This window comes from Paenibacillus sp. MMS20-IR301 (genome assembly GCF_032302195.1).
In the GTDB taxonomy this organism is placed as follows: Bacteria; Bacillota; Bacilli; order Paenibacillales; family Paenibacillaceae; genus Paenibacillus_AQ.
The window spans coordinates 3,805,372-3,920,714 of record NZ_CP135275.1; the positions used below are offsets into that span (position 1 = coordinate 3,805,372).

Annotated in this window: 99 protein-coding genes and 1 riboswitch (2 of these 100 only partly in view); of the genes, 16 read left to right on the forward strand and 83 right to left on the reverse strand. The window is 53.3% G+C overall.

Annotated features, from left to right (window positions below; translation table 11 throughout):
* The 9 genes from yqeH to LOS79_RS16455 form a co-directional block, all read right to left on the reverse strand.
* Window positions 1-611, reverse strand: the 5' portion of a protein-coding gene (gene yqeH / locus LOS79_RS16415) for a ribosome biogenesis GTPase YqeH (protein ID WP_315421811.1). The gene continues 517 nt to the left of window position 1, outside the view; only the first 611 of its 1,128 coding nucleotides appear in the window; its start codon is at window positions 609-611; its stop codon lies beyond the left edge, outside the window.
* On the reverse strand, window positions 611-1,135 hold the full coding sequence (locus tag LOS79_RS16420) for a YqeG family HAD IIIA-type phosphatase (RefSeq protein WP_315421814.1): 525 nt from the start codon (window positions 1,133-1,135) through the stop codon (window positions 611-613). Before LOS79_RS16420 ends, yqeH begins: the two co-directional genes overlap by 1 nt.
* A 94-nt stretch (window positions 1,136-1,229) precedes the next feature.
* Window positions 1,230-3,473 carry a DUF4129 domain-containing transglutaminase family protein gene (locus LOS79_RS16425; protein ID WP_315421817.1) on the reverse strand — a complete coding sequence of 748 codons (2,244 nt, stop codon included), beginning with the start codon at window positions 3,471-3,473 and terminating at the stop codon, window positions 1,230-1,232.
* Window positions 3,470-4,720 (reverse strand): DUF58 domain-containing protein, encoded by a 1,251-nt coding sequence (locus LOS79_RS16430; protein WP_315421820.1) that lies wholly within the window; start codon window positions 4,718-4,720, stop codon window positions 3,470-3,472. The genes LOS79_RS16425 and LOS79_RS16430 overlap by 4 nt, the downstream gene beginning before the upstream one ends.
* Before the next feature lies 1 nt (window position 4,721).
* Entirely contained in the window at window positions 4,722-5,678 is a 957-nt protein-coding gene (locus tag LOS79_RS16435) for an AAA family ATPase (protein WP_315421822.1), read from the reverse strand.
* Window positions 5,679-6,195: 517 nt separating this feature from the next.
* The gene (gene spoVAE / locus LOS79_RS16440) at window positions 6,196-6,546 is read right to left on the reverse strand and encodes a stage V sporulation protein AE (RefSeq protein ID WP_315421825.1); all 351 of its coding nucleotides are present in this window, start codon (window positions 6,544-6,546) and stop codon (window positions 6,196-6,198) included.
* Complete coding sequence (gene spoVAD, locus LOS79_RS16445; protein WP_315421828.1) at window positions 6,543-7,577, reverse strand: stage V sporulation protein AD; 1,035 nt, start codon at window positions 7,575-7,577, stop codon at window positions 6,543-6,545. Before spoVAD ends, spoVAE begins: the two co-directional genes overlap by 4 nt.
* A gap of 3 nt (window positions 7,578-7,580) precedes the next feature.
* Entirely contained in the window at window positions 7,581-8,078 is a 498-nt protein-coding gene (gene spoVAC, locus LOS79_RS16450; protein WP_397386765.1) for a stage V sporulation protein AC, read from the reverse strand.
* A 133-nt stretch (window positions 8,079-8,211) separates the two neighbouring features.
* On the reverse strand, window positions 8,212-8,382 hold the full coding sequence (locus LOS79_RS16455; RefSeq protein ID WP_315421833.1) for a hypothetical protein: 171 nt from the start codon (window positions 8,380-8,382) through the stop codon (window positions 8,212-8,214).
* Between the two features lie 146 nt (window positions 8,383-8,528).
* Between LOS79_RS16455 and LOS79_RS16460 the strand changes: the two genes are divergently transcribed.
* The gene (locus tag LOS79_RS16460) at window positions 8,529-9,602 is read left to right on the forward strand and encodes a M42 family metallopeptidase (RefSeq protein WP_315421836.1); all 1,074 of its coding nucleotides are present in this window, start codon (window positions 8,529-8,531) and stop codon (window positions 9,600-9,602) included.
* Window positions 9,603-10,003: 401 nt separating this feature from the next.
* Here LOS79_RS16460 and LOS79_RS16465 read toward each other — a convergent pair whose 3' ends face one another.
* The 7 genes from LOS79_RS16465 to LOS79_RS16495 form a co-directional block, all read right to left on the reverse strand.
* Window positions 10,004-11,149 carry a mannitol-1-phosphate 5-dehydrogenase gene (locus tag LOS79_RS16465; RefSeq protein WP_315421839.1) on the reverse strand — a complete coding sequence of 382 codons (1,146 nt, stop codon included), beginning with the start codon at window positions 11,147-11,149 and terminating at the stop codon, window positions 10,004-10,006.
* Complete coding sequence (locus LOS79_RS16470; RefSeq protein ID WP_315421842.1) at window positions 11,149-11,583, reverse strand: PTS mannitol transporter subunit IIA; 435 nt, start codon at window positions 11,581-11,583, stop codon at window positions 11,149-11,151. The genes LOS79_RS16465 and LOS79_RS16470 overlap by 1 nt, the downstream gene beginning before the upstream one ends.
* Before the next feature lie 16 nt (window positions 11,584-11,599).
* Window positions 11,600-13,666, reverse strand: a complete 2,067-nt coding sequence (locus tag LOS79_RS16475; protein ID WP_315421844.1) for a BglG family transcription antiterminator — start codon at window positions 13,664-13,666, stop codon at window positions 11,600-11,602.
* Between the two features lie 201 nt (window positions 13,667-13,867).
* The gene (locus tag LOS79_RS16480; protein WP_315421847.1) at window positions 13,868-15,307 is read right to left on the reverse strand and encodes a PTS mannitol transporter subunit IIBC; all 1,440 of its coding nucleotides are present in this window, start codon (window positions 15,305-15,307) and stop codon (window positions 13,868-13,870) included.
* A gap of 407 nt (window positions 15,308-15,714) precedes the next feature.
* On the reverse strand, window positions 15,715-16,578 hold the full coding sequence (locus LOS79_RS16485; protein WP_315421850.1) for an aldo/keto reductase: 864 nt from the start codon (window positions 16,576-16,578) through the stop codon (window positions 15,715-15,717).
* Window positions 16,579-16,881: 303 nt separating this feature from the next.
* Window positions 16,882-17,196: a DMT family transporter gene (locus tag LOS79_RS16490; RefSeq protein ID WP_315421853.1), complete on the reverse strand. Its 315-nt coding sequence runs from the start codon at window positions 17,194-17,196 to the stop codon at window positions 16,882-16,884.
* Between the two features lies 1 nt (window position 17,197).
* Entirely contained in the window at window positions 17,198-17,584 is a 387-nt protein-coding gene (locus tag LOS79_RS16495) for a DMT family transporter (protein WP_397386766.1), read from the reverse strand.
* Window positions 17,585-17,641: 57 nt separating this feature from the next.
* Window positions 17,642-17,754: riboswitch (guanidine-I (ykkC/yxkD leader) on the reverse strand.
* Window positions 17,755-17,989: 235 nt separating this feature from the next.
* Between LOS79_RS16495 and LOS79_RS16500 the strand changes: the two genes are divergently transcribed.
* On the forward strand, window positions 17,990-18,919 hold the full coding sequence (locus tag LOS79_RS16500) for an MBL fold metallo-hydrolase (protein ID WP_315421855.1): 930 nt from the start codon (window positions 17,990-17,992) through the stop codon (window positions 18,917-18,919).
* Window positions 18,920-18,996: 77 nt separating this feature from the next.
* Here LOS79_RS16500 and LOS79_RS16505 read toward each other — a convergent pair whose 3' ends face one another.
* Entirely contained in the window at window positions 18,997-21,279 is a 2,283-nt protein-coding gene (locus LOS79_RS16505) for a glycoside hydrolase family 3 C-terminal domain-containing protein (RefSeq protein ID WP_315421857.1), read from the reverse strand.
* A 118-nt stretch (window positions 21,280-21,397) separates the two neighbouring features.
* Here LOS79_RS16505 and LOS79_RS16510 point away from each other — a divergent pair, with 118 nt between their 5' ends.
* Window positions 21,398-22,684, forward strand: coding sequence for a helix-turn-helix transcriptional regulator (locus tag LOS79_RS16510; RefSeq protein WP_315421860.1), 1,287 nt, complete (start codon window positions 21,398-21,400; stop codon window positions 22,682-22,684).
* A gap of 21 nt (window positions 22,685-22,705) precedes the next feature.
* Window positions 22,706-23,188, forward strand: coding sequence for a hypothetical protein (locus LOS79_RS16515; protein ID WP_315421863.1), 483 nt, complete (start codon window positions 22,706-22,708; stop codon window positions 23,186-23,188).
* A 276-nt stretch (window positions 23,189-23,464) separates the two neighbouring features.
* Here the strand turns inward: LOS79_RS16515 and LOS79_RS16520 are convergent, their stop codons facing one another.
* On the reverse strand, window positions 23,465-26,284 hold the full coding sequence (locus LOS79_RS16520) for a glycoside hydrolase family 3 protein (RefSeq protein WP_315421866.1): 2,820 nt from the start codon (window positions 26,282-26,284) through the stop codon (window positions 23,465-23,467).
* Between the two features lie 186 nt (window positions 26,285-26,470).
* Window positions 26,471-27,397, reverse strand: a complete 927-nt coding sequence (locus LOS79_RS16525) for a helix-turn-helix domain-containing protein (RefSeq protein ID WP_315421868.1) — start codon at window positions 27,395-27,397, stop codon at window positions 26,471-26,473.
* Window positions 27,398-27,512: 115 nt separating this feature from the next.
* Here LOS79_RS16525 and LOS79_RS16530 point away from each other — a divergent pair, with 115 nt between their 5' ends.
* Together LOS79_RS16530 and LOS79_RS16535 are read left to right on the forward strand one after the other, a co-directional pair.
* On the forward strand, window positions 27,513-28,724 hold the full coding sequence (locus LOS79_RS16530) for a sugar efflux transporter (RefSeq protein ID WP_315421870.1): 1,212 nt from the start codon (window positions 27,513-27,515) through the stop codon (window positions 28,722-28,724).
* Between the two features lie 14 nt (window positions 28,725-28,738).
* Window positions 28,739-29,176 (forward strand): response regulator, encoded by a 438-nt coding sequence (locus LOS79_RS16535; RefSeq protein WP_315421872.1) that lies wholly within the window; start codon window positions 28,739-28,741, stop codon window positions 29,174-29,176.
* 145 nt (window positions 29,177-29,321) lie between these two features.
* On the opposite strand, the gene tnpB is transcribed toward LOS79_RS16535, so the two are convergent.
* From tnpB to LOS79_RS16585, 10 genes are all read right to left on the reverse strand, one after another.
* Window positions 29,322-30,455, reverse strand: coding sequence for an IS200/IS605 family element RNA-guided endonuclease TnpB (tnpB, locus tag LOS79_RS16540; protein WP_315421874.1), 1,134 nt, complete (start codon window positions 30,453-30,455; stop codon window positions 29,322-29,324).
* 144 nt (window positions 30,456-30,599) lie between these two features.
* Window positions 30,600-31,298 carry an SDR family oxidoreductase gene (locus LOS79_RS16545; protein WP_315421875.1) on the reverse strand — a complete coding sequence of 233 codons (699 nt, stop codon included), beginning with the start codon at window positions 31,296-31,298 and terminating at the stop codon, window positions 30,600-30,602.
* 108 nt (window positions 31,299-31,406) lie between these two features.
* Complete coding sequence (locus LOS79_RS16550; RefSeq protein ID WP_315421877.1) at window positions 31,407-33,644, reverse strand: AraC family transcriptional regulator; 2,238 nt, start codon at window positions 33,642-33,644, stop codon at window positions 31,407-31,409.
* A gap of 62 nt (window positions 33,645-33,706) precedes the next feature.
* Entirely contained in the window at window positions 33,707-34,885 is a 1,179-nt protein-coding gene (locus LOS79_RS16555; protein WP_315421880.1) for an MFS transporter, read from the reverse strand.
* A gap of 147 nt (window positions 34,886-35,032) precedes the next feature.
* The gene (locus LOS79_RS16560) at window positions 35,033-36,736 is read right to left on the reverse strand and encodes a DUF8769 domain-containing protein (protein ID WP_315421882.1); all 1,704 of its coding nucleotides are present in this window, start codon (window positions 36,734-36,736) and stop codon (window positions 35,033-35,035) included.
* Between the two features lie 18 nt (window positions 36,737-36,754).
* Entirely contained in the window at window positions 36,755-37,627 is an 873-nt protein-coding gene (locus tag LOS79_RS16565) for a carbohydrate ABC transporter permease (protein ID WP_315421885.1), read from the reverse strand.
* A 35-nt stretch (window positions 37,628-37,662) separates the two neighbouring features.
* The gene (locus LOS79_RS16570) at window positions 37,663-38,565 is read right to left on the reverse strand and encodes an ABC transporter permease (protein WP_315421888.1); all 903 of its coding nucleotides are present in this window, start codon (window positions 38,563-38,565) and stop codon (window positions 37,663-37,665) included.
* Between the two features lie 90 nt (window positions 38,566-38,655).
* The gene (locus tag LOS79_RS16575; protein WP_315421891.1) at window positions 38,656-40,257 is read right to left on the reverse strand and encodes an extracellular solute-binding protein; all 1,602 of its coding nucleotides are present in this window, start codon (window positions 40,255-40,257) and stop codon (window positions 38,656-38,658) included.
* Between the two features lie 356 nt (window positions 40,258-40,613).
* The gene (locus LOS79_RS16580; protein WP_315421893.1) at window positions 40,614-41,438 is read right to left on the reverse strand and encodes a metallophosphoesterase; all 825 of its coding nucleotides are present in this window, start codon (window positions 41,436-41,438) and stop codon (window positions 40,614-40,616) included.
* A 115-nt stretch (window positions 41,439-41,553) separates the two neighbouring features.
* Entirely contained in the window at window positions 41,554-42,135 is a 582-nt protein-coding gene (locus tag LOS79_RS16585) for a TetR/AcrR family transcriptional regulator (RefSeq protein ID WP_315411027.1), read from the reverse strand.
* 234 nt (window positions 42,136-42,369) lie between these two features.
* Here LOS79_RS16585 and LOS79_RS16590 point away from each other — a divergent pair, with 234 nt between their 5' ends.
* Window positions 42,370-43,860 (forward strand): DHA2 family efflux MFS transporter permease subunit, encoded by a 1,491-nt coding sequence (locus LOS79_RS16590; RefSeq protein WP_397386657.1) that lies wholly within the window; start codon window positions 42,370-42,372, stop codon window positions 43,858-43,860.
* Between the two features lie 454 nt (window positions 43,861-44,314).
* Here the strand turns inward: LOS79_RS16590 and LOS79_RS16595 are convergent, their stop codons facing one another.
* The gene (locus tag LOS79_RS16595; RefSeq protein ID WP_315411029.1) at window positions 44,315-44,986 is read right to left on the reverse strand and encodes a Type 1 glutamine amidotransferase-like domain-containing protein; all 672 of its coding nucleotides are present in this window, start codon (window positions 44,984-44,986) and stop codon (window positions 44,315-44,317) included.
* A 342-nt stretch (window positions 44,987-45,328) separates the two neighbouring features.
* Here LOS79_RS16595 and LOS79_RS16600 point away from each other — a divergent pair, with 342 nt between their 5' ends.
* The gene (locus LOS79_RS16600) at window positions 45,329-45,625 is read left to right on the forward strand and encodes a hypothetical protein (protein ID WP_315411032.1); all 297 of its coding nucleotides are present in this window, start codon (window positions 45,329-45,331) and stop codon (window positions 45,623-45,625) included.
* A 57-nt stretch (window positions 45,626-45,682) separates the two neighbouring features.
* Here the strand turns inward: LOS79_RS16600 and LOS79_RS16605 are convergent, their stop codons facing one another.
* From LOS79_RS16605 to mobB, 12 genes are all read right to left on the reverse strand, one after another.
* Window positions 45,683-45,814: a hypothetical protein gene (locus LOS79_RS16605; RefSeq protein WP_315411034.1), complete on the reverse strand. Its 132-nt coding sequence runs from the start codon at window positions 45,812-45,814 to the stop codon at window positions 45,683-45,685.
* A gap of 107 nt (window positions 45,815-45,921) precedes the next feature.
* Window positions 45,922-46,635: an ABC transporter ATP-binding protein gene (locus tag LOS79_RS16610; RefSeq protein WP_315422286.1), complete on the reverse strand. Its 714-nt coding sequence runs from the start codon at window positions 46,633-46,635 to the stop codon at window positions 45,922-45,924.
* Between the two features lie 18 nt (window positions 46,636-46,653).
* Window positions 46,654-47,790, reverse strand: coding sequence for an ABC transporter permease (locus LOS79_RS16615; RefSeq protein WP_315411036.1), 1,137 nt, complete (start codon window positions 47,788-47,790; stop codon window positions 46,654-46,656).
* Between the two features lie 9 nt (window positions 47,791-47,799).
* A complete protein-coding gene (locus tag LOS79_RS16620; protein WP_315411038.1) occupies window positions 47,800-49,098 on the reverse strand; it encodes an ABC transporter permease in 1,299 nt (432 codons plus the stop codon).
* A gap of 36 nt (window positions 49,099-49,134) precedes the next feature.
* Complete coding sequence (locus LOS79_RS16625) at window positions 49,135-50,439, reverse strand: Fe-S-containing protein (protein WP_315411040.1); 1,305 nt, start codon at window positions 50,437-50,439, stop codon at window positions 49,135-49,137.
* Between the two features lie 42 nt (window positions 50,440-50,481).
* On the reverse strand, window positions 50,482-51,111 hold the full coding sequence (locus LOS79_RS16630; RefSeq protein ID WP_315411042.1) for an iron transporter: 630 nt from the start codon (window positions 51,109-51,111) through the stop codon (window positions 50,482-50,484).
* A gap of 60 nt (window positions 51,112-51,171) precedes the next feature.
* On the reverse strand, window positions 51,172-52,395 hold the full coding sequence (locus LOS79_RS16635) for an FTR1 family iron permease (RefSeq protein WP_315411044.1): 1,224 nt from the start codon (window positions 52,393-52,395) through the stop codon (window positions 51,172-51,174).
* A 307-nt stretch (window positions 52,396-52,702) separates the two neighbouring features.
* The gene (locus LOS79_RS16640; protein ID WP_315411046.1) at window positions 52,703-53,842 is read right to left on the reverse strand and encodes an ABC transporter permease; all 1,140 of its coding nucleotides are present in this window, start codon (window positions 53,840-53,842) and stop codon (window positions 52,703-52,705) included.
* On the reverse strand, window positions 53,839-54,765 hold the full coding sequence (locus LOS79_RS16645) for an ABC transporter ATP-binding protein (RefSeq protein WP_315411048.1): 927 nt from the start codon (window positions 54,763-54,765) through the stop codon (window positions 53,839-53,841). The genes LOS79_RS16640 and LOS79_RS16645 overlap by 4 nt, the downstream gene beginning before the upstream one ends.
* 113 nt (window positions 54,766-54,878) lie before the next feature.
* Window positions 54,879-55,364, reverse strand: a complete 486-nt coding sequence (locus tag LOS79_RS16650) for a molybdenum cofactor biosynthesis protein MoaE (protein ID WP_315411050.1) — start codon at window positions 55,362-55,364, stop codon at window positions 54,879-54,881.
* A complete protein-coding gene (locus tag LOS79_RS16655) occupies window positions 55,361-55,987 on the reverse strand; it encodes a molybdenum cofactor guanylyltransferase (protein WP_315411051.1) in 627 nt (208 codons plus the stop codon). Before LOS79_RS16655 ends, LOS79_RS16650 begins: the two co-directional genes overlap by 4 nt.
* A gap of 44 nt (window positions 55,988-56,031) precedes the next feature.
* A complete protein-coding gene (mobB, locus tag LOS79_RS16660) occupies window positions 56,032-56,595 on the reverse strand; it encodes a molybdopterin-guanine dinucleotide biosynthesis protein B (RefSeq protein ID WP_315411052.1) in 564 nt (187 codons plus the stop codon).
* 167 nt (window positions 56,596-56,762) lie between these two features.
* On the opposite strand from mobB, the gene LOS79_RS16665 reads away from it, so the two are divergent.
* On the forward strand, window positions 56,763-57,476 hold the full coding sequence (locus tag LOS79_RS16665) for a YwiC-like family protein (RefSeq protein WP_315411054.1): 714 nt from the start codon (window positions 56,763-56,765) through the stop codon (window positions 57,474-57,476).
* Window positions 57,477-57,549: 73 nt separating this feature from the next.
* Here the strand turns inward: LOS79_RS16665 and ilvB are convergent, their stop codons facing one another.
* The 12 genes from ilvB to LOS79_RS16725 all read right to left on the reverse strand — a co-directional run bounded on the left by ilvB (window position 57,550) and on the right by LOS79_RS16725 (window position 72,753).
* A complete protein-coding gene (ilvB, locus tag LOS79_RS16670) occupies window positions 57,550-59,226 on the reverse strand; it encodes a biosynthetic-type acetolactate synthase large subunit (protein WP_315411056.1) in 1,677 nt (558 codons plus the stop codon).
* A gap of 91 nt (window positions 59,227-59,317) precedes the next feature.
* Window positions 59,318-60,334, reverse strand: a complete 1,017-nt coding sequence (gene moaA / locus LOS79_RS16675; protein WP_315422287.1) for a GTP 3',8-cyclase MoaA — start codon at window positions 60,332-60,334, stop codon at window positions 59,318-59,320.
* 26 nt (window positions 60,335-60,360) lie between these two features.
* Complete coding sequence (glp, locus tag LOS79_RS16680; protein ID WP_315411058.1) at window positions 60,361-61,605, reverse strand: molybdopterin molybdotransferase MoeA; 1,245 nt, start codon at window positions 61,603-61,605, stop codon at window positions 60,361-60,363.
* 49 nt (window positions 61,606-61,654) lie between these two features.
* Window positions 61,655-63,145, reverse strand: coding sequence for a nitrate/nitrite transporter (locus LOS79_RS16685; RefSeq protein WP_315411059.1), 1,491 nt, complete (start codon window positions 63,143-63,145; stop codon window positions 61,655-61,657).
* 342 nt (window positions 63,146-63,487) lie between these two features.
* Entirely contained in the window at window positions 63,488-64,015 is a 528-nt protein-coding gene (locus LOS79_RS16690; RefSeq protein WP_315411061.1) for a hemerythrin domain-containing protein, read from the reverse strand.
* A 22-nt stretch (window positions 64,016-64,037) separates the two neighbouring features.
* Complete coding sequence (locus tag LOS79_RS16695) at window positions 64,038-64,685, reverse strand: response regulator transcription factor (RefSeq protein WP_315411063.1); 648 nt, start codon at window positions 64,683-64,685, stop codon at window positions 64,038-64,040.
* Window positions 64,686-64,715: 30 nt separating this feature from the next.
* On the reverse strand, window positions 64,716-65,729 hold the full coding sequence (locus LOS79_RS16700; RefSeq protein WP_315411065.1) for a sensor histidine kinase: 1,014 nt from the start codon (window positions 65,727-65,729) through the stop codon (window positions 64,716-64,718).
* A gap of 32 nt (window positions 65,730-65,761) precedes the next feature.
* On the reverse strand, window positions 65,762-66,220 hold the full coding sequence (locus LOS79_RS16705; RefSeq protein ID WP_315411067.1) for a GAF domain-containing protein: 459 nt from the start codon (window positions 66,218-66,220) through the stop codon (window positions 65,762-65,764).
* Between the two features lie 51 nt (window positions 66,221-66,271).
* Window positions 66,272-66,958, reverse strand: coding sequence for a respiratory nitrate reductase subunit gamma (gene narI / locus LOS79_RS16710; RefSeq protein WP_315411069.1), 687 nt, complete (start codon window positions 66,956-66,958; stop codon window positions 66,272-66,274).
* Window positions 66,959-67,522 carry a nitrate reductase molybdenum cofactor assembly chaperone gene (gene narJ, locus LOS79_RS16715; protein WP_315411071.1) on the reverse strand — a complete coding sequence of 188 codons (564 nt, stop codon included), beginning with the start codon at window positions 67,520-67,522 and terminating at the stop codon, window positions 66,959-66,961.
* Complete coding sequence (gene narH, locus LOS79_RS16720; protein WP_315411073.1) at window positions 67,515-69,089, reverse strand: nitrate reductase subunit beta; 1,575 nt, start codon at window positions 69,087-69,089, stop codon at window positions 67,515-67,517. Before narH ends, narJ begins: the two co-directional genes overlap by 8 nt.
* The gene (locus LOS79_RS16725; protein WP_315411075.1) at window positions 69,079-72,753 is read right to left on the reverse strand and encodes a nitrate reductase subunit alpha; all 3,675 of its coding nucleotides are present in this window, start codon (window positions 72,751-72,753) and stop codon (window positions 69,079-69,081) included. Before LOS79_RS16725 ends, narH begins: the two co-directional genes overlap by 11 nt.
* A gap of 289 nt (window positions 72,754-73,042) precedes the next feature.
* On the opposite strand from LOS79_RS16725, the gene LOS79_RS16730 reads away from it, so the two are divergent.
* On the forward strand, window positions 73,043-73,462 hold the full coding sequence (locus tag LOS79_RS16730) for a hemerythrin domain-containing protein (RefSeq protein WP_315411077.1): 420 nt from the start codon (window positions 73,043-73,045) through the stop codon (window positions 73,460-73,462).
* 81 nt (window positions 73,463-73,543) lie between these two features.
* Here LOS79_RS16730 and LOS79_RS16735 read toward each other — a convergent pair whose 3' ends face one another.
* Together LOS79_RS16735 and LOS79_RS16740 are read right to left on the reverse strand one after the other, a co-directional pair.
* Window positions 73,544-73,942: a DUF488 domain-containing protein gene (locus LOS79_RS16735; protein ID WP_315411079.1), complete on the reverse strand. Its 399-nt coding sequence runs from the start codon at window positions 73,940-73,942 to the stop codon at window positions 73,544-73,546.
* Window positions 73,943-74,078: 136 nt separating this feature from the next.
* Window positions 74,079-76,460, reverse strand: coding sequence for an ABC transporter ATP-binding protein/permease (locus LOS79_RS16740; protein WP_315411080.1), 2,382 nt, complete (start codon window positions 76,458-76,460; stop codon window positions 74,079-74,081).
* Between the two features lie 281 nt (window positions 76,461-76,741).
* Between LOS79_RS16740 and LOS79_RS16745 the strand changes: the two genes are divergently transcribed.
* Window positions 76,742-77,416: a response regulator transcription factor gene (locus tag LOS79_RS16745; RefSeq protein ID WP_315411082.1), complete on the forward strand. Its 675-nt coding sequence runs from the start codon at window positions 76,742-76,744 to the stop codon at window positions 77,414-77,416.
* A 128-nt stretch (window positions 77,417-77,544) separates the two neighbouring features.
* Complete coding sequence (locus LOS79_RS16750; protein WP_315411083.1) at window positions 77,545-78,519, forward strand: HAMP domain-containing sensor histidine kinase; 975 nt, start codon at window positions 77,545-77,547, stop codon at window positions 78,517-78,519.
* Window positions 78,520-78,873: 354 nt separating this feature from the next.
* Here the strand turns inward: LOS79_RS16750 and LOS79_RS16755 are convergent, their stop codons facing one another.
* Both LOS79_RS16755 and LOS79_RS16760 read right to left on the reverse strand, forming a co-directional pair.
* Complete coding sequence (locus tag LOS79_RS16755; RefSeq protein ID WP_315411084.1) at window positions 78,874-79,554, reverse strand: hypothetical protein; 681 nt, start codon at window positions 79,552-79,554, stop codon at window positions 78,874-78,876.
* Window positions 79,555-79,761: 207 nt separating this feature from the next.
* On the reverse strand, window positions 79,762-80,880 hold the full coding sequence (locus tag LOS79_RS16760) for a glycoside hydrolase family 88/105 protein (protein WP_397386798.1): 1,119 nt from the start codon (window positions 80,878-80,880) through the stop codon (window positions 79,762-79,764).
* 174 nt (window positions 80,881-81,054) lie between these two features.
* On the opposite strand from LOS79_RS16760, the gene LOS79_RS16765 reads away from it, so the two are divergent.
* On the forward strand, window positions 81,055-81,906 hold the full coding sequence (locus tag LOS79_RS16765; protein ID WP_315411086.1) for an AraC family transcriptional regulator: 852 nt from the start codon (window positions 81,055-81,057) through the stop codon (window positions 81,904-81,906).
* A gap of 88 nt (window positions 81,907-81,994) precedes the next feature.
* Here the strand turns inward: LOS79_RS16765 and LOS79_RS16770 are convergent, their stop codons facing one another.
* From LOS79_RS16770 to LOS79_RS16870, 21 genes are all read right to left on the reverse strand, one after another.
* Window positions 81,995-82,852, reverse strand: a complete 858-nt coding sequence (locus tag LOS79_RS16770; protein WP_315411088.1) for a hypothetical protein — start codon at window positions 82,850-82,852, stop codon at window positions 81,995-81,997.
* 127 nt (window positions 82,853-82,979) lie between these two features.
* Window positions 82,980-83,834 (reverse strand): hypothetical protein, encoded by an 855-nt coding sequence (locus LOS79_RS16775; RefSeq protein WP_315411090.1) that lies wholly within the window; start codon window positions 83,832-83,834, stop codon window positions 82,980-82,982.
* A 203-nt stretch (window positions 83,835-84,037) separates the two neighbouring features.
* Window positions 84,038-84,529: a pyridoxamine 5'-phosphate oxidase family protein gene (locus LOS79_RS16780; RefSeq protein WP_315411092.1), complete on the reverse strand. Its 492-nt coding sequence runs from the start codon at window positions 84,527-84,529 to the stop codon at window positions 84,038-84,040.
* A gap of 127 nt (window positions 84,530-84,656) precedes the next feature.
* Entirely contained in the window at window positions 84,657-87,023 is a 2,367-nt protein-coding gene (locus LOS79_RS16785; protein ID WP_315411094.1) for a beta-galactosidase, read from the reverse strand.
* The gene (locus LOS79_RS16790) at window positions 87,020-87,985 is read right to left on the reverse strand and encodes an aldose epimerase family protein (RefSeq protein WP_315411096.1); all 966 of its coding nucleotides are present in this window, start codon (window positions 87,983-87,985) and stop codon (window positions 87,020-87,022) included. The genes LOS79_RS16785 and LOS79_RS16790 overlap by 4 nt, the downstream gene beginning before the upstream one ends.
* Window positions 87,986-88,227: 242 nt before the next feature.
* Entirely contained in the window at window positions 88,228-89,157 is a 930-nt protein-coding gene (locus LOS79_RS16795) for a glycoside hydrolase family 43 protein (RefSeq protein ID WP_315411097.1), read from the reverse strand.
* Between the two features lie 83 nt (window positions 89,158-89,240).
* Complete coding sequence (locus LOS79_RS16800) at window positions 89,241-90,845, reverse strand: ABC transporter substrate-binding protein (protein ID WP_315411099.1); 1,605 nt, start codon at window positions 90,843-90,845, stop codon at window positions 89,241-89,243.
* Between the two features lie 150 nt (window positions 90,846-90,995).
* Window positions 90,996-92,795 carry a cache domain-containing sensor histidine kinase gene (locus LOS79_RS16805; protein WP_315411101.1) on the reverse strand — a complete coding sequence of 600 codons (1,800 nt, stop codon included), beginning with the start codon at window positions 92,793-92,795 and terminating at the stop codon, window positions 90,996-90,998.
* Window positions 92,796-92,894: 99 nt separating this feature from the next.
* On the reverse strand, window positions 92,895-94,490 hold the full coding sequence (locus LOS79_RS16810; RefSeq protein WP_315411103.1) for a response regulator: 1,596 nt from the start codon (window positions 94,488-94,490) through the stop codon (window positions 92,895-92,897).
* 208 nt (window positions 94,491-94,698) lie between these two features.
* The gene (locus tag LOS79_RS16815) at window positions 94,699-95,406 is read right to left on the reverse strand and encodes a DNA alkylation repair protein (protein ID WP_315411104.1); all 708 of its coding nucleotides are present in this window, start codon (window positions 95,404-95,406) and stop codon (window positions 94,699-94,701) included.
* 115 nt (window positions 95,407-95,521) lie between these two features.
* Window positions 95,522-96,622 (reverse strand): rhamnogalacturonan acetylesterase, encoded by a 1,101-nt coding sequence (locus tag LOS79_RS16820; protein WP_315411106.1) that lies wholly within the window; start codon window positions 96,620-96,622, stop codon window positions 95,522-95,524.
* A 185-nt stretch (window positions 96,623-96,807) separates the two neighbouring features.
* A complete protein-coding gene (locus LOS79_RS16825; RefSeq protein ID WP_315422289.1) occupies window positions 96,808-97,443 on the reverse strand; it encodes a serine/threonine-protein kinase in 636 nt (211 codons plus the stop codon).
* 209 nt (window positions 97,444-97,652) lie between these two features.
* On the reverse strand, window positions 97,653-100,004 hold the full coding sequence (locus LOS79_RS16830; RefSeq protein WP_315411107.1) for an ABC transporter permease: 2,352 nt from the start codon (window positions 100,002-100,004) through the stop codon (window positions 97,653-97,655).
* A gap of 2 nt (window positions 100,005-100,006) precedes the next feature.
* Complete coding sequence (locus tag LOS79_RS16835) at window positions 100,007-100,765, reverse strand: ABC transporter ATP-binding protein (RefSeq protein WP_315411109.1); 759 nt, start codon at window positions 100,763-100,765, stop codon at window positions 100,007-100,009.
* Window positions 100,766-100,880: 115 nt separating this feature from the next.
* Window positions 100,881-102,149 (reverse strand): HAMP domain-containing sensor histidine kinase, encoded by a 1,269-nt coding sequence (locus LOS79_RS16840; protein WP_315411111.1) that lies wholly within the window; start codon window positions 102,147-102,149, stop codon window positions 100,881-100,883.
* 6 nt (window positions 102,150-102,155) lie between these two features.
* Window positions 102,156-102,833, reverse strand: a complete 678-nt coding sequence (locus LOS79_RS16845) for a response regulator transcription factor (RefSeq protein WP_315411113.1) — start codon at window positions 102,831-102,833, stop codon at window positions 102,156-102,158.
* The gene (locus LOS79_RS16850) at window positions 102,833-103,303 is read right to left on the reverse strand and encodes an NUDIX hydrolase (RefSeq protein WP_315411114.1); all 471 of its coding nucleotides are present in this window, start codon (window positions 103,301-103,303) and stop codon (window positions 102,833-102,835) included. The genes LOS79_RS16845 and LOS79_RS16850 overlap by 1 nt, the downstream gene beginning before the upstream one ends.
* A 24-nt stretch (window positions 103,304-103,327) precedes the next feature.
* On the reverse strand, window positions 103,328-104,521 hold the full coding sequence (locus tag LOS79_RS16855) for a two-component system sensor histidine kinase NtrB (RefSeq protein WP_315411116.1): 1,194 nt from the start codon (window positions 104,519-104,521) through the stop codon (window positions 103,328-103,330).
* 136 nt (window positions 104,522-104,657) lie between these two features.
* Window positions 104,658-105,611, reverse strand: coding sequence for an ABC transporter permease (locus LOS79_RS16860; protein ID WP_315411118.1), 954 nt, complete (start codon window positions 105,609-105,611; stop codon window positions 104,658-104,660).
* The gene (locus LOS79_RS16865; RefSeq protein ID WP_315411119.1) at window positions 105,608-106,510 is read right to left on the reverse strand and encodes an ABC transporter ATP-binding protein; all 903 of its coding nucleotides are present in this window, start codon (window positions 106,508-106,510) and stop codon (window positions 105,608-105,610) included. Before LOS79_RS16865 ends, LOS79_RS16860 begins: the two co-directional genes overlap by 4 nt.
* Window positions 106,511-106,569: 59 nt before the next feature.
* Entirely contained in the window at window positions 106,570-107,859 is a 1,290-nt protein-coding gene (locus LOS79_RS16870; RefSeq protein ID WP_315411121.1) for a hypothetical protein, read from the reverse strand.
* A 173-nt stretch (window positions 107,860-108,032) separates the two neighbouring features.
* Between LOS79_RS16870 and LOS79_RS16875 the strand changes: the two genes are divergently transcribed.
* Together LOS79_RS16875 and LOS79_RS16880 are read left to right on the forward strand one after the other, a co-directional pair.
* A complete protein-coding gene (locus LOS79_RS16875; protein ID WP_315411122.1) occupies window positions 108,033-108,857 on the forward strand; it encodes a MerR family transcriptional regulator in 825 nt (274 codons plus the stop codon).
* Window positions 108,858-108,926: 69 nt separating this feature from the next.
* Window positions 108,927-109,550, forward strand: coding sequence for a LysE family translocator (locus LOS79_RS16880; RefSeq protein ID WP_315411124.1), 624 nt, complete (start codon window positions 108,927-108,929; stop codon window positions 109,548-109,550).
* A 24-nt stretch (window positions 109,551-109,574) separates the two neighbouring features.
* Here the strand turns inward: LOS79_RS16880 and LOS79_RS16885 are convergent, their stop codons facing one another.
* Window positions 109,575-110,918: a GH1 family beta-glucosidase gene (locus LOS79_RS16885; RefSeq protein WP_315411125.1), complete on the reverse strand. Its 1,344-nt coding sequence runs from the start codon at window positions 110,916-110,918 to the stop codon at window positions 109,575-109,577.
* 360 nt (window positions 110,919-111,278) lie between these two features.
* The gene (locus tag LOS79_RS16890) at window positions 111,279-112,544 is read right to left on the reverse strand and encodes a glycoside hydrolase family 1 protein (RefSeq protein WP_315411126.1); all 1,266 of its coding nucleotides are present in this window, start codon (window positions 112,542-112,544) and stop codon (window positions 111,279-111,281) included.
* A 135-nt stretch (window positions 112,545-112,679) separates the two neighbouring features.
* Here LOS79_RS16890 and LOS79_RS16895 point away from each other — a divergent pair, with 135 nt between their 5' ends.
* Window positions 112,680-113,675 (forward strand): AraC family transcriptional regulator, encoded by a 996-nt coding sequence (locus tag LOS79_RS16895; RefSeq protein ID WP_315411128.1) that lies wholly within the window; start codon window positions 112,680-112,682, stop codon window positions 113,673-113,675.
* A 27-nt stretch (window positions 113,676-113,702) separates the two neighbouring features.
* Here LOS79_RS16895 and LOS79_RS16900 read toward each other — a convergent pair whose 3' ends face one another.
* Window positions 113,703-114,680 (reverse strand): AraC family transcriptional regulator, encoded by a 978-nt coding sequence (locus LOS79_RS16900; RefSeq protein ID WP_315411130.1) that lies wholly within the window; start codon window positions 114,678-114,680, stop codon window positions 113,703-113,705.
* 131 nt (window positions 114,681-114,811) lie between these two features.
* Window positions 114,812-115,343, reverse strand: the 3' portion of a protein-coding gene (locus LOS79_RS16905) for an alpha-L-rhamnosidase (RefSeq protein WP_315411132.1). The gene runs 2,219 nt beyond the window's last position; only the last 532 of its 2,751 coding nucleotides appear in the window; its start codon lies beyond the right edge, outside the window; its stop codon occupies window positions 114,812-114,814.

Sequence of the window (115,343 nt, forward strand, 5' to 3'; positions counted from 1 at the left end):
CCCGGATAACGTGAGGTCGTCAGCTCTTCTTCCAGATCGCTGTAATCCGAGATCAGCCGGTTAATCAGCGTTGACTTCCCTACATTGGTTGCACCAACGACGTAGACATCCCGCTGGCCGCGCAGTGAGGTCACCGCTTCAAGCAGACGGTCAAAGCCCTGATTGCGCTTCGCGCTGCACAGCACGATCTCAGCGGTGCGCAGTCCTTCCTCCTTGCAGCGCCGCTGCATCCAGTTGCGCAGCTTGTTCCAGTTCGTTACCTTCGGCAGCAAATCGCATTTGTTGACAGCCAGGATGACCGGATTATTGCCGACAAACCGCTGCAGGCCGGAAATCAGGCTGCCCTCAAAATCAAAGATATCCACAATATGGATTACCAGCGCATTCTTCTCGCCTACTCCGCTGAGCAGCCGCAGGAACTCATCCTGGTTCACCGATACGGATGAAGCTTCATTGTAATTCTTAATCCGGAAACAGCGCTGGCAAATGACAGGCTCCCGTTCATAGGCAACCTCCGGAATATAACCCGGCAGCTCCTTATCAACGCTCTGGAGCTTAATGCCGCACCCGCTGCATTTCTCAGGCCGTTTCGTTTCGTTCAATTGATTCATTAAGATTTATCCTCCTCTTGCCACAATCCTTGCTTGCGCAGCCGTGTCAGGGCAATCTGCTCCACTCTGCGGTTGATCCTTGTCCCTACGCCTTCATCCTTGACGGAAATCGGCAGCACCAGTACTGTGTACAGCCCAAGCCGGTTGCCCCCGTATACATCGGTAAGCATCTGGTCACCGACAACAACGGTCTCATCCGGACTGAGGCCCATCAGCTTCATCGCCTTCAGGAACGGGGCATTGCTCGGCTTGCGGGCCTGATGCACGAATTCAATATTTAGCGGCGTGGCAAAGCGCGACACCCGGTCCATATTGTTATTCGAGACAATGATCAGCTTGAAGCCAAGCTCTTTCACCTTTGCGAACCACAGCAGCAGCTCCGGAGTAGCCAGGGGCGCTTTGGCGCCGACCAGGGTATTATCCAGATCCGTAATGATACCCCGGTAACCTTGACGGTACAGCTCCTCCAGAGCAATGTCGAATACCGTATTTACACGGAGCTTGGGAACTAACTTCTCAAACAATACTTTCACCTCATTTTATACAGGAAACTTGTGTCCAGCTATATATATTACTGCCAAAATCCATCTGTTAGCGGTACTTTTGGAACTGTAAGCGTCATTTGCCGGATTTCATGTTTTTTCGCAGCCGCAAAGCTTCAGTATACACGCTCAGCCAGTCTTTGTCTGCAATAACCTCCGGGCTGTAATTAGCCCGCTCGAACAGATCCAGCAGCGCTTTGAAACTCCCGGCCGCTGCAGGCCGTTCGCGGCTCCAGCGTTCTACTGATTCGCGCAAGGTTTCGTGCTCTTTCTTAAGCATACCCTTTCTGCGGACATACCTTACCCAGCGCTCTGTTTCTGCTACAACTTTTTGCACCGGAGTCAGCTGATGGCCGATCCGCAGCCGGGTAATCAGGAACCGCAGGCTCATGCGCCGCTGCCAGAGCAGGAAGCCGCTCCATAACAGAAGGATAACCGCTGCGCCTGTTACTAACCAGAACCCAGGATGGAATCCGCCGCTGCCGTCTGCCTCATTAACCGCCGCTTGCTCCGGCTCCTGCTGCTCTTCCGGCTGAACCTCAGGCTCCTGCTGGGTATCCTCTTCACTTTGGCTCAGCACAGGTACGCTGAAGCCGGGTGTAGCCTCAACCGGCACCCAGCCGTAATCACCGAAATAGAGCTCCGCCCAGGAATGGGCATCCGCATTGGTAATGGTATAGTTATTGTTAAGCAGTCCGCCCTGGCCCTGCTGCAGTGCCACATTATCCGGAATCTCCGCCTGCTGTCCAGGAGCGTAGCCCTTGACCCAGCGGGCGGGAATATCCAGTGACCGCGCCATGGTGACCAGTGCCGTGGAATAATAATCGCAATAGCCTTCCATAATCTCAAACAGGAAGCTCTCAACCATATCCTTGCTTTTGCCGCGCGAGACATCCGGCTGATTCGTATAAGGGAAGGTCTGCTGGAGATATTGCTGCAGCAGCATCGCCTTCTCATAAGGGGTCTGCGCTCCGGCTGTAATCTCTTCCGCCAGCGTACGGACGCGTTCCGGGAAGTTCCCCGGCAGCTGGAGATACGGATCATAAACAAGATCTCCGTACAACTGCTCGTATGTCTTTGTACTCAGCTCCTGAAACGGTACCACGGGCACCTCTGAGGTCACCACATAGGTCTGCGGGTAAGAGCGTACGCTGCCCGCCGCGTTCCACAGCAGCTCGCTGTCAATCCCCCGCCAAGACAGCCCGTTGCTCTCCTCCACACCATCCACAGAATTCACTTTGTCAATGGAGTAGCCGCCGAAGAGCACCGGATAGCTGTTGCCGCCCAGCAGCTTGACCGTCTGCGTCAGTGTGCGGGTCTCTGTCTTAGGGGCCTCGACACGCTCCAGCTGCTCTCCTGCCTGGACTGTCCGGAAAGTTCCCCGGCTGAATGTATCATCATCACTCCAGCCTTTTCCCGAATAGACGTAGCGGACTTCCCCGCGCATATACGTACGCAAATCTGAAGTGACGGTCATCACCGGGGTATAGTCGAAGTTGAATCCTCCGCCCAGATTATCGTCGTTCTGGCTGTACCCTGAGGTGGTTCCCTTTACAGAGGCGTTTTCACCTGCGCTCTCTCCGCTGCCGCCGGAGGAAGTGCCTGATGAGGCACTCTTGCCGTTCCAGTGCAGCCAGGCTGTATACGGATCTGTTAAGGTAGGGCGTACATCCGGCATATTCACACCTGCAATAATAACAAGGGAGAAGATGATGGCTATATTCAGGGCTATTTTGAACGGATATTTAAGCAGGTAGGTCCAGCCCCGCGGATAATGCAGCTGAAAGCTTCTTAAATGCCGGGTAACAAGCCAGCCCATTCCGGCAAATACGGTCCAGGCTACCTCCTGCCATAGTATAGAAGAAGTGAAGGAATCCAGTGCAGCAAACGCCGTAATGTTCATCGCGATGAACAGCAAAATCCGCGACTTGCCGTTCACCCACCAGGCTGAGAGCAGCAGCAGCATCCAGGCGCCTAGGGCAAACCAGATAAACGGATGCATATGTGCAGCGGAATCCGCCAGCCTGTCACGAAGTGCAGGACTCAATGGACTAGGGACATACACCCCATAATGCAATATCGTCCGGTATACAATATAAATGACTGCCGCTCCTTCAAGCAGCATGCGGTAGATCCATTTAAGCGGCAGAATAATTTCAATTACAGCCACAGCAGCAAGTGTAAGCAGGACGGCTGCTGTAGTCTCCTCGAGCCAAAGCGGCTCCGTATAGGAGAGCCACTGGAGGGCGATAATCATCAGCCACAGCAGCGTCAATGCATGATGCCAGGAAGATTTAACGCTATGGAGCCAGTGCTTCATCGGACCGGATCACCTCCAAGCACCGCAGGGAGCTCATGAAGCGTGCTGACCGAATAGCCGGCGGCACCGCGGGCCCTCAGCACATTCAGCCAATCCCCGCCCCTGCTCTTCGCAGCAGGGTTCAGGACATGAATGTGGGAAGGGGTCATCCCCCGGCTGTCTGCCCAGCTCAGCGTATCCAGTACCGGCTTGCCGCTTTGCGGGCTGATCAGTACAAAATACGCGCCTTTGGGAAACATCCGCTGCGCCTTCTCCAGCCTGGTTACCAGCGGTCCCCGGCCTTCCGCATTGATATCAATCATATATTGGATCATCTTCTGACGCTCTGCCCCGCCTTCTGCAGGACTGAATATTTTGGTATTCTTGTCCAGGCAGCAGAGGCCGATACCGATCCTTTCCCGGATTCCGAAGCCGAGCAGCGACGACGCTATAGAGACAGCCAGCTCGAATTGTGACGAGCTGTAATAGGCATTCGCGCTGCCGTCAAGCACCAGAATGGTCTTGGGTACGGATTCATGTTCGAATTCCTTCGACTTCCAGTCACCTGTCTTCGCTGTTGCATTCCAGTGAATCCGGGTCAGCCGGTCTCCGTAGACATAATCACGCACACCGTTGATTTGCGTGGTCTCCCGCCGTGACTGCAGCAGGGATGCCTGCGGACCGGACAGGCGCGCTCTGCGCTCATACAGCTCCCAGCGCGGTATTACAACGGTCCGGGGCAGCACCCGGAACTGGCCTTCGGCCTTGAAGGAGCCCTTGTGCTCCATCAGTCCGAAGATGTCCTCACTGAGGATATCCGTATCCTCGAAGGTATAACGCCCCCGCTCCAGCAGCGGTGTCTGGAACAACAGCTCTCCCCGGCCTCTCAGGCTGGGCACGAGACTCTCCTCGAACACCCATGATTCCCCGTTATGGCGCTTCAGAATTTCCCGGACTACCACATAGGGCAGAGGCAGAAAACCCGGTATCGTCACATTCAGCTTCACCCGCAGATAGCCGCCTGCATAGAGCAGATCCGGTTTGTCCTGCTCCGAGTGGAGGCTCCGTGTGCCTCTCGCCCGCCGGACACCGCCAAGGCCTCCAAGGATTAGATATAGAATCAATACGGATACCATAATAAACAGCATGAACGAGGTTTTGCCGCCCTGAAACAGCACATAGAGCAGTGTGATGACCCAAATCGCAAGCACGCCTATGAATTTCCTCGGCTGAATGACAGCGGCCGCCCCCGCCAGAATCCCCCTCATCTTATTGCCTCATCGTCACTGGCACGTGGATGCCCTGGAGCAGCTTCTGCAGCAGGGAGTCCACGCTGACATTATCCAGGCGGGATTCCGGCCGCAGCAGAATGCGGTGTCCCAGCGCATACGGGGTAAGGGTCTTCACATCGTCAGGCAGGACATAATCGCGGCCCTGAAGAAAAGCATAGGCTTTGCAGGCCATCATGAACGACAGGGATGCCCGCGGGCTTGCGCCCAGCAGCACCAGCGGGTGCTCCCGCGTCTGCCGCACAATATCCAGCAGGTAGTTCAGGACCAGCTCACTGATATAAATGTCCCGAATCTCCTCCTGGATGGCGGCAATTGTGTCCATACCGGTGACCGGCGCCAGCTTGTCCACCGGCTGCCCCTGCTGATGGGTAATCAGCAGATTCTTCTCTGTATCCGCATCCGGGTACCCGAGGCTGATCCGCAGCATGAAGCGGTCCAGCTGCGCCTCCGGAAGCGTATACGTACCTTCGAAATCTATCGGATTCTGGGTGGCGCAGAGCATGAACGGATGCGGCAGAGGATAGGTCTCCCCGTCAACCGTAACATTGCGCTCCTCCATCACCTCAAGCAGTGCGGACTGTGTCTTGGTCGTCGCCCGGTTAATCTCATCGGCCAGCAGAATATTGGTCATGACCGGACCGGGACGGAAGTGGAACATCTCATCTCGCGGATGATAGACAGACACACCGGTGATATCACTCGGCAAAATATCAGGATTGCACTGGATCCGGCGGTATTCACCGGACATAGACCGGGACAGTGCCCGGATCAGCTGGGTTTTCCCCGTCCCCGGAACATCCTCGATCAGGACATGTCCGCCGGCAAGGAGTGCGGTAAGCAGCAGTTCTATTTCAAAGCTTTTACCGAGAATACAGGATTCGAGATTAGTGCGGACAGCGTTCATAATTTGCGTAGATTCTTGACGTACGGGCATATATAGTGAACCTCCTATGTCAGAATAAGCAGTAATATATATATTTTACATGATTGGAGTAGTGAAAGTACATGTTAGGTCCTGTGAATCTTCTCCCGGTGAAGACGTGGCCCCTTTCAAGAGAGTAGACCGTCACACAACGCTTATGTAAGTTAACCGATTAGCGTAACGGACACCAGAGACGTTAAGCTGTGGAAAAGCGCCAGAGTGCCGGTCCTTGCGGACACCAGCGCCGTTATTTCGCCGAAAAAGTAGCGGTAGCACATGAAAGATGCCGCATAAGGGCCATGATGTCCGTTAACCTGGCAAATTGGCCGATATGGAGGTGTCAGGGCTGTAGTGTCCGCAAGGGTCGGATCCAGCTCCTCCGGATGAACCTTCAGCCACGTTCTGCAGCAAAGTCACAACAACGAAAAAAGACCACCAGAGGCGGTCTCATCTCACGTTTATCTCGTTACTTACATTCATCCCGTGCTCCATGTATTCAATACTCACAATAGGCGCTCTCCGGTACCTCCTACCCCTTCGGCCGCACCACGAGCGCCGCCAGGAAGGAGAACACAATCGCCGAGGAAATCCCGGCACTGGTTACATCAAAAATCCCGGTGACTACCCCGACCCAGCCGTCCCGCTCAAGCTCCGTCAGTGCGCCGTGAACCAGCGAGTTACCGAAGCTCGTAATCGGAACGCTTGCGCCCGCTCCGGCAAACTTCACCAGCGGGTCATAGATTCCAAACGCATCGGCTACAGCACCAAGTACAACCAGCGTACTCATCGTATGGGCCGGCGTCAGCTTGAACACATCGAACATCAGCTGCCCCAGCACACAAATCGCGCCCCCGACCAGAAAAGCCCACAAATAAATCACGCTTCATCACCTCCGCTCTCCAGGGCTACCGCATGGGCTACACAAGGAATGCTCTCTCCCTGCTGATAGGACAGCGGCGAGAGCAGTGCTCCGGTTGCCACAATCAGCACCCGCTTCAGCTCACCCTTTTTCAGCCGGCTCATAATATGCCCGTAAGTCACAACCGCTGAACATCCGCAGCCGCTGCCTCCGGCAATAACGTATTTCTGCTTGTCCAGGTCATAGATCATGAGGCCGCAGTCATTAAAGACCGTCTGCTCCATCGGAATCCCTTCCTTAGCCAGCAGGTCTTTGGCAATCGGCAGGCCTACAGACGCAAGATCACCGGTCACAATCAGATCATAGTGGCCGGGCGACAAGCCCGTATCACGGAAATGGGCTGTGATCGTATCCGCAGCCGCCGGTGCCATGGCCGTTCCCATATTGAACGGGTCCTTCAGGCCAAGGTCCATGATCCGCCCCAGCGTAGCTGATACTACATAAGGGCCTTTAACGGTACCGTCATTGACACCGACAACGGCGCAGCCTGAACCGGTTACGGTGTACTGTGCGGTCGGCGGCTTCTGCGAGCCGTATTCCGTAGGATAACGGAACTGCTTCTCCACGGTACAGTTATGGCTGGACGTTCCGGCCAGCGCATATTTGCCGCCGCCGGAATCCACAATCATCGAAGCAATTGCCAGGCTCTCCATGGACGTGGAGCAGGCGCCAAATACGCCAAGGTATGGCACACCAAGCTTACGGGCTGCAAACGAGCTGCTGATAATCTGGTTCATCAGGTCACCGCCGACAAAAAACTCCAGCTTCTCCTGCTCCAGATTTGCGTTCATGAGCGCGAGCTTGGAGGCTTTTTCAAATAAAGCCCGCTCTGCCTTCTCCCATGTCTTCTCGCCCATCTCCAGCGAATCGTAGACAAAGTCAAAGCTTGAAACAAGGGGCCCCTCCCCCTCTTCCGGCCCTACTACTGCAGAAGAGCCAAGTATGACCGGCCGGTTCGTGAATTCCCAGGTCTGACTGCCAAGCTGCTTCATCGGTTAATGTGCACCTCCCCAGCCCATAACGGTATACACTACACCTACGATAAAAGCTGCGACTACACCAAACACAATTACGGAACCGGCCAGCTTGAACATATTGCCGCCGACGCCAAGCACAAGCCCCTCAGCCCGGTGTTCAAGCGCAGCGGAGCACATACTGTTAGCAAAGCCTGTAACCGGCACAGCCGTACCGGCGCCGCACCACTGGGCAAGCTTGTCATAGACACCGAAGCTGGTCAGAATAACGGAGAGCAGAATCAGAATCGCCACCGTCGGGCTTGCCGCTTCTCTTGCGCTCATATCGAATATCGCCATGAACGCTTCCTGGATACCTTGTCCAAGCACGCAGATCAAACCGCCTGATAGGAAGGCGCGGATACAGTTTTTGAATACAGGGCGGGACGGCACATAAGGCTTGGAGAGCTCCTCATAGTCCTGCGGGGTCAACGTATCAAGCCGCAGCTTGACGCCTGATTTCTTTGTTTTTGCCGGCAATACGGACACCTCCATGGTAGGATACCCGGGGGATCGGGCTAAGGCTTACGGCTTCCCCGTCCCCCGGGCTTTGCTTCTGTTGGGCTTTTTCCTTATTGTTCACTACTGAAGGCCCCGTTATGTCCTCCCCAGCTCAGGAAAAATAAAGCAGCACAACAATCAGCAGCATGAACAGCACCAGTATGAGCACAGCTTCATTGCCCCGCCGGCAGCGGCGGGGGTACCGCTTATGCAGCTTGCGGGCCGGCACTTTCCTGGGTACCCCGTATACGCCGGTTCCGGCTACGTTTCCGGAAAGCCACATTCTCTTCGCTTCCTTTCCCGGCTCCTGCCTGCAGAGCCCTCACTGCATTGTATTCGCCTGCCGGCAGCTGTGTCCGTTCGCCTTCCTGACATGGACAATTCATGCAACAATGTTCATACTAGATGTTGAAAAGGAGCGATACGAATATGAATGCAGAAACACTCGACTTGTTCAAAACCTTAACAGAATTCCCCTCAGTCCCGGGCTTCGAGCGCGAGCTGCGCGCTTATGTCAAGGAGGCCATGAGCCCATACACCAGCGAATTTGTCCAGGACCGCCTGGGCAGCCTGTTCGGCGTGCTGCGCGGAGAGGCAAACGGCCCGAAGATTATGGTCGCCGGCCACTTTGATGAAGTGGGCTTCATGGTTACAGGCATTACCGATAACGGCATGATCCGCTTCCAGCCGCTGGGCGGATGGCTGGCTTCGGCTGTGGCTTCACAGCGGCTGCACATCATTACGCCGAAGGGAGTGCTGGACGGCATTGTCGGCAGTACCCCGATTCACCTGCTGAGCGCGGAGGAGCGCGGCAAGACCGGTGATATCGGCAAAATGTACATCGACATCGGTGCGGACAGCCGTGAAGAAGCCCAGAGCTTCGGCGTGGCCCTGGGACAGCAGATCCTGCCGGTATGCCCGTTCACGCCGCTGGCTAATCCGAAGAAGATTATGGCCAAAGCCTGGGACAACCGCTACGGTGTGGGACTTGCGATTGAACTGATGAAGGAGCTGCACGGCAAGAAGCTGCCGAATACCGTCTATTCCGGTGCTACAGTACAGGAGGAAGTCGGCCTGCGCGGGGCGCGGACGGCGGCTAATCTGCTTGCTCCGGATATTTTCTTCGGGCTGGATGCCAGTGCGGCAGCCGATATGACCGGTGACCGGAACGCATTCGGCCAGCTTGGCCAGGGCGCGCTGCTGCGTATTCTCGATCCGGGGATGATTACCCACCGCGGGCTCGTTGAGTATGTTAAGGATACGGCGGATACCCACCGGGTCAAATACCAGTATTTTGTCTCCCAGGGCGGAACAGATGCCGGAGCGGTGCATACCAGCGGCATCGGCATACCTTCGGCTGTAATCGGCATCTGCTCGCGTTACATCCACACTGCATCCTCTATAATTCACACCGATGATTATGCCGCAGCCAAAGAGCTGCTGGTCAAACTCATCGAAGGTCTTGACCGGACTACCCTGCAGACCATTATCGAGAACAGCTGAACCTTCAGCTGCGGCTATACCTGCAGCTCCGGATACGGTGCCTCCCGCATATGCAGGGGCACCGTATTTATTATGCCCGCGAGGCACTACCTCCCGCAGAACAATTTCCGATCTTAACTCCCTCAAAGGTGGAACGGAGCTTTACACTACAGCAGCAACAAGCTTCAAGTTCTAAAACTTAAGCCCGTTCCTTTTTTAATTGGAAAAACGTATCTTAATTAGGCTTCATTAGCAGGTGTAGAAAATCCATTTAATTCCGAACGCGGCCATTGCGAATTTCGGAGTCACCACCGACCTCTACGCGGATGACTGTAACATCTATGTAGAAACATCATGCTGGGCGAACATAAAGAAGCCGCAGGGATAGGTTATCCCCTGCGGCTTCAAAGCATTCAATCTGTTTATTTCAGCTTATTATACTGCTCCATCGCAGCCTGATGTACCGGATGATCCGCAGCAAGGCCTGTATACTTCGCCAGAGCCGCTTCCGCTCCAAGCTCGGCAATCGCAGCCTGCAGCTCTACCGCTTCCGGATCATCGGAGGCTTTGAACAGCAGTGCCCCGGCCATGGAACGGGCCAGTGCAGCATAGCTCAGCCCCCGGTCATAGGCCTGCAATGCCGGCGATACAAGGCGGTCACTCGGCGAAAGCTTGCGCAGCGGCGAACGGCCAACTCGGGAGACTTCATCGGTCAGCGCCGGATTGCGGAAGCGCTCCAGGATTTTATCGATATACTTGCTGTGCTCTGCCGCATCGAAGCCATGCTTCTGAATCAGCACCGCACCGGTTTCTTCCAGCACTTCACGGACCTTGGCGGTCAGGGCCTCATCGGCCATGGACTGCTGAATCGTCTCGTAGCCCTGCAGGAAGCCCAGGTATGCCGCGGAACAATGTCCGGTATTCACCGTGAACAGCTTGCGCTCGATATACGGCTCCAGATTCTCTACGTAGTGTACGCCTTCAACTGGCGTATAGCCCGGGATCATCTGAGAGGCATCTACAACCCATTCATAGAACGGCTCTACGACCACCTTGAGTATATCCTCATGCTGCTGCAGCGGAACAATCCGGTCTACAGCCGCGTTAGGGAAGGCTACTGAAGTCTCCGCCTTGGCACGGGCCGCTTCATCCAGCTGTGCATATACCAGCTCTTTCAGCTGGGCGCTGCCGCCGATGGCATTCTCGCAGGCAATGACATGCAGCGGTCTGTCAGACACGGCAACACGGCGTTTAATCCCCTCTGCTACTGTACCGGCGATATGCTTAAGAATGGATACACCGACAGCGGTTGTAACGAGATCCGCTTCTGCAATCGCAGCCGCTACTTCTTCAGCATGCGTAACACTGCTCAGTGCAGTAACATTTTGAACGATAACAGTTTCTTGCCCCTCGCTGGCCAGCGTCACCGGATACTCTCCGCGCTCCTGCAGCTGGGATACAAAGGCCTCGTTCACGTCCACGAAGCATACCTCGTACCCTGCCTGCGAGAGCAGCAGTCCGATGAAGCCTCTGCCGATATTTCCCGCTCCGAAATGGACAGCCTTCATTATTCCATGCCTCCTTCGAAGATGGCAATAACATCAGCGGCGGTTGGTGCATTCATTACCCGTTCAATTGCATCCTCTTCGGTGAAAATCATCGCTACATTGGTCAGGACCTCCATATGTCCGTCGCCTGCTGCCGCGATCCCGATGACTACAAATGCAGGCTCATCCCCGCCGAAGTCTACCCCTTCCGGAAAACGGATGATAGACAAGCCAGTGGATTTGATGAACGGACGGCCTTCCTTGGTTCCGTGTGGAATCGCGAGGCCTCCGCCCATATAAGTGGATACCACTTCTTCACGCTCCAGCATCTTAGGAACGTATTCTTCTGTTACATGTCCTGCATCGACAAGCAGCTTGCCCGCCATAGTGATCGCTTCATATTTGTCTTTAGCGGCACCGTGCATGATTACTTTACTTTCTGACAGTATACTCATATGGTTTCTCTCGCTTTCAAATTTTATTTTGGAAAAAATGAAGCAGCTCTGAGGACAGATATCTCCGAATCTCCGGCTCCGTACGCTCCTCCAGTAATTTTACCAGTTCCGAATTAAGCAGCAAAGCGCTGATCTCGCTCAGTACCTCCAGGCTCTCCTTGGACAGCCTGCGGGGAGCGAGCATAAGCAGTATTACCCTGACCTCAGTATCCCCCTCCAGAATCACGGGCTGACGAAGCCGGTACAGCGTAAGCGAGGATAGATGGATATGGCTGCTCCGCGTGTGGAATAGGGCCAGAGCGGTATCCGGGATCACCTGGCTGGTCATCCTCTCCCGCTCCAGCAGACGCTCAAGCACAATATCCGCATCCCCGATTACGCCGCTTCCGCCCAGCAGTTCAAGCATCCCGGCAAGTGTCGAAGACAGGTCCATATCCTTGTTGTCAACCGGATGGAACCGGAAGCGGTCCAGCAGGCTGACCATTTCATCAAGGATACCCTTATAGCTCTTCAGCCGCTCAAGCGAAGCTTCTTCCCGCACAGCGCGGTCCTGATCACCGGCCGGCACGGCTTCCCGTTCCCTCAGCGTAGTGTTCTGGATATAATTTAACAGCTTCTCTATTTCTTCCCCTGTGAGCAGGGGGCTGATTTTGATATATCGTTCCTTATCAATCGGCAAATCTATCGTTGAGATGATGAGATCATATTCAACATCCGGCAGCCTTGCGGCTTCATACCAGGAAATATTGCCGAGTATCTCAATCTGCGGCATCTCCTTGGTCAGCCGGGTCGCGAGCAGCCGGGATGAGCTAAGCCCGCTGGCACAGACCAGTATGGCGCGGACGTTGCGCCTAAGCTGGTTAAGCCGCTCTACAGAAGCTCCAAAATGCATGACCAGAAAACCGATTTCCTCATCCGGAATCTCCAGGTCAAGCTTCATATCCTCCACTGAGGTGCGGACGATGTTGAACAGGTATTCATAATCCCTGCGGATTGGGCCGAGCAGCGGATTGCGGATCCGGGTGCCTTCACGGATCCGCTTCAGGGCCGGATCAATATGCTCCAGCAGCCCTTCGCGCAGGGAACGGTCGCTTTGGAAAGGAAGCCCGGTGCGCTTAACCACACTCTCTGTCAGCCTATAGACAATTTCCATTAATTCAATGTCGCCGTATGCAAAGCCGGCGGAAGAGAATGAATCCTGCACCCGGTCGAACAGCCCGGCAATGTACAGAATCTCTGCCCGGGGAATGTCTATGCCGAGGGAATCCCCCAGCTGCTGGACAAAGCTCTCGGACCCGGCAATGTTGCGGTGATCGGACATTCTGGAGTAACCGGCTTCTTCCCCGCTGTCAATGCTCCGGCCGATTTCAATCCGCCGTGTTGTCACGGCCAGGCCCAGCAGCATTTCCATATAGACGATTTCCGGAAGCTCCGCCGTCCATTTCCATTCCATGTCCCATAGTGTATTCTCTACATCCATGAGATTGGTCTTGCCCACTGTAGAGAGCAGGACGCGAAAGACCGGATTGCTCTGCGCCAGAGAACCGTGGCCGACCAGATCGGACAGGTCAAGATGCTCGGCAGCCAGCCTGCCGATGGCCCGGCGCTTATCGAGCTCGCTGCCCGTAATTTCGACGCCGTATCCTCTTCTGCGGACCAGCTCCAGGCCGAATTTACGGACCCATTGCTCCAGCTCGTCAAGATCATAGCTGACGGTGGCCACGGTCACCTTAAGGGAATGGGCGAGCGTGAACAGCTTCACGGGCTCCTCCGCCTCCAGCAGGGCGCAGAGCTCATACACCTTGCGGTCCTCTCCGGAATACTCCGCCGGCTTTTCTTCCCGCAAAAACAGGCGCAGCTCCGCAAGACCGGCCTCTGGGCCGCTCAATTGTATGCCTTTCCCTGATTTTTTGATCAGATTCACACCGAAATTCTTCAGCGCAGACTCAATGTCTTCCATCTCCCGGTGAACCGTCCGTACGCTTACACCGGTAGCCTCGGCAATTTCAGCGGCGGTGATTTCCCCGCTGACTCCGAGCAGAAGCCATATGATCTGGCGCTGTCTCGCGGTAATTTTCCTCATTGTCCGCAAACCCTCCGCCATACACCAAGTAGAAACGGCTACGCCGTCCTCTAAGGGACGGCATCCGTTTCAGCGAGAAATATAAGGATCGAGTATATTGGAGCATATACTTTCTTATATTTGGAGACAAACGCTGGCTTTGGCGGCCAGCGTCTCCTTATTCAGCATCTTGCATATACAGTTATTTTACACTTAGGATACTTACTTCAAACGTTCAACCAGCTCGTCATATTTCGGACTCTTCAGGAAGTTGTCAATTGAAATATGCTCAGCGCTTGGATTGCTCGCAATCGCCCGGTCAGTCAGTGTCTTCTGAGTAATTACGATATCAGCATCGGCAGGAATTTCACTGACAGCAGAGTTAACAACCGTAATGTTGACTCCTGCACTTTGCAGTTTCTTTCTCAGAACGGAAGCACCCATTGCACTGGAACCCATACCTGCGTCACAAGCGAAGACGATTTTGTTCACATTGCCTTTAGCGCGGACATTAGCGGCAGCAGTTGCAGTTGCTGCAGTTTGTGCTGCAGTTCCGGAAGCCTTCATGTCTTTAACCTTAGCTGTTGCTTCTTCCAGATCCATTTCTTCTTCATCGTTTTTCTTAACTGTCTTCAGAAGCAAGGCAGCAAGCGCGAAGGAAACGACTGTGGCAACAATTACACCGGCCAGCATCGGGAAGTAACCGCCCTTAGGTGTCATTGCGAAGTAAGCAAAGATACTGCCCGGCGAAGGAGAAGCTACAAGACCTGCACCCAGCATCTGGAATGTAGCTGTACCGGATACACCGCCACCGATTACAGCCAGAATCAGACGAGGATTCATCAGGATGTAAGGGAAGTAGATTTCATGAATACCGCCCAGGAAGTGAATGATTACAGCACCCGGTGCAGAAGACTTAGCAGAACCTTTACCTACCAGCCAGTAAGCGAGCAGGATACCCAGACCAGGACCAGGGTTCGATTCCAGCATGAACAGAATGGATTTGCCGACTCTTTGAGATTCTTCAAGCGCAATCGGTCCAAGTACCCCATGGTTGATTGCATTGTTCAGGAACAATACCTTCGCTGGCTCAATGATAATGTTGATGAGCGGCAGCAGGTTATGGTTAACCAGGAATTCAACACCATTGGACAAAATGTTGGTCAAACCTTGAACCAGAGGTCCAACGCCCTTAAGCGCTCCTAGCGTCAAGACACCGCCGATAATACCGAGCGAGAAGTTATTGACAAGCATTTCGAAGCCGGCTTTGATTTTGCCGTCAACCGCTTTGTCAAATTGCTTCAGAATCCAAGCTGCCAGCGGACCAACGATCATGGCACCCAGGAACATTGGAATAGTTGTTCCTACGATAACCCCCATCGTTACTAGTGCACCGATTACAGCACCACGTTTGCCGTGAACCATCTGACCGCCTGTGTAACCGATCAGCAGCGGCAGCAGGTAGGTGATAATCGGGCCTACCAGGGTTGCCAGCGTTTCATTTGGAATCCAGCCGGTTGGAATGAATAATGCTGTAATTAACCCCCAAGCGATGAATGCGCCGATATTCGGCATAACCATGCCGCTGAGCATGCGTCCAAATTGCTGAACCCTCACCCTTGCACCACCGGATGAAGTTTGCGTTGTTGCCGTTGTGGCCATTTAAAATGCCCCCTTAATTGATTGAATGGGAACCCTTCATGTACCTGCTCCTGAAGTGGTTATCCCCTATGAACACATCGTAAATCAAAGCGCTTTCTTTGTCATCAAATTGAAAACACGGTTTCGTCATGAACATTGTTGACAACATTTAAGAGTTCCTGCCAAGGGGCTTAAGTACGGTGTTTCCCTACTCCAAACGGCCTATACAAGGCGGATAATTCTGCTGGCTTGTCCTACCGGAAGGGCCTATATCTGCCTGCCTCTTTCCTGATAGGATGCACTGTTTTCCGCAACTTATCAGGCTTCAGCACAAATAAACCCTGATACTTGCAGGGACTTCAAGCGCACAAAAGGCTGCCCGCAAATGCGGACAGCCCGGCCGTTCCTGCTGCTATGCTGCAGCACAATCAAATCATATCCAGCGGCACCTTCCATGAAGGCTGGGGAAACGCATCATCCAGCTGCCAAAGCTCGTCGGCGGTAAGCACAAGCTTGCCGGCCGCGGCATTCTGGGCAACATGCTCACGGGTTGCCGCTTTGGGGATCGCCAGCACATCCCCTTCGTGAATGCTCCAGGCCAGCAGAATCTGCAGCGGCGTCACGCCATGGCTCTCGGCTATCTGCCGTACTGTCTCATTCTCCGTTAACCCTTTCCGCAGCTTCCCTGCCTGGGCCAGCGGAGAATACGCCATCACTGGAATCTTATGCCCCTTCAGCCAAGGCAGCAGCTCATGCTCAATTCCTCTTGAGCCGAGATGATAGAGCACCTGGTTAACCGCGCAGCGGTTGCCGCCGGGAATACGCAGCAGCTCCTGCATATCCGCAGTATCCAGATTGGATACGCCCCAGCGGGCGATTAATCCGGAAGCCACCAGCGCCTCCATGCCGGCAACCGTCTCTTCCAGCGGGATCTTGCCGCGCCAGTGCAGCAGATACAGGTCCAGATGATCCGTGCCGAGCCGCTTCAGGCTGGCTTCACAGCTGCGGATCAGCTTATCTCCCGCGGCATTATGCGGATACACCTTGGAGACCAGAAACACCTGGTCACGGATGCCCCGCAGCGCTTCGCCGACCAATTCCTCGGAACGCCCTTCCCCGTACATTTCGGCGGTGTCAATCAGGTTCATTCCAAGCTCTACGCCCAGGCGCAGTGCGGCTATTTCTTCAGCCCGGCTTGAGGCGTGATCCCCTATGGACCAGGTTCCCTGGCCCAGTCTGGGCAGTGCTGTCCCGTCCGGCAGAGTGACTAGTTCAGATATCGTTGTACTCATAGTGATGAATTCTCCTTATCGGATGAATGGTAATTGCTGTTACTACCTATACTTACCATAATAACCCTCCCGAAACATCAGGTAAGTGTCCAAATCTGTAACTATAAACAGAACATCATTAATATAATGCCAAATTCACTCAAACTGCCACATTCAGCACAGCAAGCGGACTATCTGCTCGCTTGAGACGGTTCCAACTGTCCTCAAGCCTGGCACTTAGGCACTTTTTCGCGGGATTAACGTCTCTCCTGTCCGTAACGCTAACCCGGCTCATTAACGCGTGGATCAGGATGGACGAACAAACTAACCGATTAATTTCAGCCCGGCTACCGCTCCGAGAATCAGCACGATACAGAAGATCCGCCGCAGGTCCCGCGCTTCACCATAGAACAGCATTCCCATGATTGCAGCGCCGGACGCGCCGATCCCTGTCCAGATGGCATAGGCGATTCCCATCGGCAGCGTCTCCATAGCCAGTGACAGCAGCAGGAAGCTTGCGCCGAAGCCCAGAACCAGCAGAAGGACCGACTGCCAGTTGCGGTGCTTATGCAGCCTGCCTATCATCGCTACCCCGAACATCTCGCATAATCCTGCGGCAATTAACATCATCCATGCCATTTTAATTCAGCTCCTTTACATGCTTATCTTGATCTTCTGCCGGAGTGGCAAGCTTCAGCCCGACTACACCGGCCAGCAGCACGGCAATCAGGATCAGCTTCAGCGGGCGCAGCGGCTCCCCGAACAGCACACCTCCGGTAAGCACCGTTCCCGCTGTTCCAAGTCCCACGAATACGGCGTAGACGGTGCCGACCGGCAGCCTGCCGCTGGCCCGGATAAGGGCATAGAAGCTGACCAGGATGGCCACCGCTGTCACGGCCCACTCCCATGGAACCGAAGCATGCTTCAGCCCGATTACCCAGACTACCTCGAAGCAGGCCGCCCCTGCAATCATTGCCCATGCCTTACCGTTGCCGCTTTTTCTGTTTGTGTCTTTGCTTGTGTCCATTTCTCTCTCCCCCTGAAAATAAAATAAGCCCGGAAGGTTATCGTCAGCATTGACGATACCTCCCGGGCTTTTATCCCTCCGTGTATACACGGACAAAACTCACTCCGCGCGTTCTCCCTCGGACCAGGCCAGCGCCAATTGCACACTGCGGAACCCTAGAGAACAAATGAAAGCTTATTAAGTTACATCGTATGTTAGCAAATCCGGCTGCGAAAAGCAAGCACCAGGTTGTGCCAGACTCCATTTCCCCCTGATTCCATGGCTATTATAGATGTTACCCAGGTTCCGTTACCAGATTGGGACTTGCAGCATACAGCATGCTGCAGTATGATCACGTAAAGATGAACTGGTAATATATTGAATTTTATAATTATAAATCTAATAGTTATGAAAAGAGGCAGAGTTATGTTCCAATCCAGACATTTTCATATTCTTCCAATCGCAGACGGAATCTATGCCCTTGAAGCTGCGGAGCAAGGCGGAGCCATGAGCAACGCCGGTATTATCGATTTGGGCGGCTGTACACTAATCTTCGACACCTTCAATACTCCGCAGGCCGGACAAGATCTGCGCAGGGCCGCTTTGCACCTGCTGAATCAGCCGGTCCGCTATGTTGTTAACAGCCATTGGCATGGAGATCATGTCCGGGGCAACCAAATGTTCTGTGAAGAAACGATTATAGCCTCTAATATAACCAGAGAGCTGATGCGAAGAACCCAGCCTGAATGGCTCGCCCGCATGACTCCGCTGCTGCCTAATCTGCAGACGGATCTTGCTGCACTTGCCGCCGCAATCTCTGCTGAACCAGACGAAGCCGCGCGGCTCCGTCTGACTGCGGAACAAGCTTATCTGCAGGAAATACGCGAGTCCATTGAAACACTGATAGTAACTTATCCGGCAATTACATACAGCCGGGAGTTGACCCTCTCCGGCAGTAAAAGAAGCGTTGCGCTCCGCTCGCTCGGTGAGGCTCACACAGCATGTGATACCATCCTGTATTCGCCTGCAGATTCAGTTGTATTCGCCGGAGATGTTATCGCCGTCCAGAATCATCCGCTGTTCACGGACGGTAATCCGCAGAGCTGGCTGCTTGCCCTCGATACACTGGAGAAGCTGGGTGCTCAGCAGATTGTTCCCGGCCACGGTCCAGTCAGCGGCGCCGGCAGTATCAGCAGCATGAGGCAATACATCACAGACCTGCTGGCTCTACGCGGGGAACACGGCAGCTCAGGGGACGCGGTGGAAATTTCAGACATCCCAGTTCCCGCAGCTTATCAGGACTGGAAGGCCACCGGTGTGTTCTACCGTAACCTGGAGTTTCTGCTCAGTCAATAAAAGCAAAGGCAGGAGGTCAGGTGCTGACCTCCCCCTTTGCTTTTGCCTGAACTGTTTCAATATATGCTTACTCAGCCTTACTCCTGCCCGGCCAGCGCGTTCAGCTCACGCAAATCCTCCGCCAGATCGGCTTCGGTATACTTGCCCTGCCCGAAGCCGATTAAGGCGCGCAAAGGCATATATTTCATCATCGCCAGGAACATTTCCGGGTTATCCCCCATCGCATCCTCCATACCGAAAATACTGCCGTACTTCTTCGCTTTGCCCTCGGTAAGCGGGTTGGCCAGCAGGTCGCCCACTGTGCTGTTGCGGTGGAATTCTGCTGCCAGCTTCACCGTTGATACAACTTCAAGCTCTGCACTGAGGCGGATATCACGGGAGGAGGAGCCGACAGAGACCGTGAACAACCCGCTCTCCACATGCCAATCGGCTAATCCCACGTTGTAGTAAGCGAACGAGCGTTTATTCAGCTCGAAGGTTACCTCCCGTTCTTCACCCGGCTGCAGCTCGATCTTGTCGAAGCCCTTCAGCTCCTGCAGCGGACGGATTACACTGCTCTCCACATCGCTAACATACAGCTGTACCGTTTCTTTCCCCGCTCTGCTGCCGGTATTCTTCACGGTTACCTTCACCTGAACGGTATCCGTATCGCTGATGCGGGTATGGTCCAGAACCAGATTGCTGTACTGGAACTCGGTATAGCTAAGTCCGAAGCCGAACGGGAACAGCGGCTCGATTTCTTTTTTATCATAATAACGGTAGCCGACGAACAAGCCTTCCTTGTACTCCACAGTATCGCCTTCGCCCGGGAAATTCAGGAACGACGGATTATCACTCAGCTTCTGCGGGAAAGTCTCCGCCAGCTTGCCGCTTGGACTGGCTTCACCGAAGAGCAGATCGGCAACGGCGCCGCCAAAGGCCTGTCCGCCGAGATAGCCCTCCAGCACTGCCTTAGCCTGCGGCAGCCACGGCATCTCCACCGGTGAACCGTTGCTCAGCACCACGATGATACTGCTCTGTACTTCTGCGACCGCAGCGATTAACGCCTTATGGTTAGCCGGTAGCGACAGATGCGCCCGGTCATACCCTTCCGACTCATAGCGGTCTGGAAGTCCGAGGAACAGCACGGCTGCATCTGCCTTAGCTGCTGTATCCCGCGCTTCCTGCAGCAATGCCTCATTAACGTCATCATTTGCCAGCTCATATCCCCGGGCATACAGGAAGCTTGCCGCATCACCTGCTACAGCCTGCATCTCAGTGAAAGCATCATCCAGCTTCGTCGGATTCACATGCGAGCTGCCGCCGCCCTGATAACGCGGGGTTGTGGCGAATTCGCCGATAATAGCCAGCGTGCCGCTCTTAGGCAGCGGCAGAATGCCGTCTTCATTCTTCAGCAGCACCATGCTCTCCCGGGCCACTTCACGCGCGAGTGCATGATGCTTCTCCCGGTCAAATACAATATCCCCGCGGCGGTTCCCTGTGCTGCGGAAGACAAATTCCAGCATCCGCGTAACAGCCAGATCCAGCGTCTCCACAGGCAGCTCGCCGCTGTTCACCGCAGCAACAATCTTCGCATCACCGATGCCCCCGCTTGACGGCATCTCCAGCTCCAGCCCGGCCTGCAGTGCCTTCACCCGCTCATTAACAGCGCCCCAGTCGGATACCACGAAGCCTTCGAAGCCCCACTCCTCACGGAGTACTCTGGTCAGCAGCGCTTCACTTTCAGAGGCATATTCGCCGTTAACCTGATTATAGGAGCACATTACGCTCCACGGCTGGCTCTGCTTCACTGTGCCTTCAAAGCTGGCCAGATAGATCTCCCGGAGTGTCCGCTCGTCAATCACCGCATTTACAGACATTCTGCGGTGCTCCTGGTTATTGGCGGCGAAATGCTTCAGCGAGGTTCCGACACCCTGGCTCTGCACGCCCTTCACATGACTGGCAGCCATCTCCGAAGCCAGATAGGGATCTTCCGAGAAATATTCAAAGTTCCGGCCGTTCAGCGGGGAGCGTTTGATATTGTTGCCGGGTCCTAGCAGAACCGCCACATTCTCCGCCTGGCATTCTGCTCCCAGCGCTTCGCCTACCCGGGTGATCAGCTTCCGGTCCCAGGTGGAAGCCAGTCCGGCCGCGGAAGGGAAGCAGGTTGCCGGTACACTGTTGTGCAGACCGAGATGATCCGCATCTCCCTGCTGCTTACGAAGGCCATGAGGTCCGTCTGTTACCATTAATGAAGGAATCCCCAGCCGCTCTATTCCCTTGGTATTCCAGAAATCCAGTCCCGAGCACAGCCCGGCCTTTTCTTCGAGTGTCATTTGTGAAATAAGCTTCTGAATATCCGCTGCTGTTGCCGTTGTCATATCCAAAACCCTCCTAAGAATACGTTTTCTTTCTTCATTTTAGCTTACTTGTTCAAGCTTTTATGGTATTTTAATTGTATTTTTGGTATTTTTATTACTAAATAGAGGAGGTTTAGTCATGCCGGAGGATATAGTCTATAGCGATGGAACAGGATACATCTGCAAGCTGGTATACGAGGCTTACCGCGTGCAGGTCCGCTGGCTGGATGCCGGAGGCAGCCTCAGGCTGGTTCTGCCCCTGGCATTCCCAAACCGCCCGGGAGCTCAGGAACACGCCGGACTGCCGGCAGATATGATGGAGGCCGTCCGCAGAAGCAGCGAGGCAACGGTACCCGGGACCGGGACGGCTGCACTCCCTCTCCTGTATACCACCGGCATGCTTGAGAATTTCATCATTCTCCGGCTGCCTCCGGATAAGGGCTACAGTGGAATTATAATCATCGGCCCGGTATTAAGCGCACCCGTCACCGGGGACAATGCGGACAGACTGATGCGCGACTGGAGTATTCCGCCCGGGCAGCAGGAGAACTGGCGTGAGTATTTCCGCAGCCTGCCTGTGCTGGACCGGATGCGCTGGTATCATGCTGCGCTGCTGCTCTATACCCTGACTACGGGTCAGACGCTCTCAATTACAGAACTACTGCTGGCCGACTCTGCCCAGGAGGATTCTCTCTCCCCGGAGGGCAGCGGGCCCGATCTTAATCTGTCGTACCGCCGCGAGCATACCTGGCTGCATCACGACCCGATGCTGGAGCAGGAGATGTTCCGCCACATTACCAACGGCGACAAGGCGGGACTGCTGCGGACCCAGGCTGCTTTTTCTGAAGAGAGCTACGGGCTGTTGTCCAAGAAGAGCCAGCTGCGCAGCAAAAAAAATCTGGCCGTCTCCTCCATCACTCTCGCGACCCGCGCAGCGATTGAAGGCGGACTGTTCTGGGAGATTGCCTATACGCTCAGTGACTTCCACATCCAGCATATTGAAGAGCTGCATGATATTCCGGCTGTGGACCGTGCCCTGCTTGCCGCTCTTTGCGACTTCGCCGATCAGGTGCTGGGTACCCGCAGCCCGAAGCTGTCCCGCGTCTCCGCCTTATGCCAGAATTATATTTTTAACCATTTGTATGAAGAGATTCCGCTCAGCAGGCTGGCCGAACTCGCAGGTCTTAACGCCAGCTACCTGTCCCGGCTGTTCAAAGAAGAGACCGGCACCGCAATCAGTGATTACATTCAGCAGGAGCGGATTGAGGAAGCCAAACGCCTGATGGCGCTGCCCGGGCTCACCCTCTCTGATATTGCCTCCCGGCTGCACTTCAATGACCAGAGCTACTTCACCAAAGTGTTCAAGAGATACACAGGCCATACCCCGGGACAATACAAGCGGGATACCGGGAGAATCACCCGTTGACCCGGGTAGCCTATTCCATTATTGCGGCAATTACGCCGCCACAGTCTTACGGTCATGTCACAGCATAGCTCTGCAGAAATATGGTATGATCTGGATAAGAACGCTTTTAATCATTTCATTGCAAAGGAGCGGTTCAGCTTGGGAATCGGGATTATCCTCGTCGGGGGAGTTGTCTTTGTCATTATGCGGGCCTTCATCCGCAATAATAACAACGGGCACAGGAACAACAGATATGGCAACAGGGGATATGGCAGCAAAAACAGGGACAGCTCTGCTGATCAGAGCTTCATGACCGGAGCCGGAATGAGTATGTTCACAGACGATGACCGTCATCATAACGGGAATAACGGGCAGCACAGCCATCATGATCACAGTCATGGCGGCAGTAACTGGGGCAGCAGTCATCACAGTGACCACGGCGGATGGGACAGCGGCGGGCATGACTCCGGCGGTGGGGATTCCGGCGGGGGCGGGGATTCCGGCGGCGGCGGCGGCGGCGACTAAACATATTCGGAGCCGGGCAAACAGGCGAAACCGACCGGCCTAGAGCAGCAAGCCGGCACCTTATGTCCAGCTTAAAAAAGACAGGGCAGCCCTGCGGTCTTACCGACCGCTCAGGCTGCCCTTTTAACTGCTTAACTGGAACTGCAAATCACTAAAGTACTCCATGAACCTGCATAAACCTTATACTCCGGTACTGCTCCTTAATTAATCCGCCATGGAACAGGCATTCATACACCTTCGTATTCCCGGCCACAAGGCCAGGGGCTTACTTTCTTTCTACACCGTGAACTGAACACGGCTGAGCAAAACATCGCCGGTGAATACCAGATACACATCAGCGGTGCCGGCAGCCAAGGCTGCTGCTGCTGAATGGCTATGCCATTCCTGGGCAGTACCTGCCGGAACCTCCAGCGTCGCTGCGGGTTCTCCTGCCGGACTGCCGGTTCTGACCTCAATGCTGCCGCCCTTGACAGAGGAGACCAGCGCTTCAATCCCTGCTGCCCCTTCAGCAAACTCAACATTATTGAAAGCGATCCATGCGCCATCCTTCACCGGATGCACGGAGGCTCCGCCAGCCTTGCATTCATCCAGGAATACCGCCTCGTAATCATCATAATTCTCTGCTTTGACCGCGGTGTAGAGGCTGCGTGCCGGAACCGTATCGCCATGCACTCTGATCTTGGCGGACAGCCTGATGTCGCCGGAGGAACGCCCGACGAGAATGTTATATTCCCCGTCCTCCACACAGTATTGCTCGCGGCTCACATCCCAGAAGGCAAGATCGCTAGCCGGCAGCTCGAAGGAGACTATCTGTGACTGTCCTGCGGCCAGACGGATTTTGGCAAAATCCTTCAGCTGCTTGAGCGGCCGTCTGATCCGCTTGGATAAGGACTGCACATACACCTGTACCACTTCGTCAGTGTCTGTACTGCTGCTGTTAGCAAGCTCTACGCTCAAGCTGATTGTTCCAGCCTGCTGCACTTCTTCAGCTGCCAGCGACAGCCTGCTGTAAACTACCTGCGCATAGCTCAGTCCGTGGCCGAACGGGTACAGCGGCTCTCCGTCAAAGTACATGTAGGTTCTTTTACCCTTGATAATATCGTAATCCATGAATTCCGGAAGCTGGTCTACCGAGCGGTACCAGGTCATATTCAGCCTGCCTGACGGGCTGTAATCACCGAACAGGACATCCGCCACCGCATTGCCGAGCTCTTGCCCGCTGTGGGAAGTGTACAGCACTGCCGGAATATGCTCATCGATCCAGGCGGAAGATATCGGATAGCTGCCCACAATTACAACAACCGTATTCGGGTTGGCGGCATAGACCGCCTTAACCAGCTGCTCCTGCTCTTCCGGCAATACGATATCCGGGCGGTCGATCTCTTCCTTGCCGTTCAGCAGCGGATGGTTCCCGACGAAGACGACGGCGACCTCAGCATCCTTCGCTGCTCTGACCGCAGCAGCTATACCGTCTACAATGATATTTTTATGGAATAAGCGCTCACCCTCGTCAGTCGCCTGTACAGCACGAAGTGTGCCGTCCTCCGGACTGATCACGACCGGCTGATCGTTCCAGGTCCGCAAGCTGACTGCACCCTCTGCCTCCGGCACCAGATTCAGCGATTCCTTCACGTACCAGCCGTATATTTCATCGGCAGAAGCCGTAAGCGTTCCGGCATCGGTCAGGGTGACATACTGCCCCCGGCTAACCGCCTCAAGCGTATTCGCCGTCCAGCCCCAAGCCGTATGGCGGAACAGTTCACCATGCTCCGGCTTGTCATGCAGCACCGCGAGCCGCCCGTCTTCACCGGTTATGCCCACCGCCCGGCCGCTGGCCGCAGACGTCAGGATTATCCGGTCACTGCCGCTCTCGAAGGCTACCTGCTTGCCCGCCAGCTTCTTTGTTACCCCCTGCAGAGGTGTTACTGCATACGGCAGCGTACCGGAATACCAGTCTCTGAACGCTTCATCCCCGAGCGGTCCGATGACAGCAACCCTGGACAGCTTATCCGCATTCAGCGGGAGCGCTGCCTTCTCATTCTTCAGCAGTACAATGGACTCCTTCGCAGCCTGCAGGGACAAGTCACCATGTGCTTTAGAGAGAATGACAGAATCATCGATACCCGCATACGGATTGCCTTCTGCCGGATCGAACTCACCCAGCCGGAAGCGGATACGGAAGGTGTTCGACAATGCACGGTCCAGATCCCCCTCGGTCAGCAGACCTTGCTGGAGCGCCTCATGAATAACCTTAATGGTCTCCTCCGTCTCCTCGGTCACACTGTCAATCCCGTTCTTGATCGATTCGGCCATCGATCTGGCGAAAGAGTCATAATACTTATGATCCTTCACAATGCCAAACAGGTCTCCGGCATCGCTTACAATGAAGCCGTCCATTTCCCATTCGCCCTTAACAATCTCCATCACAGCCGGATGCAGAATAACCGGAACACCATTCACCGAATTATAAGCGGTCATCATGGATTGTGCCCCGCCTTCCTTGAAGGCAGGCTTGAAGGCTTCCAGATAGTACTCACGCATATTCCGCGGATCAATACTGGAGGAAGCTACGCCGCGGTCAATTTCGTTGTTGTTCCCGAGGAAGTGCTTCAAGGTTGCTACCGCTTTCAGATAGACCGGATGATCGCCCTGAATCCCTTTGACCAGTGCAGTGCTCAGCTGGCCTGTCAGCTCAGGATCCTCCCCGTAAGCCTCTTCCGTTCTGCCCCAGCGCGGGTCACGCTCCATATCGACCGTCGGCGCCCACAGGGTCAGGCCGTTAACCGCAGGGTTCTTTTTGTAGAACGCTCTCGCCTCATCACCGATTGCTGAACCGATCCGCTGCAGCAGCTCCGGGTTCCACGTACAGGCCAGTCCGCTCGGCTGCGGATAGGAGGTCGCTTTGCCCAGCCACGATATTCCGTGCGCCCCTTCGGTCCCATGCTTGTAACCGCCTACACCAAGGCGTTCAATCGCCGCCTGATACTGCGGCATCAGACTTACCTTCTCCGCAAGCGTCAGCCGGGAGAGCAGATCCTGCACCCGTTCATTCAGCTGCAGCTCTATTTGCTGAAACGGATATGTCACTGTTTCCATTACGTATCGCTCCTTCAATCATTATGATAACGGTTTCATTACAACCAAAGCCCAGGCGTCCGCTTTCCTCCGCCCAGCCCGGTTGTCCTATCCTTCACCATCATAAAAGATTAGCGCTTACAGCGACACCTGAACAATTGACATAAAAATCAGTTCACAATTAGAGATTCGGCATGCAGCTAAAGCTCAGGAATCCTTATTCAGCGCTTCATCAGGATAATGAAATTTCATCGCATCCTGTGACAAGCCCGTCAGCTTATGATCGCCGCTCTTAATGACATAATCGCCTTCCGGCTGGTTCTCCAGCGGCCGGCGGCGGATTTCCTTGGGGGAAGTGCCGTATCTGGCTTTGAACACTTTGTGGAAATAAGAGTAGGTTCCGAACCCGCAGGCACCGGCGATTGTCTCCAGATTGAAGTCGGTATAGCGGATGCGCTCCAGCGCATTCGACAGCCGGATCTCCTGGGTATACTGGATAATCGTGTAGCCGGTCAGCTCCTTGAACAGATGGACTGCCCGCGATACGCTGAGCCCGACATAACCTGCTACATCCTCTACCCGCAGCGGGCTCAAGGCATGCTTGTTAATATAATGATGCATCCGCATGACCATTTCATTGGAGCGCTTAGGCGTATCCTCTACAGAGAAGGACTCCACTGCCAGCCGGTCCAGTGACAGGCAGAGCGCGCAGAGCAGGTGGCAGATCAGCTCCGGGCTGTCCTGGGCAATCCGGTGCTGCTCGATACTGAGCTGCTGCCACAGGGACAGCATTCCGGCATCCAGATGGATGCGCTGATGGGTCTGGCGGGGCCGTGATTCCCACCACTGCCGGATCCATGCCCCCTCGCAGAGCAGGTAATAATCTCCGCTCTCGATTTTGCCGTCCATTTCATCGACGGTCAGGTGATAAGGCTCGCCCGGCTCATAGATCAGCAGGTCCCCCGGCTGGATCAGGCTTATTTTCCCGTTGACCAGCGCACGGCAAGTACCGACCACCTGCAGCCGGAAGAGGAAGAACGGCGGCGGCGTAAAGGAGGTTTTATAAGGCAGTGTATGAAAAGAATAAGCGCAGGCATGCAGCCGCACATCCACAATGTTCACCGTCCCAGCCAAATAGTATATTTTTATGATCAGATAAAACATTCAATATTCCCAAACAATTAACTATACTATAACCAAATCAAAGATAAGGCTGCAAGCTTGCACCGAAAGGAATTTCACCCACTGAATGCTGATAAGAACCTATAACCTGCTTCGGATTCCCGGCTATCTGCTATTTATGCTCTGCATGCTGCTGCAGGGAATGGCTATCTCCGTCAGCGCTCCATTTCTGGCAGTCTACTTCACAGAAGTCCTTGGCGTGTCGGCCGGAGCCTTCGGAATCTTCACCGCCGTCACCCTGCTCAGCGGGATCGGTCTCAGCATGATGATTGCCAGACGTTCTGACCGCAGCCCGGACCGGAGACCGCTGATGGTCGTCTCCATGATTTTTAACGCCATTGCCTTTGCCGGATATATATTCATTCATGACTTCTATCTGTTGCTGCTCTATATGACCATCTTCACGGCAGCCGGATCTCCGGCAATGCCGCAATTATTCGCCAGTGCAAGAGAAGCTGTGAACGGGGGCAGCTCTGCTGATCATGCTTATGCCAATTCAACCCTGCGCTCCATGTTCTCCCTCGGGTTCATCAGCGGTCCGCTGGCCGGAGCCGTTCTGCTCAAGCACTTCGGGTTTCAAGGTATTTTCTGGTCAACAGGCCTGTTCTTCCTGCTATGCGCTTTGCTTATACTCGTATTCGCACGCCGCCCCGCTGCAGTAGAACAGCCCCGCCAAACCAGGCAGCCTGTTGTCTCGCTGCACCGGAATGCCGGGGTCCTGATTCCTTTTATCGTGCTGACACTGCTCTATACCGGACATTGGGCCAATAACCTCAACATAGCCTTGTTCATTATAAATACGCTTGGAGGCAATACGCAGAATGTCGCATCCATCGCCAGCATCTGCGCCCTGCTGGAAATCCCGTTTATGATCATGCTCGGGCTGCTGGCGGCCAAATATACTAACAAGCAGCTGCTAGGCTGGGGAATATCCCTTGGCATACTCTATTACCTGATTGTGCTCGGAGCCGGTGAGCTGTGGCAGCTTATAGCCGGACAAGTGCTGCTCGCCTTCTTCGTTGCAGTCATCTCGGCCGTCGGCATCAGCTATATCCAGGACCTGCTGCCGGAGTTACCCGGTTATGCCTCTACGCTCTATACGAATGCTTCCACCATCGGCAAGCTGGCCGGGAGTCTCGCAGGAGGAATAGCTGCACAGTGGACCGGATACCGGTACTCTTATATTCTCTGCCTGGTCCTTAGCATGTTCTCACTCGGGCTGCTCATTCTGCCCCGGCGCTCCCTGGCGGCAGCCCCCTCAAAGCATACTGCATCCTGACAGGAGGAATACTCATGCCAATTCTGCTTATTGACGATAACCCGCAGGTGCGGGACAGCCTGAAGGTGATGCTGGAACATCTCTCACCGGACACTATAGATAAAGCGGATATTCTGGAAGCAGACTGCAAGCCTGCAGCAATACAGCTTATCCGCAAATACCGGCCGGAGCTTATCATTACAGACGCCAAGCTGCTTCTGTTAAGTGAAGCCAGTGTACTGGAGCAGCTCTACGGGGAGCGGAACGGCCGGCTGATTGTGACCAGCAGCCATGATTTCATCCTCCAGGCCTTCTCCCGGGGCGGCATCGATGTCCTCCTTAAGCCGGTCAGGCTTGAGGAATTGGACGCTGCTCTGCTTGGCGCATCAGGCACAAACGCCGGCAGCGGCAAGGCTTACAGCCATCTCTACCAGAACCAGCCGGAATCTGCACAGGCCCGCCAGCTGCTCTAGCTTACAGTGAACTACTCCCACCTATAGAGGTGTGAGCTTCTTGGGAACAGCCCATACTTGCTCTGGAGACTACCTTCCGAAGCAGCGGTTAGGCTTATACACCAAGCGATCCCCGCAGTCCCTGCGGTTCCCTTCAGCGTTAGATTTAGGCGGTTCCATTGAGCAGACGCAGCCCTTCTGTCCGGATGTTCCTACTTGCATTTACGTCCCGGTCATGCGTGGTTCCGCAGCTTGGACAGCTCCATTCCCGGATGTGGAGTCCCTTTTTTTCATCCCGGTGCCCACAGGCCGAGCAGAGCTGGCTGGAAGGGAACCAGCGTCCCACCCGGATCACTTGTTTCCCATACCACTCTGCTTTGTAGGTCAGTTTGGACAGAAAGGCGGACCACGCGACATCATGAAGACTACGGGCAAGCCTGTGGTTTCGAACCAGCCCCGTGACATTCAGAGTCTCCACACAGATCACGTCGTGGTTGTTGACGAGTTCCGTACTGAGTTTGTTCTGAAAGTCGTTCCGCTGATTGGCTATTTTTTCATGCAGCTTAGCCACAAGGATACGCTGCTTCTGGTAATTACGGCTATCTGCGAGGAGGCGCCCCTCCTTCTGGGCCTGCAGCGCTCGGCGCGACAGTTTACGCTGGGCCTTGGAGAGCCGGTCTGCAGTTTTCATCAGATGCTTCGGATTCTGGACTTTCGTTCCACCCGAGAAGGTGGCAAACGAAGTGACGCCGAGATCCATCCCGATAACCGAACCGGTTAATGCCTTCGCTTCCACCTTCGTTTCGCACAGAATGGACACAAAATACTTACCGGTAGCCGTACGGGAGATGGTGGCCGATTTGATCTGGCCCTGAAGCTGCCGATGCAGCTTGATCCGCACAGGTTCCATCTTGGGCAGTTTCAAATAACGCCCTGCCACAATCGCGATGGTTCCATTCTGATTGTTCGTGGTGTAGGACTGGACCGGATGTTTACGGGATTTCCACTTTGGAAAACCGGAGGAAGGATGACGGAAAAAGTGGTTATAGGCGGCCTTCAGATGAAGCTGGGCATTACATAGGGCCAAGCTGTCGACTTCTTTAAGAAAAGGATATTCTTTTTTGTATTGGGCGGGTGTAGGAAGCTTGATGGGTTCACCGGTTTCCCGGTGCTTTTTGTAGGCTTCGATGCGATCATTCAGCATGAGGTTGTAGACTTTACGCACACAGCCGAAGCTTCTCACCAAGAAATCAGCCTGCGGAGCACTTGGATATAACCGAAATTTGAAAGCTTTGAGCATGAAGCCTCACCTCAACTTCTATGAATCAAAACAGGAATATATGTTCTTGTTTCGATTTTACCAAAGATCTTCTGAAAAGCAAAGACAAACCGTTATCATTCATCCCGCCACTTTAGAAGTGGGGGAATTCTGACAACCGATTTGTTAAATCTCCATATCCTTGCCTGTATAATCCACGAACATGAATCGGCCTTCCGGCATGGTGCGCTGCTCGATCAGCTGCAGGATGCCGTCAGCGCTGGTACGCGGATTCGTCGGGGCTGCTGCTCCACCCATGTCGGTGAACATCCAGCCGGGATGTACGCTAAGCACATGAATACCGCGTTCCTGCAATGTAACATGCAGCTTCTGGGAGAACATATTGAGCGCTGTTTTGGAGATCGTATACGGGAAGCTGCCCGGGTAAGCATTCGTTATACTGCCTGCTTCCGATGAGACATTAATAATAGAAGCCCCCGGCTCTGTCAGGAGCGGCAGGAAATGCTTGACCACCCGCATCGGCCCGTACAGGTTAATATCCATTGCCGTCCGCATTTCCTCTATATCCAGCTCCTCAAGCAGAGTATCTGTACCATTCAGCACCGCGGCATTATTGATGATTACGCCCAGTGTGCGTCCCGCGTCCTTCAGGTCCGCAGCAAGCGCGGCTATTCCGTCTTCATCCGTTACATCAAGCCTGACTATAGTCATTCTCCCGCCGGAATCTGCGGCAAGCTGCGAGATTTCCGTCTGCTCCGCCGGATACTGCCGTACTCCGGCAATAACCGAGTGCCCGCGCTCCAGCGCTGCGGTGGCCAGATCAACACCAAGTCCGCGCCCGGCGCCGGTAATTAGAATATTCATTAGAATTTCCTCCCTTGTTCCCAGTCTGAATGAACGCCGCCCCCTTAGGTCCGGCCAGACTACCATACCCAATCTCTGAAAGGGCTGTCAAGCCTCGTACAACGCGGCTCATTCTCCGCTTCCCGGCTTCATCCGGTGCTTGCGGTAATCCCCCGGCGTAACCCCGACTACCCTTTTGAAGACCCGCCCGAATGTAATCGAGCTGGTATAACCCAGCTTCAAGGCAATATCCTGCAGATTATCGCCGGTGGTCGCAAGCAGATACTCGGCCCGCTGCATCCGCAGCTGGGTCAGGAAATCCACGAACTTCATATCAAATTCCTCTTTGAACAGATGGCTGGCATATTTGCCCGAAATCTGGAACCGGTCGCTTAAATGCTTAAGTGAAAGATCCGGATTGTCAAAATTCTCTTCTATATATACCTTCATCTCGCTGATCATCGCCCGGTAGCTTTTGGACTCATTGACGGATACATAGATCCGGTATATTTCGGCCAGCCACTTCAGCATTTCCGCATGCACCTGTTCAAGCGTGGCCTGTGCCTCGATCTGACGGTAATACCCCTGCAGGCTCTGCCCGGCAAAAATCCGCCGCAAGCTGTCCGACAGCTGCCCCAGCTCCCGGTCCAGCATCTGGATCAGCATGTGCAGCAGCATATGTATCTCTTCATCCCTGATCTGATCACCGCTGAACCAGATAAACAGCTCGTCTACCCGTTTCCGCCAATTCTCGTCGGCAATCCGGAATTCCCGGACGATCTCGCCGAGCATCTGCAAATATTTATAGGAGTGCAGGGTAGAGCGGTCTGGCAGGCTGTCGCTCAGCACGACCATATCCCTGCCGAGTGACAGCTTATGCTCCAGCGCAGCCCCGGCAGCTGCAGCGGACTCCGTTATTGCCTCCAGCCCGGTAACTACGGGGCCGACTCCGATCGTTAGTGACAGTCCGAGATTATCACTGACCCAGCGCAGGTAACGTTCCGCAAGCTTCCGCAGCCGTTCCTTCTCTGCTGCAAGTCCGGCACCGCTGCCGATAATCAGTCCAACCCGGTTGCTGCTCACCCACTCAGCCCAGCCCTGCAGACCTTCTTCCGCCGCCAGCTCCTGGAACAGATTCATCAAGGTCAGCTTGAGCATGTTCTGCTCCTTGGCCGGGTATTTCTGCCGGAACTCATCGTACCTGTTCATTTCTGCGGTAATAAACGCATAATACGCAGCTTCTCCGGTGAACAGCTTGAAGCGTTCCAGCTGCTCCTCCCGGAAATCACTGCGTTCCCCTTCCATTAAATCCAGGAACAGCTGACGGCGCTGCACCAGCAGGTTCTCATCGAATTGCTGCTGATAGCTTACCGTCTGATTGATCAGCGCCTCCAGTGCCCGGTCGATCAGCACAAGCTCGCTGCGCGACTTGCTGTCCAGACTCTCCTCACGGAACTGCAGCGCCTGAATCCGGTTCATCATCGCCTGGATCGGCCGGTAGTTTTTGCGTGTAATATACAGAATATAGAGGGTGCCCAGCACTACAGTCAGAATACCGATAATAATCCAGAGATACGAGACAACCGACATCCAGGCGAACAGCTCGCCTGCACGGATGCCGCTCTCGAAGGTCCAGCCTGTATTATCAGAGTGAATGCGGGTCAGCACATTGCCCTCTGCAAGCGTATTTTCCCGGTGGGCGGTATAGATCAGTTCGCCTTGTGAATCCAGCACGCGCATGAAGGAGACCTGGCTGTTCGTCATGCTGTCAATCATCCGCTCCAGCCGGTACATGCTTAGATTCACCACAATCATTCCTTCGGCTCCGAAGGGCAGCGGAAGCTTCTTGGACATGCTGATGACCCGTGCCGGCTGGTCCGAGCTGAAGATGCGCTGCTTTCGCACATCGCTCCAGTTCCGGTCATCCCGCCCCGTCAGCGCACTGTCAAGATAGTCCCGGTCCGCGAACATCTCCCGGTCGACCAGCCCGTTCAGCGTCAACACCCGGTCATCCCACTTGCGGTAGATATAGATCGAGTCAATCAGCTGGTTGCGGTACAGTACGCCTCTCATATCATTCACTGTATTATAGAGCCGGGTCCGGTCGCCTTCATCGCTAAGCCCGCTCAGGAAATCACCGTAATCATGATTGGTCTCCATCTCCTGAAGCACGGATAATTCCACATCACTAAGGGCATTCTGCAGGGAATCCACCACATAGCCGGTAGAGATACGGTTGGCTTTGTCCGTCTCACTGCGCGAAAGCTCACCTACAATCAGAAACGACAGGAAAATCAGGATCGATACCGTCAGCAAAAAGATAGGGAAATAGGAGAACATCATTCTGCTCGACCAGTTCCGTTTCATATGTACTCCCGCCCTTCTTCGAATGGAATCCGAAACAGCCGCCTGGATTATGACAGGAAAGCTTACATGTGCGCTTTGGCCATTCGGTTTATCCAATATAGCATGCCGGCACCGATAAGTGCACTAACTGTGCAGGCCAAATACATCATTTGGGCACCGCCGGAATAGAACAAATAGCCGTTCAGCAGGTTGCCCACAATTCCCCCCAGACCGGAGAAGACCATATTAAACAGACTTTGCCCGGTTGCCTGCATTTTTTTGCCGGATGCCCCGGCCACATACTCCACAGCAGCAACATAGAACAGCCCGAAGGACAGGCCGTGCAGCACCTGAATCCCGACCATCACCGCCGGAACGGGGAAGAGCCACTGAATGCCCCAGCGCAGCGCATAAAAGAATGCCGCCAGCAGCAGCGTCCGTTCGTGCCCGATTCCCCTGAGAATTCTGGCTGCGAGCAGCATCGACGGAATATTCGTCAAGGAGGCCAGCAGCAGCGCTGTCCCGACCAGGGAATAGCTGCCGCCCGCCTCCTGAAAGGCCAGGACGAAGAACGAGTTGTAGGCCGTGAGCGTCTGGTTGACGAAAAAGCAGGCAATCAGAAACAGCACAAACAGGCGGTTCCCCAGCAGCTCCTTCATACCTTGCGACAGTGAAATGGCCGATGCCTTGCTCTCCGTGCTGCGCGACAGGGTTAATACCGTTGCTGCTCCTGCCAGGCTTAAGAGCAGAAAGGGCAGCCATAGCCGGGTAATTTCAAAATGGGAAAGATAGAACCCTCCGGCGTATCCGCCGAGCGCTGTTCCCAGACTGCCCAGACTGCGGATCGTTCCATACGAGGTCCGGCCCTTCGCCGCTGCGGTAACCGCATAGGAATCCGCCACCGGACTTTGGGTAGCCTGAAATACAATTGACAGCACGTAGACCATCACAATGACTGCGGCATATTGAACACCATAGAAGAAAGACAAGACAGCCGGAACAGAAATACTCAATACCAGCACCAGCTTCGTCTGACGGTACCTGTCCACCAGCATTCCCCATACCGGCTGCACTGCAATAGACAGCAGGGTGCCTGCAGACATAAGCATCCCGACTACATTGGCTCCGATGCCCTGATGTACAAACAAGGTTGTTATATATGGATTAAAGAGGCCGCCTGCCAGGCCCGTAAGCAAATAGAGTAATCGAAGCTTGAGCAGCTCCCGCTTGGCTTCCAAAGGTATTATCGCCGTATTTTCCATGGTGCATTCTTCCTTTACCTCAAAATAACCCCACAAAGTGGTGCTTTGGCGCAGATGATTACTCCAGGGTAACCGCGTGTTTACAGCCTCTCTTTCAAAAAGATAGACCTCAAGGCCAGCTTGAGGTCCATCTTCACAGGCCTTGTTTTAGTCTGCAGCAGGGTCCAGCCTCAGCGTAAAGGACATGACCTGCACTCCGTCCTCGGGACGGTGCAGATAGATAATCTCCAGCTGCCTGCCTGCTTCTTCCCGCCAAACAGAAGGTGCCGGCGCAGCCGCAGCTATGCTGCAGCCCAGTCCCGGCAACGCCCAGTAGCCGGAGGAAATCGCCGCCGCCGCAAGCCCCGTGCCGGTAATCTCAAACAGCACCTCTACCGGGACCTCTGTATCCAGCCGGACAGAGACAGCCAGCAGATCCTTCTCTGCCGCAGCCTCAAAGGTAATCCCCCGCAGATGGCTGTTCCAGCTCTTGCCCTTCTCCCTGCGGATTAAGCGCAGATAGTAGCGGGAACCGTCAGTATGGCTCCAGTGAATCGTTGCCGGATGCATCTGGCCGTTCGTATTGCGGCTTCCTGACATCGCACCGAGCATCCGCGATTCTTCGATCCAGGCCGCAGCAGTGCACAGATTGCGGTTCTCGCCCGGCTTATCCCGCTCACACAGCTCACGGAACTGCTTCTCTGCTCTGCGGCTGCCGCCGAAGCCGGTAAACACGGGCAACAGCTCCGCAGGGATCCGGACACCTGCCAGTGCAATCAGCGGATCATGGGTCGTCTCGCAGTTAGGCGCTGCCAGATGCTCATAACCCGCTCCCAGCGCCAGATACAGGAATACGCCGATCGAGCTGTGACCTGTCATCTCCATCTCATAAGCCCGGGAGAATGGTCCGGACAGATTCTCCAGTAACGGATGATAGAACATTGCGATATTCCTCCACAAGCCCCGCTCCAAAACCTGAGCGGTCTCCCTGAAACCGGCAGATTTCCCATAGGTCCGCCACAGGCCCAGCACCGTTAAATCTACGCCGTAATAAGTCGTTGTATTGAACTCGGCAACAGAGCCGAATTCATTATACGCCGCAAGGAAAGCGGCAGCCTCCCGCCCGGCATGGCTGATCCAGTCCTCCCGGGCGAACCTGTGCCCGTAATAATGAACAATGAAGATATGCATCAGCTCAATATTAGTGTTCATAGGCACCGCATCGGATAACCGCCGGTCAATGGAAGCTGCGACCGCCAGCTCCATCGACGCCTCCATCAGCATGATCAGCTCTCCCGGCAGAACATCCGAGAATTCCTCCAGAATGACCGCGAAAGTGCTAGCTATGAACTCGCGCCAGTTCGGATCATAGCTCGCCCACACCGGAGGCAATACTTCATCAACTGCCGCCTGCAAAGCCTGCCGGATACGCCGCTCGTCAAACTCCGGCAGAACATGACTTATTTCCCGGGAAAGTGCGCTGCCGAGCCTTCTGCCGATTTTATCTGTAGTTTCACTGAGAAAGTAAGTAAATCCGGGGGCAAACTTCTTCCACGCATAGTTTCCTGCCGGCGGCAGTGCCGCCTGAGGCGACACGCGGAAAGTCCCGTGATAAATTTCATCAGGAGCATTAAATTGCAGTGCCATTACCCGCCTCAGCAGCCGGCAGGCCAGCTCCAGATCCCCTTCGCCGCCGCGGATCAGCAGTCCCAGTGCATAATGGGCACTGCTGCGCGTATTGTGACGGTCACTTCGCTCCTCATCAATCAGCAGCTCCATCTCTGCATCATAGAATGAATCCATCAGTTCCATCGCCTGATCTACCAGATAACGCTGTCTTTCCGTAAGCCTGTCTATCATCGCTTGTGTCACTGTCCTTCCCCCTCTTCCTCAGCCTTTGACTGCACCGGCCATCATTCCGCTGATGAAATAACGCTGCAGGAACGGATACACAATCAGAATCGGCACCGTAGAGAAAACTACGCTCGCCGCCTTCAAGCTCTCCGGCATCAGCTGGGCCATGCCCAATCCCTCCTGCTGCATCAGCTCGCTGACCTGATTGTTCTGGATCATCTGATACAGCTTCAACTGCAGCGGGTAAAGAGCCGGACGGTTAATATACATCAGCGCATCCTGGAATCCGTTCCAGCGGCCGACAGCATAGAATAAGCTGAGGGTAGCCAGCGAAGGCAGCGACAACGGCAGAATAATGCGGAACAGTGTTCCCAGATGCGATGTGCCGTCAATCTCAGCCGCCTCTTCCAGGCTCTTCGGAATGCTATTAAAGAATGAGATCAGAATAATCATATAGAAGGGGCTGATCAAGCCCGGCAGCACCAGCGCCCACACCGTATCCAGCAGATGAAGATTGCGGATCAGAATATAATCGGGAATGATCCCCCCGCTGAAGAACATCGTAATCACTATAATCAGCATGAACCATTTCCGCCCGCGCAGCTCCTTCTTGGATAAGGAATAGGCAACAGCTATTGTCATGGCCATAGACAGTACAGTAGCCAGAATAGTCAGCATAATGGTGAAGCCTAAGGAACGGATCATTGACATATCAGAGAAGACCTTGGCGTACGCCTCATAAGTGAATTCCCTTGGGAAGAAGGTCACCAGCCCCGACATGATCGGACGGCTTGAACTGAGTGAGATGGCAATAATATGAATAAAAGGCATCAGGCAGACCAGAATTACAGCGGTTATAATCAAGATATTAAAGATATCAAATATCCGGTTTGTTGCGCGTTCGCTCATGCTTTTTCCCCCTCATCTCTGTTTGTTAATCCGGACTAGAGAATACTCTCATCCGCCAGCTTCTTGGATGCATAATTCGCTCCGAGCAGGAAAACTAGTCCGACCAGGGCCTGGAACAACCCGACCGCAGTTGCCAGTGAGATTTGCCCGGACTCTATGCCGACCCGGTAGACAAAGGTACTAAGTACTTCAGAATAATCACGTACAGCTACATTGCCGATGATAAACGGACGGTCAAAGCCAATGGAGATCATATTGCCCAGGTTGATAATAAGCAGGGTAGCAATCGTTGTTTTGATGCCCGGAAGAGAGATGTGAAGAATCTTCTTGAACCTTCCTGCACCATCCACCTCAGCGGCTTCGAACAGCTCTTTGTTAATTCCGGTCAGGGCTGCCAGGTACAGAATCGTTCCCCAGCCCGCACTCTGCCACACCCCGACCAGCAGGTATGTAATCAGCCAGTAATGCTTATTGGAGAGAAAAGGAACCGCGTCCAGCCCTATGCCGGTCAGCAGATTGTTAAGGAAGCCCGATTCTGTACCGAACACCTGAAGCACGATGCCGCCGATAATAACCCATGAAATGAAATGCGGAATATACAGAATAGTCTGGGCAAATTTCTTGAACCAGATGACCTTCAGCTCATAGAGCATAATCGCCAGAATCAGCGGTGCGGGAAATGAAATAATCAGGTCCAGCAGATTGAGCAGAAGTGTATTGCGCAGCGCCTTGAAGAAATCATTGTTATGAAAAACCTCGCGGAAAATGTCCAGTCCGACCCATTCACTCCCGCCGATGCCTTGAAAGAAGTTGAATTCCTTAAAAGCAATCTGCACCCCGTACATCGGCCCGTATTTAAACAACAGGAAATAAATGACCGGCAGTACAAGCAAAGCATACAGCTGCCAGTTTCTGCGTAAATAAGTCGTGTTCCTCACTGCCTTCACTCTCCTGTCCTTTGTCTGAGGCGGCGGCTGAAGACCCTTAAGCAGGCCTCCAGCAGATCACCGTCAGCTATCTGTATCCCTCTATTTGGATGTCATTTCTTTATAAGCCGCAGTACGCTCATCCAGAATCGCCTGGCCGCCGCTTGCCATATAATCTTTAATCATCGAGTCATATATGCTGTCGAACTGCTCAGGCTTGATCATAGTCAGCTTGACAATGATTTCCTGGAACTTATCCGCAAGCGCCGTACCGTATTTCGCCTCGGCCTCGATCGGATGACCGAACCGCACCGGCTGAATTGTATCGACATTGGAGATTTCTACCGACTTCTTCATATCCGCCTGGAATTTCTCCGGGGTCTGGGCAATGTAAGCCGCCTCATTCTTCGCATCATCACCGGCGAATTTACCGTTAACGATAATCGCAACATCACCAAAGTTATACAGGCGGTCGGTGATGTCAGAGGTGGCATCCGGTTTAACGACCGGAACACCGTCCACCAGTGTGTAGTTCTCATTCTCTACACCGAACTGAATATCGAACAGATTCGTATCCGAAGCCATCCAGTCGAGATATTTCAGCGCCGCTACCGCATTGCTGCTGGATTTCGGGATCATGACATACATGGCGTTAGGGGCATAAGCCGGTTTGGCATGCTCGCCTGCATCATTCGTAAAAGTATCCACCGGAGTGATGGACGCTCCCGGCACATTAGCCTGCAGGTTCTCATAGAAGTCATTCCAGGTGAAGTAAGGTTCACCTGCATCCTCCGTATAGAAGCCTACCAGACCATTCTGCAGACTCTGCCACAGCTGTTTCTTATCTTTATCCAGGCCGAAATCCTTGCTCATCAGCCCTTCATTATAGAGCTTATTCATGAATTTCAGCGCATCCTCAAAGCCCGGCAGCAGTGCCGGATAGTCGCTTGAGCCCAGCTGCTGGGTCAGGGTATAGCGCTGTTCCTCAGTAAGCGGCTTAATAAACGACCAGATCAGCGGTTCATACTGGGCAGCCGCCAGACTTACACCGAATGGAATTACTTTGCCGCCGGTATTGCCCGGGTCTTGTTCCTTGAATGCCTTAAGTGTGTTATACAGCTCTTCGGTAGTTGACGGCGCCGGCAGACCCAGCTTATCCAGCCAGTCCTGGCGGACATAACCGGCATATTTGCCTAGCACCAGCCTTCTGCCCGGAATTGCGAACTGCTGGCCGTTATACTGTCCGTAAGCCAGCGTATCTTCACCGAGGAATTTCTTCAGATTAGGCGCATATTCATCAATAAGTTCGGTAAGATCCGTAAGTCCGCCCTGCTCTGCATAGCGGTTGAACGTACCTGAGTCATAGGTGAATACTAGATCCGGCACTTCACTCTTGCTGGCCATCAGAACATTCAGCTTCTGGATTTCTTCCGAGCGGGGAACAGGAACGAACTCTACATTAATATTGTTCGGCTCACCGAACCGCTCCTGTACAAGTCTGGTTAAGTAACTGTCAGAGATGGTGTAACCGGAAGGTGTATTGCCGCGGTCGAACAGTTCCACCTTTAATGTAGCAGGCGCGGGAGAACCGGCATTTCCGCTCGCCGTATCCTCCTTCGAAGAACACGCGGATAACAGCATTGTAGAGACCATCAGAACCGCCATTGCCGGGCTTGCCCATTTCTTAGACCCTCTTGTCGTCATTCTCTCATCACCTTTCCCCTTATCAATGTCAGAAAACTTACCTCGAATTTCCGATCACATTAGCATCAGCAACTTCGATGTCACTAAGTATTACATGAATTTGCAGAAACGTTCAATAAACCATTTTCCACTTTTCATTGGTTATAATATATGTAGGGAAAGCTGACAAACAAACAATTATCGTCCAGACAAACTGTTTTCACCCGGCAGATTTGCCGTGTTTTATGGTATTGTCGTTTAATTTGGCCTTACTGTATGTCCCCTATGCCAGCTCAAAGCCAAAGAGGCTGCCTCCGCAGAGACAACCCTCATATAATGCCTATAGTTCACACCCGGTACCTGACACCGTGAAGGACTCAGCGTGCGATAATAGCGTCGACCCGGTACCCGGTACCGCTGCCCGTCAAGGTTGCATTATAGTATCCCCGGTCATTCGGCTTACATTTATAGTCACCGGAGCAGCCGCACACAAAGAACTTCGTTCTGGGATAGTCCGGATGAATGTTTGCCAGCTTGCGGTAAAATTTATGCCCGTGATGCGTAAATATGGCCAGCACTTTATCTCTGGCTTTAACCGGGATAGACGAGAAAAATCTGGTTGTCTCCGCCGCACTTAACACATGGCTGGGCTCAACCGTAATTCCCTGCACCTTAAGGGGCCAGTGAAAATCAATAATATAGTAATGGCTGTCGTCCAGCTTCCTGAGCAGGTTAATACTCGCCGGAGTGAATATTCCAAGAGCACAGTCCAGCCATACATATTTCACCCTGCCCTTTGTACCCGGGAAATTCATCTGTCCGGCAACCGCCCCCAGATATTGTGTGAATAACGGCCGGGTGCTGGCCTCCCAATTGCCTATGGATGCTTTGTAAGGAATACTTCCAAGTGTGCCGGTTACGGTATCCTTAAAATCCTTGTAATAGGTGCCTGCATGATTTCCGTGGTCGGCCCCTGCTTGTGTATTATCCCCGCCAAAAATAAAAAAACGCTTATTGCCGCTGCCTGCTGCCTTCGGTAAAAGACTTCCAAACATGCTTAGGCTGTTCCCGTACCCCACATGACTGTCACCAAACACCGCAAACTCTATGATCTGAGCCTTTGCCATACGGTTCAATCTGCCTACGGGTCCCGTCCCTGCACGGCGCACCCGTTTCCTGCCCGATCCCGCCAGCCTTGTCATCTCAAGCCACCTCATATAAACAGATTCAGCGCTGCACTATACTGTCTACTATTTATATGCGTTTCGGCTCCCGTACTCTTGGACCGCTATACAATCCCGTAACCTGATCCAGGGGTCAATTTGCACGGAGCAATGCAATCTGCTTGGCCATATACTGCGGCGTATACGGCATATCCTCCCGGAGCCAGGCAATGATGGTTCCGATTAAGGCGGCGCTGCCGTACCAGACGGCGATATCCCTCTGCACAACTGTGTTAGAAGTCACGCTGTCAGCCCTTCCTTTATCCACACGGTCGGAAATGATGCCAGCCATCAGCCTGAACAGACGGTCCGAGAAAATCGTACTCCGCCGCGATGTAAGCACAACCTTGTAGAATTTCGCATTACCGGCGATATGACCCAGCAGACGCTCCAGCATCGGCCATTTCTCATTCTCAGACGCATCAGGATTGTCCGTATAACTGCTGACCACCTGCATGACCTCTTCGGCCATATCATCAGCCATTTTCTCCAGCATATCCGGAATATCACGGTAATGCAGATAGAAGGTCACCCGGTTAATCTTCGCACGCTCTGCGATCTTGTTGACGGTAATTTTCTCGATGCTCATTTCTTCCATCATATCAATGACAGCCTCTCTCAGCATCTGCCTGGTCCGCAGCACCCGCGGGTCGGTCCGTGGGGTTGTGTTATCCATTTCCTCCGCTCCATTCCTCAACGTTTATTTCAAAGGCTACACTTTACTCTCAAATGTCGCTTTTCTTCTGCATAGACTACATTTTGCTTTCACACGTAAACTAATAAACATTTTTTCAGAAATCGTTGCTTGATTACATGAAAATTTCAATTATAATCTACTTTATACCTTGTAAACTATACAACACATTGTAAATTTAGTCCATGAACGCCGATTGGAAAGGATGGAAGCAGAGTGAGTAACAAGACAGAACTAAAAGACAGTTCCATCAAAAAGGGACCCATCTTGTTTGTAATGATTCTGGGGGCCTTTCTGGCCACACTGAATCAGACGATTATGAGTGTCGCCACACCGGAGTTAATGCGTGATTTCAGCATCACAGCTGCTACGGCCCAGTGGCTGACCACCGGCTATATGCTGGTTAACGGGGTGCTGATTCCGATCACCGCCTATTTGATGCAGCGCTTTACTACGCGTGAGCTGTTCCAGGCATCGATGTTCATCTTCTTCGGAGGCACGCTCGTCTCCGCCCTCGCCGGAAGCTTCCCGGTGCTGCTGACCGGCCGGATGATTCAGGCTGCCGGCGCAGGCATTATTATGCCGCTGCTGACCAATGTCATCTTAACCCTGTTCCCGCGTGAGAAAAGAGGCGCCGCCATGGGAATGGTCGGGCTGGCCATTATCTTCGCCCCGGCGATCGGCCCTACACTGGCCGGATATATTATGGAGCATTACTCCTGGGAGACCATGTTCTACGGCATGCTGCCGCTCACTGTTATCGTTATCGTCTGCGGCTTCATCTATCTGAAAAATGTTGCCGAGCGCATGTATCCGAAAATCGACTTAACCAGCGTAATCTTGTCCACCATCGGCTTCGGAACCCTGCTGTACGGCTTCAGCCGTGCGGCCAGCGCAGGCTGGTCGAGCGCCGAGGTGCTGCTGTCGCTTGCCGCAGGCGTAATTTCACTCGGCTTGTTTGTATGGAGACAGCTTGCTTCAGCAAGCCCGCTGCTCGATCTGCGGGCGTTCAAATATAATATGTTCTCCCTGACCACTGTCATCAGTGTCGCCGTAACGATTGTGATGTATGCCGACATGATGCTGCTGCCGCTCTATCTGCAGAATGCCCGCGGCTTCACCGCAATGGAATCCGGCCTGCTGCTGCTTCCCGGCGCAGTGATCATGGGAGCGCTGATGCCCGTTACCGGCAAGCTGTTTGACCGCTTCGGTGCGAAATGGCTGGCTGTTATCGGCCTGCTGATCACCATACTGGCCACATTAAGCTTCGTGAATCTGACAGATTCAACAAGCTATGTCTACCTGATGCTCATGTCCACAGGCCGCCGGATCGGGATGGCGCTGCTGCTCATGCCGATTCAGACGCTGGGTCTCAATCAGCTGCCAAACAAGCTTAACTCCCATGGTACTGCCATCTCCAATACAGTAAGACAGGTAGCCGGTGCTGTCGGAACCTCCCTGCTGGTCACGGTCATGACCAGCAGGACCACAGCCCATATGAAGGATATTATGGTCAGCGGTGTGCAGGATACCAAGGAGCACATGATTACTGCGGCTACCATCCAGGGCATCAATGATTCTTATCTCGTCATTGTCGCCATCGGCATCATCGGTCTGGTCCTCTCCTTCTTCATTAAGCAGGTGGGCCAGGCCACCGAGAAGGAAGCTGAATTGAAGCTGGGTAAGGTTGTTGCTAAGGAAGTTTAAGCAGCGGCGGCAATTGGGTATCTGATTATGCATCATATTATAGCTCATAGCGGGTTTACGCTTAATGAGCGCAGTCTTAAGAGATCAGCGGATATCCCGCTGATCTCTTAAGTGTGTTGCAGCAGAACCCTGAGAGCTTCAGAAATTAAATGTGAGTTCGCTTGCGGCAGGTTTGTTTTATCCGAAGACGATATGTTAAGTGTACTTCGTACAGCTAAATGATCTGTTTGTCCGCACATTATCGGTTTAGCTGTATTTCATGCAACTAAACTGCCATGAGCAGCTTGTTTTAACGTATTCGGACGAATTTAGTTGCACAGAGTGCAGCTATCTGAGGCAGCATCTCCTTTTCGTTCCTTCTAATTGCACGTAAGACAACTATCCCTGAGTTTCCTCTCGAACCGAGATATATTGTCTCATTTTTGAATGAACCCGCTTCTTTAGTACAGAGGCTCTAATGGGAAGCGAAATACTTCCAAACCCCTTCCGAAATAACTTCGGTTGTTCCGTCAATCACTTTAATAGCCGTTTGATCATCCATCGCATATGCCGGCCCCCGTATCCCGGCAGCCCATTCCTCGGCAGCAGCCATGGTGTTTCCAGGCAGTTTCTCATGATCCAGATGCGGAAACATTGCAAAATCAACTAAACCCAGTGCTCCATCGCCACCGGCGGGTGGGGTCCAGCCAACGAAGAATTCCCCGACATTAGGTGCCATTACCATACTTCCGGCGCTCATTCCCACATATACTGCCTGCAGTGACGGCAAGAGCTCTGCCAGTCCGGACTGCCGCATCCAGTGGCTCAGATAGAGGGCGTCGCCGCCTGCTGCCAGGAGGACGTCCGTCTCCTGAACCAGCGGCACCCAGCGCTCTTTGTTGATGCTTGGCAGTGCGGTGAGCTCCAGTACACCAACTGACTTCCACCCGAGATCGACCATAGGATTCCCGGAGTTCCCGCTAATGAACTGCCAGGCTTCGACCCCTGGGCCTAACCAGGGGTGTCCGTACATCGCAGTGGGGATGCATAGGGCACTGGAGTCAGCAATCGGCTTGCTGAGCATGCCCACTAGCGCGTTGTGTATGCTTTTGTTATTAACACCTGCAGATGTCAGCAATAGTTTCATAACTTCACTCCTTGTCGTTGTATACGATTGCATAAACAATAAGTGGATTTATGACACTTAATCCTCTCATTATTCCCATTTCCGGACGGCAGAGGCCGAATTAAGTGCCTTTTTCCAATTAAATTCCCCATTCAGCTGATTTCATTATTATTAAATGTCATTTATCCACTTATTATCCCGGGCCCGAGGCAGGACGTCCGCACGCTGTCCGCACTTTGTCTATACACTGTCCGCACGCAGATCAGCACCGCACTTTCTGTCAGCCGTCTCGCCTAAACCAGCAGCTTGTAGTACAATAATAGTCTGGTTCCACCATTATAGTAGAAGAGTAAGAGGTGCCCTATGGCTATTAGTTTCACGAAATCCGTACACAGTAATCTAAATCAGGAAATTTCCGGAATGGAATCGAATATAGCGGAGCTCCAGAAGAAGTCCAAGCAAGTTCAGCACAAAATAACCCGGCTGGAGAAAGACTGCACACTCAGCAGCTCCCCCAGCAGTCTAAGCAGCAAATTAAGCCGGATTACGAAATTAAAAGCCGAGCTCAAAAAAATCTCCCGGCAGCAGCTGGAGCTGTCCAAGGAGATTAACCAAAAGAAGTCTAAGCGTGCCCAACTGCCCCCTGCTCCGGCAGAATAACCTGCCGGGCGGCGGCAGCCGGCAAGGAGACTTTAAGCTAATTTGACGCTCCCGGCATTATCCGTTAAGAAATTTCAGCCTGCCGATCCGCTTCACTCCTTCGGTATAAGCCCAGCTGCCGGCACCGGCCAGAAGCGTATTATGCAAAATTTTTGACGCCAGTGAAAAGGCCATGCTGCCTATCAGCATATCAATGATAACAAAACGGAAGATATCTTGCTTCGTAATCAGGTATATCTTGAACTCCTGCTTGGGACTCAGCGTGATCCTCTCCTGTCTATATGTGTTTTGTGTACCTATATGCTCCGCTGTGGTTGTCTAATGCCGGGATTCGCATATTCTGCGGCGGGCAGCGGGGTACGGATCTCCTTAATCACGCCATGCTCCAGCCGGATCTGGCGTTCCGCCAGCTCGCCGACCTCCGGTGCATGGGTAACCATAATGATCGTATGCCCTTCGCGGTGCAGCTCCTGGAACAGCTCCAGCACAATGCCTTCATTGGCCTCATCCAGATTCCCCGTCGGCTCATCCGCCAGAATCAGCGCCGGATAATTAATCAGCGCTCTGGCAATGCAGACCCGCTGCTGTTCACCGCCGGACAGCTGCCGCGGCAGATGCTTGGCCCGGCCCTCCAGTCCGACACGCGCCAGTGCGGCTAGCGCTTCCTTCTCATCCGGCATACTGTGATAGTACTGGGCAACCATTACATTCTCCAGCGCAGTCAGATGGGGAATGAGATGAAACTGCTGGAAGACCAGGCCGATTTTATCCCTGCGGATCTCGGTCAGCTTCCGCGGACTCAGCGTAGAGGTCACAATACCGTCAATCCGGATTTCGCCGCTGGTCGGCTTGTCCATCAGACCGATCATGTTCAGCATGGTGCTCTTGCCCGAGCCGGAGGAGCCCATAATCGACACCCATTCTCCCGGCTCCACGGCAAAGCTGATATCCTGCAGCGCATACAGACTGCCGTATGTTTTGCTGATGCCCGAGATTTCCAGTATACTCATCATCACTTTCCCCCTTCACTATTCCCCTTTTAATACAACTGCCGGTTCAATGCCAATGACGGTCCTGAGCGGAATTAACGAGGCCAGCCCGGCTACCAGCAGCGACGCCAGGGTAACCAGCGGAATGACCGCCCAGCGGAAGGAGATCGGGGACTGAAACACGCTTTCTCCAATCACCTGTGCCAGCCCGTAACCGAGGCCTAATCCGGCAAAAGTACCGGCCAGCGCCAGCACTGCCGCTTCACTTAAGAATTCCAGCGCCAGCGGTTTGTTCTGCGCCCCCAGCACCTTTTTGAGGGCGATCTCCGCTTTGCGCTCCATCACCATCGTCATCATCGTTGTGGCTACGCAAAGCAGCGTGGACAAGAGGATAATGGCTACAACAATGTAGACAAGCGAGCTGATTTTATCCAGCATAACTGCCTCTGAACTGGATATTTGCTTAATCGGGCTCAGCTTGAGCGCCGGATATCGATCAGTCACAGCTGCCGCCGCTGCCTCCAGCCCGTCCCCCGTTACACTGAAGTAAGCGGCGTTAGCCAGCTTCTCCTGATGGAACAGCTTTTGCGCATCCGTAAGGTTAATGAAGATCTGATTGTCCTCCGTCCCGCCGCTGCTGATAATTCCCGTTACCGTCACCTGCTGTTCATTGCCTGTAACCGGGTCCTTCATCGGCAGCACTGTGCCGAGCTTATAGCCAAGCTTCTCGGATACATCCTTGCCGACCATGGCAATCCCGGTAGCCTTCCGGTCCGTATTGATCTCGCCCGTGATTTCCCAGTAAGGCGTAATCTTCGGTATCTGGTCAAACCAGGTGCCTATTACCACCAGACGGCGTGTGTAAAAGTTAGCCAGCCCGTACAGATACGGGGTGTAGCCGACTATTTTATCCTCCGGAAAAATACCGGATATCTCCTGAACCACACTTTGCTCAAATACGCTGTCCTGCGCATCTTCACCGGGGGTCAGAATCAGATTCGCTCCATAGGAGCGGAATTCCATCCCCATCTTCACACTGATATCATAGTAGACACTAATCAGACCCGAAATGACCGCAGTGCCCACGATAATGGCAAACAGGGCAATCAGCATTCTTGATTTCCGTTTGCGGAATGAGCTCACCAGCATGGTCAGGAACATCCTTGACTTGCGCATTATATCCTCCTATCTGCCGCCCCGCATGACATGGGCAGGGTGAAGCCGGATTACCATCCGCATGGCTGAATAGCTCCCGGCCAGAGTCAGGAGCACAGACAGCAGCAGCACCAGCGGAAGAACCAGACCCTTGAACGAAAGCGTAGTATCAAACACGGTACGGTCAATAATATATGCAAAGCCAAGCCCCGTGCCGTAACCGAGCAGCCCGCCTAGAATGCCTGAAATCACCGCCTCTGTCAAAAACAGTGCAAGAACCGCCGTCCCCTGTGCCCCGAGCGCCTTCATCAGCCCGATCTCCTTGCTGCGCTCCAGCACCTTTGTCGTCATGAGGCCCGAAATGCCAAGTCCCGAGCTGATCAATGCGGCAACGGTCAGGATCAGCATCAGCAGCTGTATTTTATTCAGAATAATCCCCTCAGATTCTGCTACCTGGCGGATCACTTTGGCTTCCGTTCCGGGCAGCGCCTTCTCAATCTGATAAGCAATCGCACTGACATAGGCGGTACAATACCAGGTCTCATAGTCCTTGGCAGACAAGGTTTCCGGATTCAGCGCCGCCCGCCGGGCCAGTTCATTCTCCGGGGTGGTCAGCGCACTGACCTCCACCTTGCCCACTTTGCCGGAAAGGCCCAGCGCCTGCTGTAATGTGCTAAGGGGAACGTAAATTTTGTTATCATCCGTTCCGCCGCCGCTGACCACGCCGCTGACCTTGAGCGGAAGACTTGGCGCACTGCCTTTGGCTCCGACATCGACCTGGAGTGTCTGCCCCGGAGTAATCCCGAGCTGCCGGGCCAATCCGGCGCCAACCATCGCGCTGCCGCTCTCCTCATCATTCACCCAGCTGCCTTCCACCTGCCACCAGGTTTTGAGCTGCGTTATGCCGGTATTAATCTGCTCACCTGTCGGCAGATCCAGCCGCTTGTTAAACCAGGTGCCCACTACCCCGACCGGATGGCTGATATCCGCCACAGTGGCAGTGGCCTCCAGATAGGGAGTGAACGCTACGATATTATAGGCCCAAAAAATCGTCTTAATCTTCGGCAGCTCAGTCTCCTCAATAAATTGCCGGTCCGCCAGCGGATTGAAGTCAATGCCGTCGATCTCAGCAGGCAAGGCATCCATTTTGGGAACTACCTGCAGATTGGCGCCGTATGTTTTCAATTCCCTGTTCATCTTGTCGCCTACATCCAGAGAAACATTCAGCATCGCGGTAGCGAGGGAAGCTCCAAACGCAATCGTAATGATCAGCAGAAGCTTGCCTTTAAAGCCGACGGTAAATGCTTTGGCTAGCATTCTAGCAAACATGATTCCATCCCCAATCCATATAAAGCGGCTGTCACTTTAGTTGAACATATCTTCCTGATGAAAAGTATCCGTTTCCTTCTCCAGATCACAGCTGGCGATAATCAGATTGCCCTTATCCATCCGGTAGACCAGCGGAATCGGGTTACAGCCGCCCTCGAAGCCGATGGTCGGAATATTCATAATGACATCGCATTTGCGGCAGATGATCTTTCCGTTCTTCTGGTAATAGCCGGATGATCCGCATATTTTACAGGCATCGAACCCGACGCCGTACATCGTTTCCGACTTGCGGATAATAATGAAGCGGACCAGCGTTCCGTCTGCCGCCGTATAGCCGAAGCGGTGAAGATTATGATCATCCACCTCTGCGGCGGGAATGACCACCTGATGCTCGGCATTCGGTGTGACCGGCTCGGCCGGGGACAATTCCACCGTCTGGTTTGCAAGCACCGCCTCAACACCGAGCAGCACCGGAATCATCACCATCAGAGCAGCAGCGGCAGCCATCCAGCGTCTGCTGCTGCGCAGCCCTGCTTTGAATTTCCTGCGCACCGCCGGGTTCCATTCTCCGTTCATCACTTGCTTGTTCTTCATAGCATGCCAGAGAATCAGCACAGTCCACAGAAGCGCAGCCCCGAGCAGTACATACAGATACTTATCCATATTGTTAATGACCGGGATCAGAATCTTCATTGCCAGCGGTGTCAGCGGAAATACACCTCTGGCAAACAGAATCTGCACGACCGTGAACAGCTGATTCAGCATCAAAGCTGCCAGAAGCACGGCACTTCCTGCTAAGGAGCTGCGGACCGGCAACACCCTGGCGCTTCTGAGAAAGGACATCCCAAAGATGAAGCAGAGCAGCAGACCGAGTCCGCCGCCGGAGAACTTCAGCACCAGCTCCGTATTCACCACACTGTAGGTCTGGATAAAGATGCTGCTTGGAAACAAGAGAAGCCGCATCAGCGGCAGGATGGTCAGTGCTGCTGCCGAGATAACCGTAAATACGGTCTCTGCAGCAGCGCTATTCCATTGAAGCTTCTTGAACCGCTTGCCCCCGGAACGCGGTCCCCGGAGTTCCCTGCTCATCCAGATCACCAGGAGGATTTCCAGTACGAAGCACAGGGCCATCATCCAGCCGGTGAAGCTTTCCTTCTTCGGACCCGATACCTTCAGCGGGTACAGCACCAGCCAGCCGGCTGCTGCGGCGGCTCCAGCCCCCGCATATACCCATTTCACCAGCCGGAGCTTACCGGCATGCCGCAGCCAAATTATCATAACGGCTATTAGCAGCGCAGCTTCGAATCCGTTTCCCAGCATAATCGCAATCGCTTTTAACAATGTATATTCACCACTCTGTCCCGGTTAACTTAACCGATGATCTTACCAGGTTCTTGGCACCCAAGGGAATTCCCAGGTCAAGCTGATCGGCTCTTGCCAGAAGCGGGCTTGCACGCCGGTAGCCTTATCTGTATGCAGCAGGTAGTCCATTTTCTCCGGCGATTCAATTACGTAGTTAAGAATGTAATCTCCCGCACCATCCAGCTTAACATTGGCGCCATAGTGTGCACCGTCCGAAGCATTCATCGGCATGAAGGTTCCTTCAGAAACCACCTTATCGGTGGACTTGGCCTTAATCTGATAATGAACGGTCAGGTAAGGGATAAACTCGCCGATTCCGAATCCGGTCTCATTGCCTTCCAGGGCAGCAATATCAGCCTCCAGGTGGAAGTCCGACTGGGCGGCTGCCAGTCCGGCCTTGTCCATAGGCTCCATATCTACCGGCTGCAGATAGAGGGCGCCAATCTTCATGCCTTCCACTTCCTGCTCTTCACCGATCGGGAATTCTTCAAAGGCAGGTGCTTCGTCAGCTGCTGCATTAACCTCTGTATTGTTAGCTGCGGCAGCCGAGTTGTTGCCTGCTGCGTTGTTGCCCGAGCTGCAGCCAACCAGGCTTGCGGATAAAGCCAGAATAATGCCTGTCATCAGTAAATAGCTTTGAACTTTCTTCATTTCCATTACACCCCTATTAATATTTATAGTTTGTATGAAGCCTTATAACTTGTGTTAATACTACCCTGCCGTATGTCCGCCTGCTGTACTTGCAGCTGCTTTACGGCCTGAGATCGCATACCAGATGAGTCCGATTGCTGTAGCGAGCAGCAGCAGCCCCTGCGCAGCCAGACTCTCTACCGTCGGATAAATGCCGAAGAAGCTGATCACGGGGAATCCGAAAATTGAGGTTGCGCTGACCATCATCCCGGCCTGCAGCTCCGTCACCGCTTCGCCGGCGAAGACAAAGGCCAGATAGTACATCAGGATGCTTGTTCCGATGAAGAAAGGCTTCAGCGGAATACGCAAGCTGCCGTAACGGATAATGAGGAACACAGCCACGAGCGCCACAGCTCCGGCCAGGAAGCCAAGCCCGATCATGCTGATGCCTGCACTGTCTTGTCCGCTCACCAGAGCCTGATAGAACAATACGGTCTCTGCACCCTCTCTATATACAGCCAGGAAGGCAGCGAACCACAAAGTCATGGTGTTACCCGTAGTTAATGAAGTCTGTATCTTGCCTTCAATATAATTCTTCCAGCGCTTCGCATCCGCTTTGCCGATCAGCCAGAAGCTCATCGAGAACAGCACCGCCACCGCAATCAGCATCGTAATTCCTTCCAGGTTCTCCTGGCTGGCCCCGCTGATATTGAATAAATATTTCAGGCCGATGGCCGTCAGCACGCTTGCCCCCAGCGCTACTAAAGTGCTCTGATAGATGATTCTGACCTTCTGGGCGTTGCCTGACTTAATCAGATATGCGATGATTGCGGCGATAACCAGTATCGCTTCAATGCCTTCTCTGAGGATAATTACCAGCGAGGATAAGAAAATCCCCCACGGGCTGCTGCTGGACTTGCTAAGTGCAGCCGCATCCTCACGGAGCATGTCCACCAGCTCTGCCATCTGCTGCTTCACTTCAGCCTTAGACGCTCCGGCCGTCATCGACTTCCGGATCAGGCGGAACTCCTCTTCAATGATGGCATTGCGTTTGGAGGAGATGCTGAATTTCACCGCCTTCTCCATCTGCCCGCTCTCATAAGGCCCGTAGTAGGCATCGTTCACCTGGTTCTTCGCCTCTGTGAGATCACCCTGCTCGTAGGTCTTAAGCGCCTGCTGCAAGGTATCTTCTATCTGGTCTACTACCTTGCGCCAATTGGCATCTGCAGCCTGTGCCTGTCCAGGCATAATCCACAACAGCAGCAGGATAATTACCAGCCCTTTACTCCATAATTGCCTGCGCAACCCGGTCCCCCCTTTTCTCTGAAACATAAACCTGCTATGCTATGGCAGGTAATTGATAATGATTATCATCTTCATTCTACAGGCTTTATTGTAAGAACTTTTTGCCGGGTGTTATGTGACATTTATCACACTATCTATATTTTTTTCAATTTTTTTGCCATATTTTCAATTTTCCAGAGCTATACTGCCGGAGACCGCACTGCTATAAAGCAGAAACAGGATGCCCTTTCTCTACTGGCGAGAAAAAGCATCCTGCACTCAAGACCTGTTATAGAATTGAATTTATCACTTCACGGAATCTGTTAACTCAGTGCATGTAGCGCCGCCGGAACAAGCTGACTCCCAGCAGGAAATAGCCTGCTGACAGCAGAACAAGCACAGTCAGCTCCGGCAGAATATCGCTGAAGCCGGCGCTGCTGATCAATATTTTATTCATGGCACTCACTGCGTCAAGAGTCGGGATGAAGGTCAGCAGCTCGATCTCTTTGCCGAGCACCGTGAACAGCTTCACCGGCGGAACTTTGAAGAAGATTCCGGCCAGAAACATCATCGGCGTCACCACCACATTGCCGATGATGAAAGCCTCCAGTGAGGTTCGGCAGAAAGCGGCAATAATCAGGCCGATGCCGATAGCCGAGCAGGTAGCGATCAGGCTGACCAGATACGCGAGCATATACGAGCCTGAAGAAGAGAAGCCCAGTAAGCCGCTCGCTGCAAATACCATCGGCAGCATGACTGCCGCAAGCAGCAATTGAGACAGACTGACGCCTGCGCAGAATTCAAGTGCCCGGACTCTGGATAATATGATCCGCTGAATCGTCCGGTTCTCCAGCTCCCGGGTCACCACCATAGAGCTCAGAATCAACAGGAAAAAGACGGAGAATACCATTAATCCGGGAGCCATATTCTCGAACTCCGACCTTACCTGCACTTCTCCGGTATCCTCATAGAGGAGCTGTACCGGATTCTCGGCCGGACCGTTGCTCCAGACGAAATTATGTATGTAATTCTCCACAAAACTGCTGATAAAGCTGTATTCCAGCCGGGCGGAATTGCCCAGCAGCTTCAGCTGCGCCGGCGTGGCCGGACCGCCATGCCCGCTGCTGCGGAGTGATTCGCTGAACCCGGGCGGAATGTACAGATGGGCGTCAAACTCCCCTTTTCTTACCCCATCTAGCAGCTTATCCTGCTCATAGCGGACCTGAATGGTCTTGAACATCTGATTACCGTTCGGATATCTGCTGCCGGCAATTTGCTGTACCAGACTGCCGCCCAGCGTCCCCTGATCCTCATCCGATACCGCCAGTGAGTAGGTATAGAAGCCTTGCCCGAAGGCCAGGCCGAAAATGACGATAAACAGAACCGGCGACAGAATGGTCAGGATAACCGCCTTATAGTCCCGGAACTGCTCGAGCATGCTTTTTTTGAATACAGCCCATATCCTCATTCCCGCAGACTCCTTCCGGTCAGCTTGATGAACACATCCTCCAGCGTGCTCTGCCTTAATGTGAAGGTCAGCGGATTTCCGTACAGGGAGTTCAATTGGTCCAGAATGCGCGGAACGGCCCCGGCCAGGTGACTGCCGGTAATGGAGATACTCCGGTCCGTGAATTGCACAGCATACCCCGGTGAATTCAATAGTGCAGTCTGCTGTATCTGCTCCGGATAGTAGATATCCAGCGTTTCCTCGGGCGCAATCATCTGCTGAAGCGCAGCCGGCGTGCCGCAGACAAGCACTTGTCCTTTGTCCATTACTGCCACTCTGGAGGACAAGCGCTCCGCCTCATCCATATTATGTGTTGTAAGCAGTACTGTTCCCGTTTCCGAGAGCGTCTTGATGAATTCTCTGACCAGTACCCTGCTCTGCGGATCAAGTCCAGCCTCCGGTTCATCCAGAATGATAAGCTCCGGATGATGAATGACTGACAGAATCATATGCAGCCGTCTCTGCATGCCTCCGGATAAATTCTTCGCCAGTACCTTGCGCTTCTCCGCAAGCCCGACCTGCTCCAGCAGCAGAGCTGCGCGTTGCTTGAGCCGCTTCCGGTCCATCCTGTACATATCTCCGGCAAAATAAAGCTGTTCCTCGCAGGTTAACAGCGGCCACAGCTGCTTCTCCTGATGGCAGACGCCGATTCTGCTGCTCCATGAGCGGCTGCCGCGAACAGGGCTGCCGTTCATTTCAATGCTCCCGTGATCCGGCTCCAGTATGCCGGCGATCAGATTAATCGCTGTTGTCTTGCCTGCGCCGTTCGGGCCGAGCAGGCTGAATATTTCGCCCCGCTTTACGCTAAAGGATAAACGGTCGACCGCTTTGAAGCGGCCGTAGCTTTTCTCCAGCGCCTTAAGTTCCAGTGCTGTTTCACTCACGCTCTCACTCCTGAATGGTTATCGTACAGCCTCATGCAAATTCAACAAATTTGCAATCATTGTTATATTATCCCATTTCAGCGGATGAGTCTGTGATCATATTCCCCCTAATACTACTGCTTATCTTCTGCAGGAATATCCGGCAGCAAAGGTCTTCCTTCCGGGTATGCACTTTGATTCTGCTGATCGCCGATCCATACTTGTCCGTCTTCGCCCGCTTCTTTTTTCCAGATGGGGACGATTTGCTTAATCCGGTCAATTACATATTCATTCGCTTCATATGCAGCTTTGCGGTGCGGGGAGGATACAGCGATGACAACGGCAATATCCGTAATCTCAAGCTTGCCGATCCGGTGCGTAACCGCCACCATCGTATCCGGCCAGCGCTCGCTCACCTCCTGCCCGATCCGCTCCAGCTGGGTTACAGCCATGAACGGATAAGCCTCATACTCAAGATATAAGGTCCGCTTCCCCTGTGTGAACTCCCGCACAGTGCCCAGGAACAGCGTAATCGCTCCGGCTTCTCTCCGCAGCACCTTATCGGATATCTCCTGGGGGATAATCGGCTTGTCTGTAATTTCAAATAATGAACTGCTCATGTGAGATCATCCCTTTCTGCCGGCTGTTGCAGCAGCCAAGCCTTGTATTGTTCCGGTGTATCTATATCTGCAGTGAAATGTCCGTGTATCCCGGCACCGGCCAGCTCATCCTTATCTACCCCAAGCCAGTGCATATAATCCAGTAATCCCGATAGCCGGTAATGCCCGGCTTCCAGCCTTTCCGTAATTCTGGGCAGCATCCGCTCCGGCCGGTAGATGCCATGAAGCATCTGGTGCTTGCCATGAATTACAGGCAGAACAGCATCATAACCGCCCTCCATCAGCCGGGTAAGCATCCACGAAGCTGCCGGGGCCGAGATATCCGGGCTGTCGCAGCCGACCACCCAGGCATATCCTTCTGTGCCAATCTCAGTGAAGGCGGCATGAAACCCGCTTAAAGGCCCATGCCCTGCATAGATGTCCGGAATGTAAGTGATCTCCGGCTGAAGCTCCTCCTGATAAGGGGAAGCATCGTTTGTAACCACAATGATCCTCCGGCAGAGGGTGTGCATTTCCTTGAGCTGCCGGTCAATGAACCGCTCCCCCTCGTAAGTCAAAAGCGCTTTGTTCTGTCCTTGCATCCGGGAGTTCCGCCCGCCTGCCAATATGATGCCTGTCAGCACAAGGTGCACCTCCCGTATCATTCAAGTTATAGCTTTAGTTATAGTTATAGTAACGACAAAGCCAGGGAGAGTATCTCCTGATCGGCAAGTGCCTGATTCTGCAGCTGCAGGACCGGGGCAGTATTCCCGCCGGGAGTTTTTGCTGCTAAACTGTCCAAATCTGCATTCGCCTCCCAGCTTAACCATAGGCGGATATCCGTTGCCTGCTCCCCGAGTGCAATCATCTCGTCTGTGCTGCGGATCAGGGCGATTTTGGGATAATGAGCAGATTTGAAGCCCTCGGCGATCAGCAGATCCGCCCTGCCATACATGGACCGGGCGATTTCATCCAGCGTTGTCCCGGACCTGCGCATAATTCTGGTAGCTGCCATCGAGGTCAGCACCGTTTCAACCGCACCATGCAAGAGATGCTTGCTGCTGTCCGTGTCCGGATCATCTAATTGAAACTCATGGGCATCATGCTTCGCCGACCCGGCACGTATCCCCCGCGAGGTTAGCGCGTCAATCAGACGGCAGGCAAGTGTTGTTTTGCCGCTATTCTTATATCCGATGATTTGCAATACAGGAACTGTACCTTGTGCTGCCTTATGATATACTTCTCCGGTCACGATACCACCTCATCCTCCTAGATCATACTATTCAATTATACCGCCAGCAAATGCAGCCCCCGCTTTGTGCTTCAAATCACCCGCATCCCTTCTCAAAAAAAAGTATAGTTAAGGAGTCTGGCATGCTCACATGTCATGATAACTAAGCGCAGGAGGTCTTCTATAATATGAAAAAATATATCCCTAACCAGCACGGCGCCTGGGCGATGCTCGTCCTCCCCTTTCTGCTCGGGGTTGCAGCATCCCGGGGGCAGTTCATACATATTCCGCTGTTTGTCTGCTGGCTGCTGATCTATTTATTCAGCTTTCCTCTGCTGCAGGGAGTGAAGACCAGGAAATTCAGCCGGTATGCCGGTCCCTTGAAGCTATACGGACTGCTGCTGATCCCATTCATTGTCTATCTGGTAATCGCCGAACCGGCTCTGCTGTGGTTTGTGCTGCCGCTCGTGCCGTTATTCGCTGTCAATCTCTACTATGCCAAAACCAAAAATGAACGCGCCTTATTTAATGACATTTCGGCCATCCTGGCCTTTTGCCTGATCCTTTATCCGGTCTTCTATGTCGGTCAGGGCGAGAGCTGGCGGACAGCGACCGAGCTGTTCCTGCTGGCGGTGCTGTACTTCACCGGAACTGCATTGTATGTCAAAACCGTCATCCGTGAGCGGAACAATATCCGCTTCTATTACGCCTCTGTGCTCTATCATCTGCTGGTTGCTGCAGCAGGACTGTTCCTGTTTCCGCCGCTGCTGGTTCCGCTGCTCATCCTGGCTGCCCGGGCAGCCATCCTGCCCAGGACCGGAATCTCGGCCAAACGTACCGGCATGATCGAAATCGGCTTCTCGATTATGCTCTATGTGTCGGTGCTTGTATTGTATTTCTAGGATAGCTGTAAAACTACGGGAAGCTCCTCCATCCGGATTGCCGGCAGAGGAGCTTCCCTTGTTGTCTTCGTGTCTATTCCACAATCATATCCTGATTGCTTGCTCCCGGCGGGACGATCGGATATACGTTGCCCTCCTCGGTAATATCAAATTCCATGACGACCAGGCCCTCTGTCTGCAGGGCAAGCCCTATAATTTGCTCCGCTTCAGTAAGCGTATGTGCCCGGAACCCGTGGGCGCCAAAGGACTTAGCCAGGGCGACGAAATCAGGTGAGCTGATCCGCACCGAGGAATAACGCTTGCCCAGGAACAGCTGCTGCCACTGTCTGACCATCCCCAGATATCCGTTCTTGAAGATGGCAACCTTAACATTCAGTCCATGATCAACAGCCGTCATGATCTCCTGCATATTCATCTGAAAGCTTCCGTCCCCCGTAATGCAGACCACATCACGGTCAGGATAAGCAACCGCGGCACCGATGGCTGCAGGCAGGCCGTACCCCATCGTGCCAAGCCCGCCGGAGGTCAGGAAGGACCGGGCTTCCGAGAATTCATAGTGCGTAGCCGTCCAGATCTGATGCTGTCCGACATCGGTGGCTATGATGGCATCACCCGCTGTAGCCTTTTGAATACACCGGATCACTTCCTGCGGGCTCAGCTTCAGCTCCTGTTCCCGTTTGGATGTGCCGGAGCGCCGGGACCAGGCGTCAAGCTGATCTTCCCATGCGGGATGAGCTGCTGTATGTACTTGTTCTTGTAATCCCCTGAGCATATCCCCGCAAGAGCCGGTAATCGCAAGCTCTACAGGGATATTCTTGCTGAGCTCCGAGGTATCCAGATCGACCTGGATTTTGTAAGAACCCGGGGAGAAAGCCTTCCGGTTACCTGTTACACGGTCGCTGAACCGCACACCAAGGCATAGCACAACATCTGCCTGCTGCAGCGCACGGTTAGCCGCCACGGTTCCATGCATCCCGGCCATACCCAGATGCAGGGGATGTGCAGACGGGAAAGCGCCGAGGCCCATCAGCGTGCTGGCTACAGGAAGGCTGTACTGCTCGGCGAACTTCCTTAAGCGGACGGGCGTATCGCCTTGCATGCAGCCTCCGCCGATCAGCACAAGCGGCCGTTCTGCCTTACTCAGCCGCTCTGCCGCCAGCCCGATATCGGCCGGGTCAATGGAGTGATACGGCTGGTACCCCCGGATGAATGGCGGCGAGTCTTGTGCGGCAGGCGGTTCCTCCGCGCTAAACTGCGCATTCATCACATTCTTCGGCAAATCGATCAGCACCGGACCGGGCCGTCCCGTTGTTGCCACATGGAAGGCCTCATTGATAATCCGGGGAAGCTCGGCAACGTCTCTGACGATATAATTGTGCTTCGTGACCGGCATCGTCATGCCGTAAATATCTACCTCCTGAAAGCTGTCCAGGCCTATAAGGTCGGTGGACACCTGCCCGGTGAATATAATTAACGGCACCGAATCCATGAAGGCTGTAGCAATTCCGGTCACAGCATTGGTTGCCCCCGGCCCGCTGGTAACGAGCGCTACACCCGGACGTCCGGTTGCTCTTGCGTATCCATCCGCAGCATGGACTGCAGCCTGCTCATGTCTGACCAGCACATGCTGAATCCTGTCACAATCATAGAGTGCATCATATAAAGGCAATACTGCGCCGCCGGGATATCCGAAGATAGTCTCGATGTTCTTCCCGGTCAGCATCTCAATTAACAGCTGTGCTCCGTTCATAAATACCTTTCGCCCTCCTGTTCTGTAAATGTGATTCCAGATTGCAGATCTCCAATCCGGCTCAATTAACAGCTGAGCCGGCTGCTGCCGCTTAACCGCCAATATAGGACATGCCGATCTTCTCCCTGTTCCCCGCGGTCTGTTCTGTCCGCTCATCGGAATACCGGTCCGCGCGCTGCTCCCATACGTTCCTAATGGCCGTAAGCAGCTCCCCGTCATCGGCTCCGCTGCGGATCATTGCCCGGAGATCATAACCTTCTGCAGCAAACAGGCAGGTGTACAATTTACCGTCAGAAGACAATCTGGCCCGTGTACAGGAGGAGCAGAACGATTCAGAGACAGAGGTTATAAACCCTATCTGCGCGTGACTGTCCCGGTACCGGTAACGCTGCGCAACCTCACCGAAGTAACTGTGCTCAAGGGCTTCCAGTGCAAAGCTGCGCTGGAGGCGCTCCAGTATTTCTTGTTTGGTCACGACTCTATCATAGCTCCAGCCATTGTCGTTGCCGGCATCCATGAACTCAATGAAGCGCAGCGTTATATTCTTCTCCTTGAAATAGGCCGCCATCGGTACAATCTCCGATTCATTTACCCCTCTTTGCACCACCATGTTCACCTTAACTTCGTAACCGGCTTCCACCGCATGATCAATATGCCGCAAAATTGTTCCGGGCTTGTACCCCCGCCCGTTCATTCTGCCGAACAGCTCAGGCTCCAGGGCATCCAGGCTGACATTCAGCCTGCGGAGGCCCGCAGCATACAGAGGCGCCGCCTGCCGGCCAAGCATGGCCCCGTTCGTCGTAAGCCCCATATCTTCCACACCATCGATAGCCCGGATTCCGGCAACCAGTTCAGGCAGATTACTCCGCAGCAGCGGCTCGCCGCCGGTCAGGCGGATTTTACTTACGCCAAGCGAGACGAACAGCCTTGTTAAGCGGAGGATCTCGTCGAAGGTAAGCTGCTCGCTGGCCGGAAGGAACGCATAATCATCTCCGAACAACTCCTTCGGCATGCAGTAGGTACAGCGGAAATTACAGCGGTCCGTTACCGAAATCCGCAAATCATGAATCGGCCGCCGCAGCTGATCCTGTAACGGATGAGCATTCATATGATCTTCCTCCTCTCCGGGCAGGCTTACAGCCCCCATTCTTCCACTCCTTCTTCAACACCCAGCAGCAGGACGTCAACCCGGTCGCCCGCAGCATACCCCCGGGTCCCGCCCGGCAGCACGATCAGCGAGTTCCCGCGGGCGATTGAAGATACTGCATTGGACTTGTTGAAGCCTGCGGAACGCACCGAGGTGCCGTCATAGACCGCCCGGATAAACCGGGTGAACGGATTGGCCTTCGGAATATCCTCGGCCAGTACAGCTGTCGTCCGCGGCAGGTAAAGTTTATCCGCCCCCATCATCTTGAGCAGGGCAGGCCTTACAAACAGCTCGAATCCCGTGAAGCAAGCTGACGGATTACCGGACAGTCCGAACAAGTAAGTGTCCCCGGCAACCGCAACGGTGGTCACGCTGCCCGGGCGCATAGCCACCTTATTGAACAGCACATCGGCCCCGAGCCGCTTGTATATTTCCGGCAAAAAGTCATAATCGCCGACAGAGACGCCGCCCGTGGTAATCAGGCAATCCGTCTCTTCCATAGCCTTGCGGACCGTCAGCAGGCAGGCCTCCAGCTGGTCCGCTTCAGTATCGTATATCCGGCAGGGTATGCCCATGCGGGCAAGCTGGGCGAATATCATCGGCCCGTTGCTGTTGCGGATTTTCCCGGGTTCAAGCGGAGCCGTCACCTCCAGCAGCTCAGTCCCCGTAGATAATATACCTACGACCGGACGCTTTGCGGCCTGAACCTGCCCGTATCCAAAGGTGGCCAGCAGCGCTATGGTGCCTGGATGAATGAAGCTTCCGGCCGGTACAATCAGCTCACCTGAGGTCATATCCTCGCCCTGCAGGGACAGATTCTCCTGCGGGGCAAAAGTCTTGCGGATCGTGAACGTACGCCCCTCTTCCACGGCCTGTTCGAACATAACCACCGCATCTGCCCCGGCAGGCAATGCCGCACCCGTCATCAGCCTGACTGCTTCGAATGCACCAATGGTAACCTGCGACACTTCCCCGGCGCCGATATGATCGACAACCGTGAAGCTAATCCGGTGATCCCCTGAGGCACCAGCCGAATCTGCCGCAGCAATGGCATAGCCGTCATAGGGTGAACGGGTGAAATGCGGAACATCATGGGTAGCCGTCAGCGGCTCGGCCAAGATACGCCCGTAGCTCCCGGCGAGCGGTACGCTTTCTGAACCCGTATAGCCTGCTTGTTCAATTACCCGGAATACAGCTTCTGCTACAGATACCGGCTTTCTGCTCTTCTCCATCTTCATCTGCTCCTAACTCCTGCTGGACTGAACCCGGCTGATCCTCCGGTTATTTAAGTGTAATATCGCTGAATGTGCCGACATAACGGACAGCCTCGCCGGTCTCATCCTTCACCGCACTGATATTCAGCCACTGCAAATACTCTTCCCCGTTCTTGCGTTTATTCCAGATCTCACCCTGCCACATACCCTTCCCCTTGAGCTCGCTCCACATAATGCGGTAGAATTCCCCCGACTGGCGGCCGGACTTCAGAATACTGGGCTGCTTGCCAAGAACTTCATCCCCGGTATACCCGGTGAGCTTCGTGAAGGCCGGATTGACGGAATGGATCAGACCGGCTACATCCGTAACCATAATCCCTTGCCCGGTAGAATTGAACACTTCAGCGGTGAGGGCAAGCCTGCCCTGGAAGTACAGCCACACTACCAGCACCAGACTGGCCAGCGCCACCTGGGAGAGCAGCATGAACCCGATCGAATATTGCCCTGTAGCCCCGTAGATCACCGACAGCATAATAGGTGGAAAGAAACCGCCCAGACCGCCCATCATGGACACGATCCCGTTGGCAATCCCCGCCTGCTTATTGAAATATAGCGGAACCAGCTTGAATATAACCCCGTTACCGATTCCGGCACTAAAAGCTATGGCCAGGCAGCCCGCCGTATATAGGCCCATATCCGGCATAAACGCCAGGATGATTGCCGCAACGGTGTAAATACTGAAGGTGCCGATGAGCAGGAACAAAGGCTGGAACTTATCCGCCAGCCAGCCGCCTACCGGGCGGAAGAAGGTCGCAACGGCAATGAAGCCGGCGGTACGCATTCCGGCATCCACCTTTTCCAGTCCAAAATTCGATACCAGGAAGTTCGGTAGATAAATGGTAAAGGCCACGAAAGAACCAAAGGTAATGAAATAGAACAGGGAGAACAGCCAAAGCTTCTCATTCCTCGAAACGCTCTTGATTTGCTCGATAATCGGTGTCCGGAGCTTAGGCTCTTGACGGTCCCCGAAGAAGAAATTCAACACAATGAATACCAGCAGCAGAATCAGATACAGCTTCACTGCAACCTGCCAGCCGAAATGTGCAGCCACAATCGGTGCCGAGAAGGTCGTGACTGCTGTTCCGAGATTCCCGATCCCGTAGACCCCGTTGACCAGACCATGCTTCTCCTTCGGATAGTACTTCGGCAGAGAGGTCACGCCTACCGAGAATACAGCTCCGCCGATCCCCAGGAACAGGCCTCCAATAATCAAATGGGTTACGGTGGTCGCTTCACTGATGAAGTAGACCGGGAACAAAAGCAGAATAAAGCTGAACATAAAAATAATCCGCGCCCCCAGGATGTTCGCATAATACCCTAAAGGAATTCTTAGAATGGAGCCAAGCACGACCGGAATTGCCGTGACCATCGCCAGCCTGCCTTGAGGGATACTTATATCCTCAGAAATAAAAGGCATCAGGGAGGAGATAATCACCCATACCATAAATCCGGTGATCAAGTTTAGGGTTTGTAGCGGCAATTGCATTTTTTTAATCATTGGATTCACCTTTTCGCCGTTAGTCTTAATGGTCTATGTTAATTAATCCTGTACTCATTGTATCCGCCGGTCCCCCGGCACAGATATAGGGGAGCTCCCTGTCCCTGTCAGGGGAAACCCTGAAAATACCCCGGCAAGATGACACCTTGGCTGCAGGGGCTCAGGAGGCTTATCGCTCCAGGGTAAACGACCCCATTGTATATGAAAAACCGAATACAATGCGCAACAAAAAAGCCGCCCCCTTAGGAGCAGCCTGATCCTTGTCACGCATTGTCACGCATTGTCACGCATAGCCACATATGTTCACGCATCACTACGAATTGCTGCGCACCCGCACGCAACTCAAGTAATAAGCGTGTTCAGCTCCCGGCTTAACCGCTCTTTATCCTTCGGACTGAGCTGGGTCTCGGCCATCGGGAAGATTACAGTCTCTTCTTTGACAAAGTGGACCGTCAGCACCTCAAAGGCCTCCCCGGCATCCCGCACGGCTGCCCGGATATCCTCCAGGCCCATCTGCTCCGCACCGCCCTCAGTATGATGCAGGAAATGCCCGATATAGCCGTCAATCTCGCGGTGCTCTTCCTGGATGCCAACCAGCGGACCTTGCTCAAACCCGATATACCGGCCGAGCAGCGGGAAGAAATGCGCCTCTTCCTTACCGGTATGGTTCTTCAGCGGAACGCTAAACTCCACAACTGCCGTACGCAGCTTCTGCAGCTGGGTCCGGGCTTCTTCCAGCAGGATCTGCTCCTGTTCAAACCAGAGGACAATATTATGCCACTCCCCCATGAGAAAAGACAAGTAGCGGTGTTCGTTCTCCAGAATGCGCATGGCGGGCAGCGTAAACTTGAGCCCTGTATGTTCCGGCATACAGCTAACCTCCATTGGCCGGTCAGAAATCCAGCATTTTTTTTCTTAAAGCATATTCGACCAGCTCCGGCCGGCTTTTAAGGTTTAACTTCTCCATTATTTTGGCTTTGTGGGCCTCTACCGTCTTGACGGAAATAAACAGCTTCTCGGCTACTTCCTTATTCCCGTATCCCTTGGCAATAAGCGGCAGAATCTCCAGCTCCCGCTTCGAGAGCAGTTCGAACAAATCCTCTGTGCCGCCGGTTTTATCCTGCTTAATGAATTCACGGACCAGCGAGGTGGCCATCTTCGGATGGATATAGGTGCCGCCCTCATAGATCGTCCGGACCGCCAGCAGCAGCTCCTCATCCGGCGCACTCTTGAGTACATAACCGGAGGCCCCGTTCTTGAGTACATGGAAGAGGTATTCATCATCATCATGCATCGTCAGGATCAGGATTTTGGTATCCGGATAATCCTCTTTAATCTTGCCGGTCGCGGTCAGCCCGCTTTCTCCCGGAGGCATGCTTAAATCCATAATCAGAATATCGGGACGGAGTTTGGCAACCATCGTATAGGCTTCCCTGCCGTCTGCCGCCGCTCCGATCACCTCAATGTCATTCTGGAAATTGAGAATCATGGAGAAGCCGCTCCGCACGATCGCATGGTCGTCTGCAATGACGATTTTCATCAGAAGCTCCTTCCTTTCCCCGGACAGAACCTATCCTACCGGCACCTGTAAAATGATTGTTGTACCCCGGCCTATTTCTGAATCTACGCTGAAGGTGCCGCCCACCAGCTCCGCCCGCTCCTGCATGCCAAACAGGCCAAGTCCGGTTCCGCTGGGCTCATCACCCGGTTTGAAGCCGTTCCCTTCGTCCTCAATCATCAGCCGCAGCAGACCCTCATTTTCTGTTAGGGTTACTTTAACCCGGTCCACCTGGGCATACTTGAGCGCATTCAGCACAGCTTCCTGGCACACGCGGTACATTACCGTTTCAATCTCACTCCCGTACCGTTTCTCGGACAGCCGGGACTCGTAATCAATGACCAGACCGTAGGTCTGCTCAATCCGCTTGAAGTGTGACCGGAACGCCGCCTCCAGTCCGAAATCATCCAGCGCAGCCGGCCTGAGCTCCACTGAAAGATTACGGATATCACTCAGCAGCCTGGTCATGGATACCTCGGTCTGCTTTACCTTTTTGAGCAAATCTTCATCAGCCGTCATATATTTCAGCACACGCAGATCAATTACAGCACTCATCAGCTCTTGGGCAACACTGTCATGCAGCTCACGGGAAATGCGCTTGCGTTCATTCTCCTGGGCTTCAATAATATGCTTCATCATCTTGTTCTGGTAGAACTTCTCCTGGGTCTTGAACTGCCTGGTCAGATCCCTGAGCATAAACACTCTGATGCCATTCTCTTCATCTATGGTGTGAAAGGTCGCTGCATAAGGCACGATTCCCTTCTCCTTCGTCTCCAGATAAACCTGATAAGAGGTAAATTCCTCCGAGTCCGGTGTGTGAAAATAACAGTTCAGGCAGGTCCGGAGCTCCGTCTCACTCGTGTACCCCCGGCAGGTCCCGCATAACGCTTCGGGATTTCCCTGATACAGCTGCTTCAGAATATCCTTATCGACGATACTCTCGGCAGCCGAATTCATTGCCAGGGCTTTCCCCTGCCGGTCAAAAAAGAACATCGCCTCCGAGCTGTTCTCGAACAGCTTCGTCATGAGCCTACTCCGCAGATCCGTTTCGGGTATCATCAACTGAGCAACAATTCCTTCCCGTTCAAGTCTCCAATGCCCCTGCGTGCTGCCGCTTCCAGGTCTCTCAGCATATCAGCGGTTACCTGCCGTTCTCCCCTGAAGCCGCCAAGCAGCACACCCGCGACACGGGCATCATTCCACACCGGTACAGCACCAATGCTGTTCAAGCTCTCCATCTTGGTAATGGGATAATTGAACAAGGCATCTGGCTTCACATCGGTCACTATTGAAGGGATTAAGAACGGCTTGCCGGTCTTGAACACAATCCCGGCAATCCCTCTGCCTGATTGAAGCACAATCCGCTTATAACGCTCATTCGTATTCCCAGAGGCGTATTTCCACCGGATGACGTAATCATATTCCGCCGGTTCTGCCACAGCCAGCGAGATGAAGTCGTATCCTAAATCTGCACGGATCCGGTCAAGCCGGGTCTGGTAATCCACCTTATGGTTCATCGTTTTCTCTCCTCAGCCAGAACAGGGAAAGAGTCCGCGCTGTTCTTTCCGTTAATTCGATTTATTCCTTCTGTATAGGATATAACTTCTACCTATATAATTCAACGGAACGCTCCAGACGTGGACCAGCCGGGTGAACGGCCAAAAGGCAAAGATCGCGAAGCCGGACAATATGTGCAGCTTGAAGGAGAACGGCACATCACTCATCAGTGACGGATCCGGGCGGAACATGAACAGCCCGCGGAACCAGACGGAAATCGTATCGCGGTAGTCAAACTCAGGCTGTACGGCATTCGTAACAATCGTAGAGTACATGCCCATAAACACGATGAACAGCAGCAGGGAGTTAACAATGAGGTCCGATGCGCTGCTCAGCCGGCGGACATTCTTCAGCGTAAAGCGCCGCGAGGTCAGGATCAGCATCCCGAGCAGCGTAGCTGCGCCGAAGACTCCTCCGATATATACTGCGCCGATATGGTAGATATGATCGCTTACGCCAACGGCCTCAAGCCATGATTTCGGCACAGCCAGCCCGCCGATATGGCCCATAATAACCGGCATAATACCGAGATGGAACAGAATGCTGCCGAATTTCAGCTGTTTTTTCTCAATAAATTCACTGGATTTGGCCGTCCAATTGAACTGATCCTTGCGGTAACGCACAATATGGCCGCCGATGAACACCACCAGACACATATAGGGAAAAATAACCCATAAAAACTGACTAAGCATATTCATTTAACTCAGGGCCTCCTGTTCAGCGCAAACCTTAAAGGTCTCACGCAACCCCTTAACCAGATGGAAATAGGGACTTTCGTTTCGTTCCAGCGCCTTGAGCAGATGATACGTGCCATCCTCCAGAATGGCAATCAGCATCCGGAAATTCTCCGGTGCCCCCGGGACATCCAGCCACTCCGCGGCGTATATAAATTCACACATCAGCGGCAAATAATCCGGCAGCTCGCCTTCCGGCATTGCAAGGCCAAACATCTCATAGAGAAGCTTCAGCTTGGCGAGCATCTGCCCGCGTTCCTTGGCATCCTCAAATTTGAAATAGGTCATATACAGCGCACAGTCCTTCTGAAAATCAAAGGTGGCGGCATAGTTCTCCTGAATCTCATCCAGGCTGAAGCGCTGCATCTGCTCCCAATAGGCATGCACATGGGCATAACCGGGATGAGCGCTGTCAAACGCCTCCTCCAGAAAAGCCGGATGGAAATCCAGCTTCTCCGGGTACATGAGCTGCAGGGCAAAATATCCGAAGGATTGCTTATATTGATGCAGCTTGATCAGATCAATCACGCCAAATCCCCCCGTAGAAATTCTCCTCATACATTTCCTTGCCGGTCTTCGTTGCTTCGCCAATTGAGCTGGCTGGTCCGCAGCCGTCACAGCCGGAGCCGAAGCTCCCCATATCGCCCATGGTATTGCCGTAACCCGCTGAGCCTTGTGCACGGTAAGGATTCATATGCTGCTCTTTGTGGGAGGTCGGGATCACGAACCGGTCTTCATATTTGGCGATGGCGAGCAGCCGGTACATCTCTTCAGTCTGCTGGGCAGTCATGCCGACACGCTCAAGCCGGGTAAGATCAAATTCCTGGCCGGTGGACTGGGCGCGCATATAAGAGCGCATCATCGCCATCCGCTGCAGTGCTTCTTTGACAGTCTGCGTATCGCCTGCAGTCAGCATGTTCGCCAGATACTGGACCGGTGTGCGCATCTCTTCGATCGCCGGGAAAATCATATCCGGATTCTTCAGTGAATCCTTGCCTTCGAAATAGTTCATGATCGGGCTAAGCGGCGGCACATACCATACCATCGGCAGGGTCCGGTATTCCGGGTGAAGCGGGAATGCCAGCTTGTGCTCGATGGCCAGCTTGTAGACCGGCGAGTTCTGGGCAGCCTCCAGCCAGTCCTCGGAGATCCCGTCTTTGCGCGCCTGGGCTCTGACTTCCGGATCATGCGGATTCAGGAACAAATCGCATTGCGCTTTGTACAGGTCCTTCTCATCCGGGGTGGATGCCGCCTCCAGCACTTTGTCGGCGTCATACAGCAAAACGCCGAGATAGCGGATCCGGCCGGTACAGGTCTCGGAGCATACTGTCGGCAAGCCTGCCTCTACACGCGGGAAGCAGAAGGTGCATTTCTCCGCTTTGTTGGTCTGCCAGTTGAAGTACACCTTCTTATACGGACAGCCGGTCATGCAGTATCTCCAGCCGCGGCAGGCTTCCTGATCCACCAGGACAATCCCGTCCTCATCCCGTTTGTACATCGCTCCCGAAGGACAGGAGGCAACGCAGCTCGGGTTCAGGCAGTGTTCACAGAGGCGCGGCAGATAGATCATGAAGGATTTCTCGAAGTTGAATTTGATCTCTTCCTCGATCTTCTGGATGTTCGGGTCCAGCGGGCCCGTCACATGTGCACCGGCCAGATCATCCTCCCAGTTCGGACCCCATTCCAGGTCCATCTTCTCGCCGGTTACTGCAGAGTGAGCCCGGGCTACCGGAGAGTGCTTCTGCTCCCCGGCATTCGTCAGATGCTCATAGTTGTAGGTCCACGGCTCATAGTAATCCTTCATTTCCGGCATATCCGGGTTGTAGAAGATTTTGCCGAGTGCAATCTTGGACAGCTTGTTGCCGGATTTCAGCTCCAGCTTCCCTTTGCGCAGCTGCCAGCCGCCCTTGTAGAGCTCCTGGTCTTCCCAGCGCTTCGGGTAACCGATGCCCGGCTTCGTCTCCACGTTATTGAACCACATATATTCTGCACCTTTGCGGTTCGTCCAGGTCGTCTTGCAGGTCACGCTGCAGGTGTGGCAGCCGATGCATTTATCCAGATTCATTACCATTGCGACTTGCGCTTTAATTTTCAAGCCAGTTAACCTCCTTCATTTTGCGGACGGCTACGTAGACATCACGCTGGTTGCCGATTGGACCATAGTAGTTGAAACCATAGCTGAGCTGTGCGTATCCGCCGACCATTTGGGTAGGCTTCAAGTGAATCCGGGTAGGCGCATTATGGCTTCCGCCGCGCGTATCCGTAATTTCGGAGCCCGGAACCTGAATGTGCTTGTCCTGGGCATGGTACATGAACATGGTGCCTCTCGGCATCCGGTGGCTGACTACCGCGCGGGCAGTCACGACACCATTACGGTTATAGACCTCAAGCCAGTCATTATCGGCAATATGATGAGCCGCAGCATCCTCATTATTGATCCACACGGTTGGACCGCCGCGGAACAGAGTCAGCATGTGCTGGTTATCCTGATAGGTCGAGTGAATATTCCATTTGCCGTGCGGCGTCAGGTATCTCAGAACCAGAGAATCGGTTCCGCCCTTTACCGCCTTGTCGCGCGGCCCGAAGACCATCGGCGGCAGGGTCGGCTTGTAGACCGGCAGCGCTTCGCCGAACTGCTGGAAGATTTCATGGTCAATATAGAAATGCTGTCTTCCTGTCAGCGTACGGAACGGAACGAGGCGTTCAATGTTTGTCGTGAACGGTGAATACCGCCGCCCCTGCTTGTTCGAGCCGCTGAATACCGGAGTCGGAATGACTTCGCGCGGCTGTGCCGTAATGCTCTGGAACGTAATCTTCTCTGCTGCCCGGTCTGCCGAAATATCCCGCAGCTGTACCCCGTGATCCTTCTCGGCAGATTCATAGGCCTTCTGCGATACACGGCCGTTAGTCGCTGAGGACAGATGCAGAATCGTATCCGCCGCCTGGCGGGCGGTCTGCAGCTTCGGCAGGCCATTCCGGAAGGAATCATCGTGATACACTCCGCTGATCTTCTTGAGTTCCTCATATTCTTCGGCAACCGAGAAGCTGACACCGTGCGCACCTGCTTTACCGGTTGCAAGATTCGGTCCGAGTGAAGTGTATTTGTCGTGAATTCGGGTGTAATCCCGCTCGACGATGGTAAAGTTCGGCATGGTTTTACCCGGAATTGCCGGCACTTCGCCCTTGGTCCAGTCTTTAACGAGACCCATCGGCTGTGAGATTTCACTGACTGAGTCATGGCCGAGCGGTGACATCACAACATCCTTGTAGACACCAGGCAGATGAGCTTTCGCCATTTCAGAGAAGACCTCTGACAGCTGGCGGTAAATATCCCAGTCTGCACGGGATTCCCACAGCGGATTCACGGCCGGATTAAACGGATGGACAAACGGATGCATGTCGGTGGACGACAGATCTGTTTTCTCATACCAGGTTGCCGCCGGCAGCACGATGTCCGCATAGAGCGGCGTAGTCGTCATCCGGAAATCCAGAGCCACCATCAGGTCGAGCTTGCCTTCCACATCCTCCCGCCAGACGATCTCCTCCGGCTTCTGCTCCTCATTCGGCTCAGCCAGCAGGCCGTCGGAAGCTCCAAGCAAATGCTTCATGAAGTATTCCTGGCCTTTAGCTGAGCTTGAGATCAGGTTCGAGCGCCAGATAAACAGGGAACGCGGGAAGTTCTCCGGAGCGCCTGGATCTTCCACGGCAAAGCGTGTTTTGCGTGAAGTGATCTCTTCTACGGCGTGACTGATAATCTCCGCATTACTCTTCTTGCCCTGCTGTGCCGCTTCCTCCGCGAACAGCAGACTGTTCTTGTTAAATTGCGGGAAGGACGGCAGCCAGCCGAGGCGTGCAGCGAGTACGTTGTAGTCAGCCGGATGCTGGTAAGCCACATCTCCGCCGGTCGGCGATTTCAGCGAATCGGTACCGCCCTCCTCGTAACGCCATTGCTCTGTTGCGAAATAGAAGAAGGAAGTCGCATTCTGCTGGCGCGCCGGTCCCTGCCAGTCCTTGGCAAAGGCCACAGTGGACCAGCCTTCAATCGGACGGCATTTCTCCTGGCCGACATAGTGCGCCCAACCGCCGCCGTTCACTCCCTGCGAAGCGGTCAGCACCACCAGATTCAGAATGGAGCGGTAGATCGTATCACTGTTGAACCAGTGGTTAATCCCGGCCCCCATGATGATCATGGAGCGTCCGCCTGTATCGATTGAGTTCTGGGCAAATTCGCGCGCAATCTGCACCACGACGCTTGCCTTCACCGTTGTAATGCCCTCCTGCCAGGCAGGTGTATAGTGTGAGGAGGCATCCTCATACCCCTTGGCATTAAGCGGGCTTTCCTTACGGGTTACACCGTACTGGCTCATCATGAGATCATATACTGTTGCGACATAACGCTCGGTACCATCTGCAAGCGTCATCTTCCGGACCGGGATGATCCGTTTGAATGTGCCGTTGCCGGCATTATCGAAATACGGGAAGACGATTTCCGTCCACTCCTCCCCGTGGCCTCCGATGGTCAAGGCTGGCTCTACCTTGCTGCCGTCCTCCCGCTCAAGGATCAGGTTCCACTTCTTGCCTTCTTCCCAGCGCTGGCCCATAGTCCCGTTCGGAACCATGACCCTACCTGCAGCTTCGTCGAAGATGACCGGCTTCCAGTCCGAGTGGGGTGAAGTATCGCCAAGATCGCTCGCCCGCAGGAAACGTCCGGCCTTGAGGGAATCTTCATGGTGGTCAAGCATGATCAGGAAAGGCATATCGGTATATTGCTTGGCATAATTCAGGAACATCGGTTCCTGGCGTTCCTGGTAGAATTCCTGCAGGATTACATGTGTCATGGCCTGGGCCAGCGCTGCATCCGACCCCGGATTCGGAGCCAGCCAGTTGTCGGCGAATTTGACGTTCTCGGCGAGATCCGGTGCCACCGATACGACCTTGGTTCCCTTGTAACGCACTTCCGTCATAAAATGGGCATCCGGCGTCCGGGTCAGCGGTACGTTCGAGCCCCACATCATCAGGTATCCGGCGTTGTACCAGTCCGAGGATTCCGGCACATCCGTCTGCTCGCCCCAGATCTGCGGCGAAGCCGGAGGAAGATCGGCATACCAGTCGTAGAAGCTCAGCATTTGCCCGCCGAGGAGCGAGATGAACCGCGCACCCGATGCGTAGCTGACCATGGACATGGCCGGAATCGGAGTGAAGCCGGCAATCCGGTCAGGACCGTATTTGCGGATGGTATAGATCAGCTGCGCCGAGATCAGCCGCAGCGCATCATCCCAGGCTACCCGGATATGGCCGCCTTTTCCGCGTGCCTTTTTGTACTGGCTCGCCTTCTCAGGATCTTCAACGATACTGGCCCAGGCATCGATGTAATTGTCATGCTCCTTCAGCGCCGTCTGCCACAGCCGCCACAGCTTCCCTCGGATATAGGGGTATTTCACGCGCAGCGGACTGTATTCATACCACGAGAAGGTAGCTCCGCGGGGGCAGCCACGTGGTTCAAATTCCGGCATATCCGGCCCGCAGGAAGGATAGTCGATCTGCTGGTTCTCCCAGGTAATGATTCCGTTCTTCACAAACACCTTCCAGCTGCAGGAGCCTGTACAGTTGACTCCGTGGGTGGTGCGTACTACTTTATCGTGAGACCAGCGCTGGCGGTACATATTCTCCCAATCTCTGTTTTTCTCTTCAAGAATGGACCAGTTCCCGGAATAGCTTTCAACCGGTTTAAAAAAGTTAAGGCCGAATTTCTTCTTCATCTATCAAGAACGCTCCTTTCAAAACCATGCTATTAATATCATTATGGATCTACCGAGCCGCGCTTCCCATTAGGGAAACACCTATTGAACCTCGGGAATTCCCTCGATCTGCACAAAATGCCAAAAAGCCTTTCCCGCCAAGGGGAAAAGCTGCAGCCAAGCCGCCCATTCTGCTGCGGAGGGCACTTCATTAGGGACTTCCCTCTTTATTGTCCGGGGAACTCCTTAGCGGGAATTTCACTATAGTCCGGTGTGCTATAATCAGAAAAAAACGGGAGGATGAAGTCATATGTCAGGACCCTCACTACGCCAGCTGCATGCCCACCATGCCATTCATCAGGGCGGATATTCCGGCGCTGCAGCCAAGACGGAAGAAGTGGAAGAGCTGCTGGAAGCCAAGGAATTCGAAGTGGCGCGCCAGGCCGCCGAGCATCTGATTGAATATTGGGAGACACGGATTCTCAGCCATGCCGAGGCGGAGGAAGACGGATTCTATCAGGAAATGGAGAGCAAGAATCCAGACCTGCATAATGCAGTGATCCGGCTTACCCGGGATCATGATATTCTGCGGATTATCGTCCGGGATGTCAAAGCCATGCTTGCTGAAGAAGGCCTTACCGGCGAAGTACTGCAGCAGTTCCATGCACTGCTGATCGTGAATGCTATTCATAGCCGGGATGAGGAGCGTCTGTTGTTTGAAGGGGCTTAACCCGGGGCAGTCGGCACTAATGAAAAAAGCACACAGGCTGCCCTCCGGTCCTGACGGATCCGGGGAAGGCCTGTGTGCTTTTTAATGTAACATCAGCCATTCATATAATACACGGGCATGATTGTGTACAGGGTCTTTTGCCGCATAGACCAGTGTAACCTCCTGCTCCAGTACCCGCTCCCGGATTCCCGCAGCCAGGCTCCTGCGCACCGGGTCCTCCTCCAGTTCACGGATATACCGTTCACTGAATGCCGCAAACCGCTCCGGCTGATGGCCGAACCACCCGCGCAGCTCCGGGCTTGGAGCAATCTCCTTCATCCACTCGTCTATCGCAGCCTGCTGTTTCGAAACTCCGCGGGGCCACAGCCTGTCCACCAGTATCCGGTATCCGTCCTCCGCAGCCGCGGGCTCATAGATCCGCTTCAGGGATAAATAACAGGAACGCCCGGCCGGTTGCGGTTGCTGATCTGTATCTGCCAAGATATAGCCTCCTTCTAACAGAGTGTGTGGTGCGGCGCACAACAAACCAAAAATCCAAAGGGATGCTTCCCCTTGGATTTCGGTAACGCCGTAACAGATTGATATGGCTAATCAGACTTGTCAGGACCAAGGCCTGTTATTCACTGCGCAGTGCAGTAACCGGATCCTTCTTCGCTGCCATCTTGGCCGGAATTGCCCCGCCGAGCATCGTAAGCAGCACACTGATAATTCCCAGCGCAAGTGCATGCAGCGGATTCAGCTGGGCGACATTCTTCAGCTCGGTCAGATTGTAGAGAACCGCATTCACCGGAATGGTCAGCAGATAAGTAATTCCGATCCCCAGAAGTCCCGAGCAGGCCCCGATAATAAAGGTCTCGGCATTGAATACCCGTGTGATATCCTTCTTCCGGGCACCCAGTGCACGCAGCACGCCGATCTCTTTCGTCCGTTCCATAACGGAAATATAGGTAATGATCGCGATCATAATCAGAGAGACCACCAGGGAAATAGCTGCAAAAGCAATCAGCACCATCGTAATCCCGTCCATAATACCGCCGGAAATATTGGTCACAATCGCTGCCAGATCGGTGTACTGCACCTGATCCGCTTCAGCCTTGCCTTCATTCCATTTGTCCAGATAGGCATTCACCGATTCTTTAGCGCTGAAATCAATCGGGTAGAGCGACACAGCGCTTGGAATATCCGTCGCGCCAAGCGCAGCCAGCGCATCATCTTTGGTTACGGGAGCCATACCGGCTGATGCGGCCATTCCCGCATTCATAAGCGGTGAACCACCGCCCATTGCGCCAGCCGAACTCAAGCCGGCATCAGCAGCAGCCAACGGCTGCCCAGTCAGCACGTTATAATCCGCAGCCTCCTGTGCGAGTACAATTTCCGACTTCTGGGCATCCGCGATGAAGGTTGCGGCAAGCTCATCGGAGTATACCAGTCCCGGTGACAGTGTGGAGATCCGGGAGCCCTCTTGTCCGCGCAGTACACCCACGATATTAAGCGTCACTGCTTTAGGGCTGTTGTAGAGGTCGATCAGATTCGCAGCTGTTCCGTTTACAACGAACTGCTCACCATTTTTAACATAGTAATCATTGTTCATGACAAGCTTCAATTGCGTCCCGACCAGCTTGTTCAGATCAATACTGTCTGCTTTGTAATCAAGGCCCAGGGCATTTACAGCAGCATCTGTCAGACGGTTGTATTCATCCACGATGAGCACGAGATCCGTAGCTTCTGTAGGGTACTTCCCTTCGAGCAGATCATAGTATTGCTCCAGGTAACTTCCCGTCTCATTCCCCTGCTTGCTGGGATACGGGGATACGGTGATTTTGCTTTTATCGAGATTCGCAGCCTTCTCCCCGTCCGATACGAGCCAGTTCATATTCACAGTACGTGTATAAGATACCCCGTCAATCAGCTTAGGGTCGATTCCATCCAGATACTCAATGTATTCCTTGGTCAGCACATTCGTATGCATCGCTGAATTTACGGTTGGATCATAAGGATAAAGCTTTTTCTCCGCCGGATAGGAAGTAAGATCTGCTGTCTCCTGCCCTGGAGGGCCTGCATTCTGCAGATTGATCGCTGTCTGGTTAATGGAAATCGGGAAGTTGGAGAGCGCCCCGGTCTCGTAGGAGCTGATCTGTTTATCAAAGCCGTTCGAGAGCGACAGGATCAGGGCAATGCCGATAATACCGATACTTGAGGCAAAAGCGGTAAGTCCCGTGCGCCACTTCTTGGTCGCGATATTTTTACCGGATAATTTCAGTGCTGTGAAAAAGCTCATGCTCGTCTCTTTCAGCTTGTAGCTGCTTGAAGCCTTCTGTGTGGCCAGCGGATTGCTGTCCGAGATCGCATGACCATCCTTGAAGCGGATTACACGGTCGGCATAGCTCTCCGCCAGCTCCGGGTTATGGGTAACCATGATGACCAGCTTGTCTTCGGCAATGGTCTTGATCAGCTCCATGATCTGTTCACTGGTTTCGGTATCAAGGGCCCCTGTCGGCTCATCGGCCAGAATGATGTCCGGATTGTTGGCCAGCGCACGGGCGATGGCTACACGCTGCATCTGTCCGCCTGACAGCTGGTTCGGCTTCTTATGCACATGATCCTTAAGTCCGACCTTCTCCAGTACTTCAAGCGCCTTACGGTGCTTCTCGGCTGAGGATACCCCGCTGAGCGTCATCCCCATCTCTACGTTGTCTGTGATGCTGAGATGCGAAATCAGATTATAGCTTTGAAAAATAAAGCCGACACTATTGTTGCGGTAGGCGTCCCATTCACTGTCCTTGAATCGTTCAGTGGTCTGGCCGTTGATAATCAGCTCACCGCTGTCATACTGGTCAAGTCCGCCGATGATGTTCAGCAGCGTCGTTTTCCCCGATCCGCTTTGGCCCAGAATGGCGACGAACTCACTTTCCCTGAAATTGAGATTTACTTTATCCAGTGCAACCTGTGTAAATTCCCCGGTCTTGTAGCTCTTGGTGATGTTTTTTAATTGCAGCATTTGTCCAGTCTCCCTTTCCATCCCTGTAATCTGTATTCTCTCTGTACTGTTCCCGGCTTGCTGTACCCAGTATAACGGCCCAATGTAAACTAAACCTAAACTGCGGGTTGAGCTTCAATTGATCTTGGTAAGGTATACTAAGTAGAAACGGCTATACCGTCCTTTATGGAAGATATCCGTTTCAGTTTCAGCGAGGATAAAGCATAGCGTATACCCTATACTTTCATATTTTAAACATGCTATACGCACGATTACACGGAAACGTTCCAGGAGGAAAAACAATGTTCAATATTCTTGTAGTTGAGGACGACGCCAAGCTGCGGCAGCTGTTCTGCACGGTGCTGACCCGGAACGGATACCGGGCGGTGCCTGCCGGTGGCGGTGAAGAGGCGCTCGCGGTCCTGGATAAGGAATATATCGATCTCATTATCTGCGATATTATGATGCCCCGGATGGACGGCTACGAGCTGACCCAGACGCTTAGGGACAATAACCAGCAGCTGCCGATTCTGATGGTGACTGCGCGGGAGAATTTCGCTGACAAGCAGCGGGGCTTCCTCGTCGGCATCGACGATTATATGGTCAAGCCCATCAATGTAAACGAGATGATCCTGCGGGTCGGGGCGCTGCTGCGCCGGGCCAAAATCATCAGTGAGCGCAAGATCGAATGGGGCGGCACCGTGCTGGACTATGATGCGTTGACGGTCATTCAGAGACACGAGAGCATTCTTCTTCCGCAAAAAGAATTCTACCTGCTCTATAAAATGATCTCGTATCCCAATAAAATCTTCACCAAGCAGCAGCTGATGGATGAAATCTGGGGCATGGACTCCGAGTCTGACGAGCATACGGTGGTTGTCCATATTAACCGGCTGCGTGAGCGGTTTAAGGAAAGCACTGATTTCGAAATCGTTACCGTCCGCGGGCTGGGCTATAAGGCGGTGAAGCTGGGATGATATGCCTAAAAAAGAAAGCCAGGTTACAGGACGGTGGATCTGGGATAATGCGGCGCGGTAAAAATAGAGGTTTGTGGTGGCATTTTGTCTCCATTGTCTTTCTCATTATCCTGTCCTTCCTCTGTATCATGGCAGTTTGGGCTTATTTGTATTACAAGCTGGGCAATAATACCTGGGGGCGGGGGCATGGCAACCCCTTTCCGCCCTTTCTGACGATCATTCTGTTCAGTCTGGTCATCGGGACCGCCATCTCTATTATAGTTGGCCGCAAAATACTGGCTCCGATCACCGACTTCAGCAAGGCGGCCAAGGAAATTGCCAAGGGCAATTTCGATATCTATCTGGACGAATCGCACCCGGTCAACGAAATCAGCGAGGTGGCGCATCACTTCAACCTCATGGTCCAGGAGCTGCGCAGCATTGAGACACTGCGTAATGATTTCGTAGTCAATGTCTCCCACGAATTCAAGACGCCGATTGCCGCAATTGAGGGGTACGCAATGCTGCTCCAGGAAGAGAATCTGAGCAGGGCAGAGCATGACGAGTACACTGGAATGATCATTGAAAGCTCACGGCAGCTGTCCAATTTGTCCGGCAATATTCTCAAAATCTCCAAGCTCGAGAACCAGGAAATGCTCACCGAGCAGACCGAATACATGCTGGATGAACAGCTCCGCCAGGCACTGCTGCTGCTCGAACCGTTCTGGGGGCCGAAGCAGATCGGCCTGAACATTGACCTCGAGGAGCTGAGCTACTACGGCAATGAAGAGCTGATGATGCAGGTGTGGCTCAACGTGCTCGGCAATGCGGTCAAGTTCACGCCGGAGGGCGGTGAAATTTCGGTCTCGCTGAGCCGGGAGACGGACGGGTGGATATCGGCGGTGATCTCCGATACCGGGACCGGGATGGCGCCGGCCGTCCGCAAGCACATCTTCGAGAAATTCTACCAGGGCGATCCCGCCCGCTCCGCCGAAGGCAACGGCCTCGGCCTGCCGCTGGCCGCCCGCATCATCAGCTTGAGCAAGGGAACGATCGAGGTGCGCAGCGAGCCCGGGCAGGGCTCGAGCTTCACGATCAAGCTGCCTGTGGCGGGCGGGGAGTGATGGGGGCGGAGGCGCTGACCATTCCGCCTGGTTGCGGCGGAATTAGGGGCACTTGTGCCCCCATTGGGACCGTTCCGCCTGGTTGCGGCGGAATTAATGGGATTTTTCACCTTATTCCCAGCCTGTCTACTGTTTCTCGCCGGGATTAGTGCGATTTTTCACCTTATTCCCAGCTTTTTTGCTCTTTTCGCCGGGATTAGTGTGGTTTTTCACCTTATTCCCAGCTTTTTTGCTATTCTCACCGGGATTAATGGAATTTTCCCCTCTACATTCATCTTTGCCTACTTGCGGCGGGATTAAGGGGACGAATCCTCTTCGCTCACACCCTTTCGCCCACTTCAAGCGAAAAAAATATCACCAAAACTCTATATCCATAAAAGATGGTATGAGCTCATACCGGCAGATTCTTTTTCTGCCCTGCGTCAGTAAAGGCTTTAATTTATCTTTTTCACATAAGATACCAATATATTTCTTCACTGTATGCGGATCAACCCCAAGCTCATGCACCACATCAACCGGCCGCAAAAACCCGTTCATCCGGCCCGCAATCCGCAAAATGTCCCGTTCAATCCGCGTGAATTGGTGGCTTCCCTCGGATACATGTTTCAACAAACTAGGGGTTAATAAAGCTTTGAGCAAGGAGATTGTCAGTTCCGGCGCTGACTCCAGATCATCATAAGGAACCGAGATTACACGATACCCGGCGATCTGCAGATACGTCTCCCTGTTTAATTCCTGGCGGTATCTGGTTCTGTCCGTGTTCTGAACATGCGGGCCATAGCCTTTCACTTCGATGGCAAACTTCATCTGGCCCGGCTTCCACACAAAATCAACAAAATAAGGCCTTCCCCGCCAATCGGCCACCTCATACTCCGGATGAAGATCGTCCAGATGACCAAATATAGGCCACCATACCCGCTCCACAAACATCTGTTCACCGTGACGGTGCCCCCGCTCCAGCCGGTCCAGCCGTTCACCTGTCCTTTGTTTCTTATGATACTCCAGCCACTTCATGTACTCTTCCGAAAAACCCATCTGCCGTCCCCTCCTCAGCGCACAAAAAATCCCGCCCCTAATACGCAGGGACGGGATGTGCTTCATCCGTTTTCCAGATTATAGTACCGGAAGCTTGCCGGCGTCAATAACATCTATCTTCTGCTGAACAATACAAGCATGTTTGCCGGATCGTTTGACCTTCTACTTAATCCATCTACACACTATCCCTGTCCCGCAACCGCCCAATCACCGTGCAGCCCGGCTCATCTCCGCACACATCAGAATAAAAGCCCCGGCACCATGCAGATCATTCTCACTGGTAGGACGGGAGATATAGTAGTCATAGTCGGCAATTCCTGTTCCGATGCAGATATTGCCGATGACTACATGGCCGTTCTCATCAAAGGTCAAGGTATCAATTACCCCTTGATATCCTTTCCAGGCGGCATCCATATAGCTGGCATCCAGGTATCCCATACGCACCGCCTTGGCAATGGCCTGCACATATAACGCGGTACAGGAGGATTCCAGCCAGTTATCGGGACGTTCGCCCTTGTCGACAACCTGGTACCACAGGCCGCTCACGCTGTCCTGATACTTAGGTAATGCTACAAGCAGATCCTGCAAAATCTGCACCAGCTGCGGTTTATCCTTATGATCCTCAGGCAGATAGTCGAACATCTCCAGCAGCGCCACCGGATACCATCCGATTGCACGGCCCCAGAATTCCGGAGCACAGCCGGTTACCGGATCCGCCCACGGTGCCGCGCCGCTCTCATCCCAGCCGTGATAGAGCAGCCCGGTCTTGGAGTCCTTACAGTGCTGCGCCATCAGAATCGCCTGATACGCCAGCAGATCGAAATACTCAGGCTCCCCGAAGACGCTTCCGAATTGTACGGCAACCGGTCCGGCCATATACAGCCCGTCCAGCCACATTTGGTTCGGGTAGCGCTCCTTATGCCAGAAGCCTCCTACTCTGTTGGTCTTCCAAGATTTCAGGAGCGGAACCAGTGTATGCAGCGCCTTGTTATAACGCTCATCCCCTGTCTGCTCATAGAGATTATACAGAAGTATCCCCGGCTGAATATCATCCAGCTCATTCGAATTAAATTTCAGTATGCTGCCGTCCGGCTGCACCTGGCTGTCGACCCAGCGCTTGATATAGTCATAATATTTGCTCTCTCCGCTGAGCTTCCAGTATTTCTCCATTCCGGAGAGGAACACCCCCTGATGATAGTGAAACCGGTCAGGCGGAAGCGCGGCCGCACCGTATTTGAACATTAACGCATCACAGGCTTTCTTGGCCCATCCAAGCGGACTCAGCGGTTCAGCTGCTGCACCGGATGCTCCTGTTCCCTGTTCCATTTCAGAAGGTTTCATACAATTATACACTCCTTCGGCTTGTTGAATTCGCTTTCATTTTACCATAGGAAAATGTACATTTATTGTCATGATCCCTTCATTCTTCTTATATCTTGCGATTCCTAAGCAGCCGCTTATAATAAAGATTAAGCCTGATACTCGAAAGGAGCGATTCAGATGACCGCGCTTACTGAGATTACCTACGGCAATAATGCAGGCACACTCTCTGTGTCTCACCGCAAGGCGCTCAGCCATCATATGCCGGTGAACCACTTTCACAGTACATTTGAAATTTTTTATCTGATGGCGGGTAAGCGGAGCTTCTTCATCAAGGACAGGACTGTTATGATTCAGGAAGGAGATATCATCATTATCTCGCCCAATGTGCTGCACCGCACGACAAATGCGGAGATGCCTAAGCATGAACGGCTTATCATTAACATCCATGAACAGCATTTGGCTTCCAGCCATGAATCCTACAATGAACTTCTCCAGCCGCTGTCCGGACAGGAATTCATGCTCATCCGCTGCTCCTTGCAGGAACGGCTCAGTCTGGCGGACCTCGCCGGGCGGCTTCTGCGGGAGATTGAGGAACAGCGCCCGGGCTTCGAGCTGTTCACCGAGACGCTGGCCCTGCAGTTCCTGATTACCTGCTGCCGGCATATGAAAGAGCACCGGATTGAGCTGCCGCAATATCTCAGCCCGAGGCATGAGCAAATTTCGCAGATTGTCTCCTATATTAACAGCCATTACATGTATGAACTGTCACTGAATCTGCTGGCAGATAAATTCTACATCAGCCCCTATTATTTAAGCCGGTTCTTCAAAGAGGCAACCGGCTTCAGCTTCGTAGAATATGTAAACAGTGTCAGAATCAAGGAAGCCAAGCTGCTGCTGGAGCAGACCTCCCTGCAGGTCAGCCACATTGCCGCCAAGGTCGGATTCGGCAGTGTGACGCATTTCGGCAGAGTATTCAAGCTGGTAACCGGCCAGAAGCCGCTGTTCTACCGCTCCGGCACAAGCAGCTAAGTGTTCCAGCCGACGGAATCGGCTCAGCTCCCTTATCCTCCTCTTCCCCACTTCAACCTACCGAGGTCTGCGCCAACATCCGCTGCCCCTATTTCGACTGCGCCATAACCTGTCCTGCCAGCTCCAGGAGCTGCTCCTTGGTCCAATGTCCCCGGTTCTCACGGATAATATAATTGATCCGGGTCTTCGGGTTCATCCAGGCCACTGATTTATATTCCTGCTTTTCTTTCAAGGTGTAGATTACCTCTTGACTGCCCACTTTCAGCTTCTGTGACTGCGCGGTAACTTCCTCAGATGCTACTCCCTTATCCGCCGGTCCTGCAGGCTCGGCAGTGATGGTCAGGACTCCTGTTATTTCGTTAACCGGTACGGCCATTGTATAGATCAACTCAATCGAAACACGTTTCTCCTGCAGCTTTTTTACATATATTTTTTTGCCGGATGCCTTCCCTTCAGCAATCAACTGATTATACAATGCTTTCTGTTCGGTCCGGGACATAAACGGAGCAATCTTGGCGGTGAAAAAGTTGTAGCCCTCCGGGGTCTGCTGCAGCTTCAGTGGCATCGGACTTTTGCCTGCCGCGTACTTCTTCGTATATTCGTCGTATTTTTGGAACATCAGTAAATATGAATCGCTTGAAATGGTGCCGCCGATGGAGCTGGCCTGGAATTCCTTATCATTAATATATACATATCTGATTTCCCCTGGCTTATACTCTTCATCTAGCGCTTTCCGCTGCTGGTCTAAGAGCGGCTTGAATTTAGTAAGCAGTTGCTTCCTCTGTGCCAAAGCATCGTCCATGCTAGTCTGGGCTACATTATTGACCGATGCTGCAGGCAATAAGCCGGAAGGCTCAGCGGACGCGTTGCTTGCAGGCACTCCCCCCATACCCAGCAGTAATACCGCAGCAGCTATGGCTGCCGCTCTCTTTTTACTATAATTCACCTAAAATCACACCTTCCTGAATATGTTCCAGCCACCCGAATCGGCTCAGCCTTCTTAGTTCCCTGAATTCCCTTATCCTCTCTTGCCCGCTTCAATCTTCCGGGGACTCCGCTCACATCCGCCGCCCCTATTTCGACTGCTCCATGACCTGTCCCGCCAGCTCCAGGAGCTGCTCCTTATTCAGATGCCCGCCGTCGCGGATAATGTAATTGATACGGGTCTTGGAGTTCATCCAGGCCACTGACTTATAGTTCTGCTTTTCTTTAGCGGTGTAGATTACCTCTTGACTGCCCACTTTCAGCTTCTGTGACTGCGCGGTGACTTCCTCGGATGCGACCCCCTTATCCGTAGGCCCTGCAGGCTCGGCAGTGATGGACAGCATTCCTGTTTTTCCGTTAACCGGTACTGCCATTGTATAAACCAGCTCAATTGCAAGACGTTTCTCCTGCAGCTTTTTCACGTATATTTTTTTGCCGGATGCCTTCCCTTCTTTAATCACCTGATAATACAATGCTTTCTGTTCGGCCCAGGACATAAACGGAACAACTTTTCCGTAGGTGAAGTTGTATCCCTCCGGGAGCTGCTTCAGCTTCAGAGGCATCGCACTCTTGCCAGCCGCATACTTCTTCGCATATTCATCGTATCCATCGAACATAAGTGTATACGAATTACTTGTCATGGAGCCGCCGGTGAAACTGGACTGGTATTCTTTGTCATTTATATAGACATATCTGATTTCTCCCGGCTTGTACTCCTCACTTAGCGCTTCCTGCTGCTGGTCTAAGAGATCCTTGAATTTAATAGAGATCTCATCCTTTTGTGCTGCGGCAGCTTTCAGACTGGTCTGGGCTACATTATTGACAGATGCTGCAGGCAATAAGCCGGAAGGCTCAGCGGACGCGTTGCTTGCAGGCACTCCCCCTACACCCAGCAGTAATACCGCAGCAGCTATGGCTGCCGCTCTCTTTTTAATATAATTCACCTAAAATCACACCTTCCTGAATGGGTAAGAATATTATTCCATATACATATAACAACATGGAGCGGCCGGTTTGTGACATTGTTTTCCGAAAATTTCTGTCCAGCCTCTAAGCGGCCTTTTTAACAACATAAAAAGCAACTCATCCGCAGACAAGTTGCTTTCTAAATGACCATGATTTTTTCAAGATCTTACTGCGCTTAAGCCTACTCCAGCTCCACAGTCTGATTAAGTTTTAACTCCTCTGTATCCTGATTGGTCAGCCGTTTGAACATATACATGGCCTTCTCGGCCAGGTTGCCGCTCTTCCAGTATTCAGCCGCTTCGGCGTGCACCTGGATCAGAATGACATTCGGATCATCATAGCTGGTTTTCAGAAAAGCCTCGTAACCCGCATTCCAGAACTCTTTTTTCTTATTCAGATCATTAACGATTCTGGCTTTGCCGCGGATGGAAACATAGGATTTATCGGAATAAACTACGTTCACCCGCGGATCATGCAGGATTTCATCGAACTTGCTGGTATCTTTCTTGGTCAGGAACCACAGGTCTCCATCGAACTCGACCTCCTGCGTCTTCATGGGCCGGGATACCAAGCCTTCAGGCGAAAGGGTTGTGAACATCGCCATATCGATACCTTTGATCAGTTTTCTGACTGTTTCTACAGCTTCCTCATGATTGTGATGTAAAGTTGACATGCTTACCGCCTCTTTTCTTCCGGGTTATGGGAATAGGTTATCCAAACGCACAGCATTTATTAACCAGAAGCGGCCAAACCTTACCAGGTTCATGCAATTCCATAACCATGCTCCGCTAAAATCATCTTCAGCCCTGCTCCGGCCGGATCACCAGCTCGTGCACCGCTACTGCGCGGACAGAGGTAATATCAGCGATCAGCTCCTGCGCACTTTCGTTCCATCCGGCCATCGTTGTATTGCTGTTCACAACCGTTCCCCTGCGGATCGGCGAGGCATACAAATACATTCCCTGCTCCAGCAGCCGCGCTTCAAACCGCTTGAGGCCGATCTCCCAGACCGTGTTGTTGCAGAAGTTGTCATGAATCAGCTCCCCGTCAATGAAGGCGTATCCGATATCACCGGTATACTCAATCTGCAGTAAGGCTTCCTTCAGGCCGTCAAGCGACCCGGGAGCGAATTCCAGCACCGCCCGTTCGTCCTTGACCTTTGTCCAGGTGAAGCCAATTTCCTTCCCAGGTACAGACAGTTTATAGGTTGTGAAAATCTCTTCAGCACTGCACCCGGCCAGCTCCCCGCCGGATACCTTCCCGAGACCCTCTTCAAAGTCAGGGAATACGCTCAGCGTGACTTCCTCCTGCTCCGTTACTTCCAGCTTGATCTCCTCTCCCGCAACCAGCAGATTGGCATCCGTGAACAATACCCGCTGTCTGCCGCGGATTTCCGCTTTCCAGAATCCTAGACTCTGTTCACCGGTCATGGAGTAGATGACCATCCGTTTACCCGCTGCGGATAGCAGCCGTACTGTGGCGGGAGCCTGATTCTCCACCTCGATGAGAGTTAGATCCGCAAGCCGCCGCAGCCTGCCGCCAGTAACCTGAATGTCTGCCAGATCCTCCGACAGCAGCGCATAGCTGCCTTTCATGCCTTCCGGCGTGAAGAAGAAGTAATACAGCGTATCGTCTGCCTCAAGCTTCGTTATCAGCTGTGCGGTAGCGTATTTCAGCCGGATTCCGGCCAGATTGAAGTTAAACGGCAGGATAGCAAAGCTCTCACTCCCCAGCGTCAGCTCGCCCTCAGCCGGAATAGTAACCGTCTCGCCCGGCAGCTCAATACTGACGTTCATATGGCTCAAGTCATGATTCTCTACATGATCCTGGAAGTTATTCAGGAACAGAAATCCGGAATCTCCGTCAGAACGGACAGCGTAGCGCAGCTCGTCAACTTCATAAGGATCATTCTGTGAGGTGTCGCCCGGCAAAAAGGTCTTGGTCACAGCGAACTCCTGCTGGAATTCCGTGAAAAAATAATGCTGCAGCTTGGTCTGCCTGTAAGAGTCACGCACCTGCCCGAATTCCCCGAGGATCGCGTTAAAATCATACGAAAGCTTCGGCGTCGCCAAATCATTCGTGTACGGATTAATTTTACCGCGCGGATTGGTTCCCCCGTGGTACATATAATAGCCGAGCATGTTGCAGCCCTCTGCCGTCTTCATGACAGACATGGCAGGGACGCTTGTGTATGGAAACTCAAAGCGGTATTTATAGAACTGGACCATCCCCCCGCCCATCTCGCAGCAGGCATAAGGATAATCCTCCGGCTTATAGAACGGCTCGAAATTGTAGCTCGCCGGAATAGCGTCATTATGCTTATCACGGAAAATATACTCCGGTGTCGCCGGATGCTCCTTCACTCCGCCGACCCGGTCCTCTTCGTAGTAGATCCACGGCCAGTAGGCGTAACCTCCCCATAACGGAAGCATCTCCGGCACCGGTGTTGTTGCACCGCCCCAGCCGGTACAGGTATAGACCGGTGTATCGATTCCAGCCTCGATGGCCAGCTCCTTCAGCAGCAGCATATGCTCATTGCCGCCGCTTCCGCCGCCCAGCCACATATTGTTAATGCCCGTCGTATGCGCCCACTGGGCCGAGGAATGATTATGCTCATTCTCAATCTGTGTACCGATTACCGGCCCGCCGTCCCGGTACAGCAGCCCCTGTACCTGTGCCCCGATCTCCCGGAACAATCTCCGGACATAGGCCAGATAACCTTCGTCATTCGAGCGGACCTCAAACGGGCGGCCGAACAGCCAGTCCGGCAGGCCCCCGTTACGGATCTCCCCGTGGCAGAACGGGCCGATGCGGATCATCACATACAGGCCATGCCGGTCACACAGCCGGATGAACCTGCGGACATCCTTGTTCCCGGACCACTCAAATACGCCTTCCGCCTCTTCATGCAGATTCCAGAATAAATAGGTCGTGACAATGTTAATGCCGCCCATCTTCATCTTAATCAGCTCGTCTTCCCAGTACCGTTCATCATACCTGGAGAAGTGATACTCGCCGCAAATGCCGAAGAACGGCTCCCCGTTGCGTTCCATATAATAGTTCGTGAAGCTGAGCCGCTCACCGGCGGGATTCGTTCCGCCAAGCTTTATATGTCCGGAAAAGATATGCTTGCGTTCTCCGTCTAATGTGATCCGGTAGTTCTTCATTTCGTTCCCTCTCTCCTTAGCTTAGCTGCAATATGATGTATTCCTTCTCCAAAGGTCAGCTCCATGTGCCACGAGCAGGAGGAAGCTGCGGGAATCCTCTCCGCGGTTCCATTACCGGCGGCCCGTTCTAATGAATCATAGTAGCCGATCCCCGGCTCAAGTGCGCAGGTGACCCGGTCGTTGAACATGCCTTCATCCACCCAGACCCCGATGTACGGAACCTTGTCCGGCGGCACCGAGACAAGAAGATAACTCCCGCTTGCCTCACCGTACAGCCCGGAGCAGCCGGCCGGAACCCGGCCGGGATAATAATACTTCCGGCCATCCCCGGTAACGGCGGGCAGGATCAGCGAATGCTCATCCCAGCTGTACATTGTCCCGATCTCCAGCGTCCGCCCGGGGAAGACACATAACATATCCTCCACTCCGGCAGGAAGCAGAATCCGGGTCGGTTCCGTGACGGCGAACTGGGGATGCGGCACCCACAGGAACGGCAGCGGCTGATCACCGGTATTGCCGGCGCGGTAATCCAGTCTGATCCGGTCTTCCGCAGAGAAGCTGATCTCCCTTGTGAACCGGTACGGGAGCTGCGGGCTCTGCACTGAGCTAACCAGCCGATCCCCGGCAATCCTGCAGTCCCAGGGCAGCGGCCACAGCTCGCCATGATCCGGCAGGCTCACCTCCGGTGTTCCCTGTAACCGGCAGCTGTTCACGGTCGGGAAGCATTCATCCCAGCCGCTCATATCCCCGTCCCCGAAGGCCGTACCCTTCTCCGGCACCCGCAGCGGACGGCTGCCGGAGTCCAGCAGCCACTCTTTGCCTGCAGGCTTATACAGAAGCGAGACCAGCTTACCGCCGATCTCCGGTACAGTCTCCAGGCGGATCAGCCTGTTCTCCATCACCCTTGAACTGAAGCCCTTGTAGGTTCCGCGTGTGATGCTAACGGTATCGTCATCCTTCACTGCACCATGCCGAGTGTATTCCTCCTCAAGCATCATCACTCCCCGCTTGTATTATCTTTAATGTACTCCGGGAGGTGGCGGCTGCCAATTGACAATACGCTCAATATAATGGATTATATTCTGATTATTACTATGTATTTATTGCATGCAAATAAATCACGCCCCTTGATGATGCGTGATTCATCTGCTATATGATTAGCTCTCCCACATATGAATCATGGAGTATTCACGGGTTACACATTTCAATTCCCGAATGCTCCGGCCAAGCGGCTGTATTCCTCTGCAGTGATTGGCAGAACACCGCCATGCCGTTTCCGGGTAGCCCCCAGATCAAATGACTCCTCCGGCACCACCCGGAACTCCCCTCCGGCAAGATCAGTGGCCAGCAGCGGCAGGTACCCCTTGTGCTCCGCGAAGCGGTCGACAATCAGGCACCACTCCTCGCGGCCGTTAAGCTTGTAAATTTGCGGCCCTTCTACACCCGGCAGCGCCTCCAGTGCCGGAGCACTCAGCGGGGTGAAGGCCTCCTTGTCCAGCGAGCTGCCTTGCTCCACCCGGATATTCTTGGTCGTCTCATCTTTGGAGTAACGGTAATAGATGCCGTTATGCTGGATAATCGTTGTATCGATAATATGATTATCGCGTTCAATATACTTCTCTGTAGCCGTGAAGCTGCGGAAATCAGCCGTCCGGGCGCTATATATTTTATGTTTCCGCTCCGTCTCATGCGGCTCCTGCGTTGCCGAGGCCCAGAATACCAGAAACTCATTAGCCGCTTCATCGAAAATAGCCTCCGGCGCCCAGACGCACCCGGCATCCGGGATGCCCAGGGTAACTGGCCACGGCTTAGACCAGTCCACAAGATCGGAAGATTCCCAGACGATAATATCCCGGCTTCCCGCTTCAACTGCAGCCGCCCAGCCCTTTCCGCTGGCAATGCGCAAATCAGTGGCAATCAGGTAGAAGTTGTCCCCTTGAGGCGAGCGCACGATAAACGGGTCTCTTACCCCCTGCTCACCAAGACCTGATCTCAGCACCGGCAGCCCGCCGTTCAGATCCTTCCAGTGCAGCCCGTCCTCACTCAAGGCGAAATATACCTGCTCCCCGTCAGGCTCCTCCCCGGTAAAATGCACGAGAAGATAACCTGAATAACTGCTGTGATTCACTGACATAGTGATCCCTCCATCGTCTAATCAGAATATAAAGCCTATGTATACAGTACTGCAGCTCTAAGCGCCTGACGGCGCCGTGCTGCTTACTGCTGTTTGGCTGCCAGGAACTCAGCCGCCTGCTGCTCAACCTCGGCCTTCACCCTGTCGATACCGGCGGCCTTCAGCTTTTTGTCCAGAATATCAAAGGCTTCATCGACGTTATTGACCGCACCGATAAAGATCGGCTGGGCGTATTGGGTGGATACGTTCTTAATATTTGCTACCTCTGTCTTGATATTCTCCGAATTAAAGGTGAAGCCCAGATAAGGCACCGGCACCAGATAATCCTTAATCTTGCCCTGAAGCCCGATATAGCTGTCTGTCCAGGTAGCCATGGGCTTGAACAGATCCTTATTGACGAACCAGAAGCCCGCAGCATCCGGCGGATACGTATTGGAATCATTCGTCACGCCTTCCGGCAGCCCAAGCCTGTCATCACTAGTAATGGCGTAATTGACGCCTTCAATCCCGAAGTAGGCCAGGGTAACATAAGCCGGATCTTCCATCAGCAGATCAAGCGCTTCAAGCGTACGTTCCGGGTTCTTCGAATTCGCGGCTACAGCAACCCCGTTATTGATCCAGCTGGTCTGGGCAGTGCGGCCTGAAGGATACAGCATCGGCTTCAGGTATACTTCAATCCCCTTCTCCTTAGCACTGGTCAAGACAGAAGCCACGTCGGTTGTATTACCGAAGGCAACACCTGTTTTCCCGTTGATGAAATTATCCTTGGAGCGTACCTTGTTGGCATAGGGATTCTTGTTGATATACCCTTTATCATACCAGTCCTTCATGATGCCTGCAGCATACTTCTGCGCACTCAGATAAGGCTCTTCCATCATGCTTACAATCTTGCCGGAAGGATCGTCATTATCGAAGGTAATGCCCTCCGACAGCGGGTCACCTGAATCCACAGGCGCACCGGGCCAGCCCAGCTTCTCGGCAAGCAGATAATGGTACGGGGTCGGCAGATCATACTGGGATTCCAGATTCAGCGGAATCATATCCGGATAGCTCCTCTTCACTTCAGCCAGATAAGGCTCAATTTGGGACATCTCCGTGATGTCTGTCATTCCGGCCTGCTTCATAATGTCCTTGCGGAACATCGCCACATTCACTTTGCGGTCCGGTGTCGACGTTGGAACCATGAATACCTTCCCATTCACTTTAGCCGCTTCAAGGGCTGCCGCCGGCAGCCTGGCCATATGAGCAGGCATATAGGTGTTCAACATCTCCCCGCTCAGATTCAGAAATGCCCCCTTGGAGGCTTCGGATACGTAGTAGTTCCAGTCTGCAGCGAACACAAAGTCCACATCCTCGCCGGAGACCAGGAGCAGCGGATATCTGGAGGCTACATCCCCCCAGCCGATATAGTTAATTTCGAGCGTGGCGTTAATATCCCGCTTCAGCTTCTCATTAATTGCAGCCAGCACCTCAGGCATTCCTTTGGGGGCGCTTCCAAGCAGATAGCCGACGATCTTCACTTCTTTGGAATGGTCAGGGCTGCTGCCGTCCCTGGCGGAGGTTGCTGCCGGACCGTCCGCTGCCGGGTTGCTGTTATCTACCGGATTTCCGTAGCAGGCGGACAGGGACAGCATAGCTGCCAGCAGCAGCGGGAGTGAGAGCATCCGTATCGTTTGGAGACGTTTCATCAGGTAACCTCCCTTGAGCTATCAATCAATATGATTTGAACTTAAAGCTGTATCTTCACTGCGGTGAACATTTGGACTTCCGGCCGCTGCCTGCCCCATTCCTTCATTGTACAACGAAGCAGATTTCGCCTGCAGAAGCAAAACCTATGATTATCTTTGAATTTCTACGCTCTCCTCCTGAAAGGGGAGACTCAGTGTCACCCGTGTCCCCCGGCCCGGTGAGCTGTCGAAGGACAGGCCGTACTTGGAACCGTAGGCAATCTGCAGCCGCTCCTTAATATTACGCACACCGTACCCGCCGCCCTTGGTGGTGAAATGCTGCTCCGTGAACAGGCTGGCGAGCTGCTCCGCTGTCATGCCTACCCCGTCATCAGCAATTTCGATCCGCAGGTCCCCGGCATCGGTCCAGGCGCTGACAGAGATGGTGCCTTCCTCATCCTCCTTCTCGCGGATTCCGTGCAGTACGGCATTCTCCACCACCGGCTGCAGCAGAATTTTGGGAATGATACAGCCTTGCAGCCTCTGCGGCACTTCAATCTGCAGACGGATTCCATTGCCGAACCGCATATTCTGAATACCGGCATAAGCCTCGATATGCTTCAGCTCACTGCCCAGGGTTACATATTCCTTCCCGTTAGACAGGCTAAGCTTATAGAATACTGACAGCTCCTCCACAACCTTGGAGATTCCGGCAGCTCCCGATTCAATGGCCATGACATTGATCAGATCGAGCGTATTGTACAGGAAATGGGGATTGATCTGGGCCTGCAGCGCCTGCAGCTCCTTGTTCTTGACCTCCCGGCCCAGCAGGAAGGTCTCGTCCATCAGATGCGAAATATTACCGGCCATCTGATTGAAGTTGCGGGTGAGCTCGCCGATCTCATCACCGCTTACAGGAAGGTCCGCTGACGGAAACCTGCCGTTCTTCATCATCCGGATCTGGGACAGCAGCTGCAGAATCCGTTTGGTAGCCTGGCTTGTCACCAGATATGACAAGGGCAGCATTAAGGGAATAATCAGCAGGAAGATCATGATCGTACGGGTCTGCGCCTTATTGCTGGAAGCCAGAATGTCGGAATAGGGCACGAACATGGCTACAGTCATATTCGTTTTGGGAATGTCCTGAATCCCCAGCAGATAACGCTGGCCGTTCACCTGATAATTATCATTCCAGTGATTGGTTGTCTCCACATCCCTGAATGCCGTGACAATCTGCACTGCCTCCCCGGCCGCGAGCGGGAACTGGCTGGAGGAGACCAGCAGCTCCCCTTGTTCGTTAAAGAGCATCGAGAAGGTATTCCGGGTGAGTACCGCATGATCCAGCACACTCTGGATTCCGCTTTGCTTCACCCGGGCGCGCACCATGCCGTCGAACTGCTGGATATTGCGGGAATTCGGGATTTTGCGCAGCACACTCACCTCCCTGGAGTCCCCTCCGCCGTCAAGTGTGGATGAGGCCAGCCATGTAAAGACCGGCCGGGATGCTGCAAACTGCTTGAACCACTGCTCTTCCTCCACTTTTTCCATATTTACAAAATCCGGATTCTCCGTAGCCCCGGCCAGCCCCCGCTTCATATACAGCTGCATTGCGGCAATATCCTCGTTATACCGGAACTGGTTAACCAGCGCAGACAGCTGCAGCGCATCCATATGCCACAGGTTAATGTCCTGGTAGGGCGCCGGGTCCGCCTGCACGTTTTCTTTGACCAGATTGTTGAGCGCCACGAAATTCAGCGCTTCCATGATCGCCTGACATTTATAACGTAAATAGGAGTTGGTTTCATCCAGCATTTTATGAGCCATATAAACCCCGTTCTTCTGGTTGTCCTCCCGGATGGTGTATACATTAATGAATAACAGCAGCAGGAACGGAATCATAATGACCAGCACGTAGGAGGCAAGCAGCTTGTAGCGGATACTGAGATTCTTGAAAGCGGTGAAACCTCTCATACGATCAACCTTTCCGGCGGAATACTTGATCTTCTTGCTCTGACAGAACGACAGCCGCCCATGTCCCCCGTTACCGGATCTGGCGGCTGCTCCATATAATCAAACCTGCTTCTCCCTGAATTCGGTGGGTGTCATTCCGGAGTACCGTTTGAAGAAGGTCGTGAAATAGTTCGCATCGGCAAAACCGAGCCGGGACGCCACCTCGAACAGCTTCATCTCCTGATCGCGCAGCAGCTCCTTCGCACAGCTCAGCCGGGTGTCGGTAATGAACTCCTTGATGGTCTGCCCGCGCTGCTTCTTGAAGTAGGAGCATAAATAGGTCTCACTCAGCTTCACATGCTCTGCGATGGCGTGAATCCCGAAGCCCTTTTCGTGAAAATGAGCATGGGTGAACCGGAGGATGTCCCGGATTTTGGCAGTGCCGCCCTCGCTTAAGTCCGTAGTGGTCTCAAGCGAATCCACTGCGGACAGCAGATAATCCTCCAGCAAATCAAGCCGGTGGATGCGGTCAAGCTCCTTCCAGATGTAGCGCCGCTCCACATTCAGCGGATGCTCGGCAAAGCCTAACTGGACAGCCGTTCCCATCACGGCCATCAGCATCTGGAAGTACGTATCCTTCACCCGGACCAGGTCCAGGTCATTCGCTGCTCTGGCCCGGGAAGTCCAGCTGCGGATCAGCACCCTGACGGACTCATGCTCCCCTCTGCGCAGGCCGTCACGGATGCTCTGCACAACATTCCAGTCCGTATCCAGCACTCCGCCCGGCGTGACGGAACCGGCGAACACAGGTGCCTTGCCGTTCGTATAGAACTGCGAATTCACCGCCAGAACCGCTTCCCGGTAGACCCGCGGAATGTCTTCAGGCCCACCGGCAGTTCCGCCTATTCCCAGCTGCAGCCGGATTGCCGGTCCGGCTGCGGCTCTCAGCTCAGCCTGCAGCGCTTCGATTACCTCCCGGCCTTCCTTATAGGATGGGCCGTAGCTTCCGTGAAACAGAAGCACGAGATGGTGGGTGGCATCAAAGCCGCTGAGAATCCCCAGCGAACGGAAGAAGGGCTGCCGGCTCAGCTCAAGCAGCATATACTCCTGCACCAGCGCCGGATTCTCCGGGTGATCCGGCGGCGTCCAGATCAGAGAGGCTGCCGCAACGGTGTAAGGTCCTGCAGGCGGAAGCAGGAAGGTCTCCCGGTGCTGCATGGCAGTCAGCGTATGCCCGGAGGAGGGATCCGTAATCAGCCTGCGGACCAGTTCCTGCCTGAGCACAAGCAGGCTCCGGTCCGGGTCTGCCTGCAGCAGCCCGTGGGACCGGATTTGCTCCAGCTCCTCGCTCCGCTGCTGCACGGCCTCCGCCACCGTCCGCCGCACCTCCTCCAGATTGATCGGCTTCTCAATATAGGATAACGCTTTCAAATGAATCGCTGATTTCAGGTACTCCTTGTCGGAGAATGCGCTCAAAAATATAATTTTGCATAAAGGATCTTCCCGGCGGTAGGCCTGCGCGAACTCGATTCCGTTCATCTTGGGCATGCGTACATCACATAAAATAACATCAGGCCGCTGCACTTTGGCTGCATCCATGGCAAGCTGGCCGTTCTTCGCTGTCTCCACCCCGGAAATCCCGATTTCCTCCCACGGTACATAATGCCGCAGCAGATTCCGGGTCCGGCTCTCATCTTCCACAATCAGCAGCTTCATCGCTAGATACCTCCATATGCTGACATAACCCTTGAACTTTAAGGGGTATCACCACTAGAGTAGTAGATCCTGCCGGAAGAGTAAATAGTATAAAGTTTGGATTATCTTCGATTTCTTCAGGTGAACCGGAGGAACCGGCAGCAAAAAAGACAACCCATCCGCAGATAAGCTGCCTCCCTGTAAATACTCCGAACCCCTGAACCCTGATTTAACATCTTACATGCTTACGTTTAAAGCCGATCTGGCCTTTGGCGACGGCCTTCTGAATGTTCTCGTATGCGTTAATGAATTTGCTCTTGGGCTTGTCCTTCCCTACCTCGACCGGCCCGACCCCACGCGCGGTTTCCAGGGCAGCTTCATGCAGCGGGACATAACTGACAGCCACAGTATACAGGAAGGTATTCATTGCATAGCGGGTCCGTTCCGGTGCACTGTGAATACCCTCGCGGACCTGCTTCAGCATACCGGCGATTTTATCTTCCGCGAATGCGTGATCCGGCCGGTTGCCCAGCAGCCAGCAGTAACAGCTCCAGCCTGCCGACATCCTCAGCTCCTCCCCGCCCGCAATCCATTTGTCCGCCACCTGCTGGGCAATATCCGCCTCCGCCAGCGTTACCGCCACTACGAAGTCGGACAGCATATAGAAATAAGCCGCATCCATCCACCGGTCATAATCCGCCTCAGTCATGGCATTCGGATCGGCAATGATGCCAGCGAAATACATCGCATCATAATTCCCCGTGGCATACAGCTCTTCGGCCAGCGGCTGATTAATTCCGGTCTTCTTGAAAATCGGTTTCATAGCTCCGGTAGCTGCACCGAACAGCGGCTCCTGTGCGCCGTTTGAGATATACATCTTCCTGGTACGTTCCTTGCCGAGCGCTTCAAGCTCCTGCATGACCATTTCTGCATTCATTGTATGACACTCCCTTCCTTGCGAAGTATGCTCCTTAAAGTGCTCGCCAAATCATCATTATTTACAAAAGTGTACTGTACCACTCCAGCTGCTGCAAGTGCGTTGCTGCGTCCGCTTAACGCAAATACATAATTAGCGTCTGCAAATCATTTTCCCGGATACCCTCCACAATCAGCTCAGCAATTCTCAGCCCGCCGCGCTCCTGGAAATGCGTATTGTCCCGTATACCGCTTGAATAATTTATCCACTCTCCAGGCTCGCCCCAGAGGAAGATCGACTTCGTGCCCTCCGGACCTTCCTCCTCGAACAGCTTCTTGCTCTTCGCAGCGAGATCGATTAACTGTACTCCTTCTACTTCAGCCAGTTGCCCTACAGCATCCAGATAAGCCCCATGCGAATCCTTCAGCTTCCCGGAGGCATCGAAGTAACGGCGGTGCACAGAGGTGACGAGTACAGGCACCGCCTGTCTCGAACGGGCCGCTTCAATATATTTGCGCAGATGCTCCAGGTAGGTTGTCGACGGGTCGGTATGACGGGCCTCATCGTTCTTCTGGTCGTTATGGCCGAACTGGATGAACAGGTAATCGCCCTCTTTTAGCTCTTCTATAATGGCCTCAAGGCGTCCCTCGGCAATAAAGCTCTTCGTGCTCCTTCCGCCCTGCGCATGATTGGCTACTGCTACATCATGCTTGAAGAAACGCTGCAGCACCTGTCCCCAGCCGGAGAACGGGAAGCCGCTCTCGCTGGCGTCCGTTACCGTCGAATCCCCGGCCAGAAACAAAGTGATTTGTTCCTTAGAAGGAACAATCTCAAGTGCATTCACTCGCGGTGCCAGTCCCCCGAAGCTGAGCTTCAGCTGTCCTCCCCGCACATTCACTGCAAACATCTCCCGGGCGTATTGGCCTGCTACGGTATGGATGTCCGGCAGCACATGACGTTCTCCGTTTGATTTTACCGTAGTATGGGTTGGTGCATATTGATCTCCTGTAATCAGGGTAATAATATAATTCCCGTCCTGTACATCAGTAAGGAAGATGGCCCCGAACGGAATACAGAAATCCCCGGTCAGCGGTTCCCCGTTTCTTCTAAGTGCAGAAACATTAGTACAGTCCGCGAAGCCGTACCCGCGTTCCGGATGGTATAAGTCCTCAGCAGTTATTTTCGTATACCCTGCCATTGCCGTACTGCCAGCCCCAAAATCATAATAATACGCCATCTTCCAAGCCTCCACGGTTTCAAATTACTTCCATTCTAGCGCTTCAGGATACTTAGGTCTATTCCTGTTTGACATTATGATAGAGGTAGGGGATCTGACAGACCGCAGCAGCACATTGGATTCGGTTTTTCGCATATATTCAGCTCGTTTGCCCCCGGAGGATCACATTATCCTGCCCGCTGTATTCACTGCTTCCGCCGCCGCCACAGCCGGTAGCCCTTGCGGACGGCCTCCAGTATCATACCCGGTACCGGAAACATCCAGCGGGAGGCGACCGGACGGTAGAGGTGGTAGTAAGCCTTCTTGTAATCCTCCCACATGCTGCAGTCCTCTTCCTTAAGGAAATCGGATATATCTACGATCAGGCCGCGGCCGTTCTGAATCATTACATTCTTCGCATGGACATCATGCGGATGCAGCCCCCGGCTTCTGGCATACTCCAGCGCATAATCGATATCCTGCACCGCCTGCCCGGTGATGAGAACCCCCTTTTTCATAGAATCATAGAAGGTGACTCCCTTCAGCCGCTTCAGGATCAGGAAGCCCGCTCCAGTGTAGTAGCATTCGGAGAAGGCCGGATGGCGGCCGAGCCGGCGGTACACCTCCGCTTCCTCCTCAAGGCCCGGCCGGCCCGGAGCGTATACCTTCACGGCATAATCTGCCGCCTCCGGATGATAGAATACAGCGGCATAATTCCCGGTTCCGAGCAGCTTCCAGGGCTTCGGCACAGCGCGGACCTTCACCGGCTCCTGCGGATCAACACTCTCAATCAATACTTTTGCCAGCAGCTCACCTGTTATCTGTTCCAGCAGCTCTTGCATCCTTCTCACCCTCAGTCCGCTCGAAATTAGCCCATTCCCTTTGCTCTGCTCTATTCTATTAGTTTACGCCAAAACACTATAATAGACACATTATTTGAACTCGGAATCTGACTGTTACACTGGTGAAGATCCGGGCTTCTGAACGCACGCCAAAACCGGCCAGCAGCAGCTGACCGGTTCTGTCTCTATTATGAGCTTCATTCATTACATCACTCATTCACCAATGCATAAGCGGATATTGTACGGATGCGGCTGGTGAGCAGCAATGAGGTGAGATAAGAAACAATGATCAGGGCCAATCCGAATAACACCACCCAGGAAGTCATCATGATATAATTCGCCTTCATAATTCCCATGGACCGCTGGGCTGCGGACATGATCGTATTGGTCTGGGTGAGACCAAGCACGCTTCCAATCACAACACCTATCGTTATAGGCGGCAGCAGTCCCAGTGAGAGCTGATTCATCAATTGAAGGGTGGTGAAGCCGATGGCTTTTTGGATGCCCAGCTCCCGCTTTTTACGGATTACGGTTGAATTAATGACAAAATAGAGCACCAGTATTACCACTAGTATAGTGATGACCATCATGGTTATACCCACTTTAGAGATAATGGATGTGTACATGCTGACGCCCTGCTCCATCATAGTATCCATATCCTGAGTTGCGGAGATGGAAGCTCCAAATTTATGTTCTAATTCATCTCCGAAGACCTCTGCATTAACCCCTGAATTCAAATAGATCTGCAGCGTCTGCGGTTTGAATTCCGGGCGGAGCTGAAGCAGGCCGTCCAGTCTGATGGAAGCGTTCATGCCGCCCATATTTGATCCCTGGGACAGGCCGGTGATCAGATACTCCGCCTGCTTCGTCCCGGCTTCCAGCATTACACGGTCTCCGGTAGTCTTGTGCAGCAGCTCCGCTAACTGGCCGGCCAGTACGATTTCATTACTATGGCGCGGGTATCTGCCCTCATAGACGGTATTCGTTTCTTTCGCTGCGTAATCGTTCATTACGTAAGCAGTGAGATCATTCTTGCCGCTTCTCAGCTTAACCTCATCAATAAACTGGGCTTTCCGGACACCGTTCATACTGCTGATCTCGTCAACAAGGCGGGTACGATCCGCATCCGCGCTGAGCACGGCCACCGCATTGGAGATCTCAATTCCCGGGGTCTCCTTAAATGACTTGATATCCACAACTGTGTTATAGAACATCATTAGGGCAAATGTCCCTGCAAAAGCTACAGCAGTCAGAATCACCCCGATCATCAGGCTTTGCCGCCCGTTTTGCAGCATGGACTTGAGCCCCAGCGCGACGGGGAGCCTGCCTTTAGAGCGGTCAAGCGGGATGAAATTTCTTCTGAAGTTATGGGTAACGATCCCGCCTCTCAGGGCCACAATCGGATTAAGCTTATGAATACGCCTGGAGGCAATGATGGCTACAATAACAACAATGAGGAGGATCAGGCCGAGAGTGCTGCTGCTGATGCCGCCATCGAACCCTTGAACCCACTTCAGCCCCGATTGATGGGCAAATACGGCTGACAGGACCGGTGTAACTGAAAAGGACAACGCTATGCCGGCTACACTTCCGAGCAAGGCAATGATTGAATACTGCATCACGATTGTCGTAATAATCTGCCGGCTGGTATATCCTACCGACCTTAAGGACCCGATCTTCGTCATATCTTCTTCAATACTGTTCCCGATTCTGAATCTGACCACGATCAGACAGACGGCAGCGATAATTGCAGCAAAGGCTACTGTCATTACGGATAAAATACTGGACATGAGCACGCGGGACATTTTAATCAAATCCAGATTCATACTGAAGAAACCGCTGACCGAATTCGGATCGAATCCGGCATTCCCTTTGGCGATTCTTTCTCTTATCCCTGCTTCCACTTGCTTGTTCACCTCGGCGAGCCCGGCATGAACCAGCACCGCCTTGCCTTCAGCACCCAGCTTCTGCGTTACCTGCCCATAAGTCTCATGGGGGAGATACAGCCCTAAGCTGCCGGTATCCAGCGAGCTGAACAGAACATCCTCCGTAAAACCTTTGACCTTAAATGTAAAACGGGTATCTTTGACAGTCAATTCAAATAGATCATTAAGCTTGTAGCCGCCATCCAGGCTCAGCACATAAGGCAGATACACCGACATAGATTCCGGAGGCAGATGTTCCCCGACAAACTTCCATTTCGAGCTGTCGCGCTCCTGATCCCCATCACTGAGTATAACGGTAATCTCCGTCTGCTCCCCCTTATAAGGGATGGTCACATTAGACCAGATTACATCTTCCTTCTGCATGCTGACAACGTTTGTATCGGCCCGCAGGTAATCTTCTATCTCTGAAGTGTAGTACTGGCTTTGCATAATGTAATACACATCTGATGTGTTAAGCTCCCGGATATTCTTCTCAAAAAAACTGCCGAAATTAAACATCACCAGCAGGCCAGCATTCAGCAGCAGTGAGGCTATGAGGAACATCAGGAATAGTGAGACCGTATGTCCTCTGGTTTTACGGATATTGGCCCAGCTGAGCATTACTAATTTGCGCAAGCCTACCACCCCATTTCACTGAGGAAGGCATGGAGCCGTGCATGGCGCTCCGGGTCACCGCTCTTGTACTTGCCCAAGTTACAGTCACCGTGAATCACACCGTCCCGCATGTACAGAATCCGGTTGCCCCGGCGCGCCGATTTCAGATCATGAGTGACCATAATAATGCTCTGTCCCTTGTTGTTAATCCCGGTTAATACATCCAGCGCCGCCGTTCCTGCTGCGGAATTAAGCGCTCCTGTCGGCTCATCGGCAAACACAACCTTGGGCTTGTTAATCAAGGCTCTGACAATGGCGGCACGCTGAACCTCTCCCCCGGACAGCTGGGCGGGGAATTTGCGCCAGATGCTCTCGGTTAGCCCGACCTGTGTGAACAGCTCTCTGGCTCTTGCGGTGATACTCCGCCGGTCATTGCTGATAAGCAGCCCCGCAGCAAGAATATTGTCCATGATGCTCATATTATCGAGCAGGAACATCTGCTGAAACACAAAGCCGCAGTTCTGCCTGCGGAAGACCGCCAGCTTGTCGTTACTGAGCTTCGCAATTTCCTGGTCCCCGAACGAAATGGTGCCGAGTGTCGGCTTATCCATACCTGAGAGGGCATACAGCAGTGTAGACTTTCCCGCACCGGATGCCCCCATAATAATGGTGAAATCACCGGATACGATATCCAGATCAAGATTCTTCAGCACATGCTGCTGTAATCCCCCGCTGGAGAACGTCTTGCTGAGCTTCCGGGTTGTAATCATTACCTGACTCATAACCTGACCCCCTGACTATTGAGACTGCCGGCCTGCTGCAGTCCCTGTAGTCTTATCTTAGCCTGCGAAATCTTAACGGGTCTTTACGCAATTCTTAACCAATTCTGAAATCTTCTTAGACGACAGGCAATTGCAGCCTCACCATGAAGCCGCCTTCCACATTGCTGCAGCTTAAGCTTCCGGACATCCGGGCCATCAGATATTGACAGATATACAGGCCGAGTCCGGTACCGCTTTTGCCTGCCGCATTGCCCGCCCGGTAGAATTTATTGCAGAGCAGCGGAAGCTCCCCGGGATCAACCCCTTGTCCATAATCCCTGAACGCAATCTCCAGAAAAGCCCCCTCAAGGCTCGAGGATACACTGATTGAGGTTCCGGCATACTTATAGGCATTGCTTATCACATTATCAATGACCTGTATAATCCGCTGAATATCTGCCGCAATCAGACATTCAGGAACAGGCGCGATAACAGCCAGGCTGTTGTAATCGGCCTGCCGGATCATATCCGCCAGTACTCCGCTCGGCTGCTCAGTGACGGTGACGCTTAACTCCTGCAGCTCTTCCAGCGTTGCACTGAACATATTGGTAATCAGCGTGTTGATCTGATCAGCCTTGGCGTTAATGACCTCCAGCTGCCGCTTATCCGCTGCTGCCGCAGCTTTCACAAGCATCACTTCCGTGACCGCCTTGATCGATGCGAGCGGGGTCTTGATATCATGGCTGAGCGAAGCGACCAATTCCTTCTTGCTCTGATTCGCTGCCCGTTCATTCTCGCGGGCTTTCGCCAGCTCTTCCCTCATCAGATCAAAGCTCTCTGCGAATGCCCCGAAGCCGTTGCCTCTGTCCATTTCGAGCGGCATATCCAGCTTGCCCTCCGCCACATGCCGGGCGAACGCCTGCAGCTTGCGGAACGGGCGGAAGATCGCCCTGTCGATATACTCCGCATAAATCATGCAGAACAAAGCAATACAGACCAGGATGACACCGATATACGCGAACAGCTTGTCCTTGTAAAGATTCCACTTTTCATCCGTATGGTTATAAATAATCAGCTGCCCCAGCCGGGTTCCGTCCTGGCTGATATCCACAATCGTATCCCGGTTACGGACTGCTGCATCAACTGTCTCATTCAGCCCGCGTCTTGTGGCCCCGGCCAGACCTCCGTTCAGATCCAGTACCACATAGTCCAGCCCATACTGCAGTCCCGGCAGTTCCGGATGTTCCCGGCTTCCCCAATGCTCGGCAAGGGTCTCTGTTATATCATTCACCGCCACCAGATCAAGTCCCGGCTCCCTGTCGCTGTAGAACGAATAGAGAACAGCACTGACACCGATGATCAGCAGGGCCACAAATACAGCGGTTACCCGCTTAATTCTCATCATCCACCTCTACTCTGCCTCAAAAATATACCCGGTTCCCCAGAGCGTCTTGATAAACTGCGGCTCATTGGGACTTGCTTCAATCTTCTCGCGCAGCCTGCGGATATGTACATTCAAGGTTCCGTCGCCGGTAATGGCGTCATTCCAGACATTCGTAAATAATTCCTCCTTGGAGAGCGGGCGGTTCCTGTTCTGCAGCAGATAGGAGAGCAGCTTGTATTCCATTGCCTTCAACTTAATCTCCTGTCCGTTATTCGTCAGCTTCTCCGTAACCCGGTCCAGCCTGAAGCACCCGAAGCTTGCCGCATCAGCATCACCGCGGTAGCGCTTCAGCACTGTTTTTACTTTGGCCAAAATAATACTGAGCGCATACGGCTTCTGGATATAATCATCCCCGCCGACATTCAGGGCCAGCAGCACATCATCATCACTGGTCCGCGCACTGATGAACAGGATCGGAATGTTCGTCTCAGCCCGCAGTCTCCGGCAGATCTCGAATCCCGAGGAGCCTTGTCCGAGGTTAATATCAAGCAGAAGCAAATCAGCTTCATGCCGGTCAAAAAAAGCAAAACAGGCCTCCTCATCTGCCGCCCAGCAGGTGTTCACCCCAAACATATTCAAGTACTCGCAGGTACTTCTCGACAGCGCCTCTTCATCATCAACGATCAGGCAGTCATACTTCGCCATTAACGGAATACTCCGATTTCTCCTGATTGCCAATCATCGAAAGCATCTTGATGCTGCTGTGCGAATAAAGCTGGAAGGCCATCTTTGGGGAAGTATCTTAACTCCAATGTTTCGTTACCGTCTGTGGCAAGTTCACCTGCAACGGGCCTGCATTGGAAGAAGAACGCAATGGTTTGAGCCTTATCGCCACCAGGATACTGATGAAAGTATTTTGTGTAAACACCAATCATGTGTTCTGCTTCGACCTTCACCCCCGTTTCTTCGAGTATCTCACGAATTGCTGTTTCTTCGGCAGACTCACCCAATTCCATCGCTCCTCCAGGAAACCCCCAGGCATTGCTGTCACCGCGCCTTTGCAGCAAAACCTCATTGCGCTCATTGCATACTATTCCTCCGGCAAAGTTGAGGAAAATCAAATCATGGCTTACCTTGCTTCTAATCCACTTTATATAATTTGGTTTTTCAGTCACAAAAAAGCCCCTCTGCAAATGTTCTCAAATACACTGCCCCATCTCTACTCCGCTTACCCACGGCAATTTCACGCTGACGCTGGTTCCTGCACTCACTACGGAATCGACCGCAATCTGCCCTCCGCTGGCTTCGATTAGCTGCTTGCAAATGGACAGGCCGATGCCTGTGCCTTTGGGCTTCGTGGTGAAGAAGGGATCGAAGATCCGCGTTAATTTATCCTGCGGAATTCCTTCCCCGTTATCACTGAACACCAGCAATACCTCATTTGTGTCGGCAAGCGTAGTGATTGCAATAACAATTGTGCCTCTGCAGGCAGTGAAGGAATCAATACTGTTCTTGAGAATATTCAGGAAGACCTGCTCCAGCTGGGAAGCACTTCCGAATGTGAGTATGCTCTCCTGGGAATAATCCACGACCAGCGTAATATCACCGCTTAGTATCAGCTGATTCACAATATTGTTAACCCTATGTATAACCTCGATTATATTAAATACGGCACCTGAATTATGCATTCCATCCCCTTTACGGGACAGCATCAGGAAATCCGTAACGAGACCGTTAAGGGTATCAATCTCTTTGATTGTAATATCAAGATAAGCCCGCAGCTCGTCAGTCTTAACCTCCGGCTCATACAGCCTGTGGTGGATCAGCTGGGCGAAGCCTTTAATAGAAGCAAGCGGATTGCGGATTTCATGCGCCATTCCTGCAGCCATTTGCCCCATGACGGCAATCTTTTGCTCATGCAGACTGTCGATCTGCTGGTTCTTGTTGCAGGAATATCCGCGGGCAAACCCGCTGAACCGGGTCCAGTTGCATTCCATCAGCCGGTTATAGAAAAACAGCCGCTGCTCTGATTCGTCCACGAGCTGTTCAATAATGCCGAACATCACATTCTGAGCGGTTAAGTTCAGGTCTTTACTCATCTCAAGCATGCTGTCAAAATGATCCCCGAAGATCTCAGCAGTATAGCTCCCCTGCTCGAACCCTTCTTGTTCCTGCATAATCAGGCTCTGATTGTACTCGTCAGGAGACAGGAATAAGGCTTCCACAATGTATTTCAATGCCCTGCTGAATGTTAAATCCAACAATTCTTTATGCATTTCTACAAACCAGGCAAATTCGGTATTTTGCAGCAGCATCGATTGGTAATGCCTTTCCAGAATGGTGGATATGGACATGTTTAATGACGAACGCAGCGTCTGTTCATGATATGCCATTTTCTGCCTCCCTCTATTTTATGATTGTATTCCATGGAGGAGGGTGTTTTCCTGCTTGCGGACAGAAAAAGTAACACCCCAATCCATTCTGCCAGGGCAGAAACAGGCTTGAGGTGTCAAATATAATGGAGGCGGGCTAAGCAATATCCCTCTTATGAAAAGAATAGCCGGCCAGCCCTAAGAATGCAGCAACATAGCAGGTGATGATGAGCAGGCACTGCACCAAGGGAAACTGATTGATCTCAGCAATGGTGGCCCGGTTCTGGGAATGGGTTAGTTCAACGATGGCCGGCAGCAGAAATTTCACCATACCCGTCCGTACATTGAGCAGTCCGATGAGCTGGGTTCCCAGTAAAGATATCACTAGCGTAATGCTGAGACTTAAGGTCGTGGACCGGAATACGGTAGCGAGCATAAAGGCAAGGGTCATGTAAGGAATATAATAGACCAGCGATAACAGACTGTTGCCCAGCATGAATACTGCGGTGCTCTTCTCGATCAGCTGCCCGTCCGCAAAGCTGTAAATGAACGGATTGCCGAATGGCTTAAACAGCATACTGAACGCAGCGTTAGTCAGCCAGGTAATCAGAAGAAACAGGCAGGAGGAGGCAAGTGTGCTGATATACTTTCCTATTAAGATTTGCGAGCGCCTGAAGGGATTCATCACCAGAAATTGAATCGTTCCGCTTTCGAACTCTTTGGCCATCGACACCGCATAGATGACCGGAAAAACAACCAGAATCAGACCCAGCGCCCGAAGCGACAGCACGGAACTCATATACCCTGCCGCTGTACCAAAGCTGTAATCATTCGCGGGGATAATATTGTTATCCAGATATGCCCTGTTCTCCTTCCACTGCTCTATGTATATATGATTAGCCGGGGACTGGCTGATTTGGGCTGCACTCATCCCGAGCTGCTGCTCCAGCCCCTGATTGGCCGACTCCAGACTGGCTCTCCAATCCTCTGACGGGGCGGCAAGAAGCATAAATACAGAGACAAGCGCCATAATGAGCAGCGAGCTGAACCAGCTTTTACTTCTGAAGAACTTATACATCTCCGCCTGTACCACCTGTATCACCGCGCTCATGGCTTCCCTCCGATTAACGTCATGAATGTGTTCTCCAGTGAATTCCGCTCTTCCTTCATCTGCACAACCTTGATATTATGCTCTCTGAGCATTAATAGAATATCTGCGAAGGTATCCGGCCGGGTCCCGCTCAGAATAAGCGTATGCTCCTGCCTGATCTGCACAGCTCCGAAATGCTTCTTAATCAGCGCCAGCGCCTGAGTATCATCGGTAGTAGCCACACTCATATTCACCAGGCCCTCCGACGTATCCGCTCCAAGTTCCTTGATTTGCAGCAGCTCCCCTTGATTCATCAGGATTGCCCGGTCACAGATGGCCTCCAGCTCGTTCAGGGTATGGCTCGACAGAAATACAGCCGTTCCCGCACCAGCCATGTTCTTCAGCGTCTCTCGCAGCTCAGCCACCCCGCTGGGATCAAGGCCGTTAAACGGCTCATCCAGAATCAGCAGCGAAGGCTCGGCCAGAACCGCCTGGGCAAGACCTAACCGCTGCCGCATGCCCAGAGAGTAGGCTTTTACCTTCTTGTGAATGGCTTCTGACAGCCCGAGCAGCTGAACAACTGCATGCAGCCTTTCCTGTGAAACCCGGCGGAGCTTGGCATAATAATTCAAGCACTGATAACCCGTTAAGTATGGATAGAACAGCGGAGTCTCGATAATTGCCCCGACCTCTTTAATGTAACCGGCAAACTGCTGCTCAATATTCATCGTTTTGATGGAGATCGAACCGCCGGAAGCTCTGGATAAGCCGGTAATCAGCCTCATCAGGGTGGTCTTCCCTGCGCCGTTCGGGCCCACTAAGCCCACAATCTCACCAGCCTGTATCGAAAAGGTGAAATCCTTCAGAATCGCTTTGCCCTTAATGCTCTTGAACACCTGATTACATTGCAAGACCTGCATGATGCTCCCGCTCCCTTCACTTCTTCCCGCTATCCGTTGAAATACTCGAACAACCTCTGTTACTGCTTCGCAACCAGCGGCAGCAGATGGTCCTGTACGAGCGTCTGCAGGCTTGCGTGCAGAATGGCTTGGCTGCCGTATACCTGTGCACTGGGGAATGGCAGCAGATAGATATGCATAGTCTTGTTCTTCATCCGTGCCAGCGCCTTATTCATCATAACTCCATGCCCCAGATCAACCGGCTCAAAATCAACCTTGAACATATGGGACAGCACCTGCTTCTTGAAGCCGTTCGCTCCGCCCAGTCCAATCAGCACGCCTGCCCGGGAATGCCCGAACGCTTGCAGCAATAGCTGTCTGCGCTGCTCGGCATCCTCGCTGTAATTGCTGAACTCGTCTTCCATTCCCGCTGCAAACTGATTGTAGGCCCGGCTGTATCTGTTCTCAATGGTTGCGGTAACGGCATATTCATCATACCAGCCCCCCTCCTGGGGACGGGGAAGGTGGCGCCAATCCGTTAATGCAGTCTGTAAGCCTTCTCTAGGGCAGAACAGGCCTTCCAAGGCAAATCCTGAAATCTCCTGCCGTTTTTCTTTGGAGTCCACAGCTTCGAACCAATCACTGACAGGAGCCGTAGAATGATTCTCCAGGGCAAGCACAATCCGGGCAATGCTCTTGAGGAATGAGCTGCGGACCTGATCGGATATCTTCGGGTCGGCTCCTTTGGCCCGCAGATATTCAATGATCTTGTCCCTCCCGCCCAAAGCTGACGGCTCCCAGTACCCTTGTGCCGGAGAGTCGCCGAAGATATAGCTGTACCCGGAAGCACCCGGCGCTTTGCCAAAGGTATTGCAGCGCGCCTCTACATTAGCCTCAATACTGTATGTACCTGTTCCTTCTTCATTGCCGAAGAACAGAATATCCGCCTCCGGGAAATTGCCGCAGCCGATATAGGAGAGCAGCTGCTTATATTGCTCCCTGCTGATTCTCCAGCCCGGGGTTTCGCTTTCGAGATAAGCTGCTTCCTGCTCCGTTTCTTCCTGAATTTCCCCCGTACCTGCAGAATGCTGTTCCTTCCCTTTGAATGCAAGCACTCCCTGTCCGGATGATTCAATAATCTCAAGCTCCTCCGGATAAAAGGCCCCTGCCTTGCACAGCTCCTGCGGGTGATGCACCTTATATAACCGGACGCGGACATAACCGTCCCGCTTGGACTCTGCCACAATTCCGGTTCGGTTATGTGTTACCAGATCAAGATTCTTCCCCTCATGCTTCCTAACACGGTCCACAATCTGCACTTTATCGCCTATATGAATCTTCGTCCCGGCGCGGTCAATGTAATATTCCATAGTTCTCCCCCTTCATTATTATTGCGTCATTCTACTAGATTATGGATGATCCATTCCAGTATTTTACTATGAATGCCGCGTAATTCATACTGTACGAAACATGGCTTGTTGTTCTCCCTACCCCCGGAGCGGTATAATGGCTGGGAATTGCAGAGCGGAGGACGGTGCGCAGCATGGATGACAGCAAGCTTTTTTCAATCGGTGAAATGTCCAAATTGCATAATCTCAGTATTCAGACCCTCCGTTATTATGACGAAATTGGTCTGCTGATCCCTGCAAGAACCAGGGACAGCAGCGGATACCGATATTATTCGACCGGACAATTCGAACAGCTGAATACGATTCGTTATCTGAAGGAGTTGGGCTTCTCCCTGAAGGAAATCCGGTATCATCTGGAACACAGGGATATTGAGCAGTTCATGCAGCTGCTGGAGAAGCAGAAGGAGATTACGGAGAATAAGATCCGGGAGCTGCAGCGTACAGCAGATCAATTCGCCCACCGGATGCAGGAGATCCGGTGGGCGCAGAACCTCGGGGAGCAGGAGCTGGAGACCGTGTACGTCCGCACACTCCCCCGGAGAAGCATTGTCCGGTTACAGCACAGGATCACTTCAGAGCCGGAGCTGGAAATTTGCCTGCGCCAGCTGGAGAACAGGTCGGGCATCCGCTTCTCCTTCATCGGCGGGGTTGGCCTGACGATTAGCAGTGAGCATGTGCGGGAGTACAAATTCCGGGAGTACAACTTTATCTTCATTCTAACGGGAGAGAGGGATCACAGGGCTGATACCGCAAGCTTGCTGCCGGAGGGGAATTATGCCTGTATTCATTACAGAGGCCCGCGCAGCCTGGCTCCGGATTATTACGAGATACTGCTTGCGGAGATCGGGCGCAGGGGCCTGGAGATTGCGGGGGATTCCATCGAACGGACACTGATTGACCAGTATATTTCCCGGGATCCGCAGGATCATATTACAGAAATTCAGATCCCGGTCAAATGAATTCTTGACTCTCCTGTTACTGGAGGGTCTATTTTTATATTCATAGTTCAATTTGAGAGGAGTTATATCATGTTTGCCGCTACCACCCTATGGCTGTTCATAGGAACATCCCTGATTCTCATCCTTATTCCGGGACCCGATCTGATCTTCACACTGACTCAAGGAATCACAAACGGCAAGAAGGCCGGAGTGATTACGGCTATGGGCTTAAGCGCCGGAAATACGGTGCATACCCTTGCCGCTGCCCTGGGGCTGTCGCTGATTATCAAGACCTCGGTAACCGCCTTTACCATTTTCAAAAGCCTCGGGGCACTCTATCTGCTGTATCTGGCGTATAAGTCCATTAAGCACCGCAAGGAGGCCCTTCAGCTGGACGGTGCTGCGGAGCCTGATACGAAAGGGCTGCTGCTCAAGGGAGTCCTGATGAACATCCTGAATCCGAAGGTCGCGGTGTTCTTCCTGACCTTCCTTCCCCAGTTCGTTAACTACTCCGCCGGCAGTGTTCCGCTGCAGATGATTCTGTTCGGGCTGATCTTCATTGGATTAACAGCCGTAATCTTCAGCGCCATCGGCTACTTTGCCGGCGGCTTCCGGAAGATATTCCTGCGCTCGCCCCGCTCGAATGAGATAATGAACATCGCCGCCGCAGTGATCTTCAGCGCGCTGGCGGTTAAGCTGCTGACGATGCATTGAGAGGCTTATGAGTTCATGGATAGACTAGACCTCCAGCCATCCGTTGCTGATCACTTTTTTGTACCAGAAGAAGCTTTCCTTTGGCGTCCGCTCTAACGTAGCGAAATCCACATGAATCAGCCCGAAGCGCCGGCTGTAGCCGTCGGCCCATTCGAAATTATCGAGCAGGGACCAAGCCATATATCCCTTGACCGCTACTCCGTCCTCCATGGCCCGGTTCAGCTGCAGCAGATGCTTCCGCAGATATTCAATACGCTTGGGATCGCGGACTTTGCCGTCTGCCTTCTCATCGTTATAGCAGGCCCCGTTTTCTGTAATGTAGATTGGAACGGCCCCGTAACGCTGCTTCATGTGCATGAGAACCTTATACAAGCCTTCGGGATAGATCGGCCAGTTAAAGTCGGTCCGTTCATAGCCCTCATCTATATCCTCCAGCTCAAACAGCCCGTTGTCTTGCTTGTAACGCCCCAGCGAACCCGTATAATAGTTTATTCCGAGGAAATCAACAGGCTGATGGATGATCTCCATATCGCCAGGCCGGATATCCGGCTTGGCTCCGTGGGCCTCGAAGGCCCGGAGCATGAAATCCGGATATTCACCTTTGAAAATAGGATCGAGGAACCATTCGACCATCCAGCCTACTCTGCGGCGGCAGGCCTCCGCATCCTCCGGCCTGGAGCTATACGGCTCACGCCAGGAGACATTAGGAGCATAGCCGATTTGTCCGTCAAATCCTGATTTTCTGAATATTTGTACAGCCCTCCCGTGCGCTACCATCAGATGATGGGCCACCCCGACTGCACTCTGCAGATTCTGCTCACCTGGAGCCAGATCACCGATATAATGCGCCTTAAAGGAGACACACCAGGGCTCATTAAAGGTGGTCCAATACTTTATTTTACCGTTGAAGGCTTCAAACATGGCTTCCGCATACTTGGCAAAAGCTTCAATCGTCTCACGATTCTTCCACCCGCCGTTATCCTGCAGCTTCTGCGGAAGATCCCAATGATACAAGGTGCAGAAAGGCTCAATGCTATTAGCAATCAGCTGGTCAACCAGACGATGATAATAATCCAGCCCCTCCTGGTTGATCTCCCCTGCTCCGTCCGGGAAAATTCTGGACCAGGAAATTGAGAAACGGTAGGTTCGTAAACCCAGCTCCTTCATGCAGGCAATATCCTCTTCATACCTGTGGTAGCTGTCACAGGCGGTATCCCCATTGTCTCCATTACGGATATTGCCTGGCACCCGGGTATAAGTATCCCAGATGGACAGCCCTCTTCCTCCTTCATTCCAGGCACCTTCCACCTGATACGCGGCTGTTGCTGCTCCAAAGCAGAAATCAGCAGGAAACTGAATGATTGACATGCTATCTACTCCCTTTCTTTTGAACAAAGTCATGTATGCTCATTGTTAACAAACGGAAAAATAATCGAAATCAGCATGCTTGTGCCCGCCGGATCAGGGTTAAATCCCTTTAAGACCGGATTTATAATCATTCCTTGTAAACGCCTCCATTACAGAATATTCCGCCCCCGCTTTGGGCCCTATGGCAAGGGTATCTCATAATTCCTCCCTCAGAAACAGGTATAATTTAAGAATTTACCAGGGCATTTTTAGTACAATTAGTCTTGCTGCAATCCCGCAATCAAGAAAGCAGAAAGAACAGCCGCCCATCATAATAGATGGACGGCTGCGATGAAACCGGTATTGCACATAAGCCTGCACTTATTCGGATAATATCCCGGTGGCCGCAACCCGGCCCAGATAACGCGCACTTTCCTTCACTGTCCGCTCCTGTGTCTCCCGGTCAACTGCGATCAGGCCGAATCTCATCGAATACCCGGCACTCCATTCGAAATTATCGAATGTTGTCCAGTGCAGATAGCCGATTACCTGAATGCCATCCTTCAGACAGGAAGTGACGCCTTCAAGCCCGCGCCGGATGAATTCCACCCGCCGTGAGTCATCATCGGTAGCCACGCCGTGCTCGGTTACGAAGATCGGCAGCTTAAGCGCTCCTGCGGCCTTGCGGATTACCTGTTCCAGCGCTTCCGGATAGAACTCATAGTTCATCTGTGTCAGCTCAGCTCCGGCGGCAGGGGCTACCCGGCCTTCGGGGCCGTAGACCTCCCGGGTATAATTCTGCAGTCCAAAGAAATCATCGCCCTCCAGCATCGGCAGATATTGCCCGAAGTACTGCTGCCATTTGGCCGCTGCCTGCTCTTCCCCTCCGGCAACGGACTGGATATCGGACAGCGCCATGGACAAGCCCACCTTCGTTCCGGGATTCAGCTCCTTGATGACCTGTCTGGCCCGGCGGTGCGCCTCCGCAAGTATAGCGATCTTAGAATCATCCGAGATCATATGGAAGGTGATATACCTGTCTGCCGTAGTCCCGCACAGAGCCGCTGCCGATGCCCTCCACTCCGGAGCTGTCCAGCTCTCTCCGGCAATTCCAACCGGGGGGATAACTCCGATGGTAGTGAACATCTCGCGCAGCATGACCGGCAGATTCACCTCGTTGAACGTCAGCACATATGGAATCAGCCCGCCGATTTCACTGAAGACAAACCTGCAGTAGTCGGCGAACCGCTGCGGAACCTCCTCACTGCCCCAGCCGCCGTACCGCATCAGCCATTGCGGGGATGAGAAATGATGCAGCGCTACAACCGGAACAAGGCCATACTCCCGGCAGGCGAGAAGCACATCACGGTAATGGGCAATTGCCGATCTGGAATATTGCCCCGGCGCCGGTTCAATTCTGGCCCATTCAACCGAGAAGCGGTATGACTTCAGCCCCAGCTCTGCCATCAGGGCAATATCTTTCCGGTACAGCCGGTAATGATCAATGGTATCCCCGGATTTGTCCTTATACGGCGAGCCGTCCGCATATTCCTCCGCCCAGAAATCGCTGTTCGTATTATTGCCTTCCACCTGATAAGCCGCGGTTACCGACCCCACGATGAAATCCTCCGGTAAATGCAGTTTCATATGATACACACTCCTGCTCCCTATTATTTGCCGCTTGCTCCTAAAGTCTACAGGGAATGGATCCATGTTATAATGGCAGAAACCGACCACTTACAGCCGTTGTATCTGAAAAACCGACATAATGAGGTGAAGCTAATGCCCGGCTCTTCCGCAGGGAAATTCAAGGTGCTGGAAAGTCCGTTTGTGATGGGCGATCAGCCTATTCTGGAGTTTCAGGCCCCGCTCTCCGTGTTCATAAAATCCGCCGCAGGCGGCTCCATTCAGTATACCTCCATATATAACCGGACCATGGATCAGTTTACCGGCGTTAACCTAAACACTCCTCATCAGCATAATTATTTCGAGCTTATGTATGTGCTGAGCGGCAGCCTGACGAACTACATTGAAGATAAAAAGGTTCATTACCACGCAGGTGACGGCTGTCTGATGAACCGTCATGTCTCTCATTACGAGGTTCCGGATGAGGGCTGTACTGTGATTTTCGTTGCGCTTTCGGTGTCTTTTCTGACAGAGCTGTTTCAAGAGGCTGATCCGGAGAAGAGCTGCGGCGGGGCGGGGCCGGTCTTTCAATTTCTCCGCTCCAATATAAGCACAGATAACGGGAGGGTATACAGCCGGAGCTACATAGAGTTTACCCAGCAGCAGGCGGAGGCCAGCCATTCGTTCCACATTCTGCTTGATTCGCTGCAGACGGAGCTTGTCTCCAGTGAAATCGGCGCCGGTTTATTTCAGCAGGGGCTGGTCCTGCGGATAATCAGTGCACTGCAGAAGGAAGAGCTGTTCTTCCTCAAGCTGCTCAATCTCGATCTGACCAAAGAGGAATTTCTGGTGAATCAGGTGCTGAACTTCATTGAACGGAAACACGGAAATCTCAGACGCTCCGAGCTCTCGGAGGCGCTGCACTATAACGAGGAATATCTCAACCGGCTGGTGAAAAAGCATACCGGCTGCAGCATGATGAAGCATGCGCAAAAAATAAAGGTGGACAGCGCCTCCCGGCTCCTGCTCGAAAGCACACTGCCCGTCCGGGAAATTGCCGAAATTGCCGGTTTTGCTTCCGAATCCCACTTCTACCGCTTCTTCAAAACGAACACCTCCAGCTCACCGGACAAGTTCAGGAAACAGAGGTAAGTCACCGGGGAGGCAACCGGGAGGGGATCAATCCCCGGCAGTATGCAGTCTTCGCCTGAACTGGCTGGGTAAGGTGCCATACGCTTTTTTGAATATCCGGTAGAAGTAGCTGGGGCTGCCCAGCCCGATCTGATGGGCAATCTCTTCAATCGATAAGCTGCTGCTGATCAGCAGATCATACGCTTCCTGTAAGCGCCGTTTGTTGACCCATTCCTTGAAGGTAAGCCCGGTCTCTTCTTTGATCAGGCTGCTCAAATAATTCTTATTGAAATTCAGCCTGCGGGCCAGCTCGCTTAAAGTCAGGGTGCGGTACTCCTGTTCAATCATGCTGATGGCCTCTCTGACATTACTGTGATATGGCATTGCCTCAATGTCACGCATCAGCAATTCTTCCATTTCCGCGAAAATAACCGGCAGCCAAAGCTCCGCCTTATGATACCGGGGCGGCTGATAGCCGAAATAATCCTCAATCAGGTAGCTCAGGCAATGCTGCAGCCGCTCATGCGCCTTACTCTGAACATGCAGATAGGTGTGGTTACGGTACTGGTGCTTGTTGACGGACAGCAGGAAGTCAGTAATGACGCTGCGGTGCCTGGCCATTTTGTGCAGCACGGTTGTATTGACCGAGCCGGACCTCACCAGAATATTAATCAGAATATCCTCAGCCCCCAGCGCTTTGATGGAATGGCTTATCCCGGGATGAATCAGCAACAGATCACCTTGCTCCAGCAGGACGGGTTCGCCTTCAATGAACTGCGTACAGCTGCCTGCATACATATAGTTAAGCTCCAGGAATGTGTGCGAATGCAGCGGCATACCGATATAGCGGGCATGGCGGTTCATATAAATCTGATGCTCCAGGAAAAAAGCCTGATCCGTCAGCACCGCCCCCTGTAAAGGGCTCCCTTCACGGTCCGTCTGTAACAGCCGGATGCTCTCCTCCGGTCCCAGCGCTTTAAGGGTCTGCTCAAATGTTGATTCGGCCCATATGGCTTCCCGTTGCATAATATCCTTCCTCATTCCGCCACCGCTTTTTTTTGACTTTAGGTCATTATCCCATGCGGCTTGCTTTTCTTCAAAACAAAGAGACAGAACCGCTCCCAAGGAGTTAATCCTGTCTCCAGTTTCCGGGTAATCTAGTTGCTTAGCTTGAGGCCTGAGAGCAGCAGTGCTGCCCGGCTGGCGGCTTCCTGCGTAACTCCGGTAAAGAACAGGCCGGAGATTTCCCGGATGGTCATGTTCAGCTGCTCCTCATCGGCATGCCGGATGAACCGGGTTAAGGCTTCATCTACAGTCAGCAGCTGTTCGAACGCCGCCTCGTCCTTCTTAATATGGATTACCCGTGTATCCAGGTCGTATATCGTTCTAAGATCCTTCTGCGGCTGATATGTATACTCATAAATCCCTGAGGTAACATTGACCGGCTCTTGATCCGAATACGGCAGGATGATCGTAGCCTCCGCATTGAACGGAACCTCGAAGCGGCAGTGAATCTGCCCGTCATCCAGGATACTCCAGCTGCTCCCGACCGTTCCGGCTGTCGATTTATACCGGCAGGATAACCGGCCCAGCCGGGCATGCGGCTGAGGCGCAAGCAGCAGCTTACGGAAGCCGTTGCCGTCCGGACGGATGCCCGCAGCATACTCATACACAAATTCCATCACAGCG

Excerpts from the sequence above, each read along its gene's own strand:
- LOS79_RS16425 (WP_315421817.1), bottom strand. The coding sequence starts at position 3,473 with ATGAAGCACTGGCTCCATAGCGTTAAATCTTCCTGGCATCATGCATTG.
- LOS79_RS16430 (WP_315421820.1), bottom strand. The coding sequence starts at position 4,720 with ATGAGGGGGATTCTGGCGGGGGCGGCCGCTGTCATTCAGCCGAGGAAA.
- LOS79_RS16435 (WP_315421822.1), bottom strand. The coding sequence starts at position 5,678 with ATGCCCGTACGTCAAGAATCTACGCAAATTATGAACGCTGTCCGCACT.
- spoVAD (WP_315421828.1), bottom strand. The coding sequence starts at position 7,577 with ATGAAGCAGCTTGGCAGTCAGACCTGGGAATTCACGAACCGGCCGGTC.
- LOS79_RS16455 (WP_315421833.1), bottom strand. The coding sequence starts at position 8,382 with ATGTGGCTTTCCGGAAACGTAGCCGGAACCGGCGTATACGGGGTACCC.
- LOS79_RS16460 (WP_315421836.1), top strand. The coding sequence starts at position 8,529 with ATGAATGCAGAAACACTCGACTTGTTCAAAACCTTAACAGAATTCCCC.
- LOS79_RS16465 (WP_315421839.1), bottom strand. The coding sequence starts at position 11,149 with ATGAAGGCTGTCCATTTCGGAGCGGGAAATATCGGCAGAGGCTTCATC.
- LOS79_RS16470 (WP_315421842.1), bottom strand. The coding sequence starts at position 11,583 with ATGAGTATACTGTCAGAAAGTAAAGTAATCATGCACGGTGCCGCTAAA.
- LOS79_RS16475 (WP_315421844.1), bottom strand. The coding sequence starts at position 13,666 with ATGAGGAAAATTACCGCGAGACAGCGCCAGATCATATGGCTTCTGCTC.
- LOS79_RS16480 (WP_315421847.1), bottom strand. The coding sequence starts at position 15,307 with ATGGCCACAACGGCAACAACGCAAACTTCATCCGGTGGTGCAAGGGTG.
- LOS79_RS16485 (WP_315421850.1), bottom strand. The coding sequence starts at position 16,578 with ATGAGTACAACGATATCTGAACTAGTCACTCTGCCGGACGGGACAGCA.
- LOS79_RS16490 (WP_315421853.1), bottom strand. The coding sequence starts at position 17,196 with ATGGCATGGATGATGTTAATTGCCGCAGGATTATGCGAGATGTTCGGG.
- LOS79_RS16495 (WP_397386766.1), bottom strand. The coding sequence starts at position 17,584 with ATGGACACAAGCAAAGACACAAACAGAAAAAGCGGCAACGGTAAGGCA.
- LOS79_RS16500 (WP_315421855.1), top strand. The coding sequence starts at position 17,990 with ATGTTCCAATCCAGACATTTTCATATTCTTCCAATCGCAGACGGAATC.
- LOS79_RS16505 (WP_315421857.1), bottom strand. The coding sequence starts at position 21,279 with ATGACAACGGCAACAGCAGCGGATATTCAGAAGCTTATTTCACAAATG.
- LOS79_RS16510 (WP_315421860.1), top strand. The coding sequence starts at position 21,398 with ATGCCGGAGGATATAGTCTATAGCGATGGAACAGGATACATCTGCAAG.
- LOS79_RS16520 (WP_315421866.1), bottom strand. The coding sequence starts at position 26,284 with ATGGAAACAGTGACATATCCGTTTCAGCAAATAGAGCTGCAGCTGAAT.
- LOS79_RS16530 (WP_315421870.1), top strand. The coding sequence starts at position 27,513 with ATGCTGATAAGAACCTATAACCTGCTTCGGATTCCCGGCTATCTGCTA.
- LOS79_RS16535 (WP_315421872.1), top strand. The coding sequence starts at position 28,739 with ATGCCAATTCTGCTTATTGACGATAACCCGCAGGTGCGGGACAGCCTG.
- tnpB (WP_315421874.1), bottom strand. The coding sequence starts at position 30,455 with ATGCTCAAAGCTTTCAAATTTCGGTTATATCCAAGTGCTCCGCAGGCT.
- LOS79_RS16545 (WP_315421875.1), bottom strand. The coding sequence starts at position 31,298 with ATGAATATTCTAATTACCGGCGCCGGGCGCGGACTTGGTGTTGATCTG.
- LOS79_RS16550 (WP_315421877.1), bottom strand. The coding sequence starts at position 33,644 with ATGAAACGGAACTGGTCGAGCAGAATGATGTTCTCCTATTTCCCTATC.
- LOS79_RS16555 (WP_315421880.1), bottom strand. The coding sequence starts at position 34,885 with ATGGAAAATACGGCGATAATACCTTTGGAAGCCAAGCGGGAGCTGCTC.
- LOS79_RS16565 (WP_315421885.1), bottom strand. The coding sequence starts at position 37,627 with ATGAGCGAACGCGCAACAAACCGGATATTTGATATCTTTAATATCTTG.
- LOS79_RS16575 (WP_315421891.1), bottom strand. The coding sequence starts at position 40,257 with ATGACGACAAGAGGGTCTAAGAAATGGGCAAGCCCGGCAATGGCGGTT.
- LOS79_RS16580 (WP_315421893.1), bottom strand. The coding sequence starts at position 41,438 with ATGACAAGGCTGGCGGGATCGGGCAGGAAACGGGTGCGCCGTGCAGGG.
- LOS79_RS16585 (WP_315411027.1), bottom strand. The coding sequence starts at position 42,135 with ATGGATAACACAACCCCACGGACCGACCCGCGGGTGCTGCGGACCAGG.
- LOS79_RS16595 (WP_315411029.1), bottom strand. The coding sequence starts at position 44,986 with ATGAAACTATTGCTGACATCTGCAGGTGTTAATAACAAAAGCATACAC.
- LOS79_RS16600 (WP_315411032.1), top strand. The coding sequence starts at position 45,329 with ATGGCTATTAGTTTCACGAAATCCGTACACAGTAATCTAAATCAGGAA.
- LOS79_RS16605 (WP_315411034.1), bottom strand. The coding sequence starts at position 45,814 with ATGCTGATAGGCAGCATGGCCTTTTCACTGGCGTCAAAAATTTTGCAT.
- LOS79_RS16610 (WP_315422286.1), bottom strand. The coding sequence starts at position 46,635 with ATGAGTATACTGGAAATCTCGGGCATCAGCAAAACATACGGCAGTCTG.
- LOS79_RS16615 (WP_315411036.1), bottom strand. The coding sequence starts at position 47,790 with ATGCGCAAGTCAAGGATGTTCCTGACCATGCTGGTGAGCTCATTCCGC.
- LOS79_RS16620 (WP_315411038.1), bottom strand. The coding sequence starts at position 49,098 with ATGTTTGCTAGAATGCTAGCCAAAGCATTTACCGTCGGCTTTAAAGGC.
- LOS79_RS16630 (WP_315411042.1), bottom strand. The coding sequence starts at position 51,111 with ATGAAGAAAGTTCAAAGCTATTTACTGATGACAGGCATTATTCTGGCT.
- LOS79_RS16640 (WP_315411046.1), bottom strand. The coding sequence starts at position 53,842 with ATGAGGATATGGGCTGTATTCAAAAAAAGCATGCTCGAGCAGTTCCGG.
- LOS79_RS16650 (WP_315411050.1), bottom strand. The coding sequence starts at position 55,364 with ATGAGCAGTTCATTATTTGAAATTACAGACAAGCCGATTATCCCCCAG.
- LOS79_RS16665 (WP_315411054.1), top strand. The coding sequence starts at position 56,763 with ATGAAAAAATATATCCCTAACCAGCACGGCGCCTGGGCGATGCTCGTC.
- ilvB (WP_315411056.1), bottom strand. The coding sequence starts at position 59,226 with ATGAACGGAGCACAGCTGTTAATTGAGATGCTGACCGGGAAGAACATC.
- moaA (WP_315422287.1), bottom strand. The coding sequence starts at position 60,334 with ATGAATGCTCATCCGTTACAGGATCAGCTGCGGCGGCCGATTCATGAT.
- glp (WP_315411058.1), bottom strand. The coding sequence starts at position 61,605 with ATGGAGAAGAGCAGAAAGCCGGTATCTGTAGCAGAAGCTGTATTCCGG.
- LOS79_RS16685 (WP_315411059.1), bottom strand. The coding sequence starts at position 63,145 with ATGATTAAAAAAATGCAATTGCCGCTACAAACCCTAAACTTGATCACC.
- LOS79_RS16690 (WP_315411061.1), bottom strand. The coding sequence starts at position 64,015 with ATGCCGGAACATACAGGGCTCAAGTTTACGCTGCCCGCCATGCGCATT.
- LOS79_RS16695 (WP_315411063.1), bottom strand. The coding sequence starts at position 64,685 with ATGAAAATCGTCATTGCAGACGACCATGCGATCGTGCGGAGCGGCTTC.
- LOS79_RS16700 (WP_315411065.1), bottom strand. The coding sequence starts at position 65,729 with ATGACGAAGCTGTTCGAGAACAGCTCGGAGGCGATGTTCTTTTTTGAC.
- LOS79_RS16705 (WP_315411067.1), bottom strand. The coding sequence starts at position 66,220 with ATGAACCATAAGGTGGATTACCAGACCCGGCTTGACCGGATCCGTGCA.
- narI (WP_315411069.1), bottom strand. The coding sequence starts at position 66,958 with ATGAATATGCTTAGTCAGTTTTTATGGGTTATTTTTCCCTATATGTGT.
- LOS79_RS16725 (WP_315411075.1), bottom strand. The coding sequence starts at position 72,753 with ATGAAGAAGAAATTCGGCCTTAACTTTTTTAAACCGGTTGAAAGCTAT.
- LOS79_RS16730 (WP_315411077.1), top strand. The coding sequence starts at position 73,043 with ATGTCAGGACCCTCACTACGCCAGCTGCATGCCCACCATGCCATTCAT.
- LOS79_RS16740 (WP_315411080.1), bottom strand. The coding sequence starts at position 76,460 with ATGCTGCAATTAAAAAACATCACCAAGAGCTACAAGACCGGGGAATTT.
- LOS79_RS16745 (WP_315411082.1), top strand. The coding sequence starts at position 76,742 with ATGTTCAATATTCTTGTAGTTGAGGACGACGCCAAGCTGCGGCAGCTG.
- LOS79_RS16750 (WP_315411083.1), top strand. The coding sequence starts at position 77,545 with ATGGCAGTTTGGGCTTATTTGTATTACAAGCTGGGCAATAATACCTGG.
- LOS79_RS16755 (WP_315411084.1), bottom strand. The coding sequence starts at position 79,554 with ATGGGTTTTTCGGAAGAGTACATGAAGTGGCTGGAGTATCATAAGAAA.
- LOS79_RS16760 (WP_397386798.1), bottom strand. The coding sequence starts at position 80,880 with ATGGAACAGGGAACAGGAGCATCCGGTGCAGCAGCTGAACCGCTGAGT.
- LOS79_RS16765 (WP_315411086.1), top strand. The coding sequence starts at position 81,055 with ATGACCGCGCTTACTGAGATTACCTACGGCAATAATGCAGGCACACTC.
- LOS79_RS16780 (WP_315411092.1), bottom strand. The coding sequence starts at position 84,529 with ATGTCAACTTTACATCACAATCATGAGGAAGCTGTAGAAACAGTCAGA.
- LOS79_RS16785 (WP_315411094.1), bottom strand. The coding sequence starts at position 87,023 with ATGAAGAACTACCGGATCACATTAGACGGAGAACGCAAGCATATCTTT.
- LOS79_RS16795 (WP_315411097.1), bottom strand. The coding sequence starts at position 89,157 with ATGTCAGTGAATCACAGCAGTTATTCAGGTTATCTTCTCGTGCATTTT.
- LOS79_RS16800 (WP_315411099.1), bottom strand. The coding sequence starts at position 90,845 with ATGAAACGTCTCCAAACGATACGGATGCTCTCACTCCCGCTGCTGCTG.
- LOS79_RS16805 (WP_315411101.1), bottom strand. The coding sequence starts at position 92,795 with ATGAGAGGTTTCACCGCTTTCAAGAATCTCAGTATCCGCTACAAGCTG.
- LOS79_RS16810 (WP_315411103.1), bottom strand. The coding sequence starts at position 94,490 with ATGAAGCTGCTGATTGTGGAAGATGAGAGCCGGACCCGGAATCTGCTG.
- LOS79_RS16815 (WP_315411104.1), bottom strand. The coding sequence starts at position 95,406 with ATGAATGCAGAAATGGTCATGCAGGAGCTTGAAGCGCTCGGCAAGGAA.
- LOS79_RS16820 (WP_315411106.1), bottom strand. The coding sequence starts at position 96,622 with ATGGCGTATTATTATGATTTTGGGGCTGGCAGTACGGCAATGGCAGGG.
- LOS79_RS16825 (WP_315422289.1), bottom strand. The coding sequence starts at position 97,443 with ATGCAAGAGCTGCTGGAACAGATAACAGGTGAGCTGCTGGCAAAAGTA.
- LOS79_RS16835 (WP_315411109.1), bottom strand. The coding sequence starts at position 100,765 with ATGAGTCAGGTAATGATTACAACCCGGAAGCTCAGCAAGACGTTCTCC.
- LOS79_RS16840 (WP_315411111.1), bottom strand. The coding sequence starts at position 102,149 with ATGATGAGAATTAAGCGGGTAACCGCTGTATTTGTGGCCCTGCTGATC.
- LOS79_RS16845 (WP_315411113.1), bottom strand. The coding sequence starts at position 102,833 with ATGGCGAAGTATGACTGCCTGATCGTTGATGATGAAGAGGCGCTGTCG.
- LOS79_RS16855 (WP_315411116.1), bottom strand. The coding sequence starts at position 104,521 with ATGGCATATCATGAACAGACGCTGCGTTCGTCATTAAACATGTCCATA.
- LOS79_RS16860 (WP_315411118.1), bottom strand. The coding sequence starts at position 105,611 with ATGAGCGCGGTGATACAGGTGGTACAGGCGGAGATGTATAAGTTCTTC.
- LOS79_RS16865 (WP_315411119.1), bottom strand. The coding sequence starts at position 106,510 with ATGCAGGTCTTGCAATGTAATCAGGTGTTCAAGAGCATTAAGGGCAAA.
- LOS79_RS16870 (WP_315411121.1), bottom strand. The coding sequence starts at position 107,859 with ATGGAATATTACATTGACCGCGCCGGGACGAAGATTCATATAGGCGAT.
- LOS79_RS16875 (WP_315411122.1), top strand. The coding sequence starts at position 108,033 with ATGGATGACAGCAAGCTTTTTTCAATCGGTGAAATGTCCAAATTGCAT.
- LOS79_RS16880 (WP_315411124.1), top strand. The coding sequence starts at position 108,927 with ATGTTTGCCGCTACCACCCTATGGCTGTTCATAGGAACATCCCTGATT.
- LOS79_RS16885 (WP_315411125.1), bottom strand. The coding sequence starts at position 110,918 with ATGTCAATCATTCAGTTTCCTGCTGATTTCTGCTTTGGAGCAGCAACA.
- LOS79_RS16890 (WP_315411126.1), bottom strand. The coding sequence starts at position 112,544 with ATGAAACTGCATTTACCGGAGGATTTCATCGTGGGGTCGGTAACCGCG.
- LOS79_RS16895 (WP_315411128.1), top strand. The coding sequence starts at position 112,680 with ATGCCCGGCTCTTCCGCAGGGAAATTCAAGGTGCTGGAAAGTCCGTTT.
- LOS79_RS16900 (WP_315411130.1), bottom strand. The coding sequence starts at position 114,680 with ATGCAACGGGAAGCCATATGGGCCGAATCAACATTTGAGCAGACCCTT.